At 67.2% G+C, this 110,712-nt stretch carries 111 protein-coding genes and 2 tRNA genes (1 of these 113 only partly in view); 59 read left to right on the top strand and 54 right to left on the bottom strand.

From position 1 onward, the window contains the following. Positions 1-31 carry the 5' portion of a DUF3429 domain-containing protein gene (locus tag VH88_RS03360; RefSeq protein ID WP_045809994.1) on the bottom strand. The gene continues 434 nt to the left of window position 1, outside the view, so only the first 31 of its 465 coding nucleotides appear in the window; the start codon lies at positions 29-31; the stop codon falls past the left edge of the window. A gap of 95 nt (positions 32-126) precedes the next feature. Here VH88_RS03360 and VH88_RS03355 point away from each other — a divergent pair, with 95 nt between their 5' ends. The 3 genes from VH88_RS03355 (at position 127) to VH88_RS03345 (ending at position 2,858) form a co-directional block, all read left to right on the top strand. Further along, a complete protein-coding gene (locus VH88_RS03355; RefSeq protein WP_045809993.1) occupies positions 127-483 on the top strand; it encodes a thiol-disulfide oxidoreductase DCC family protein in 357 nt (118 codons plus the stop codon). 12 nt (positions 484-495) lie between these two features. Continuing rightward, on the top strand, positions 496-2,034 hold the full coding sequence (locus VH88_RS03350) for a cryptochrome/photolyase family protein (RefSeq protein ID WP_045809992.1): 1,539 nt from the start codon (positions 496-498) through the stop codon (positions 2,032-2,034). 98 nt (positions 2,035-2,132) lie between these two features. After that, on the top strand, positions 2,133-2,858 hold the full coding sequence (locus VH88_RS03345; protein WP_045810042.1) for a M48 family metallopeptidase: 726 nt from the start codon (positions 2,133-2,135) through the stop codon (positions 2,856-2,858). On the opposite strand, the gene VH88_RS03340 is transcribed toward VH88_RS03345, so the two are convergent. The 6 genes from VH88_RS03340 to ccmA are packed head-to-tail and all read right to left on the bottom strand — an operon-like array spanning position 2,859 to position 6,052. Next, complete coding sequence (locus tag VH88_RS03340) at positions 2,859-3,137, bottom strand: hypothetical protein (protein WP_039243838.1); 279 nt, start codon at positions 3,135-3,137, stop codon at positions 2,859-2,861. It abuts the gene before it with no gap. A gap of 45 nt (positions 3,138-3,182) precedes the next feature. Then, positions 3,183-3,743 carry a DsbE family thiol:disulfide interchange protein gene (locus VH88_RS03335; RefSeq protein WP_045809991.1) on the bottom strand — a complete coding sequence of 187 codons (561 nt, stop codon included), beginning with the start codon at positions 3,741-3,743 and terminating at the stop codon, positions 3,183-3,185. Continuing rightward, entirely contained in the window at positions 3,740-3,958 is a 219-nt protein-coding gene (gene ccmD / locus VH88_RS03330) for a heme exporter protein CcmD (RefSeq protein WP_045809990.1), read from the bottom strand. The genes VH88_RS03335 and ccmD overlap by 4 nt, the downstream gene beginning before the upstream one ends. Positions 3,959-3,962: 4 nt before the next feature. Continuing rightward, positions 3,963-4,682: a heme ABC transporter permease gene (locus VH88_RS03325; RefSeq protein ID WP_045809989.1), complete on the bottom strand. Its 720-nt coding sequence runs from the start codon at positions 4,680-4,682 to the stop codon at positions 3,963-3,965. A 39-nt stretch (positions 4,683-4,721) separates the two neighbouring features. Beyond that, the gene (gene ccmB, locus VH88_RS03320; RefSeq protein WP_045809988.1) at positions 4,722-5,432 is read right to left on the bottom strand and encodes a heme exporter protein CcmB; all 711 of its coding nucleotides are present in this window, start codon (positions 5,430-5,432) and stop codon (positions 4,722-4,724) included. Continuing rightward, entirely contained in the window at positions 5,429-6,052 is a 624-nt protein-coding gene (ccmA, locus tag VH88_RS03315) for a heme ABC exporter ATP-binding protein CcmA (protein ID WP_045809987.1), read from the bottom strand. The genes ccmB and ccmA overlap by 4 nt, the downstream gene beginning before the upstream one ends. Positions 6,053-6,419: 367 nt before the next feature. On the opposite strand from ccmA, the gene acnA reads away from it, so the two are divergent. Then, complete coding sequence (gene acnA, locus VH88_RS03310; RefSeq protein WP_045809986.1) at positions 6,420-9,146, top strand: aconitate hydratase AcnA; 2,727 nt, start codon at positions 6,420-6,422, stop codon at positions 9,144-9,146. 77 nt (positions 9,147-9,223) lie between these two features. Here the strand turns inward: acnA and VH88_RS03305 are convergent, their stop codons facing one another. Both VH88_RS03305 and VH88_RS03300 read right to left on the bottom strand, forming a co-directional pair. Continuing rightward, on the bottom strand, positions 9,224-10,597 hold the full coding sequence (locus tag VH88_RS03305) for an NAD-dependent succinate-semialdehyde dehydrogenase (RefSeq protein WP_045809985.1): 1,374 nt from the start codon (positions 10,595-10,597) through the stop codon (positions 9,224-9,226). 93 nt (positions 10,598-10,690) lie between these two features. Continuing rightward, positions 10,691-11,590 (bottom strand): hydrogen peroxide-inducible genes activator, encoded by a 900-nt coding sequence (locus VH88_RS03300; RefSeq protein WP_039243847.1) that lies wholly within the window; start codon positions 11,588-11,590, stop codon positions 10,691-10,693. A 145-nt stretch (positions 11,591-11,735) separates the two neighbouring features. Here VH88_RS03300 and katG point away from each other — a divergent pair, with 145 nt between their 5' ends. Continuing rightward, positions 11,736-14,006, top strand: coding sequence for a catalase/peroxidase HPI (gene katG, locus VH88_RS03295; RefSeq protein WP_045809984.1), 2,271 nt, complete (start codon positions 11,736-11,738; stop codon positions 14,004-14,006). A gap of 69 nt (positions 14,007-14,075) precedes the next feature. Here the strand turns inward: katG and VH88_RS03290 are convergent, their stop codons facing one another. Both VH88_RS03290 and VH88_RS03285 read right to left on the bottom strand, forming a co-directional pair. Further along, positions 14,076-14,849, bottom strand: coding sequence for a glutaminyl-peptide cyclotransferase (locus tag VH88_RS03290; RefSeq protein WP_045809983.1), 774 nt, complete (start codon positions 14,847-14,849; stop codon positions 14,076-14,078). 5 nt (positions 14,850-14,854) lie between these two features. Further along, complete coding sequence (locus VH88_RS03285; protein WP_045809982.1) at positions 14,855-15,682, bottom strand: TerC family protein; 828 nt, start codon at positions 15,680-15,682, stop codon at positions 14,855-14,857. A gap of 346 nt (positions 15,683-16,028) precedes the next feature. Here VH88_RS03285 and VH88_RS03280 point away from each other — a divergent pair, with 346 nt between their 5' ends. The 7 genes from VH88_RS03280 (at position 16,029) to VH88_RS03250 (ending at position 23,038) form a co-directional block, all read left to right on the top strand. Further along, positions 16,029-16,583 carry a F0F1 ATP synthase subunit delta gene (locus VH88_RS03280; protein ID WP_045809981.1) on the top strand — a complete coding sequence of 185 codons (555 nt, stop codon included), beginning with the start codon at positions 16,029-16,031 and terminating at the stop codon, positions 16,581-16,583. A gap of 107 nt (positions 16,584-16,690) precedes the next feature. After that, positions 16,691-18,223 (top strand): F0F1 ATP synthase subunit alpha, encoded by a 1,533-nt coding sequence (gene atpA / locus VH88_RS03275; RefSeq protein ID WP_017506807.1) that lies wholly within the window; start codon positions 16,691-16,693, stop codon positions 18,221-18,223. A 32-nt stretch (positions 18,224-18,255) separates the two neighbouring features. Then, positions 18,256-19,134, top strand: a complete 879-nt coding sequence (locus tag VH88_RS03270; protein WP_045809980.1) for a F0F1 ATP synthase subunit gamma — start codon at positions 18,256-18,258, stop codon at positions 19,132-19,134. 37 nt (positions 19,135-19,171) lie between these two features. Then, positions 19,172-20,707 carry a F0F1 ATP synthase subunit beta gene (atpD, locus tag VH88_RS03265; protein ID WP_045809979.1) on the top strand — a complete coding sequence of 512 codons (1,536 nt, stop codon included), beginning with the start codon at positions 19,172-19,174 and terminating at the stop codon, positions 20,705-20,707. A 2-nt stretch (positions 20,708-20,709) separates the two neighbouring features. Beyond that, positions 20,710-20,979 (top strand): ATP synthase F1 subunit epsilon, encoded by a 270-nt coding sequence (locus VH88_RS03260; protein ID WP_039243854.1) that lies wholly within the window; start codon positions 20,710-20,712, stop codon positions 20,977-20,979. Between the two features lie 76 nt (positions 20,980-21,055). Further along, on the top strand, positions 21,056-21,859 hold the full coding sequence (locus VH88_RS03255) for a hypothetical protein (protein ID WP_156146734.1): 804 nt from the start codon (positions 21,056-21,058) through the stop codon (positions 21,857-21,859). 45 nt (positions 21,860-21,904) lie between these two features. Continuing rightward, positions 21,905-23,038: a serine hydrolase domain-containing protein gene (locus VH88_RS03250; protein WP_045809977.1), complete on the top strand. Its 1,134-nt coding sequence runs from the start codon at positions 21,905-21,907 to the stop codon at positions 23,036-23,038. Here VH88_RS03250 and VH88_RS03245 read toward each other — a convergent pair. The 3 genes from VH88_RS03245 to VH88_RS03235 all read right to left on the bottom strand — a co-directional run bounded on the left by VH88_RS03245 (position 23,023) and on the right by VH88_RS03235 (position 26,679). Continuing rightward, positions 23,023-24,444, bottom strand: coding sequence for an MFS transporter (locus VH88_RS03245; protein ID WP_045809976.1), 1,422 nt, complete (start codon positions 24,442-24,444; stop codon positions 23,023-23,025). The two genes, VH88_RS03250 and VH88_RS03245, sit on opposite strands and share 16 nt — an antisense overlap. A gap of 117 nt (positions 24,445-24,561) precedes the next feature. Beyond that, entirely contained in the window at positions 24,562-25,488 is a 927-nt protein-coding gene (gene rarD, locus VH88_RS03240; protein ID WP_045809975.1) for an EamA family transporter RarD, read from the bottom strand. Between the two features lie 144 nt (positions 25,489-25,632). Further along, entirely contained in the window at positions 25,633-26,679 is a 1,047-nt protein-coding gene (locus tag VH88_RS03235) for an aspartate-semialdehyde dehydrogenase (RefSeq protein WP_045809974.1), read from the bottom strand. A 142-nt stretch (positions 26,680-26,821) separates the two neighbouring features. On the opposite strand from VH88_RS03235, the gene zapE reads away from it, so the two are divergent. Both zapE and VH88_RS15340 read left to right on the top strand, forming a co-directional pair. Then, the gene (gene zapE, locus VH88_RS03230; protein WP_045809973.1) at positions 26,822-27,913 is read left to right on the top strand and encodes a cell division protein ZapE; all 1,092 of its coding nucleotides are present in this window, start codon (positions 26,822-26,824) and stop codon (positions 27,911-27,913) included. A 34-nt stretch (positions 27,914-27,947) separates the two neighbouring features. Then, positions 27,948-28,448: a YbjN domain-containing protein gene (locus VH88_RS15340; RefSeq protein ID WP_052689474.1), complete on the top strand. Its 501-nt coding sequence runs from the start codon at positions 27,948-27,950 to the stop codon at positions 28,446-28,448. 85 nt (positions 28,449-28,533) lie between these two features. Here the strand turns inward: VH88_RS15340 and mdh are convergent, their stop codons facing one another. Then, positions 28,534-29,496, bottom strand: coding sequence for a malate dehydrogenase (gene mdh, locus VH88_RS03220; RefSeq protein WP_045809972.1), 963 nt, complete (start codon positions 29,494-29,496; stop codon positions 28,534-28,536). Positions 29,497-29,634: 138 nt separating this feature from the next. Between mdh and VH88_RS03215 the strand changes: the two genes are divergently transcribed. Together VH88_RS03215 and VH88_RS03210 are read left to right on the top strand one after the other, a co-directional pair. Beyond that, positions 29,635-30,537, top strand: coding sequence for an SIMPL domain-containing protein (locus tag VH88_RS03215; RefSeq protein WP_045809971.1), 903 nt, complete (start codon positions 29,635-29,637; stop codon positions 30,535-30,537). Then, complete coding sequence (locus VH88_RS03210) at positions 30,534-30,935, top strand: HIT domain-containing protein (RefSeq protein WP_369796254.1); 402 nt, start codon at positions 30,534-30,536, stop codon at positions 30,933-30,935. Before VH88_RS03215 ends, VH88_RS03210 begins: the two co-directional genes overlap by 4 nt. On the opposite strand, the gene VH88_RS03205 is transcribed toward VH88_RS03210, so the two are convergent. Then, positions 30,932-31,768, bottom strand: coding sequence for an aldo/keto reductase (locus VH88_RS03205; protein WP_045809969.1), 837 nt, complete (start codon positions 31,766-31,768; stop codon positions 30,932-30,934). The genes VH88_RS03210 and VH88_RS03205 overlap by 4 nt on opposite strands. A gap of 47 nt (positions 31,769-31,815) precedes the next feature. Here VH88_RS03205 and VH88_RS03200 point away from each other — a divergent pair, with 47 nt between their 5' ends. Next, positions 31,816-32,787, top strand: coding sequence for an alpha/beta fold hydrolase (locus VH88_RS03200; protein WP_045809968.1), 972 nt, complete (start codon positions 31,816-31,818; stop codon positions 32,785-32,787). Here VH88_RS03200 and VH88_RS03195 read toward each other — a convergent pair. After that, on the bottom strand, positions 32,784-33,788 hold the full coding sequence (locus VH88_RS03195; protein ID WP_045809967.1) for an LLM class flavin-dependent oxidoreductase: 1,005 nt from the start codon (positions 33,786-33,788) through the stop codon (positions 32,784-32,786). The two genes, VH88_RS03200 and VH88_RS03195, sit on opposite strands and share 4 nt — an antisense overlap. A gap of 102 nt (positions 33,789-33,890) precedes the next feature. Here VH88_RS03195 and VH88_RS03190 point away from each other — a divergent pair, with 102 nt between their 5' ends. The 7 genes from VH88_RS03190 to recA all read left to right on the top strand — a co-directional run bounded on the left by VH88_RS03190 (position 33,891) and on the right by recA (position 41,358). After that, positions 33,891-34,154, top strand: coding sequence for a hypothetical protein (locus VH88_RS03190; RefSeq protein WP_045809966.1), 264 nt, complete (start codon positions 33,891-33,893; stop codon positions 34,152-34,154). A 77-nt stretch (positions 34,155-34,231) separates the two neighbouring features. Further along, positions 34,232-34,726, top strand: a complete 495-nt coding sequence (locus VH88_RS03185) for a hypothetical protein (protein WP_045810040.1) — start codon at positions 34,232-34,234, stop codon at positions 34,724-34,726. Then, on the top strand, positions 34,723-35,520 hold the full coding sequence (locus VH88_RS03180; RefSeq protein WP_045809965.1) for a PA-phosphatase: 798 nt from the start codon (positions 34,723-34,725) through the stop codon (positions 35,518-35,520). Before VH88_RS03185 ends, VH88_RS03180 begins: the two co-directional genes overlap by 4 nt. Then, positions 35,520-36,470: a right-handed parallel beta-helix repeat-containing protein gene (locus tag VH88_RS03175; RefSeq protein WP_045809964.1), complete on the top strand. Its 951-nt coding sequence runs from the start codon at positions 35,520-35,522 to the stop codon at positions 36,468-36,470. The genes VH88_RS03180 and VH88_RS03175 overlap by 1 nt, the downstream gene beginning before the upstream one ends. A gap of 65 nt (positions 36,471-36,535) precedes the next feature. Then, positions 36,536-38,386, top strand: coding sequence for a M20/M25/M40 family metallo-hydrolase (locus VH88_RS03170; protein ID WP_045809963.1), 1,851 nt, complete (start codon positions 36,536-36,538; stop codon positions 38,384-38,386). Positions 38,387-38,465: 79 nt separating this feature from the next. Further along, entirely contained in the window at positions 38,466-40,106 is a 1,641-nt protein-coding gene (locus tag VH88_RS15335) for an MHYT domain-containing protein (protein ID WP_052689473.1), read from the top strand. Between the two features lie 169 nt (positions 40,107-40,275). Then, positions 40,276-41,358: a recombinase RecA gene (gene recA, locus VH88_RS03160; RefSeq protein ID WP_045809962.1), complete on the top strand. Its 1,083-nt coding sequence runs from the start codon at positions 40,276-40,278 to the stop codon at positions 41,356-41,358. 400 nt (positions 41,359-41,758) lie between these two features. Here recA and VH88_RS03155 read toward each other — a convergent pair whose 3' ends face one another. The 4 genes from VH88_RS03155 to VH88_RS03140 form a co-directional block, all read right to left on the bottom strand. After that, a complete protein-coding gene (locus VH88_RS03155; RefSeq protein ID WP_045810038.1) occupies positions 41,759-43,963 on the bottom strand; it encodes a 3-hydroxyacyl-CoA dehydrogenase NAD-binding domain-containing protein in 2,205 nt (734 codons plus the stop codon). A gap of 17 nt (positions 43,964-43,980) precedes the next feature. Further along, positions 43,981-45,186, bottom strand: a complete 1,206-nt coding sequence (locus VH88_RS03150; protein WP_045809961.1) for an acetyl-CoA C-acetyltransferase — start codon at positions 45,184-45,186, stop codon at positions 43,981-43,983. Positions 45,187-45,390: 204 nt separating this feature from the next. After that, positions 45,391-45,612: a hypothetical protein gene (locus VH88_RS03145; RefSeq protein WP_045809960.1), complete on the bottom strand. Its 222-nt coding sequence runs from the start codon at positions 45,610-45,612 to the stop codon at positions 45,391-45,393. A gap of 58 nt (positions 45,613-45,670) precedes the next feature. Then, positions 45,671-46,906, bottom strand: coding sequence for a PQQ-dependent sugar dehydrogenase (locus tag VH88_RS03140; protein WP_045809959.1), 1,236 nt, complete (start codon positions 46,904-46,906; stop codon positions 45,671-45,673). A gap of 188 nt (positions 46,907-47,094) precedes the next feature. On the opposite strand from VH88_RS03140, the gene VH88_RS03135 reads away from it, so the two are divergent. Both VH88_RS03135 and VH88_RS03130 read left to right on the top strand, forming a co-directional pair. Beyond that, positions 47,095-47,171, top strand: a tRNA-Met gene (locus VH88_RS03135). Between the two features lie 291 nt (positions 47,172-47,462). Then, positions 47,463-48,275, top strand: coding sequence for a hypothetical protein (locus VH88_RS03130; protein ID WP_045809958.1), 813 nt, complete (start codon positions 47,463-47,465; stop codon positions 48,273-48,275). Positions 48,276-49,081: 806 nt separating this feature from the next. On the opposite strand, the gene VH88_RS15905 is transcribed toward VH88_RS03130, so the two are convergent. Together VH88_RS15905 and VH88_RS03125 are read right to left on the bottom strand one after the other, a co-directional pair. Next, positions 49,082-49,390: a hypothetical protein gene (locus VH88_RS15905; RefSeq protein ID WP_156146733.1), complete on the bottom strand. Its 309-nt coding sequence runs from the start codon at positions 49,388-49,390 to the stop codon at positions 49,082-49,084. A 77-nt stretch (positions 49,391-49,467) separates the two neighbouring features. Next, positions 49,468-49,935 carry a hypothetical protein gene (locus VH88_RS03125; RefSeq protein WP_045809957.1) on the bottom strand — a complete coding sequence of 156 codons (468 nt, stop codon included), beginning with the start codon at positions 49,933-49,935 and terminating at the stop codon, positions 49,468-49,470. Between the two features lie 134 nt (positions 49,936-50,069). Between VH88_RS03125 and VH88_RS03120 the strand changes: the two genes are divergently transcribed. Beyond that, entirely contained in the window at positions 50,070-50,381 is a 312-nt protein-coding gene (locus tag VH88_RS03120) for a hypothetical protein (protein ID WP_045809956.1), read from the top strand. Between the two features lie 6 nt (positions 50,382-50,387). Here the strand turns inward: VH88_RS03120 and VH88_RS03115 are convergent, their stop codons facing one another. Beyond that, a complete protein-coding gene (locus VH88_RS03115; RefSeq protein WP_045809955.1) occupies positions 50,388-51,053 on the bottom strand; it encodes a TlpA disulfide reductase family protein in 666 nt (221 codons plus the stop codon). Here VH88_RS03115 and argH point away from each other — a divergent pair. From argH to VH88_RS03090, 5 genes are all read left to right on the top strand, one after another. Next, positions 51,052-52,491, top strand: a complete 1,440-nt coding sequence (argH, locus tag VH88_RS03110; RefSeq protein WP_369796249.1) for an argininosuccinate lyase — start codon at positions 51,052-51,054, stop codon at positions 52,489-52,491. The genes VH88_RS03115 and argH overlap by 2 nt on opposite strands. Continuing rightward, positions 52,488-52,718: a hypothetical protein gene (locus VH88_RS03105; protein WP_045809953.1), complete on the top strand. Its 231-nt coding sequence runs from the start codon at positions 52,488-52,490 to the stop codon at positions 52,716-52,718. The genes argH and VH88_RS03105 overlap by 4 nt, the downstream gene beginning before the upstream one ends. 1 nt (position 52,719) lies before the next feature. Then, on the top strand, positions 52,720-53,994 hold the full coding sequence (lysA, locus tag VH88_RS03100; RefSeq protein WP_045809952.1) for a diaminopimelate decarboxylase: 1,275 nt from the start codon (positions 52,720-52,722) through the stop codon (positions 53,992-53,994). A gap of 76 nt (positions 53,995-54,070) precedes the next feature. Further along, a complete protein-coding gene (locus VH88_RS03095) occupies positions 54,071-54,700 on the top strand; it encodes a hypothetical protein (RefSeq protein ID WP_038293781.1) in 630 nt (209 codons plus the stop codon). A 78-nt stretch (positions 54,701-54,778) separates the two neighbouring features. After that, positions 54,779-55,768 carry a cation diffusion facilitator family transporter gene (locus VH88_RS03090; RefSeq protein ID WP_045809951.1) on the top strand — a complete coding sequence of 330 codons (990 nt, stop codon included), beginning with the start codon at positions 54,779-54,781 and terminating at the stop codon, positions 55,766-55,768. A gap of 4 nt (positions 55,769-55,772) precedes the next feature. Here VH88_RS03090 and VH88_RS03085 read toward each other — a convergent pair whose 3' ends face one another. Then, complete coding sequence (locus tag VH88_RS03085) at positions 55,773-56,630, bottom strand: glutamate racemase (protein WP_045809950.1); 858 nt, start codon at positions 56,628-56,630, stop codon at positions 55,773-55,775. Positions 56,631-56,759: 129 nt separating this feature from the next. On the opposite strand from VH88_RS03085, the gene VH88_RS03080 reads away from it, so the two are divergent. After that, positions 56,760-58,946: a M3 family metallopeptidase gene (locus tag VH88_RS03080; protein WP_045809949.1), complete on the top strand. Its 2,187-nt coding sequence runs from the start codon at positions 56,760-56,762 to the stop codon at positions 58,944-58,946. A gap of 138 nt (positions 58,947-59,084) precedes the next feature. After that, on the top strand, positions 59,085-60,050 hold the full coding sequence (locus tag VH88_RS03075; protein ID WP_045809948.1) for a magnesium and cobalt transport protein CorA: 966 nt from the start codon (positions 59,085-59,087) through the stop codon (positions 60,048-60,050). On the opposite strand, the gene ppc is transcribed toward VH88_RS03075, so the two are convergent. Continuing rightward, positions 60,051-62,750 (bottom strand): phosphoenolpyruvate carboxylase, encoded by a 2,700-nt coding sequence (ppc, locus tag VH88_RS03070; RefSeq protein ID WP_045809947.1) that lies wholly within the window; start codon positions 62,748-62,750, stop codon positions 60,051-60,053. 191 nt (positions 62,751-62,941) lie between these two features. On the opposite strand from ppc, the gene VH88_RS03065 reads away from it, so the two are divergent. Further along, entirely contained in the window at positions 62,942-64,132 is a 1,191-nt protein-coding gene (locus VH88_RS03065) for a divergent polysaccharide deacetylase family protein (RefSeq protein ID WP_045809946.1), read from the top strand. Continuing rightward, positions 64,132-64,608: an RNA pyrophosphohydrolase gene (locus VH88_RS03060; protein WP_045809945.1), complete on the top strand. Its 477-nt coding sequence runs from the start codon at positions 64,132-64,134 to the stop codon at positions 64,606-64,608. The genes VH88_RS03065 and VH88_RS03060 overlap by 1 nt, the downstream gene beginning before the upstream one ends. Before the next feature lie 49 nt (positions 64,609-64,657). Here the strand turns inward: VH88_RS03060 and VH88_RS03055 are convergent, their stop codons facing one another. Then, complete coding sequence (locus tag VH88_RS03055; protein ID WP_026108379.1) at positions 64,658-65,137, bottom strand: Hsp20 family protein; 480 nt, start codon at positions 65,135-65,137, stop codon at positions 64,658-64,660. A gap of 272 nt (positions 65,138-65,409) precedes the next feature. Here VH88_RS03055 and VH88_RS03050 point away from each other — a divergent pair, with 272 nt between their 5' ends. The 3 genes from VH88_RS03050 (at position 65,410) to VH88_RS03040 (ending at position 68,263) form a co-directional block, all read left to right on the top strand. Further along, complete coding sequence (locus tag VH88_RS03050) at positions 65,410-66,216, top strand: class I SAM-dependent methyltransferase (protein ID WP_045809944.1); 807 nt, start codon at positions 65,410-65,412, stop codon at positions 66,214-66,216. A gap of 95 nt (positions 66,217-66,311) precedes the next feature. Further along, positions 66,312-67,232, top strand: a complete 921-nt coding sequence (locus tag VH88_RS03045) for a class I SAM-dependent methyltransferase (RefSeq protein ID WP_045809943.1) — start codon at positions 66,312-66,314, stop codon at positions 67,230-67,232. Beyond that, positions 67,229-68,263: an alpha/beta fold hydrolase gene (locus VH88_RS03040; RefSeq protein ID WP_052689472.1), complete on the top strand. Its 1,035-nt coding sequence runs from the start codon at positions 67,229-67,231 to the stop codon at positions 68,261-68,263. The genes VH88_RS03045 and VH88_RS03040 overlap by 4 nt, the downstream gene beginning before the upstream one ends. A 4-nt stretch (positions 68,264-68,267) precedes the next feature. Here VH88_RS03040 and VH88_RS03035 read toward each other — a convergent pair whose 3' ends face one another. The 3 genes from VH88_RS03035 to VH88_RS03025 form a co-directional block, all read right to left on the bottom strand. Further along, the gene (locus VH88_RS03035; protein WP_045809942.1) at positions 68,268-68,837 is read right to left on the bottom strand and encodes a hypothetical protein; all 570 of its coding nucleotides are present in this window, start codon (positions 68,835-68,837) and stop codon (positions 68,268-68,270) included. A gap of 74 nt (positions 68,838-68,911) precedes the next feature. Beyond that, positions 68,912-69,697, bottom strand: coding sequence for a histidinol-phosphatase (gene hisN, locus VH88_RS03030; protein ID WP_045809941.1), 786 nt, complete (start codon positions 69,695-69,697; stop codon positions 68,912-68,914). Between the two features lie 53 nt (positions 69,698-69,750). Further along, on the bottom strand, positions 69,751-70,131 hold the full coding sequence (locus tag VH88_RS03025) for a helix-turn-helix domain-containing protein (RefSeq protein ID WP_045809940.1): 381 nt from the start codon (positions 70,129-70,131) through the stop codon (positions 69,751-69,753). A 188-nt stretch (positions 70,132-70,319) separates the two neighbouring features. Here VH88_RS03025 and VH88_RS03020 point away from each other — a divergent pair, with 188 nt between their 5' ends. After that, positions 70,320-70,574, top strand: a complete 255-nt coding sequence (locus VH88_RS03020) for a GlsB/YeaQ/YmgE family stress response membrane protein (protein WP_039243891.1) — start codon at positions 70,320-70,322, stop codon at positions 70,572-70,574. A 142-nt stretch (positions 70,575-70,716) separates the two neighbouring features. Here VH88_RS03020 and VH88_RS03015 read toward each other — a convergent pair whose 3' ends face one another. After that, entirely contained in the window at positions 70,717-71,208 is a 492-nt protein-coding gene (locus VH88_RS03015) for a hypothetical protein (RefSeq protein ID WP_045809939.1), read from the bottom strand. 152 nt (positions 71,209-71,360) lie between these two features. On the opposite strand from VH88_RS03015, the gene VH88_RS03010 reads away from it, so the two are divergent. Then, entirely contained in the window at positions 71,361-73,016 is a 1,656-nt protein-coding gene (locus tag VH88_RS03010) for a GNAT family N-acetyltransferase (protein WP_052689471.1), read from the top strand. On the opposite strand, the gene hemW is transcribed toward VH88_RS03010, so the two are convergent. Together hemW and rdgB are read right to left on the bottom strand one after the other, a co-directional pair. Next, positions 73,013-74,173, bottom strand: a complete 1,161-nt coding sequence (gene hemW, locus VH88_RS03005) for a radical SAM family heme chaperone HemW (RefSeq protein WP_045809938.1) — start codon at positions 74,171-74,173, stop codon at positions 73,013-73,015. The two genes, VH88_RS03010 and hemW, sit on opposite strands and share 4 nt — an antisense overlap. After that, positions 74,166-74,768, bottom strand: coding sequence for an RdgB/HAM1 family non-canonical purine NTP pyrophosphatase (gene rdgB / locus VH88_RS03000; RefSeq protein ID WP_045809937.1), 603 nt, complete (start codon positions 74,766-74,768; stop codon positions 74,166-74,168). The genes hemW and rdgB overlap by 8 nt, the downstream gene beginning before the upstream one ends. A 459-nt stretch (positions 74,769-75,227) precedes the next feature. Here rdgB and VH88_RS02995 point away from each other — a divergent pair, with 459 nt between their 5' ends. From VH88_RS02995 to VH88_RS02985, 3 genes are read left to right on the top strand one after another with little or no spacing between them, the layout of a single operon-like run. Next, on the top strand, positions 75,228-75,827 hold the full coding sequence (locus VH88_RS02995; protein ID WP_231576570.1) for a DUF2975 domain-containing protein: 600 nt from the start codon (positions 75,228-75,230) through the stop codon (positions 75,825-75,827). Between the two features lie 24 nt (positions 75,828-75,851). Then, positions 75,852-76,091: a helix-turn-helix transcriptional regulator gene (locus tag VH88_RS02990; protein ID WP_017504942.1), complete on the top strand. Its 240-nt coding sequence runs from the start codon at positions 75,852-75,854 to the stop codon at positions 76,089-76,091. Continuing rightward, on the top strand, positions 76,088-76,669 hold the full coding sequence (locus VH88_RS02985; protein WP_045809936.1) for a Smr/MutS family protein: 582 nt from the start codon (positions 76,088-76,090) through the stop codon (positions 76,667-76,669). The genes VH88_RS02990 and VH88_RS02985 overlap by 4 nt, the downstream gene beginning before the upstream one ends. Positions 76,670-76,735: 66 nt before the next feature. Here the strand turns inward: VH88_RS02985 and VH88_RS02980 are convergent, their stop codons facing one another. Continuing rightward, positions 76,736-77,377: a TetR/AcrR family transcriptional regulator gene (locus VH88_RS02980; protein WP_039243898.1), complete on the bottom strand. Its 642-nt coding sequence runs from the start codon at positions 77,375-77,377 to the stop codon at positions 76,736-76,738. Between the two features lie 190 nt (positions 77,378-77,567). Next, positions 77,568-79,403, bottom strand: coding sequence for a cation:proton antiporter (locus VH88_RS02975; protein WP_045809935.1), 1,836 nt, complete (start codon positions 79,401-79,403; stop codon positions 77,568-77,570). 156 nt (positions 79,404-79,559) lie between these two features. Between VH88_RS02975 and VH88_RS02970 the strand changes: the two genes are divergently transcribed. Next, the gene (locus VH88_RS02970; RefSeq protein WP_045809934.1) at positions 79,560-81,683 is read left to right on the top strand and encodes a M13 family metallopeptidase; all 2,124 of its coding nucleotides are present in this window, start codon (positions 79,560-79,562) and stop codon (positions 81,681-81,683) included. Positions 81,684-82,047: 364 nt separating this feature from the next. Here the strand turns inward: VH88_RS02970 and hisS are convergent, their stop codons facing one another. Further along, complete coding sequence (hisS, locus tag VH88_RS02965; RefSeq protein ID WP_045809933.1) at positions 82,048-83,538, bottom strand: histidine--tRNA ligase; 1,491 nt, start codon at positions 83,536-83,538, stop codon at positions 82,048-82,050. 152 nt (positions 83,539-83,690) lie between these two features. On the opposite strand from hisS, the gene VH88_RS02960 reads away from it, so the two are divergent. Together VH88_RS02960 and VH88_RS02955 are read left to right on the top strand one after the other, a co-directional pair. Further along, positions 83,691-83,897, top strand: coding sequence for a hypothetical protein (locus tag VH88_RS02960; RefSeq protein WP_045809932.1), 207 nt, complete (start codon positions 83,691-83,693; stop codon positions 83,895-83,897). Then, the gene (locus VH88_RS02955) at positions 83,897-84,478 is read left to right on the top strand and encodes a ClpP family protease (protein WP_045809931.1); all 582 of its coding nucleotides are present in this window, start codon (positions 83,897-83,899) and stop codon (positions 84,476-84,478) included. Before VH88_RS02960 ends, VH88_RS02955 begins: the two co-directional genes overlap by 1 nt. Before the next feature lie 13 nt (positions 84,479-84,491). On the opposite strand, the gene hslV is transcribed toward VH88_RS02955, so the two are convergent. Next, complete coding sequence (gene hslV, locus VH88_RS02950) at positions 84,492-85,052, bottom strand: ATP-dependent protease subunit HslV (RefSeq protein WP_017504950.1); 561 nt, start codon at positions 85,050-85,052, stop codon at positions 84,492-84,494. 68 nt (positions 85,053-85,120) lie between these two features. On the opposite strand from hslV, the gene VH88_RS02945 reads away from it, so the two are divergent. Next, complete coding sequence (locus VH88_RS02945; RefSeq protein WP_369796248.1) at positions 85,121-85,588, top strand: BLUF domain-containing protein; 468 nt, start codon at positions 85,121-85,123, stop codon at positions 85,586-85,588. 54 nt (positions 85,589-85,642) lie between these two features. Then, positions 85,643-86,380: a molybdopterin-synthase adenylyltransferase MoeB gene (locus VH88_RS02940; RefSeq protein ID WP_045809930.1), complete on the top strand. Its 738-nt coding sequence runs from the start codon at positions 85,643-85,645 to the stop codon at positions 86,378-86,380. A gap of 3 nt (positions 86,381-86,383) precedes the next feature. Here VH88_RS02940 and VH88_RS02935 read toward each other — a convergent pair whose 3' ends face one another. After that, on the bottom strand, positions 86,384-86,650 hold the full coding sequence (locus VH88_RS02935; protein WP_045809929.1) for a hypothetical protein: 267 nt from the start codon (positions 86,648-86,650) through the stop codon (positions 86,384-86,386). 119 nt (positions 86,651-86,769) lie between these two features. On the opposite strand from VH88_RS02935, the gene VH88_RS02930 reads away from it, so the two are divergent. Continuing rightward, entirely contained in the window at positions 86,770-87,978 is a 1,209-nt protein-coding gene (locus VH88_RS02930) for a DUF6880 family protein (RefSeq protein ID WP_045809928.1), read from the top strand. A gap of 12 nt (positions 87,979-87,990) precedes the next feature. On the opposite strand, the gene VH88_RS02925 is transcribed toward VH88_RS02930, so the two are convergent. Further along, positions 87,991-88,977 carry a D-glycerate dehydrogenase gene (locus VH88_RS02925; protein ID WP_026108384.1) on the bottom strand — a complete coding sequence of 329 codons (987 nt, stop codon included), beginning with the start codon at positions 88,975-88,977 and terminating at the stop codon, positions 87,991-87,993. Positions 88,978-89,044: 67 nt separating this feature from the next. Here VH88_RS02925 and VH88_RS02920 point away from each other — a divergent pair, with 67 nt between their 5' ends. The 4 genes from VH88_RS02920 to VH88_RS02905 all read left to right on the top strand — a co-directional run bounded on the left by VH88_RS02920 (position 89,045) and on the right by VH88_RS02905 (position 92,879). Next, positions 89,045-89,617: an SH3 domain-containing protein gene (locus tag VH88_RS02920; protein WP_231576569.1), complete on the top strand. Its 573-nt coding sequence runs from the start codon at positions 89,045-89,047 to the stop codon at positions 89,615-89,617. A 69-nt stretch (positions 89,618-89,686) separates the two neighbouring features. Next, the gene (fabA, locus tag VH88_RS02915; RefSeq protein WP_045809927.1) at positions 89,687-90,220 is read left to right on the top strand and encodes a 3-hydroxyacyl-[acyl-carrier-protein] dehydratase FabA; all 534 of its coding nucleotides are present in this window, start codon (positions 89,687-89,689) and stop codon (positions 90,218-90,220) included. A 66-nt stretch (positions 90,221-90,286) separates the two neighbouring features. Next, positions 90,287-91,504: a beta-ketoacyl-ACP synthase I gene (gene fabB, locus VH88_RS02910; RefSeq protein ID WP_017504958.1), complete on the top strand. Its 1,218-nt coding sequence runs from the start codon at positions 90,287-90,289 to the stop codon at positions 91,502-91,504. A 331-nt stretch (positions 91,505-91,835) separates the two neighbouring features. Continuing rightward, on the top strand, positions 91,836-92,879 hold the full coding sequence (locus tag VH88_RS02905) for an aspartate-semialdehyde dehydrogenase (RefSeq protein WP_045809926.1): 1,044 nt from the start codon (positions 91,836-91,838) through the stop codon (positions 92,877-92,879). Positions 92,880-92,897: 18 nt separating this feature from the next. Here VH88_RS02905 and truA read toward each other — a convergent pair whose 3' ends face one another. Beyond that, the gene (gene truA / locus VH88_RS02900; RefSeq protein ID WP_045809925.1) at positions 92,898-93,641 is read right to left on the bottom strand and encodes a tRNA pseudouridine(38-40) synthase TruA; all 744 of its coding nucleotides are present in this window, start codon (positions 93,639-93,641) and stop codon (positions 92,898-92,900) included. Between the two features lie 12 nt (positions 93,642-93,653). Here truA and VH88_RS16215 point away from each other — a divergent pair, with 12 nt between their 5' ends. Further along, complete coding sequence (locus tag VH88_RS16215; protein ID WP_045809924.1) at positions 93,654-93,896, top strand: hypothetical protein; 243 nt, start codon at positions 93,654-93,656, stop codon at positions 93,894-93,896. Here the strand turns inward: VH88_RS16215 and fmt are convergent. Genes fmt through VH88_RS02855 form a run of 8 tightly spaced genes read right to left on the bottom strand, consistent with a single transcriptional unit; the run spans position 93,888 to position 100,248 of the window. Further along, a complete protein-coding gene (gene fmt, locus VH88_RS02890) occupies positions 93,888-94,811 on the bottom strand; it encodes a methionyl-tRNA formyltransferase (RefSeq protein WP_045809923.1) in 924 nt (307 codons plus the stop codon). The genes VH88_RS16215 and fmt overlap by 9 nt on opposite strands. A gap of 27 nt (positions 94,812-94,838) precedes the next feature. Continuing rightward, positions 94,839-95,117: a hypothetical protein gene (locus VH88_RS02885; protein ID WP_017504962.1), complete on the bottom strand. Its 279-nt coding sequence runs from the start codon at positions 95,115-95,117 to the stop codon at positions 94,839-94,841. Continuing rightward, a complete protein-coding gene (def, locus tag VH88_RS02880; protein WP_039243916.1) occupies positions 95,117-95,692 on the bottom strand; it encodes a peptide deformylase in 576 nt (191 codons plus the stop codon). The genes VH88_RS02885 and def overlap by 1 nt, the downstream gene beginning before the upstream one ends. Positions 95,693-95,749: 57 nt before the next feature. After that, on the bottom strand, positions 95,750-96,151 hold the full coding sequence (locus VH88_RS02875; protein WP_039243917.1) for an acyl-CoA thioesterase: 402 nt from the start codon (positions 96,149-96,151) through the stop codon (positions 95,750-95,752). A gap of 33 nt (positions 96,152-96,184) precedes the next feature. Next, a complete protein-coding gene (locus tag VH88_RS02870; RefSeq protein WP_045809922.1) occupies positions 96,185-96,763 on the bottom strand; it encodes a hypothetical protein in 579 nt (192 codons plus the stop codon). A gap of 4 nt (positions 96,764-96,767) precedes the next feature. After that, a complete protein-coding gene (locus tag VH88_RS02865; protein WP_045809921.1) occupies positions 96,768-97,940 on the bottom strand; it encodes a polysaccharide biosynthesis/export family protein in 1,173 nt (390 codons plus the stop codon). Between the two features lie 30 nt (positions 97,941-97,970). Then, a complete protein-coding gene (locus VH88_RS02860; protein ID WP_045809920.1) occupies positions 97,971-99,254 on the bottom strand; it encodes a glycosyltransferase family 1 protein in 1,284 nt (427 codons plus the stop codon). Between the two features lies 1 nt (position 99,255). Beyond that, a complete protein-coding gene (locus tag VH88_RS02855) occupies positions 99,256-100,248 on the bottom strand; it encodes an SIS domain-containing protein (RefSeq protein WP_045809919.1) in 993 nt (330 codons plus the stop codon). Positions 100,249-100,416: 168 nt separating this feature from the next. On the opposite strand from VH88_RS02855, the gene otsB reads away from it, so the two are divergent. Genes otsB through VH88_RS02840 form a run of 3 tightly spaced genes read left to right on the top strand, consistent with a single transcriptional unit; the run spans position 100,417 to position 104,419 of the window. Continuing rightward, positions 100,417-101,175, top strand: coding sequence for a trehalose-phosphatase (gene otsB, locus VH88_RS02850; RefSeq protein WP_231576568.1), 759 nt, complete (start codon positions 100,417-100,419; stop codon positions 101,173-101,175). 4 nt (positions 101,176-101,179) lie between these two features. Continuing rightward, positions 101,180-102,964, top strand: a complete 1,785-nt coding sequence (locus VH88_RS02845; RefSeq protein WP_045809917.1) for a glycoside hydrolase family 15 protein — start codon at positions 101,180-101,182, stop codon at positions 102,962-102,964. A gap of 42 nt (positions 102,965-103,006) precedes the next feature. Then, positions 103,007-104,419, top strand: coding sequence for a trehalose-6-phosphate synthase (locus VH88_RS02840; protein WP_045809916.1), 1,413 nt, complete (start codon positions 103,007-103,009; stop codon positions 104,417-104,419). A 3-nt stretch (positions 104,420-104,422) separates the two neighbouring features. Here the strand turns inward: VH88_RS02840 and VH88_RS02835 are convergent, their stop codons facing one another. The 6 genes from VH88_RS02835 to VH88_RS02810 form a co-directional block, all read right to left on the bottom strand. Beyond that, a complete protein-coding gene (locus VH88_RS02835; RefSeq protein ID WP_045809915.1) occupies positions 104,423-105,397 on the bottom strand; it encodes an esterase-like activity of phytase family protein in 975 nt (324 codons plus the stop codon). Further along, positions 105,394-107,277: a cobaltochelatase subunit CobT gene (gene cobT, locus VH88_RS02830; protein WP_045809914.1), complete on the bottom strand. Its 1,884-nt coding sequence runs from the start codon at positions 107,275-107,277 to the stop codon at positions 105,394-105,396. The genes VH88_RS02835 and cobT overlap by 4 nt, the downstream gene beginning before the upstream one ends. Positions 107,278-107,318: 41 nt before the next feature. Then, positions 107,319-108,563 carry a DUF418 domain-containing protein gene (locus VH88_RS02825; RefSeq protein WP_052689468.1) on the bottom strand — a complete coding sequence of 415 codons (1,245 nt, stop codon included), beginning with the start codon at positions 108,561-108,563 and terminating at the stop codon, positions 107,319-107,321. A gap of 57 nt (positions 108,564-108,620) precedes the next feature. Beyond that, a complete protein-coding gene (locus VH88_RS02820; RefSeq protein WP_045809912.1) occupies positions 108,621-109,178 on the bottom strand; it encodes a hypothetical protein in 558 nt (185 codons plus the stop codon). After that, positions 109,175-110,056, bottom strand: coding sequence for a 3-hydroxybutyryl-CoA dehydrogenase (locus tag VH88_RS02815; RefSeq protein WP_045809911.1), 882 nt, complete (start codon positions 110,054-110,056; stop codon positions 109,175-109,177). Before VH88_RS02815 ends, VH88_RS02820 begins: the two co-directional genes overlap by 4 nt. Positions 110,057-110,160: 104 nt before the next feature. After that, the gene (locus tag VH88_RS02810; protein ID WP_017504977.1) at positions 110,161-110,466 is read right to left on the bottom strand and encodes a YggT family protein; all 306 of its coding nucleotides are present in this window, start codon (positions 110,464-110,466) and stop codon (positions 110,161-110,163) included. Between the two features lie 163 nt (positions 110,467-110,629). Here VH88_RS02810 and VH88_RS02805 point away from each other — a divergent pair. Beyond that, a tRNA-Ala gene (locus VH88_RS02805) sits at positions 110,630-110,705 on the top strand. Positions 110,706-110,712: the final 7 nt, after the last annotated feature.

Genomic DNA, 110,712 nt, shown 5'->3' with positions numbered 1-110,712 from the left:
AGCGATGTCGGCCGGTGGATTCAATCGTCATCGGACACCTGTCGAGGCGGGTTGCGATCCAGACTGTAGAGGACGCCCGTATAGGATGGCGAGCCCGTTCGCCGTCGCCGAGAGCCTTCGACCGTCATGACCCCCTTGCTCGTCTGGTACGATGGCGGTTGTCCCCTGTGCCGACGCGAGATCGCCCTGATGCGTCGGATGGATCGACGCGGCGCGATCCGCTTCGTTGATGTGTCGGATGGTCAGACGAGCTGCCCGCTGGATCGCGAGACGCTGCTGGCGCGATTCCACGCAACGGAGAACGGCAGGCTGCTGTCGGGCGCGGCGGCGTTCGCGGCGATGTGGCGGGCCATACCGCTGTTGCGCCCGATAGGCCTGGCCGCACGCATCCCCTGGGTCCTTGCGGCGTTGGAGAGGGCGTACCGGGTATTTCTGCGCCTGCGTCCTCGACTTCAGTCTCTCGCTCGCAAATGGGCCCGGTGATGGAAATAACGCATGTCCGTGCTTAGGCTGGTGCTGGGCGATCAACTGTCGGACGACCTGTCGGCGCTGAAGGATCTGAACCCGGACATCGACACGGTTCTGATGGCTGAGGTTCGCGACGAGGCGACCTATGTCCGGCATCACAAGCAGAAGCTGGCACTGGTCTTCGCCGCCATGCGCAATCACGCCGAGCGGCTGAAGGGGCGGGGCGTCAATGTGCGCTATGTGCGGATCGACGACGCGGACAACAGCGGGTCGATCACCGGCGAACTGGCCCGGGCGCTGGACGACGGCGCTTATGAAACGGTGGTGATGACCGAATGCGGCGAGTGGCGGTTGGCCGAGCATCTGGCCGCCTTTGCGGAAGGGGCGGGGCTGCCGGTCGAGATTCGCGAGGATCGCCGCTTCATCAGCAGCCACGACCGTTTTCGCCGCTGGGCCTCGGGCAAGTCGCAGCTGCGCATGGAGTTCTTCTATCGCGAGATGCGCCGCGCGACGGGCATCCTGATGGACGGCGATCAGCCGGAGGGTGGGCGCTGGAACTATGACGCCGAGAACCGCAAGAAGCTGGCCAAGGGCGTGACGCCGCCCAATCGCCTGCGCATCCGGCCCAACGCCGTGGCGCGCGAGGCGATGGCGGATGTCGAGCGACTGTTCGGCGACCATTTCGGATCGCTGGACGGATTCGGCTGGGCCACGACGGCGGAGGAGGCGGAGGCCTCGCTGAAGCACTTCCTGAAAGATGTCCTGCCCTCATTCGGGGACTGGCAGGACGCGATGGCGGAGGGTCAGCCGTGGATGTGGCACGGGCTGATCTCGACCTCGATCAACCTGGGCCTGCTGGACCCGCTGGACGTCTGCAAGCGCGCCGAGGCGGTCTATCGGGCGGGCAAAGCGCCGCTGAATGCGGTCGAAGGCTTCATCCGGCAAATCCTGGGATGGCGCGAGTTCGTGCGCGGCATCTACTGGCTGAAGGCGCCGGAGTATCGGGCGCGCAATTTCCTGGATGCGGACCGCAATCTGCCCTGGTTCTACTGGTCCGGCGAGACCGACATGGCCTGTGTCGCCGACGTGGTGAAGACCACGCGCGACAACGCCTACGCCCACCATATCCAGCGGCTGATGGTGACGGGCAATCTGGCCTTGCTGCTGGGCGTGCATCCCGATCAGGTCGATGACTGGTACATGTGCGTCTATGCCGACGCCTATGAATGGGTCGAGATGCCCAATACGCGCGGCATGGCCCTGTTCGCCGATGGGGGCATCGTGGGGTCCAAGCCCTATGCGGCCTCGGGGGCCTACATCGACCGGATGAGCGACTATTGCGGGGCGTGTCGCTATGACGTGAAGAGCAAGAGCGGCGATGCCGCCTGCCCGTTCAACCGGCTGTACTGGGGCTTTCTGGAGCGCAATCGCGGCCGGTTGCGGGTCAATGTGCGGCTGGCCATGCCTTACCGCACGCTGGAGAAGTTCGGAGAGGCCAAGCGCAAGGCCCTGGCGGCCGAGGCGGAGGCATGCCGGACCCTGTTGGGCGCGACGCCGATCGATTGACGGTGGAACCTCAAGCCCAGCGCGACCATTTGCCTTGCTGTTTCGTCCTGCTCGAAGAGGCCGCCCCCGTGATCCTGCCCCGCCGTTCCGCCCTTGTAATGGCCGCCGCCGTCGCGGCCTCGGCCCTGTCCGCCTGCGCCTATAACGAGGCCTTGGGTCGCAATCAGCTGCTGCTGGTGGACAACGCCGCCCTGTCGCAGCAATCGACCGCGGCCTGGCGCGAGGCCATCGCCAAGCCAGGGGTGATGACGACCGGCGCCCAGGTCGACCGGATCCGGCGCGTCGGCGACCGTCTGGTCCAAGCGGCGGGTCTGGGCAATCGGCCCTGGGACTATGCGGTGTTCACGGAGGCCAGCCCCAACGCCTTCGTTCTACCGTCCGGCCAGATCGGCGTGACGACCAGCCTGTTGGCCCTGGTCCAGAACGACGACCAGCTGGCCAGCGTGATCGGTCACGAAATCGGGCACGTCGTCGCCAACCATGCGGCCGAGCGCGCCTCGAACCAGACGGTGACCAGCGTCGGTCTGGCGGCCGTCGGGGGGGCTGCGGGTCGCTACGGGGATGCGGTCAATGCCTATGGCGGTCTGGCCGCCCAATACGGCCTGCTGCTGCCCTATTCGCGGCGCGACGAGCTGGAGGCCGACCGTCTGGGCGTGGACTATATGGCCGGAGCCGGGTTCAAGCCGTCGGAAGCGGTGGCGCTATGGCGACTGATGGCGGCGCAGCGTCAGACCCAGACGCCGCAGTTCGCCTCGACCCACCCGTCGGATGCGACCCGGATCGAGGCGTTGCAGCAATATATCGCCAGCCGCGGCTGGAACTGATCAGACCCGGATGTCGAGGTAGGAGCCGGGGCGCATGATCCGCGGCTCCTCGCGCTGGGCCGGGGCGGGGGGCGCTTCCACCGGTCGCGCCGGGTTGGCGGTGCGAATCGTGGACATGACGGCGGCGGCCGGGACCGGCGGCTTCGGCGCCGCAGTCTGATCCACCGCATTCTGATTCAGGGCGGCGCGGAAGAAGGCCGCCTGGGCGCTGCGGGCGCTCGGAAGATCAAGGCCCTGGGCGGGCGTGTTCAGCGGCAGGCCGGGACGAATCGCGCTCATGCCGACATGGTTAATGGAAACCCTCGAAAAAGGGTTAACGCGGCCTCACCGCTTGGTCGGCGCGGGACGCGGCGGGGCCTGCATGGAGGCGACCAGCCGGTCGATGTCGGCATCGTCCAAGAGGGGGCCGGACTGTTTGGCGGTGATGCGGCCCATGGCGTCGACGGCGAAGGTCTCGGGCACGCCGGAGATGCCGAGGTCGAGCCCCGCACGACCTTCGCGGTCCACCAGCACCATGGCATAGGGATCGCCCAGTTCGTCGAGGAAGGCGCGGGTGGCGACCGGCTCGTCCTTGTAGGCGATGCCGACCACGGCGACGCCGCGCGCCTTCAGCGCCAGCAGCTTGGGATGTTCGATCCGGCACGGCGCGCACCAGGAGGCGAACACATTGACCAGCATGGGCCGACCGACGCCGGCGGTCTTCAGGTCCAGATTGCCCGGGCCCGCTTGGTCGCCAGACAGCAGGGGCAGGACCGTCTCGGGGATCGTCTGGCCGACCAGGGCGTCGGGCTTGAACGCCGGGTCGCGCTTCAGCGACCAGCCGACGAACAGGGCCGCCAGCGCCGCGAGGACCGCCAGCGGGATCAGGGCCAGCCAGCGGTTCATTTTTGTTGTCCTACCGCGCTTCGCGCGACTTGAGGACGGGTTGAGTCTGCCGCTTCTGACGAGAGAGTTTGGTCTGCTTCCAGCCGGGCCAGTTCGCGCTTCCATTTGCGGGAGGCGACGACGGCGCGGACGGTCAGGACGACCAGCACCAGGGCGCTGACGCCCCAGGCGGGCCAGACGAAGGCGGTGTAAGGAGTCATGTCGAGGTCGAGCATGGCGTCAGGCCTCCTGAGCCAGACGGGCGCGCAGGGTCATGACGCGGCGGCGGCGGATCTCGGTGCGGATGGCGGTCAGCCACAGGGCAAGGAACAGAACGCCATAGGCCGCCAGCATGGTCAGGAAGGGCGGCAGATAGACGGGGTCCAGCCCCGACGATCCGGGGGTCAGGAAGCTGGCGGGCTGATGCAGGGTGTTCCACCAGTCGACCGAGAATTTCACGATCGGCAGATTGATCAGGCCGACCAGGCCCAGGACGGCGGCGGCGCGTCCGGCCTTCTGCTCATCGTCGATCGACGCTCTCAGCGCCATATAGCCGAGGTAGAAGAGAAACAGCACCAGCACGCTGGTCAGGCGCGCGTCCCACACCCACCAGGTCCCCCACATCGGCTGGCCCCATAGCGAGCCGGTGCACAGGGCCAGGGCCGTGAAGGCTGCGCCCGGCAGGGCGGCGGCGCGGGCGGCGGCGTCGGCCAGGGCGTGGCGGAAGACCAGCGCAAAGAAACTGGATACACCCAACGCCGCATAGGCGCCCAGGCCCAGGGTGGCGGCAGGCACATGGACGAACATGATCCGCACCGTGTCGCCCTGCTGATAATCGGCCGGAGCGGTGAAGCTGAGCCAGGCGCCGACGGCCAGCAGCACGGCGGCTAGCCCCCACAGAACGGGCGTCAACGGGCCGGTGAAGGCCATGAAGCGCTGCGGATTGGACAGGCCAAACATCGATTCAGCGCTTACGCAACGAATGGACCGCGGGCAAGCTCACCCTTGCGCGTTGCGAACGGCGGCGGCCCCGGCGAAGGGGGCGACGACGGCGGCGAACAGGACGTAGGCGCAGAGCAGGGCCAGCGCCGGGCCGATCGGCTGGCCCGATCCAGCGCGCTCCAGGGCGCCGGCGCCGAAGACGACCGGGGGAATGAAAAGCGGCAGGACGACGACGGCGATCAGCAGCCCGCCACGCTTGGCGCCCAGCGCGAGAGCGGCGCCCAGAGCGCCGGTGAAGGCGAAGCCCGCGCCGCCGATCAGGGCGGTCAGGGCGACCAGCGGCGTCAGCGAGGCGGGCAGGCCCAGCGCCAGGGCGGCGACGGGGGCGGTCAGGGCAAGCGGCAGACCGACGGCGATCCACTGGGCCAGGGCCTTGATCAGGACGACCTGCTCCAGCGCCAGATGACCGAGGGCCAGCAGATCCAGCGCCCCGTCCTCCATGTCGCGCTCGAACAGCCGCTCCAGCGACAGCAGGGACGCCAGGGCGAGCGCCAACCAGGCGACGCCGCCGGCGACTGGGCCGAGTGTGCGCGGATCGCCGCCGGCCGCCAGCGGCAGTATGGCGGTCAGACAGGCGAAGAAGCCGCAGGCCAGCAAGGGGCCGCCGCCCCCGCCCCAGGCCAGATCCAGTTCGCGCTCCAGCAGCACGCGCGTCGCGCCGCGCAGGCCGGGCGGACGGGGTTCCTGATCGACATCCCGGCGGCTCATTTCAGGCTCCCCAAGTCGAGAGAGCGGGTCGGCAGCGGCAGGGGGTCGTGGACGGCGGCGACGATCAGGCCGTCGGCGTCCAAATGCCGCTGCATCTGCTCGGCGAAGGCTTCGCGCCAACGCGTGTCCAGCGGCGCCATCGGTTCGTCCAGCAGCCACAGGGCGCGCGGCGATCCGACCAGCCGGCCCATGGCCAGGCGACGGCGCTGACCGGCGGACAAACGCCGGACCTCCAGGTCCAGCAGGGGCTTCAAGCCGAAGGCCTCGACGGCGTGGTCGACGCCGTACTGGGTGTGACCTAGCCAGTCGCACTGAAACCCCAGCTCCTCGCGCGCGGTTCGGCCGCCCTTCAGCCCGTCTAGATGACCGAGAAAATGGGTTTCGCGTCCACGCGCCTGGCGCTCGTCCAGCTTATTGCCGTCGCCGTCCTGGAAGGCGACCGTCCCGGCGTCGGGCCGCAACAGGCCCGCGATCGCGCGCAGCAGGCTGGTCTTGCCCGCCCCGTTTGCGCCCGTCAGGGCCAGCACCTCGCCGGCGCGCAAGGTCAGGTCGAGACCGTCGAACAATCGCCGCTCGCCGCGCGAGACGGTCAGGCCGGAGAGGGCGAGGGTGTGGATCATGACGGCATCTCCCTCCCCGCTCCGGGGAGGGTGGCCGAGCACAGCGAGGTCGGGTGGGGGCGGCGGCGTGATACATCGCTGATCGCTTTCGCCACGAGCCGTGCGCCCCTGCCGGGCCGCCCCCACCCGGTCGCTGCTCGACCACCCTCCCCGTTCCGGGGAGGGAGAGGCAGGGCGTGTTTTCTGCGAACCCTTCTCAATGTCCACGTCAGGGGTGTGGACACATGGACGGTGCGGCGTGGCGGGGCTATAGGCACGGTCGCCGCAGCAGGCTTTCGCCGCGCGCGCAGGGGCCCTGTGAGCCGCTGCGTCTGCCGCGCGAAGGCGCAACCGGATTGTCGGGCGGCGCTGACCAGAGGAACTCTCCATGCCGTCGATCGACAGCTTCAAAACCCGCCAGGACCTTTCCGTCGGGCGTAAGAAATACGCCTATTACAGCCTTCCCGCCGCCGAGGAAGCCGGTCTGACCGGGATTTCCCGCCTGCCGCGCTCGATGAAGGTGCTGCTGGAGAACCTGCTGCGCAACGAGGACGGCGTTTCCGTCACCGAAGACGACCTGAAGGCCGTCGCCGCCTGGGTCGAGAACAAGGGCTCGGTCGAGCACGAGATCGCCTTCCGTCCGGCCCGGGTGCTGATGCAGGACTTCACCGGCGTTCCCGCCGTGGTCGATCTGGCCGCCATGCGCGACGCCATGAGCGCCCTGGGCGCCGACGCCGCCAAGATCAACCCGCTGGTGCCGGTCGATCTGGTCATCGACCACTCGGTCATGGTCGACAACTTCGGCACGTCCAAAGCCTTCGGCCAGAACGTCGAGCGTGAATACGAGCGCAACATCGAACGCTACAACTTCCTGCGCTGGGGTTCGTCGGCCTTCAACAACTTCCGCGTCGTGCCGCCCGGCACGGGCATCTGCCATCAGGTGAACCTGGAGAACCTGGCCCAGACCGTCTGGACCCTGGACGAAGGCAAGAAGACCGTCGCCTATCCCGACACCGTCGTCGGCACCGACAGCCACACCACCATGATCAACGGCCTGGCCGTCCTGGGCTGGGGCGTCGGCGGCATCGAGGCCGAGGCCGCCATGCTGGGCCAGCCGATCCCGATGCTGATCCCCGAGGTCATCGGCTTCAAGCTGACGGGTTCGATGCCCGAAGGCACGACGGCGACCGACCTGGTGCTGACCGTCACCCAGATGCTGCGCAAGAAGGGCGTGGTCGGCAAGTTCGTCGAATTCTTCGGCGACGCCCTGCCGAACATGACCATCGAGGACCAGGCGACCATCGCCAACATGGCCCCGGAATACGGCGCGACCTGCGGCTTCTTCCCCGTCTCGGCCGCCACCATCGGCTATCTGACCGCCACGGGCCGCGACAAGGCGCGCGTCGCCCTGGTCGAAGCCTACGCCAAGGCGCAAGGCCTGTGGATCGACGAGAATTCGGAAGACCCGGTCTTCACCGACGTGCTGGAACTGGACATCTCGACCGTCGTGCCGTCGCTGGCGGGTCCGAAGCGTCCGCAGGACCGCGTCGAACTGACCACCGCCGCCCCGGCCTTTGAAACCGCCCTGACCGACGTCTTCGCGCGCCCGGCCGACGCCCCGCGCGCCGAGGTCGAGGGTGAGAAGTTCACCGTCGGCGACGGCGACGTGGTCATCGCGGCCATCACCTCCTGCACCAACACCTCCAACCCGTCGGTGCTGATCGCCGCCGGCCTGGTGGCGCGCAAGGCCAATGCGCTGGGTCTGAAGGCCAAGCCCTGGGTCAAGACCTCGCTGGCCCCCGGATCGCAGGTCGTGACCGACTATCTGACCGACGCCGGCCTGCAAAAGGACCTGGACGCCCTGGGCTTCAACCTGGTCGGCTATGGCTGCACCACCTGCATCGGCAACTCGGGTCCGCTGGATCCGGCCATCTCCAAGGCGATCAACGACAACGCCTTGGTCGCGACCTCGGTCCTGTCGGGCAACCGCAACTTCGAAGGTCGCGTGAACCCCGACGTCCAGGCCAACTATCTGGCCTCGCCGCCGCTGGTCGTGGCCTACGCCATCGCCGGCTCGATGCGGATCGACATCACCAAGGATCCGATCGGTCAGGACAAGAAGGGCAACGACGTCTTCCTGAAGGACGTCTGGCCGACCACGCAGGAAATCGCCGACATCCAGCGCAAGTCCGTCACCCCCGCCATGTTCGCCAAACGCTACAAGGACGTGTTCAAGGGCGACAAGCATTGGCAGGCCATCAAGGTCACGGGCGGCCAGACCTATGAGTGGGACGACAGCTCGACCTACGTCGCCAACCCGCCTTATTTCGACGGCCTGTCGATGGACCTGACCCCGGTTCAGGACGTGGTCGAGGCCCGCGTTCTGGCCATCTTCGGCGACTCGATCACCACCGACCACATCAGCCCGGCCGGTTCGATCAAGAAGACCTCGCCCGCCGGCGTCTATCTGACCAACCACGGCGTCGAGGCGGCCGAGTTCAACAGCTACGGCGCCCGTCGCGGCAACCACGAAGTCATGATGCGCGGCACCTTCGCCAACATCCGCATCAAGAACCGCATCACGCCCGAGATCGAAGGCGGCGTGACCAAGCACTTCCCGTCGGGCGACACCATGTCGATCTATGACGCGGCCATGCGGTATCAGTCGGAAGGCCGTCCGCTGGTCGTCTTCGCCGGCAAGGAATACGGCACCGGCTCGTCGCGCGACTGGGCGGCGAAGGGCACGCGTCTGCTGGGCGTGCGCGCCGTCATCGCCGAAAGCTTCGAGCGCATCCACCGTTCGAACCTGGTCGGGATGGGCGTCGTGCCGCTGCAGTTCAAGCAGGACGGCTGGCTGAAGCTGGGCCTGACGGGCGAAGAGATCGTCACGATCCGCGGCCTGTCGGACGCCAACATCGGCAAGCTGAAGCCGCGTCAGGACCTGTGGGTCGAGCTGTTCCGCCCGTCGGACGGGAAGATGGCCCGCTTCCCCGTGCGCTGCCGCATCGATAACCAGACCGAGCTGGACTATCTGCTGGCCGGCGGCGTCATGCCCTATGTGCTGCGCAACCTGGCGCGCGGCCCGGAAACCGAGGCGCCGATCGCCGCCGAATAGGTCGCGGTTGGCCCAGACAAGAAAGAGGGCCGGCGGAGCGATCCGCCGGCCCTTTTCCGTTTGCCGAAAGGCGGTGGTCAGTCGGCGCTGACGACCACCAGCTTGCGGTTCACGAACTCCTTGATGCCGACATCGCCCAGCTCGCGGCCGAAGCCCGAGCGTTTGACGCCGCCGAAGGGCAGTTCGGGCATGGAGGTCGTGGTGGTGTTGATGAAGACCATGCCGGTCTCGATGCGCGAGGCCAGTTTGCGGGCGCGGTCGGTGTCGCCCGAGAAGATCGAGCCGCCCAGGCCGAAGTGGGAATCGTTGGCCAGGGCCACGACCGCATCGTCGTCCTCGACCACGAAGACCTGGGCCACCGGGCCGAAGAACTCCTGGTAGAAGGCCGGGTTGTCGCGCGCGACGTCGGTCAGGACCGTCGGCTCGTAGAAGAAGCCGGTGCGGTCGGCGGGCTTGCCGCCGGTCACCGCCTTGGCGCCGTGCTGGATCGCCTCCTCCACCTGTTTGGTCAGGGTCTTCAGCGCATCCTCGGACGACAGCGGACCCAGGTCGGTGGCCTCGTCCAGCGGGTCGCCCATGACGGCGGTCTTCATGCCCTCGACGAAGCCGGTGATGAAGGCGTCGGAGACCGACTTCTGGACGATGAAGCGTTTGGAGCCGGTGCAGACCTGTCCGGCGTTAGAGAGGCGGCCTTCGACGCCCGCCGCGACCGCCTTTTCGATGTCGGCGTCGTCCAGCACCACGAAGACATCGCTGCCGCCCAGTTCCAGCGTGGACTTCTTCAGCATTTCCGAGGCGCGGGCCGAGACCTTGGCGCCGGCGCCCTCGGAACCCGTCAGGGCCACGCCCTGGATGCGGTCGTCGCCGATCAGTTCCGCGACCTTGTCCGAGGAAATGTAGAGGTTGGCGACAAAGCCTTCAGGGGCGCCGGCCTCGCGCACCAGTTCGGCGAACCGGGCGGCGCAGCGGGGCACGATGCCCGCGTGCTTGTAGAGCACGGGATTACCGACCGCGATGGCGGGGGCGACGACGCGGATCAGCTGGTAGATCGGGAAGTTCCACGGCTCGACCGCCAGCAGCACCCCGATCGGATGAAACTCGACCCAGGCCTCGCCCAGTTCGCTGTCGATCTTTTCGGGCTTGAGGAAATCGGCGGCCTTCTCGGCATAGTAGGCGGCGATGCCGGCGCACAGATCGATCTCGCCCTGCCCCTGAGCCAGGGGCTTGCCCATCTCCTCGGCCATTGTGCGGGCCAGGTCGTCGCGGTTTTCGGTCAGAAGGCCCGACAGGGATTTCAGCACGGCGAGGCGCGGCTGAATGTCGCCCTTGGACCAATCGGAGTGGAACAGGCTGTCAGCCTTGGCCAAGGCGGCCTCGACGGCGTCGTCGGTGTGTTCCGGATAGTCCTCGACCAGTTTTTCGGTGAAGGGATTGAGGGTGCGATAGGCCATGGGGCGTCCTGAAGCTTCGGTCGAACGCCCGGGGCGGCGCTGATCCGTTGTCAGGAATGCAAACGCCTGCTGGGCGGCGCGGTTCAGTCCAGTTCAATCCAGCTTCAGGGCCTCAGCCAGCAGCCGGGCCTCGGCGGCGCGGCTGGAGCCGGCGCGCCAGGCGACGACGATCTCGCGGTGGGGCGGGGCGCCGTCGGCCTGGTTCTCGAAGGCGCGAATGGCGACGGAGGGGGTGTCGGCCAGACCGGCCTGCACCGCCATCTTCGGCAGGAAGGAGACGCCGAGGCCCGAGCCGACCATCTGAACCAGGGTATGCAGGCTGGTGGCCGCAAAGACGTCGTCGCCGCGCGGGGCCTCGATGTCCAGCGCCGCCAGAGCGTGGTCGCGCAGGCAATGGCCGTCCTCCAGCAGGATCAGATCCTCGGCCCGCAGCGAGCCGGGACGGATGGGGCCGGGCGCGGCCAGGGCATGGTCGGCGGGGGCGGCGGCCATGATCTCGTCATCGCCGATGCGAGCGTGGGCGATGCCCGGCGCATCATAGGGCAGGGCGATGACGGCCGCGTCGATCTGACCCGCCTTCAGCGCCGCGATCAGCCGGGGCGTCAGATCCTCGCGGATAAACAGCTTCAGGCTGGGGTAGGCGGCCTTCACCGACGGTAGCTTGGCGGGCAGCAGGAAGGGGGCGACAGTGGGGATGACGCCCAGGCGAAATCGGCCGGACAGCAGGCGCCCGGCGTTCTTGGCCGCCTCGACCAGATCCTCGGTGCGGGCCAGGACGTCCTCGGCGCGGCGAACGGCCTCCGCTCCGACGGCGGTCATGATCACGGCGCCGCGCGCGCGTTCGACCACCGGCGCGCCCAGGATGCGCTCAAGCTCCTGCACCCCGGCGCTGAGGGCGGGCTGGCTGACGTGGGCGGCCTCGGCGGCGCGCGAGAAGCTGCCGTGTTCGGCCAGGAGCTTGAGATACTGGAGCTGACGCAGGGTGGGGAGCATGGGAGAGAAATAGGCCTGTCCTATGCTGACGCCAAGGATAATCGATTGGCTTTATCCGTTTGACCCGTGTCGTATGACCCCATCATCTACAGGGCGATGAAAAATCGCTCGCCGTCGTGCGCCAGAGCAGCAGGGAGAAAACACTATGACCGACGAAGCCAAATGCCCCTTTTCCGGCCGGACGCCCCGATCGGTCGCAGGCGGCGGCGTTCAGAACCGTGATTGGTGGGCCAACCAGCTGCGGGTCGATCTGCTGAACCAGCATTCGGCCAAGTCCGATCCGCTCGGCGAGTCGTTCGACTACCGCGAGGCCTTCTCCAAGCTGGACTATGAGGCGCTGAAGGCGGATCTGCGCGCGCTGATGACAGACTCCAAGGATTGGTGGCCGGCGGACTTCGGCCATTACGGCCCGCAGTTCATCCGCATGGCCTGGCACAGCGCCGGCACCTATCGCGTCGGCGACGGTCGGGGCGGCGGCGGGCGGGGCCAGCAGCGGTTCGCGCCGCTGAACTCCTGGCCCGACAACGTCAATATCGACAAGTCGCGCCGCCTGCTTTGGCCGATCAAGCAGAAATACGGCCAGGCCATCTCATGGGCCGACCTGATGATCCTGACCGGGAACGTCGCGCTGGAGACGATGGGTTTCCGCACCTTCGGCTTCTCCGGCGGCCGCGCCGACACTTGGGAGCCGGATCAGGACGTCTACTGGGGTCGCGAGACGACCTGGCTGGGCGGCGACGAACGCTATGCCCACGGCTCGGACGGGGTGGTGAAGCCGGGCGACGAGGCTGTGCTGGTTTCGGACGATGACGCCGACGGCGACGAGCATACGCGCGATCTGGAGAACCCGCTGGCGGCCGTGCAGATGGGCCTGATCTACGTCAACCCCGAGGGCCCGGACGGCAATCCCGATCCGATCGCGGCGGCGCGCGACATTCGCGACACCTTCGCCCGGATGGCGATGAACGACGAGGAGACGGTCGCCCTGATCGCGGGCGGCCACACCTTCGGCAAGACGCACGGCGCGGGCCCGGCCGACCACGTCGGCGCAGAGCCGGAAGGCGACGGCCTGGAGGCGCAGGGCTTGGGCTGGACCTCCAGCTTCGGCACGGGGCACGGCGCCGACGCCATCACCAGCGGCCTGGAAGTCACCTGGACCCAGACGCCGGCCCAGTGGAGCAACTTCTATTTCGAAAACCTGTTCGGCTTCGAATGGGAGCTGGAGAAGTCCCCGGCGGGCGCGCATCAGTGGGTGGCCAAGGATGCGGGTGAGATCATCCCCGACGCCCACGATCCGGCCAAGAAGAAGCGGCCGACGATGCTGACGACCGACCTGTCGATGCGGTTCGACCCGGAATATGAGAAGATCTCGCGCCGGTTCCTGAATGATCCGGAAGCGTTCGCCGACGCCTTTGCGCGGGCCTGGTTCAAGCTGACGCACCGCGATCTGGGGCCGCGTTCGCGCTACATCGGGCCGGAAGTCCCGAGCGAAGTTCTGTTGTGGCAGGATCCGGTGCCGGAGGTCGATCACCCGCTGATCGACGCGACGGACGCGGCGGCTCTGAAGGCCAAGGTGCTGGACTCGGGGCTGAGCACCGCCGAACTGGTCGGCACGGCCTGGGCCTCGGCCTCGACCTTCCGCGGCGGGGACAAGCGGGGCGGGGCCAACGGCGCCCGCATCCGTTTGGCGCCGCAGAAGGATTGGGCCGTCAATCAGCCCGAACAGCTGGACCGGGTGTTGAAGACGCTGGAGCGCATCCAGACCGAGTTTAATCAGGCGCAGACGGGCGGCAAGAAGGTCTCCCTGGCCGACCTGATCGTGCTGGCCGGCAATGCGGGCGTCGAGCAGGCGGCCAAGGCGGCGGGCCACGACGCCAGCGTGCCGTTCACGCCCGGCCGGACGGACGCCAGCCAGGCGGACACGGATGTCGAGTCCTTCGGCTATCTGGAACCGGTCGCCGACGGCTTCCGCAACTTCCAGAAGGCCCGCTATGCGGTGCCGGCCGAGTCGCTGCTGATCGATCAGGCGCAGCGGCTGACGCTGACGGCGCCGGAGATGACGGTGCTGATCGGCGGCCTGCGGGCGATCAACATCAATACGGGCGGCGCGACGCACGGCGTGCTGACCGAGCGGCCGGGCGCGCTGTCCAACGATGTCTTCGTCAATCTGCTGGACATGGACGTGAAGTGGGCGGCGACCTCGGACGCCAAGGACGTGTTCGAAGGCCGCGACCGCAAGACGGGCGAAGCCAAGTGGACCGGCACGCGCGTCGATCTGGTGTTCGGCTCCAACGCCGTGCTGCGCGCGCTGGCCGAGGTCTATGCCGGGGCCGACGCCGAAGGGAAGTTCGTCTCGGACTTCGTGGCGGCCTGGACCAAGGTGATGGAGCTGGACCGGTTCGACCTGCACGGCTGAGCAGCGGCAGAGGCGGAAAAGGAAGAGGGCCGGGCGCTGTCGCAGCGTCCGGCCTTTTCTTCGTTCGGATCAACGCAGCCTGATCTCGAACAGCTGCGGCCAGCGTTTGCCGGTGACGAACAGGCGTTTGCCCGCCGCGTCCCAGGCGATGCCGTTCAGGACGTCGTCGTTGGGGTCGAGGTTCGCGCCCTTGGGGACCACGGCGGTCAGATCGATGAAGGCCTTGACCACGCCGGTCTCGGGATCGATGCGCGCGATGCGGTTGTCCTGCCAGATATTGGCGAAGACCTCGCCGTCGATCCATTCCAGCTCGTTGAGCCGATCCAGCGGCCGGCCGTCGGCGGTGACGGAGACGCGGCCGGTCTCGGCCAGGGTTTCGGGGTCCAGAAAGCGCAGCTGATCGGTGCCGTCGCTCATGATCAGGCGGCGGCCGTCGGTGGTCAGGGCCCAGCCCTCGCCCGGATAGGAGAAGCCGCCCAAGGGCGAGAAGTCGTCGAGCTTCCAGATGAAGCCGATGTGGTTCCGCCAGGTCAGGCTGTAGAGTTTGCCGTTCAGCGTGGTCATGCCCTCGCCGAAATAGATGGTCGGCAGGTCGCGCTGACGCTCCACGCGTCCGGTCTCCAGATCGACCTTGCGGATGAAGGACGGATAAAGGCCCGTGCTCTCGTAAAGGCCGCCGTCGTGGAAGAAGAGGCCCTCGGTAAAGGCCCCTGTGTCGTGCGGATAGGCCCGCACGACCTCGTAGGACTGGACCGGGACTTCGGCCCTGACCGGCAGGGCGACGCCTGTCGTCAGCAGCAGGCCGGCGACGAAGCCGGCGAGCCGGGACGACAGGCGCATCATGAGGCTCAGCCCCGCTCTGCGGCGGCTTCGGCCTCTGCCTTTTGGGCGCGGGCCTCGGCGGCGTTCGCCTCGCTGCGGGCGAGTTCGGCCTTTTCCTTCTTGGATGCGGATTTGCGACCCAGCATGTTCAACGCCTCAACACCGGCCGAGAAGGCCATGGCCGCATAGATGTAGCCCTTGGGCACATGATAGCCGAAGCCGTCGGCGATCAACACCATGCCGATCATCAGCAGGAAGCCGAGCGCCAGCATGACGACGCTGGGGTTCTTGTTGATGAAGTTGGCCAAGGGGTCGGCGGCCAGCAGCATGACGGTCACGGCGACCAGAACGGCGACGACCATGATCGGCAGATGCTCGGTCATGCCGACGGCGGTCAGGATCGAGTCGATCGAGAAGACGATGTCCAACAGGATGATCTGGACGATGGCCGCGCCGGCGTTGGCGATGACCACGTCCTTTTTGTCCATGACATCGTGGCTAGGCGTGGGATCGACCGTGTGGTGGATCTCCTTGGTCGCCTTCCAGACCAGGAACAGACCACCCGCGATCAGGATCAGGTCCTTCCAGGAGAACTCATTGCCCATGACGGTGAAGACCGGCTGCACCAGGCCGACTAGCCAGGCGATGATCGACAGCAGGGCCAGACGCATGACCAGCGCCAGGCCGATACCGATGCGCCGCACCTTCTGGCGCTGATGCTCGGGCAGTTTGTTCGACAGGATCGAGATGAAGATCAGGTTGTCGATGCCGAGCACGACTTCCATCACGACGAGGGTCACCAATGCGGCCCAGGCGGCCGGATCGGAGAGCAGGGGGGTTATGCTGTCGAGCATCGGGGTTCCAGATGGTGGATAAAGCTTGAGCGGAAATCGCTAGGGCCGACGCGGGTTCCGATCAAGCGATGGGGGTGCGGCGTCATGGTCGCACCCCCCTTTGGCGCAGTCGCCCTTCCCACGCTGTGTGGAAGGAAACAGCGGCGCGCTCTCGCCCTGCGGCATCGGCGCGCCTTCACGCAATGTTGCGAGCGGCGAAACCCCGTGCTATCAGGCGCCCGGCTTGAAGGGGGCGTATTCACGGATACGGCCTCCGTCGTGCTTTCCGTAAGCATTTCAAGCTTTTGACCGTTGCGAGCCTCGCAGTCGGTTGCGACCCTGACACAACGACCTCGGACCCTAATCAGTGGCTGATGATTTCAGAACGACGGAAGTCGGCGATCGCTACGCACAGGCGCTGTTCGACCTGGCGCTGGAAACCGGCCGCCTGGACGCCGTCCGCGCCGACCTGAAGTCGCTGAAGGCGGCCTGGACCGAAAGCGCCGACCTGCGTCGCCTGGCCACATCGCCCGTCATCGCCGCGCCCGATCAGGCCAAGGGTCTGGTCGCCATCGCCGCCAAGGCCAAGTTCGAGCAGACCACGACCAACTTCCTGGGCCTGCTGGCGCAGAACGGCCGCGCCAAGGACCTGCCGGCCGTGATCGCCGGGTTCGAGGCCCGCTATGCCAAACACGCCGGCGTCGTCGCCGCCGAGGTCATCTCGGCCCAGCCGCTGGACGCCAAACAGGTCGCCGCCATCACCTCCGCCCTGTCCAAGAGCCTGGGCAAGGCGCCGGAACTGACCGCACGCGTCGATCCGTCGATCCTGGGCGGCCTGAAGGTCAAGGTGGGCTCGAAACTGTGCGACGCCTCGCTGAAGACCAAGCTCGACCAGATGAAGTTCGCCCTGAAACGAGCCTAGACGCGTTTCAGACACCAAAAATGTTGCGCGCCTAAACGCGCTCCCGCCACCCAGAATGCGCGCCTGAACGGCGCACCCGCAGAAGACTGAAGAACAGAGAGCCCGTCATGGACATCCGCGCCGCTGAAATCTCGGCCATCCTCAAGTCGCAGATCGCCAACTTCGGCGTCGAAGCCGATGTCTCCGACGTCGGCAGCGTGCTGTCGGTCGGCGACGGCATCGCCCGCATCCACGGTCTGGACAATGTCCAGGCCGGCGAAATGGTCGAGTTCACCAAGGCCGGCGTGAAGGGCATGGCCCTGAACCTGGAACGCGACAACGTCGGCGCCGTGATCTTCGGCGCCGACGCCGCCATCGCCGAGGGCGACGACGTACGCCGCCTGGGCGAGATCGTGGACGTGCCGGTCGGCCGTGGCCTGCTGGGCCGCGTCGTCAACCCGCTGGGCGAGCCGATCGACGGCAAGGGCCCAATCGAGTTCACCGAGCGCCGCCGCGTGGACGTCAAGGCGCCCGGCATCATCCCGCGCAAGTCGGTCCATGAGCCGATGCAGACCGGCCTGAAGGCCATCGACACCCTGATCCCCGTCGGCCGCGGCCAGCGCGAGCTGATCATCGGCGACCGTCAGGTCGGCAAGACCGCCGTCGCCATCGACACCATCCTGAACCAGAAGAGCGTCAACAAGACCGACGACGAGAGCGCCAAGCTCTACTGCATCTACGTCGCCATCGGCCAGAAGCGTTCGACGGTCGCCCAGATCGTGAAGACCCTCGAAGAGTCCGGCGCGCTGGAATACACGATCGTCGTGGCCTGCACCGCCTCGGAGCCCGCCCCGCTGCAGTTCCTGGCCCCGTTCGCCGGCACCGCCATGGGCGAGTTCTTCCGCGACAACGGCATGCACGCCCTGATCGTCTATGACGACCTGTCCAAGCAGGCCGTCGCCTATCGCCAGATGTCGCTGCTGCTGCGCCGTCCGCCCGGCCGTGAAGCCTATCCGGGCGACGTCTTCTACCTGCACAGCCGCCTGCTGGAGCGCTCGGCCAAGCTGAACGAGGATTACGGTTCGGGCTCGATGACCGCCCTGCCGATCATCGAAACCCAAGCCAACGACGTTTCGGCCTATATCCCGACCAACGTGATCTCGATCACCGACGGCCAGATCTTCCTGGAATCGGACCTGTTCTATCAGGGCATCCGTCCGGCCGTGAACGTCGGCATCTCGGTCTCGCGCGTCGGCTCCTCGGCCCAGACCAAGGCGATGAAGAAGGTCGCCGGTTCGATCAAGGGCGAGCTGGCCCAGTATCGCGAAATGGCCGCCTTCGCCAAGTTCGGCTCGGACCTGGACGCCTCGACCCAGAAGCTGCTGGCGCGCGGCGCCCGTCTGACGGAACTGCTGAAGCAGCCGCAGTATTCGCCGCTGGCGATGGAAGAGCAGGTCGTCTCGGTCTACGCCGGCACGCGCGGCTATATCGACGGTATCGCGGTCGGCGACGTCGGCCGTTTCGAGAAGGAGCTGCTGGCGCGCATCCATGCGAACCACGCGTCGCTGCTGGAAGGCATCCGCACCAAGAAGGACCTGACCTCGGACCTCGAAGCCGAGCTGAAGGACATCCTGGCCGCCTTCGTCAAGACCTTCGCCTGAGCCCCTCCGGACAGCTGAGAGAGTAGCGCCGGATGGCCAGCCTTAAGGAAATGCGCAATCGGATCGGAAGCGTGAAAGCCACGCAGAAGATCACGAAAGCCATGCAGATGGTCGCCGCGGCCAAGCTGAAGCGCGCCCAGGATCAGGCCGAGAGCGCCCGGCCCTATGCGCAGAAGATGGCCTCGGTCATCGCCAATCTGGCCGCCGGCGTCTCGGGCGCCGACGCGCCCAAGATGCTGTCGGGCACGGGCCAGGACCAGCGTCACCTGATCGTCGTGGCGACAGCGGACAAGGGTCTGGCGGGCGGTTTCTCGACCAACGTCATCCGCGCCGCGCGCGAGCGGATCAACAGCCTGATCAACGCCGGCAAGGATGTGAAGATCATCGCCGTCGGCAAGAAGTCGCGCGATCAGCTGGCGCGTCTGTACGGCGACAAGGTGGTTCACACTTTCGAACTGTCGGACCACAAGACGATCGGCCTGCCGTCGGCCCAGCCGGTCGCCGAAATGATCGCCACGGCGTTCGAAGAGGGGCAGGCCGATGTGGTCACCCTGTTCTACAGCCAGTTCAAGTCGGTGATCCAACAGGTCCCGACGGCCAAGCAGCTCATCCCGGCCGTGGTCGAGGGAGATGCGGCGCCGATCGACCTGAACGGCGCGGTCTATGAGTACGAGCCCTCGGAAGAGGAAATCCTGGAAACCCTGTTGCCGCGCGCGCTGACGACCCAGATCCTGGCCGCGCTGTACGAGAACCAGGCCGGCTTCTTCGGTTCGCAGATGGCGGCGATGGACAACGCGACGCGAAACGCGGGCGACCTCATCAACGCCCTGACGCTGCAGTACAACCGCAAGCGCCAAGCCCAGATCACCACCGAGCTGATCGAGATCATCGCCGGCGCCGAAGCCCTCTGATCCCGACCGAACAGACATTCCGATACGGACCCTGACCATGACCGACACCGTCGCCGCCAAGAAACCCGCAGCCCGCAAGCCCGCCGCCAAGAAGGCCGCTCCGGACGCCGCTCCCGTCAACGCCGCCGGCACCGGCAAGATCGCCCAGGTCATCGGCGCCGTCGTGGACGTCGAGTTCGACGGCCACCTGCCGGCGATCCTGAACGCCCTGCACACCCAGAACGTCGACCAGAAGACGGGCGAGCCCTTCACCCTGGTTCTGGAAGTCGCCCAGCACCTGGGTGAGAACATGGTCCGCGCCATCTCGATGGACACGACCGAAGGCCTGACGCGCGGCCAGCCCGTGACAGACACCGGCTCGTCGATCCAGGCGCCGGTCGGCCCGGGCACCCTGGGCCGCATCATGAACGTCGTCGGCCAGCCGATCGACGAAGCCGGCCCGATCGCCACCACCGAATACCGCCCGATCCACAAGGAAGCGCCCAGCTTCGAAGAGCAGTCGACCTCTTCTGAAATCCTGGTCACGGGCATCAAGGTCATCGACCTGATGTGCCCCTACACCAAGGGCGGCAAGATCGGCCTGTTCGGCGGCGCCGGCGTGGGCAAGACCGTGACCATGCAGGAGCTGATCAACAACATCGCCAAGGCGTACGGCGGTTATTCGGTTCTGGCCGGCGTGGGCGAGCGCACCCGCGAAGGCAACGACCTGTATCACGAGATGATCGAGTCCAACGTGAACGTGGACCCGTCCAAGAACGGCGGCTCGACCGAGGGCTCCAAGTGCGCCCTGGTCTACGGCCAGATGAACGAGCCCCCCGGCGCCCGCGCCCGCGTCGCCCTAACCGGCCTGTCGATCGCGGAATACTTCCGTGACGAAGAAGGCAAGGACGTGCTGCTGTTCGTCGACAACATCTTCCGCTTCACGCAAGCCGGTTCGGAAGTGTCGGCTCTGCTGGGCCGCATCCCCTCGGCCGTGGGCTATCAGCCGACGCTGGCCACCGAGATGGGCAACCTGCAAGAGCGCATCACCTCGACCAAGAAGGGTTCGATCACGTCGGTCCAGGCCATCTACGTGCCCGCCGACGACCTGACCGACCCGGCGCCCGCCGCCTCGTTCGCCCACTTGGACGCCACGACCGTTCTGTCGCGTGACATCGCCGCCCAGGCCATCTTCCCGGCCGTCGATCCGCTGGACTCGACCTCGCGGATCATGGACCCGCTGGTCATCGGCGACGAACACTACAACGTCGCCCGTTCGGTTCAGGAAGTGCTGCAGCAGTACAAGGGCCTGAAGGACATCATCGCCATCCTGGGCATGGACGAGCTGTCGGAAGAGGACAAGCTGGTCGTCTCGCGCGCCCGCAAGATCCAGCGCTTCCTGTCGCAGCCCTTCTTCGTGGCCGAACAGTTCACCAACTCGCCCGGCAAGTTCGTCGAGCTGGCCGACACGATCCGCTCGTTCAAGGGCATCGTCGCCGGTGAATACGACCACCTGCCGGAAGCCGCCTTCTACATGGTCGGCTCCATCGAAGAGGCCGTCGCCAAGGCCGAGAAGATGGCGTCGGAAGCCTGATCATGGCCGGCAAGCTGAACTTCTCCCTCGTCTCGCCGGAACGCGAGGTCTTCTCGGGCCTCGTGGACCAGGTCGATGCACCGGGCGTCGAGGGCGACTTCGGCGTTCTGCCGGATCATGCGCCCTTCATGACCGCCCTGCGCGAGGGTCTGGTGACCGTCTATAACAACGGCTCAAAGACCCAGTACGACGTCCACGGCGGCTTCGCCGACGTCAACGGCGAAGGTCTGACCATCCTGGCCGAACAGGCCACCGAGGTCGTCGCGGCCTGATCCTAATTATTTCAGTTGACGCAAACGACCCCGCCGTGATCGCGTCGGGGTCGTTTTCATTTCAGCATTGGCGATCATGAAGCGCGTCCTGACACTCATCGCCATTCCGGTGCTGCTCGGCGCCACGTCCGGCTGCGCGGCCCTGGACGAGCCGAATCTGGACGCCAATGGGTGCCGGCCGGCCATGGCGATCTATCAACCGCCGGTGCGTATGGGCGGCGCAGGCCAGGTGATCAATATTCCAGCGTCCTGTCCCTCCGACTCGATGTTGCAGGCACGGATCGCGCGGGCCGACGCCCAGATCGTCACGGGGCAGACGCCGGTCAGCGCGCCCGCTGCGGCCGCAGCCGCAGCCCGGCCCGCGCCGCCGCGTCCGGTCGAGCCTGTCGCCGCCATTCTGAACGGCGTCGACGCGTTCTGCGGCTGGTTCCTGGGCGATAAGCCCTATTCGCTGGAGGGCCTGCATCAGGCGGCCTTCGACGCCGGCTACGGTCGCGGAGCGCCTGTGCAGATGATCCCGCTGCCGGAAATGCGCGAAGCGCTGTCCTACAGCACGATGGGTTTCACCGCCGTCATCGCCAATCCGCCCAGCGACGGGCACGGCATGGCCGCCTTCGTGACTTTCCATGACCCGGCGTGTCAGGTGCTGGTTTATGGCTATGCCGAGGCGGCGCAAATCGCGCTGACGCGACTGGAGAACGAAGGGTGGCGCAAGGAGGGCGGGCCGATCTCCCTGCCGGAGATGACGGCGCAACGTTATCGCGGCCACGGCATGACCCTGACGGCGCACCGCCCAAGCGCGCCGACGGAGGGCGCACGGCTTGAGCTGATCCTGAACCTGACGCCCGGCGAAACCTCCACGCGGGGACTGCTGGATTAGGCGCGGTCGGCTGACAGATCGACGGCGGACGGCTAAGACCGGTCCATGACCGATCTCATCGACATCCACGGCGTCTGCGCACCCGGTTTTGAGGCCGTGCGCGAGACGTTCGCCGCCAACTTCGCCGACGCGCCCGAGGGGCTGAACGAGCAGGCGGCGCGGTTCAGCGTGCTGGTCGAGGGCGAAACGGTCGTCGATCTGTGGGCGGGCCATGCGGATACGGCCAGGACGACGCCGTTCACCGAAACGACCCTGACCTCGGTGTTTTCGACCGGCAAGGCGGTGATGGCCATCCTGATGGCGAGCGCGGTCGAGGCCGGGCAGATCGACTATGACCAGCCGGTCGCCTCGCTGTGGCCTGAGTTCGGCGCGGCGGGCAAGGCGGACGTCACCGTGGCCCAGCTGATGAGCCACCAATCGGGACTGCCGGGCTTCTCCGAGGCAGTCGATCCGACCATCTGGTTCGATGTGTCTGCGGTTCTGGCGCGTCTGGCGGCCCAGGCGCCGATGTGGGCGCCGGGTTCAGCCTCGGGCTATCACCCGATCACCGTCGGCTATCTGGCCAATGAGGTCTATCGCCGGGCGACCGGGAGGACGATGGGCCAGGCGCTGCGCCAGGACTTCGCGGGGCTGGACTTGTGGATCGGCCTGCCGGAAAGCGAGCATGGACGGGTGGCGCAGATGCGCAAGCCCACGGCGGCGCCCAGCCTGGGGAGCATCGATCCGATCAAACAGGCGGCCTTCCTGGATCGCGGCTCGGCGCCGGGCGGGCGCGGTTCGGCGGCTTGGCGCGAGATGGAGATCCCGTCGGCCAATCTGCACGGCACGGCTTTGGGCCTGGCGAAGATGCTGGGCGTGGTCGCCAATGGCGGCGCGCTGGACGGCCGGTCGGTGCTGTCGGCGGGAACGGTGGATCAGCTGACGCGCGAGCGCATCTATGGGCCGGACAAGGTGCTGCCCTATACGATCAGCTGGGCGGCGGGGCTGATGCGCAATGACGGGCTGAAGGTGTTCGGGCCGAACGAAGCCTTCGGCCATTATGGCTGGGGCGGGTCGATGGCCATGGCGGATCCGTCGCGGAAGCTGTCGGCGGCCTATGTGATGACGCGCCAGTCGCCGCACCTGATCGGCGACCCCCGACCCAAACGGTTGCTGGACGCGCTTTACGCCGCCTTCTGAACCGGGCCGGGCGCGGTCAGCAGGCCGATCAGGCCGGCCAAGCCCGCGCAGGCGGCGCATGTCAGGATCACGGCCCGGAACGCCGCATGGAAAGCGTCGCGGGCGACGGGCGTGATCTCGCCGCCCGACATGACCTGGGCCAGCTGGGCGCGCGCGTCAGGCAGGTTGGCGACCCCGGCGAAGACCGCCGACAGCACCAGGCCCAAAAGGGCGACGGCGAGAAGGCTGGCCACGCGCGCCACCGCATTGTTGACGCCCGAGGCCACGCCGGTGTGGCCCGCCTTGACCGCTCCCATGACCGTCGCCGTCAACGGCCCGACCGCCAGGGTCATGCCGATCGCCAGCACCGTCATGCCCGCCAGCGGTCCGTCGACATAGCCGGCGCCCGGCGCTGGCACGGCGAGGAGCGCCAGTCCGATCCCGGCCAGGGCTGGCCCGACGCTGAGCGACAGACGCGCGCCGAACCGATCGGCGACCCGTCCAGCGAGGCCGGAAAACAGGCCCATGACGGCGGCGAAGGGCAGCATGGCGGCGCCGGCCTCGGTCGCGCTCCAGCCGTGAACCCGGATCAGATCGAAGGGCAGGAAGAACATCGCCCCGCCCAGGGCGAAATAGAGCAGCAAGGTCAGCAGATTGATCCCGCTGAACACAGAGGACGAAAACAGGCCCAGCGGCATCATCGGGTGGCTCTGGCGCGCTTCGGCCCAGACGAAGGCGGCCAGCAGCGCGGCGCCCACGGCCAATCCTCCCAGGATCACGGGCGATGCGAACCCCAGATCGGGCGCGGCGGTCAGGGCCCAGGTCAGGGCGCCCAGGCCGGCGACGGCCAGAACCGCGCCCAGACCGTCCAGACCGCGCGCGTCGGGATCGCGGCTCTCGGGCGTCGCGGCCAGCGTCACCACGGCGGTCAGGATCGCCAGCGGGACATTGATCCAGAAGATGGCGCGCCAGTCGGCGGCGTCGGCCAGCCATCCCCCGATCAACGGCCCGACCATGCCGGTCAGGGCGCCGAACCCGGCCCAGGTTCCAAAGGCCTTGCCGCGCTCCTCGGGCGGGAATGTCGCGCCGATCACCGCCAGGGCGCCGGGCGTCAGCAGGGCCGCACCGATTCCCTGGATCGCCCGACCGGCGACCAGAGCCTGGACGGTGGGGGCCAGGGCGCAGCCGATGGAGGCCAGGGCGAAGATCGCGACCCCGATCAGAAAGACCCGCCGGCGGCCGAACCGATCGCCGGCCGCGCCGCCGATCAGAACCAGGGCGCCAAGCGTCAGCAGATAGGCGTTCGACACCCACTGCACCGCCGCCGTGCCGGCCGCCAGATCCCGCTGCACGGCGGGTAGGGCGACGCCCAGGGCCGAGCCGTCGATGAAGGTCAGGCTGGAGCCCAGCACCGTCGCGGCCAGCACCCAGCGTTTGCGCGCCGCCGAAAGCGGGTGGGCCGGTTCGGCGGCGGCATGGACCTGTCCGCCTTCGCAGGGGCCCGGTTGGCGGTCGTCATGGGCTCGCCTCCGTGTGGGCGAAGGCTACGCCGGTTCCGCCGTGGTCTTCAACGCCTCGCGTGCGGCGCGGCTGCGATTGAAGGCGGCCAGGGCGAAGACGCCGGCGCCGGCCCAGATGAAGACGAAGGAGACGATCCGCAGCAGGGTCAGCGGCTCGCCGGTCGCGACGCCGCAGGCGAACTGCAGCGTCGGGGCCAGGAACTGGATGAAGCCGACCGTGGACAGGGGCAGACGCCGCGCCGACCAGGCGAACAGCGCCAGCGGGATTACGGTCGCCGGGCCGTTCACCAGCGCCCAGATCAGACCGGACGGCGAGGCGAACCCGACCGCCTGACCGTGGGTGGTCAACCAGGCCAGGAAGACCGCACCGATGGGCAGCAGCACCAGACATTCCACGAAAAGACCGGTCTGGGCCGAGGCGGGCACGCGCTTACGGATCACCGCATAGGCGCAGAAGGTAACGGCCAGGGTCAGGCCGATGATCGGCACATGCCCGAGGGCGATCGTCTGGATCACGACCCCGATGGCGGCCAGACCGATGGCCAGCGCGCTCCAGCGGTCGATCTTCTCGCGGAACAGCACGGCGCCGGCCGCCATGTTCAGCAGGGGATTGATATAGTAGCCGAGGCTGGCCTCCAGCGTCGCATGATGGGTGGTGGCGAAGACATAGAGGCTCCAGTTCGTGCCGATCAGCAGCGCGGACAGGGCCAGCCAGGCCAGGGTGCGCGGCGTGGCCAGCACCTGTCGAGCCTCGCCCCATTGCCCGGCCAGCAGCAGGACCAGGCCCGCCACGAAGACTGACCAGACCGCCCGGTGCGCCAGGATTTCGGGCGCGCCGAAGCCGTGCGCGGCCATCGCCATGAAGAGCAGAGGCAGCAGCCCCCACAGGGTGTAGCAGGCGATGGCCGTGCCGACGGCGCGGGGGTCGTTGGGAGAGGGGGTGGCGCTCATGGCGCGTATTCCTTTCACCCCCTTGCCGTCATCCTCGGGATTGACCCGAGGATCGGGCGCGGCGGGCGTCTATGCGTCGCTCGTTCGCACCAGCGGCGGAACATCCGGTCCTCGGGGCAAGCCCGAGGATGACGAAAGTAAGGATCAGACCGTGATCGAACGATATCCCGACGACGACTTGATCACGCCCGTCTCGTCCAGAAGCTGGGCGATCTGGACCGCGTTCAGGGCGGCGCCCTTGCGCAGGTTGTCGGACACGACCCACAGGTTCAGGCCGTTCTCGACGGTCGGATCCTTGCGGATGCGGCTGACATAGACGGCGTGTTCGCTGGCGGCGTCGACCGGGGTGATATAGCCGTCGTGCTCCTGCTTATCGATGACCAGGACGCCCGGCGCCTCGCGCAGGATGGCGCGGGCCTCGTCGGGTTCGATGGGGCGGTCGAACTGGACGTTCACGGCCTCGGAGTGACCCACGAAGACCGGCACGCGCACGCAGGTGACGGTGACCTGGATGTCGGGGTCCAGCATCTTGTGCGTCTCGTCCGACATCTTCTTCTCCTCGTCGGTGGAGCCGTCCTCGAGGAAGGAACCGATGTAGGGGATGACGTTGAAGGCGATCTGTTTGGGGAACTTCTTGGGCGTGGCGTCGCCCAGGCCGTAGATGGCCTTGGTCTGGTTCCACAGCTCGTCCATGCCTTCCTTGCCGGTGCCGGACACCGACTGATAGGTCGAGACCACCACCCGCTTGATCTTGGCCGCGTCGTGCAGCGGCTTCAGCGCCGTCACCAGCTGAATGGTCGAGCAGTTGGGGTTGGCGATGATGTTCTTCTTGGTCGCGTCCTTGATGGCGTCCGGGTTCACCTCGGGCACGATCAGCGGCACGTCGGCGTCCTTGCGGAAGGCCGAGGAGTTGTCGATCACGATGGGACCGGCCTTGCCGATCTTCTCGGACCATTCCCTGGACACCGCGCCGCCGGCGGACATCAGGACGATGTCGACCTTGGAGAAGTCGAACTGCTCGATGTCCTGGCATTTGACGGTCTTGTCGCCGAAGGAGACCTCGACGCCCTTGGACTTGCGCGAGGCGATGGCGTGAATTTCATCGACGGGGAATTCCAGCTCCTCGAGGATGTTCAGCATTTCGCGGCCCACATTGCCCGTGGCCCCGACGATGGCGACGCGATAACCCATTTTTTCTCGTCCTTCGGACGCGCTACCGCTCGGCCCACGGGGCCTCGCTGCTTGAGCGCATTGTAGTGATGGCCCTGCAAATAGGCGTTCAGGGCTGCGAAGCAATCGCTTTTCACTGTGCCGGGCTTTAAGCAGTCCTCCTATGACCTCCCGTATCCGCAACGCCTACGACATCCGCGTGGAAGAGGGCGTGCTGACGCCCGATCCGGCGCAGGAGAGCGTGATCACGGCGCTGGAGCGGCTGGAGGTCGATCTGGCCAAACGCGGCCTGTTCGGCAAGGCGCCGGAGGTGCGGGGCGTCTATCTCTACGGCCCGCCCGGACGCGGCAAGTCGATGCTGATGGACCTGTTCTATTCGGCGACGCCCGAGCCGCGAAAGACGCGCGCCCACTTTCACGCCTTCATGGCCCGCATCCACGATCTGGTGAGACAGTGGCGCGAGGGGGATGCGAAGGCTCGCAAGGCCGTGTTCGGCACCCATAAGGGCGACGACCCCATCCCGCCGATCGCCAAGCTGATCGCGTCGGAAGCCCGGCTGCTGTGTTTCGACGAATTGCAGGTCACCGACATCGCCGACGCCATGATCCTGGGCCGGCTGTTCGAAGCCCTGGTCGAGGATCGGGTGGTGCTGGCCATCACCTCGAACCGCGCGCCGGAGGACCTCTACAAGAACGGCATCAATCGTCAGCTTTTCCTGCCCTTCATCGACATCATCCGTAAGCGCTGCGTGGTCGTGGAGACGGCCGGCGCGCGGGACTGGCGGCTGGACCGGATGACCTCGGCCCAGGTCTGGCACACGCCGGACGACCGCGCGGCGTTCGAGGCGTTATGGCGCGAGTTGAAGGGGGGCGAACCGGAGGAGCCGGCGCACCTGAGCGTACTGGGCCGCGATGTGGTGGTGGAGCGCACCGTGGGATCGATGGCGCGAGCGACGTTCGCGGAGTTGTGCGCCCGGCCGCTGGGGCCGCAGGACTATCTGGCCATCGCCCAGCGGTTCCATACCCTGTTCCTGGAGGACGTGCCGATCCTGAGTTCGGCCAACCACCACGAGGCGCGGCGTCTGGTGACCCTGGTGGACGCCCTCTATGAGGCCAAGACCAAGCTGATCGTGCTGGCGGCGGCCAAGCCGGAGGCCCTCTATACCGAAGGGGTGGGGGCCTTCGAGTTCGAGCGCACCGTGTCGCGCTTTAACGAAATGCAGAGCAAGGACTGGCTGGCGCACGTCCGCGACTGACGGCTAGGGTGGGGCTGACCCTCGGAGTGTTTCCATGCGCCGTCTCGCCCTCGCCGCCGCCCTGTCGTTGACCTTATCGCCGCTGACGGCGGGAGGAGCGTTCGCCCAGACGGCGCCGTCTGCCGCCAGTCGCGGGCTGACGCCGGCCGAGGTCGCGACGTGGATCACTGGGGTGGGCGGGCGGGTCGGTCCGGTGCAGACCGAGAACGGCCTGACCTTCTTCACCGTGACCAATGCGGGCCTGACCTGGGCGGTCTTTTTCTATGGATGCGAGGCGTCTGGCTGCGGCGAGGTCCAGTTCAGCGCCGTTGTGCCGGGCGCCGGCGCGACGCTGGACAAGGTCAACGCCTGGAACCGCGACAACCGCTATCTGAAGGCCTTCCACACCGCCGCCGAAACGCCGACGGCGACGGTGCAGTACGATGTCGTCGTGCTGTCGGGCGAAGGCGTGGCGCAACTGGCGGATCCGCTGACGGTCTGGCTGCAACTGCTGCCCAAGTTTGCGGCAGGCATGGGCTACGTCGCGACGCGATGAGCTCCCTCCCCCAACGGAAGAAGGGAAAAGAAAAAGGGCCTGCGGATCGCTCCGCAGGCCCTTCGTCATTCGATGGTCGCGCGGCCTACGCCAGCGAGGAATCGATGTCCTTGCAGGCTTGCAGCAGGCCCTGGACCGAGGCGACGGACTTTTCGAACATCGCCTTTTCTTCGTCGTTGGTCGTGAACTCGACGATCTTCTCGACGCCGCCGGCGCCGATCAGGGCGGGAACGCCGACGTAGAGGTCCGACAGGCCGTATTCGCCCGACAGCCAGACGGCGCAGGGCAGGACGCGCTTCTGGTCCAGCAGGTAGGACTTGGCCATGGCGATGGCGGATTCCGCCGGGGCGTAGAAGGCCGAGCCGGTCTTCAGCAGGGCCACGATCTCGCCGCCGCCCTTGCGGGTGCGCTCGACGATGGCGTCCAGCTCGTCCTGCGACAGGAAGCCGGCGGCGACGGCGTCCGGCAGGGGCAGGCCGCCGACGGTCGAGTGGCGCACCATCGGCACCATGTCGTCGCCGTGACCGCCCAGGGTCCAGGCGTGGATGTCCTGCACCGACACGCCGGTCTTTTCAGCCAGGAAGTAGGCGAAGCGGGCCGAGTCCAGCACGCCGGCCATGCCGACGACCTTCTCCTTGGGCAGGCCCGAGAACTTCTGCAGGGCCCAGACCATGGCGTCGAGCGGGTTGGTGATGCAGATGACGAAGGCGTTCGGGGCGTGGGCCTTGATGCCTTCGCCGACGGCCTTCATGACCTTCAGATTGATTCCGATCAGGTCGTCGCGGCTCATGCCCGGCTTGCGCGGCACGCCGGCGGTGACGATGCAGACGTCGGCGCCCGCGATGTCGGCATAGTCGTTGGCGCCCTTCAGGGCCACGTCCTGGCCGAAGACGGCCGAGGCCTCGGCGATGTCCAAGGCTTTGCCTTGGGGCGTGCCCTCGGCGATGTCGAACAGGATCACGTCGCCCAGGGCTTCGCGCGCGGCCACGTGGGCCAGGGTTCCGCCGATCATGCCGGCGCCGATAAGGGCGATCTTCGCGCGAGCCATGGAAGTCTCCGTTTATTGCGTGTGCGAAAGGGGATTAATCGTGCGGGCGGTCTAGACCCCTCGCGCGGCTGTCGCAAGAACCTCGCTTTACGGCCTTGGTCAGGCTTGCGAAGGTCCGGCGCAAACCGGAGGATTTCGATGCGCCGTTCATTCGCTTTCGCCCTGCTGCTGGCGTCGGTCGCCACGCCTGTGCTGGCTCAGACGCCGCCCGCGACGATCGGCGACCGCTATATCCCCGCACCCTGGTGGATGCGCGATCCGGTGATCGCGTCGCTCGGCCAAGTCCGGGTGGAAATTCCCGCCAACCGCGCCTTCGTCTCGGCCAGCTTCCAGTCGGTGGACCGCAGCGTCGCCGAGGCCTCGCGCGCCGCCGCCGATCAGGTGCGGGCGCTGAGCCAGGCCTTGTCGGCCTATGGCGCGGACAAGGTGCGGGTCGAGACCAGCGTGACCACCCGGCCGCTCTATGACCAGTACCGCGACGAAAACGGGGTCATGCGCGACAACATCCGCGCTGACCGCGTGGCTCGCTATCAGGCCGACGCCTCTGTCAATGTGACGGTGCGCGACGTGCGCCTGATCGAGCGGGTCTATGCGACCATCGTGGCCTCGCGTCCGACCGCGATCGGACAGGTGAACTTCAATCTGGAGCCGGACAACAGCTGGAAGGCCAATCTGCAGGCCGAGGCGATGAAGGATGCGCGCCGCCGGGCCGAGGCGGCGGCGACCAATGCGGGCGCGACCCTGGGCCGGGTCAAGATCATCGATCCGTCGGGGCGGGTCTGTCAGACGGACGTGCTGGCGGGGTGGCCTTCGTACGGCGCAGGCGGCGGGCACGAGACGACGGTGGACGACATCGTCGTGACGGGGTCGCGCATGGCCTATGCACCCCCGCCTCCGCCGCCACCACCGCCGCCGCCCCCGCCTCCAGCGCCCGGCGGCGGGGCGCCGAGCGAGGCTCAGATCGAGGCGGCGCGGCTGGCGCTGCAACCCCCGTTGCAGGTGATGACCGACAGCGCCTGCGTCATTTACGGACTGAACTGATGGGGTTTGAGGTCGCGCCCGCCTTCGAGGTGGGATCGGTCGCCGTCGCCGAATGGCCGCTGTGCCATGTGCGGCTTCAGGACGACGCCCGCTTTCCCTGGCTGATCTTGATTCCGCGCGTCGAGGGCGCGGTGGAGCTGGAGGACCTGAGCGTCGAACAGCGGGCCACATTGATGGAGGAGACGGTGCGGGCCGGGGCCCTGGTTCGTCGGCTGGGCGCGGTCGAAAAGCTGAACGTCGGCGCCATCGGCAATGTGACGGCGCAACTGCATGTCCATGTGGTCGGCCGCCGCCGCGACGACGGTCTTTGGCCCGATCCGGTCTGGGGTCGCGGGCCGGTTGTTCCGTATGCGGATGATGAGCGGGCGCGGCGGCTGGCGATCGCCGCCGGAAGCTAGATAATATCCAGCGGTACGGCGTGTTTTGGGGGCGGGAAGGCCGCATCCAGCCGTTCCAGATCCTCCAGATCGAACTGGATCTCCAGGGCGTCGGCGTTGGCCTCGACGTGTTCGACGGAACTGGCCTTGGGGATGGCGATGACGCCGTCGTGGCGCAGGACGGCGGCCAAGGCCACTTGGGCCGGGCTGGCGGAATGGCGATTGGCGATGTCGCGGATCAGGGGCTGTTCCAGCAGTTCGCCCCTTCCAAGCGGCGAATAGGCCATCATCGGCATGTCGCGCGCCTGCATCCAAGGGAAGAGGTCGAACTCCACCCCGCGTGAGCCGAGATTATAGAGCAACTGATTGGCGGCGCAGTCCTCGCCCCCCTCGATCTCGATCAACTGCTCCATAGCGCGCAGGTCCAGGTTCGACACGCCCCAGCGGGCGATCATCCCTTCGTCGACCAGATCGCGGAAGGCCTCGACGGTCTCTTCCAGCGGAACATGGCCTTCCCAGTGCAGCAGGTAGAGGTCCAGCCGCTCGACGCCGAGCCGTTCCAGCGACTTCTCGCAGGCCAGCATCATCTTCATCTCGGACGCGTTCTCGGGCCGGACCTTGGAGACCACGAAGACCTCATCGCGGCGTCCGGCGATGACCTCGCCCACCAGCCGCTCCGAGCGGCCGTCGCCGTATAGTTCGGCCGTGTCGATCAGGGTCATGCCCAGATCGATGCCGCGCGCCAGGGCCTGCTGCTCCTCATCGCGCCAGGCCGGGTCGTCGCCCAACTCCCAGGTGCCTTGGCCGAGGGCGGGAACGGTCGTACCGTCCGCAAAGGTGACGAGGCGGGTCATGTCCGTCCTGACGATAATGAGCGGCGAAGACGCCGTCGGAGGAAGCGATGCGAACCCGGCATATCAAGCCCGACGGTCTGGTCCAACAGGTTCTGGAGGCCGGGTTCGAGCATGATAACGCGCCTCTGGTCCTGCTGATCCACGGCTTTCCCGAACTGGGGATCAGCTGGCGCGCCCAGGTCCAGGCGATCGCGCAGGCGGGCTATCATGTCGTCGCCCCGGACATGCGGGGCTATGGCGGAACAGAGAAGCCGGAGGGAGTGGAGGCCTATTCCATCCTGCATCTGGTCGGTGACATGGTTGATCTGGTCCGCGCGCTGGGCAAGGCGTCCTGCATCGTCGTCGGGCATGACTGGGGCGCGCCGGTGGCCTGGCATTGCGCCCTGTTGCGGCCCGATCTGTTCACGGCGGTCGCGGGCCTGTCGGTGCCGTTCCAGCCGCGCCGACCCACGGGACCGCCCACCGCCGCCATGGCCGCCATCTCGAAACGGGCCGGTCTGGGCGACCTCTATATAAGCCGGTTCCAGGCGCCGGATGCGCACCGCGCGCTGGACGCCGATCCGGCGATGGCGTTGAGGAAACTGTTCTACGCCTACGACGGTGCGACTCCCGCCGATCGCAGATCGACCGGCTTCATGCCCGAAGGCGTGGCCCTGCTCGACACCATCGCCGACGATGCGACCCTGCCGCCGTGGATGAGCGAGGCGCATTTCGATGAATATGTGCAGGCCTTTTCGGACGGCGGGTTCGAAGGACCCCTGAACTGGTATCGGGCGATGGACCTGAACTGGTCGCTGACGGCCTTCGTGCAGGACAAGAAGATCACCCCGCCCGCCCTGTTCATCGTCGGCGAGGACGACCCGGTGCGCCACTACGCCGGCGGGCACGAGGCGGGCCTGAAGGACTGGGCGCCGAACCTGATCCGCTCGGTGGTCGTGTCGGGCGCGGGTCACTGGATCCAGCAGGAACGGGCGGACGAGATCAACCGCCTGCTGCTGGATTTCCTGAAGGGCCTCTAGGCCGCCTGCTTCGTGGTCATCTGATCCCGCGCCTCGGCGACGATCTCCAGGCTGCGGATGCGGGCGGTGTTGTCGAACATCATGCCGGTGACCATCAGTTCGTCCACGCCGGTCAGGGCGATGAAGTCGGTCAGTTGGCGCTTGACGGTTTCCGGGCCGCCGATGGCGGAATAGAGCAGCCGGCCCTTGGCGCCGGCGATCTGCTGCGGCGTCAGGATCGCGGTGATGTCATCGACGGGCGGCGGCAGCTTGCCCGGCTTGCCGGTCGAGAGGCGGGCGAAGCTCTGCTGCATCGACGTGGACAGACGCACGCCCTCGGCGTCCGTATCGGCGGCGAAGACGTTGATCGCGGCCATAGCGTGGGGCTTGGCCAGGCGGTCCGACGGGACGAACTCGCGACGGTACAGGGCCAGGGCCTCCAGCAGCAGTTCGGGAGCGAAATGGCTGGCGAAGGCGTAGGGCAGGCCGAGCTGGCCGGCGAGCTGGGCGCTGAACAGGCTGGAGCCCAGAAGCCAGATCGGCACGCGCAGGCCGGCGCCCGGGACGGCGCGGACGGGCTGGTGCTCAGACGCCGGCTCGAACCACTGGATTAGCTCGACCACATCGCGCGGGAACTGGTCTGCGCCTTCGAAATAGCGCCGCAGCGCACGGGCGGTGGCGCCGTCCGTGCCGGGCGCGCGGCCCAGGCCGAGATCGATGCGGCCCGGAAACAGGGTCTCAAGCGTGCCGAACTGTTCGGCGACGACCAGGGGCGCATGGTTGGGCAGCATGACGCCGCCGGAGCCGACGCGAATGCGCTCGGTCCCCGCCGCGACATGGCCGATGACGATGGCGGTGGCGGCGCTGGCGATGCCGGGCATATTGTGGTGTTCGGCCAGCCAGAACCGCTCATAGCCGAGCCGATCGGCGGCCTGGGCCAGGGCCAGGGTTTCATCCAGGCCGCGTCGGGCGTCGCCGCCTTCGACGATGGGAGAGAGGTCGAGAACTGAAAACGGGATCATGACGCCTAGATCGGGTCTGTCCCTCGGGGTTCAAGGGCGAGGGTCTGGAACCGCAACCGGATCAGACGATTTAGACTGATCTCGACAAGCGGAGACTGCGTCATGACCGACACCGATTCCCCGAAGCCCGAAGCGGATTGCGACGACGCGCGCGAGGCCGCCGACATGGGCGAAAAGCCGGACCTGGGTCACAAGGCGGATACGCTGATCGAGGCCCTGGACGGCAGCGATTCGGGATCGGACACGCGGGCAGGCTCGCTGCGCGGCGGATCGGCAAGCGGTTCGGACGACGACCCCGACTCCGCCGAGATCAACGACCGACTGGCGAAGGAAGGCTCGGCCGGTCGAGACGGCGCCGCCGGCTGAGTGGGCACCTTGTCGCCGCCGCAACCATGCGCCACGGTGGCGCTCTGACCTTCCATCGGTCCAAGGACGACCTTTCGATGACGCTTCGCTTGGCGGCCCCCGCCGTCGTGGTTCTGTTTTGCCTCGCAGGATGTGATCGCTCGGCCCAACCGGTCGAGGCCAAGGCTGCGCCTGAAGCGTCGGCGCCGACCGTCGCAGATGCGACGCCTCCCGCAGCCGAAGCTCCCGCCGTAGGAGGGGCTGCGCCCGCCGCCGCCGACGGGCCGCCGTCCTTCGCCGTCGTGTATCCCGGCGCACAGGTGGACGGACAGCCGCTGGCCGCCGGCGGCGAGGCCGGGCCGGGCGGCCTGGTCACCTTCACCACCACCGCTTCGCCGGACGATGTCGTCGCCTTCTATCGCGAGCGCGCCGAGAAGGCGGGCCTGCGGTCCGTCGCCGGAATGAACCAGGGCGACACGCGCGCCTATGGCGCGGCGGCGGACGCTGTGAACGGCGCCTCGCTACAGGTCGTCGCCACGCCGACCGAGACTGGCGTGACCTCGGTCCAGCTGGGCTGGAGCGCCGGTCAGTGAAGCGGGTCGCCGCCCTGGGCGCGGCGACGGCGATCCTGCTGGCCGGTGGGTGCGCAGGGGCGCCCAAGCCGGACGGCGCGATGCCGGCTGAAGGCTATTTGAGCGATGAAGTTGTCGTCCAATTAACGAACGCAGTCCCGCCGGCCCCGGCTCCGGGGTCCGTCGCGGATATTGCGGACAAGGCGGCCTCGGCGCGTCTTGTGGCTCTGGAAGACGGCGACCGTTGGCTGCTGGCGACCGCCCATGCCGAGTTGCGTCCGCCGCTGGCCTTGCAACATTTCGATTGCGCCTTGGGTGTTCGTCTGGGGTCGGCCGAGACGCCAGCGCTGGACCGCGTGATGGCGCGGATCTTCCACGATGCGAACAGTGCGGCCGAACGCGTCAAGGCGCGCCAGGCGCGGCTGCGGCCGGTCGGCGACGATCTCGGTCGTCGCGCCTGCCAGACCCTGACGCCGGCGGCGAGACGCAGCGCCTCCTATCCGTCCGGCAGCGCGGCGGTCGCGACGGCCTATGGCGAGGCCTTTGCGGCGCTGGAGCCGGACCGCGCGGAGGCCCTGCGCCGGATCGGGCACGAGATCGGGGTCAGCCGCCTGGTCTGCGCCATGCACTATCCAACCGATGTCGCGGTCGGCGAACAGATCGGGCGGGATGTTGCGGCCAGGGCCGTCGCCACCCCCGTCTTCGAAGCAGACATGGCGGCGGCGAGGGGCGAACTGGCGGCTGCGCGTCGCAGCGGCCTGACCAATCCCGGCTGCGCGGCCGAGCGCGCGGCCCTGGCGATCCCTCTGCCCTGATGACGGCGGCGCTGGCCCTGGCCTTGCTGACCTTTCAGGCGCCAGCCGCCAGACCGTGCACGCCGCAAGAGGTGGCGGCGCTGACGGCGCCGTCGACGCAGCCTTATCGCCTGACGTGCCAAGCCGACCTGCCGGGCGTCGATATCCGCCGCCGTGTGCTGATCGAAGGCGGGGAGAGTTCAGGCGCGTCGCTGGATTGCGGGGGCGGGACGATCCGCGCGCCGGGCCCGACGACGACCGCCGCCCCGACCCTCGCCGTCTGGTCCCGCCGCGAGGGCGATCGGTGGTCGCGGCCGGTCGATGTGACGATCCGAAACTGCACCGTCGTCGGCAATGTGCGGATCTGGGGCATGGGTGCGGGCGGATCGATGCGCGATCTGCTGGCCTCTTCACGCACCGCGGGGCACACGCTAGCGGCCCAGTCCGCCGCGCCGCTCCGCGTCACCCTGGACCGGGTTCGGTTCGAGGGCGTGGGGACCATTCCCCTGTATGTCGGACCCGGGGTCACGCGCACCACTGTGACGCGATCCCGCTTTACGGGGCGCTCGACCTCGACCGCCGTCTATCTGGACGCCGAGAGCGCAGGCGCGCTGATCCAGGATAATGATTTCGATATTCGCACCGGGCGCGAGCAGATCGCGGTGGACGGGTCGGGCGCCAACCGCATCGTCGGCAACCGGCTGGCGCTGCGCGGCAAGGGCGGGGTCTTTCTGTACCGCAACTGCGGCGAGGACGGCGTGATCCGCCACCAGACGCCGTCCTATAATCAGATTACGGACAATCTGTTCACCGGCGCGGGTTGGCTGAGGCCGCGCGCGGTGGTGATCGGGTCGCGTGAAGGCGGGCGACGCTACTGCGGCGACGACCGGGGCTGGCCGTTCGGCTCCAGCGCGGACGACGGCGACGGGGCCACGGGGAATCTGGCGGCGCGCAACGTCTTGCGACGCTGATCGAGGCCTTGCGCACACCGGCGGTTCGGGGATGATTGCGGGACAGAGCGATCGGGGGATTGGATATGCGTTGGGTGTTGTTTCTGGCGTCCCTTGCGGCGGCCCTGGGCTTGGCGGTGCTGACCGCGCAGACGCCCAAACCCCTGCCCGCCTCGGCGCCTGCGGTTCAGTTCTCGGCCGCGCGCGCCATGATGGACGTGAACCGGATCGCGAGATCGCCGCATCCGGTCGGCTCGGCCGAGCATCGGCAGGTTCAGGCCTATCTGGTCCAAAGGCTGACGGCGCTGGGGCTTCAGCCCAGCCTGCAGACCGGCGCCCTATCGCCCGCCGCCGTCGCGCGGCTCGAGCGGGAGGGTGGAAATGCGGGCGGCGTCCAAGCCGTCAATGTCATCGGCGTCCTGCCGGGACGGAATCCGGCCCTGCCTGCCGTGGCCCTTATGGCGCATTACGACACCTCGCCGACCTCGCCCGGCGCCGCCGACGACACGTCCGGCGTGGCCGCCATTCTGGAGGCCGTGCGCGCGATCAAGGCACGGGGCGGGGCCGAGCGGACGCTGGTCGTCCTGTTCACCGACGCCGAGGAGCTGAATCTGGACGGGGCGCGGGCCTTCTTCAGCGAACATCCGCTGCGTGACGACATCGGCGCGGTGATCAATCTGGAGGCGCGGGGCGGCGGCGGGCGCGCGATGATGTTCGAGACCGGACCCGGCAACGCCCAGACCATCGCCCGCTATGCCCAGGCGACGCAGCGGGCGACGGGCGGGCCGTCCAGCAACGCCCTGGCCATCTTCGTCTATCGGCTGATGCCTAACGGCACGGACTTCACCGTGGCGGCGGATCGCAAACTGGCGGGGATCAACCTGGCCTTCATCGGCCGCCCGGCACAGTACCATTCACCGTCCTCGACGCCGCAGGCGCTGGATCAGGGCAGCGTGCAGCATATCGGCTCCCAAGCGCTGGAAATGGCCGATGACCTGTTGCGGGCGCCGAACCTGCCGAAGGCGACGCAGAACGCCGTCTATGCCGACGTCTTCGGTCTGTTCGTCGTGCAGCATTCGCCGGCGATCGGCTGGCTGCTGCTGGCCGTGGCGGTTCTGGCGACGGCCTTCGCCGCCTGGGGCGCGCGCCGTGCGACGGGTTTGAGAGCCCTGTCGGTCTTACGCGGCGCGGCGGATGGCCTGTGGCTGTTGGCCAGTGCGGTGGTGGTGGGACAAGCGGTGCGCGTCCTGGCCGGGCCGATCGGCCGTCGCGTGGATTCGGCCGACCTCTATTACACCTTACTGCGTCGCCTGCCGGTTCTCGAAATCGCCGTGGCCCTGGCCATGCTGGCCCTGGTTATGATGCTGACCGCAGGGCGACGGTTGCTGGGTCGATGGGGCGCGGCCGGGGTTGTCCTGGCCGCTTTCGCGATTGCAGCGGCGCTTGGCGGTTTCAGCCTGCCGGTCCTGGGGGCGACGGTGATCGCTCTGGCGCTCAGCCTGACGCGGCCGAAACCGCAGGACGCAGACGCCGTCTGGGGCGGCTGGCTGGGGCTGATCGTCCTGGTCCTGATCCTGGGCGGCGGGGTGCAGGCGGCGGCGCCGGAAGCCGCCTTCCTGCTGCTGTGGCCCGGCCTGATCGCCGCCCTGGCCGCCGCGTCGACGGCGGTGATCGGCGCCCGCTTCGGCTCGTGGGCGTCCTTCGCGCCCGCCGTCGTCGCCACAGCCCTGGTCGGCGGGTGGTTGCTGGTTCAGGGGCACGGCGTCTTCCTGGGCGTCGGCATGGACATGCCTGGCGCTGTGGGGCCGATCGCCCTGATGATCGCGATGCTGGTCCGTCCGCTGGCGCCGCGATCGGGGCGGGCCTTGCCGATCTTCGCCGCCGCCAGCCTGGCGCTGGCTGTTGCAGTCGCCGTGGGGGCCAGGTTGGTCGCTTGATCCAGATGCGTTTCGCAGTCGTCCGAGCGATGAAACCGGGCTAAGCATACCGCTGCTGTTTCTCGGAGCTTCGGCGCGTTTGCACCATCTTCACGTCAATCCGTTCACCGTCCTGTCGCTGGCGATAGCGATCCTGGGCGCGTGGACGGCTCTGGATTTGTTCAACCGCACCCGCGATCAGATCGGCGCGACGCGGTTGCGTTGGCTGGGCGTCGCCGCCCTGGCCTTGGGCGTCAGCATCTGGTCGATGCATTTCATCGCCATGCTGGGGTTCGAAGTCGAAGGCCCGGTCTTCTATGATCCCGGCCTGACGCTGGTGTCGTTCCTGCTGGCGACGGCCGGCACGTCCTTGGCCTTCCTGACGGCGGGGACGGCGCAGGCCAGCCCCTTGCGACTGGCGCCGGCGGCCCTGCTGATGGGCGGGTCCATCGTCGCCATGCATTATGTCGGGATGGCGGCGATGCGGATGAACGCCGTCCTGAGCTATCAGCCCGTGCTGGTCGCCCTGTCGGTTCTGGTTGCGGTCGCCGCGGCCTATGCCGCCCTGATTGCGGCCCGCCAGGAGCGGAGCCTGGCCTGGCGCGCGGTCGCCGCCGTGATCCTGGGTCTGGCCATCGTCTCCATGCACCATGTCGGGATGGCGGCCCTGATCCTGACTCCGATCGCCGACGCAGGGCCGGTGGAGGGCGGAGCGTCGCCGGTCGTCCTGGCGGTCGCGGTGACGACCGGGGCGGTGACGTTGCTGTTTCTCGCGCTGGGCGCCTCGATCGTGGATCAGCGCGCCAATGTCCTGGCGGCCGTGGACGCAGGCGGCGTCGGCTTCTGGGAAGCGACCCTGCCGATGAAGACGACGATGATGTCAGGCCGCGCGCGCGAAATCCTGTCCATCGACGCGGACAGCCGTCTGGGAGCCACCGAGATCGGCGATCGTCTGTCGCCCGAGGATCTGCCGCTGCATCGTCAGGCGCTGAAGCGCGCCCTGGCGGGGGAGGGCGAATATGATCAGGAATGGCGTCTGCCGGCCTCGGGCCGCTGGATCCATCTGAGGGGGCGCCTGATCCGCAGTCGTTCGGGCCGGCCGATCAAGATGTCGGGCGTCATCACCGACATCACCGATCGCCGTGAGGCCTTCGCCGCCCTGGCCGACAGCGAACGCTTGCAGCGATTGCTGATCAACGAACTGAATCACCGGGTGAAGAACACCCTGGCCACGGTGCAGTCCATCGCCCACCAGACGGCGCGGCGCACGCCGGATGTCGCCACCTTCACCGCCCTGTTCGAGGCGCGGCTGGTGGCCCTGTCCAACACGCAGAACCTGCTGACGGCCGCGAACTGGGAGCGTGTCGATCTGCGCGCCATGCTGGCTCAGGAACTGGCGCCCTATGCCCAGGAACAGGTTCGCCTGACCGGTCCGGCCGTCGATCTGAACGCGCAGCAGACGTTGGGCATGGGGATGGTCTTTCACGAACTGGCGGTGAACGCCGCCAAATATGGCGCCCTGTCGAACGCCTCGGGCTGCGTGCGGGTCGACTGGTCCGTGGCGGACGGCCATCTGCTGCTGGATTGGGTCGAAAGCGGCGGGCCGGCGGTGTCGCCGCCTCAGCGCAAGGGCTTCGGTTCGGTGCTTATCGATTCGACCATCAACCGCTCGCTGCGCGGCTCGGCGGTCATGACGTACGACCCCGAAGGCGCCAGCTTCAGCCTGCGTCTTCCGCTCTAGCTTGCGTCAAAAACGGTCGTAGGTTTTGGCTGTTCTCGCTTTGATCAATGAGAACATCTTGTGAACCGGAACAAACCATGCACATAGTCGGCCTCACGAAACGGGGGCGGGTCCAGGCGGGTCTCTCCCAAGCTTAATGACAGGAATCATGGCAAGGGAGACGAAGGCAATGGCTTCACAGGCGGCACTCAAGTTGGTGGGCAAGGACGACGGCGACAAGCAACGCGCCCTGGAGGCGGCGATCGCGCAGATCGATCGCGCCTTCGGCAAGGGCTCGGTGATGAAGCTCGGCAAGGCCGGGCAGGTGAATGAGATCGAGAGCGTCTCGACCGGTTCGCTGGGCCTGGACATGGCCTTGGGCATCGGCGGCCTGCCGGTCGGGCGGGTGATCGAGGTCTTCGGCCCGGAATCCTCGGGCAAGACGACCCTGGCCCTGCACACCGTCGCCGAAGTGCAGAAGAAGGGCGGGGTCGCCGCTTTTGTCGACGCCGAACACGCGCTGGACCCGGTCTACGCCCAGAAGCTTGGCGTCAATCTGGATGATCTTCTGGTGTCGCAGCCGGACACCGGCGAGCAGGCGCTGGAGATCGTAGATACGCTGGTCCGGTCGGGCGCCGTAGATATTGTGGTCGTGGACTCCGTCGCGGCCCTGACGCCGCGCGCCGAGATCGAGGGCGAGATGGGCGACAGCCTGCCGGGGCTCCAGGCGCGCCTGATGAGCCAGGCGCTGCGCAAGCTGACGGCCTCCATCAGCAAGTCGAAGTGCATCGTCCTGTTCATCAACCAGATCCGTCACAAGATCGGCGTCATGTACGGCAGCCCCGAGACGACGACGGGCGGCAATGCGCTGAAGTTCTACGCCTCGGTGCGTCTGGACATCCGCCGCACCGGCGCGATCAAGAACCGTGACGAGGTGGTCGGCAACACCACACGGGTCAAGGTGGTCAAGAACAAGGTCGCCCCGCCGTTCCGCGAGGTCATCTTCGACATCATGTACGGCGAAGGCATCTCCAAACTGGGCGAAGTCATCGACCTGGGCGTCAAGGCCGGCATCATCGAGAAGTCGGGCAGCTGGTTCAGCTATGACTCGACCCGGATCGGTCAGGGCCGCGAGAATGTGCGCGAGTTCCTGAAACAGAACCCAGACATCGCCGCCTCAATCGAAAAGAACGTGCGCGCCTCGACTAACAAGATCGCCGACGAACTGCTGGGCACGCCCGAGCCGGACGAAGGCCAGGACCTGGAAGGCTGACGCCGGCCTCCGAGGTTGGGCGAACCCTAGCGGTTCGCCCGGCTGCGGCCCTGCCTTTTCACCGCTACTCCGCGCCCCTAGCGACCCGCCACCGACCCCGCGAAGGGCGGCGGAGCGACCCGCTCGACCTCGTGTCGGGCGGGTCTTTTTTAGGTCCTCGTCATTCCGGGCGGAGGGCCGGCTGGTCCGAAAACCCGGAACCCAGCGACGCTGAAGGCGAAATCTATCCGCCGCGCCGCGTCGAGCAGCGAGTCCGCGACAGGTTCGCGCTTTCGCGCGGCGCTGGGTTCCGGGTCCTCGCTACGCTTCGCCCGGAATGACGAAAGGGCAAAGGCGCGCCAAACGAAAACGGGCGACCCGAAGGCCGCCCGTTCCGTCTTCTGTGGATGTCCGCAACCGATCAGGCGGCGGCCTTCTCCGGGGCGAACTTGCCGTAGAAGGTCTCGTTCTTGGCGGCCATATCGCGCAGCAACTGCGGGACCTCGAAGCGGTCGCCGTAGGTCGCAGCCAGACGGTCCGCCGTCTCGACGAACTTGGCCAGGCCGATGCCGTCGATCATGCTGATCGGGCCGCCGGTCCACGGCGCGAAGCCCCAGCCAAGGATGGCGCCTAGATCGGCTTCACGCGGATCGTCGATGACGCCTTCTTCCCAGCAGCGCGCCACTTCGACGGCCTGACGATACAGCAGGCGCGTCTTCAGCTCGTCGATCTGGGCGAAGGCGGTGGGCTCTTCCGGCTGGTCGATGCCCTTGGTGGTGGGGGCCAGTTCGCCCAGACCCTTCCAGATCGTCTTGGGCTTCTGATCGTAGTCGTAGAAGCCCTTGCCGTTCTTGCGACCGAAGCGACCGCCCTCGACCATCTTGGCGACGATGTCGGCGCCTTCCGACGGCACATATTTGTCGCCCAGATCCAGCGCCGTCTGTTTGGCGATCTTGTAGGACAGGTCCAGGGCGACGTCGTCGTGCATCTCCAGCGGGCCGCGCGGCATGCCGGTCATGCGACCGACATTGTCGATCAGGGCGGGGCCATAGCCCTCTTCCAGCATCGCCATGCCCTCCATCAGGAAGGTGGAGAAGCAGCGCGAGGTGTAGAAGCCGCGGCTGTCGTTGACGACGATCGGCGTCTTCTTGATCTTCAGCACATAGTCCAGCGCCTTGGCGATGGCGGCCTGACCCGTCTTTTCGCCCAGGATGATCTCGACCAGCATCATCTTGTCGACGGGCGAGAAGAAGTGAATGCCGATGAAGTCCTCGGGCCGCACCGAGGCCTCGGCCAGACCGGTGATCGGCAGGGTCGAGGTGTTGGAGCCGAACACAGCGCCGTCAGCCAGTTGCGCCTCGGCGCGCTTGGTCACATCGGCCTTGATCTCCCGGTTCTCGAACACGGCCTCGACGACCAGGTCGGAACCCTTGATCAGATCGTAGTCCGTCGTCGCCGTGACCGAACCCAGCAGGGCGTCATACTTCTCCTGCGTCAGCTGACCGCGCGACAGCCGCTTCTTCAGCAGTTCCTCGACGTGGGCCTTGCCCTTGTCGGCGGCTTCCTGGGTCTGGTCGATCAGGATGGTTTCGATGCCGGCCAGCGCCTGCACATAGGCGATGCCCGCGCCCATCATGCCGGCGCCGATGACGGTGACCTTCTTCGGATCGGACTTCGGCACGCCGGCAGGGCGCACGGCCCCCTTGTCCAGTTCTTGTTTGGACAGGAACAGCGAGCGGATCATGGCCTGCGCCTGCGGCGTCATCAGGGTCTTGATGAAGTAGCGGGTCTCGATGCGCAGGGCCGCGTCCATCGGCACCTGAGCGCCTTCGTAAACGGCCTTCATCAGGTTCACCACGGCCGGATAGTTGCCGTAAGACTGCTTGCGCAACATGGCGTTGCCGACCATGAAGTTCTGGATGCCGGCCGGGTGATAGGGGCCGCCGCCGGGCAGTTTGAACGACTTCTCGTCCCAGGGCTGCACGGCCTTGCCCCCCGATTCAACTTTGGTCTTGATCCAGGCCTTGGCCGCTTCGACCGACTGGCCCTTTTCGACGACTTCATGAACGATGCCGGCGCCCTTGGCGTCGTTGGGGCGGAAGGACTTGCCCTCGCTCATCGCCATCATGGCGTTCTGGACGCCGACCAGGCGGGTCAGGCGCTGGGTGCCGCCGCCGCCGGGGAACAGGCCGACCTTGATCTCTGGCAGGCCCAGCTGGATCTTGTTGTCGTTCTCGACCACGCGGTAGTGGGCCGCCAGGGTGAACTCCAGCCCGCCGCCCAAGGCCAGGCCGTTGATCGCGGCCGCGATCGGCTTGCCGGACGTTTCCAGCGCACGGAAGGCGCCGTTCAGCTTCCAGCCGGCGTCGAACGCCTTTTGCAGGTCGCCGCCGCCCGACAGCACGCCGCCGGCCATGTCGCCCAGGTCCGCGCCGGCGCAGAAGCCCGAGGCTTTGCCCGAGGTGATGACGGCGCCCTTGATGGCGTCGTCGGTCTTGATGCGTTCGACCAGCTCGGGGATTTCCTTCATCACCGAGGACGTCAGGGTGTTCATCGAACGGCCCGGAACGTCAAAGGTGATCAGGGCGATATTGTCGGCGTCGACGTCGATCTTGAAGTTTTCCATATCCATTTGCTCCCGGATCAGACGCGTTCAATGACGGTGGCGGTGCCCATGCCGCCGCCGATGCACAGGGTGACCAGGGCGGTCGACTTGTTCGAGCGCTCCAGCTCGTCCAGCGCGATGCCGGTGATCATGGCGCCGGTGGCGCCCAGGGGGTGGCCCATCGAGATGCCGCCGCCGTTCACGTTCATCTTGGCGTGGTCGATGTTCAGGGCCTGCATATAGCGCAGGACGACGGCCGCGAAGGCCTCGTTCAGCTCCCACAGGTCGATGTCGTCGGGCGTCATGCCCAGCTTGCCCAGCAGTTTGCGGGTCACATACTCAGGGCCGGTCAGCATGATCGACGGCTCCGAACCGATGGAGGCGCCGCCCAGGATCTTGGCGCGCGGCTTCAGGCCCAAGGCCTGGCCCGCTTCCAGCGAACCGATCAGCACGCCGGCCGAACCATCGACGATGCCGGACGAGTTGCCCGGCGTGTGGACGTGGTTGACGCGTTCGACCTCGGGGTAGCGCTGGTTGATCACGCCGTCGAATGCCATTTCGCCCATCATGGCGAAGGAGGGGTTCAGGCCGCCGAGCGCCTGCATGTCCGTGTTCGGACGGATCGTCTCGTCATGATCCAGAATGGTCAGGCCCAGCTGGTCCTTGACGCCGATCACCGAGTTCTTGAACCGGCCCTCGGCCCAGGCCTTGGCGGCGCGCTTGTGGCTCTCGACCGAATAGGCGTCCACGTCGTCGCGGCTGAAACCGTATTTGGTGGCGATCATGTCCGCCGAGACGCCCTGCGGCACGAAATAGGTCGGGAAGGCCGAGGAGGGGTCGGTCGGCCAGGCGCCCATGTCCGAACCCATGGGCACGCGGCTCATGACCTCGACGCCGCCGCCGACGGCGAAGTCGGCCTCGCCGGACTTCACCTTGGCCGTCGCCATGTTCACGGCTTCCAGGCCCGAGGCGCAGAAGCGGTTGATTTGGACGCCCGCCGTATATTGCGACCAGCCGGCCGAGAGCACGGCGGTGCGCGCGATGTCGGCGCCCAGTTCGCCCACTGGCGTGACGCAGCCCAGGATGACGTCATCGACCTTAGAGGTGTCCAGGTCGTTGCGGTCGCGCAGGGCTTCCAGCACCTGGGTCGCCAGGCTGAGGCCGGTGATCTCGTGCAGCGAGCCGTCCTTCTTGCCCTTGCCGCGCGGCGTGCGGACGGCGTCGTAGATATAGGCGTCAGCCATGGAAGTGCGTCTCCATCTTTGGGCCCATCCTCAACGTGCGGCAGGTCGCGGCACGACGGGCAGGGCGGTTCCAAGCGTGGACGCCAAGAACCCTACGTTTACGTCAACGTCAAGTAATAAGCCGCGTGATCGCGGCCGCTTGAGGCGGATGCTTCGACGGACTGACGGTATGAGAGCGTGGGAACGCCGGCCGAGCGCCCGCGGTCAGCGCGGCGGAATACGCGTGGCTGTGCCGGTGATCTTGCAGGCGTACTCGGTCTGCGGACGCCCGGTCTGAACGCCCGTCGGCGTTAGAATGCCTTGGTCCCGCGTGCAGGCGGCCTCCAGAGCGTTCAGGTCCTGCTGATAGCTATTGGTCGCGCCCATCGTGCCGCAGCCCGAGAGCAGCGGCAGCACAACGGCAGCGGAAAGGATGAGGATACGCATGGTTCGGTGCTCCCTTTGGAGCGTCAACCGCTCCGCATAGCCCCCCGGCCCTCGAAGACTACTGCGTCGCCGACAGCCTGACCAGCTTGCCGTTCTGCTCGTCGGTGATGGCCCAGATCGACCCGTCGGCGCCGACCGCCACGTCGCGTATGCGTTCGCCCAAGTCCGTCAGCAGGCGCTCTTCGCCCACCACGCGGTCATTCTGGATCACCAGACGCGCAATATGTTTTTCCTTCAGGCCCGCGACCAGCAGGTTGCCGTCCCAGCCGGTGAACATGGCGCCTTGATAGAAGGTTGCGCCGCCGGGTGCGATCACCGGATCCCAGTAATAGACGGGCTGTTCGGTGCCATCCTTTTGCGTCGCGCCGCTGTTGATCTGACCGCCCGCATATTCGACGCCGTAGGCCGCATCCGGCCAGCCGTAGTTGGCGCCGGCCTTGTCCAGATTGACCTCGTCGCCGCCGCGCGTGCCATGTTCGATGGTCCAGATGGCGCCCGTTCCCGGCTGAACGGCAACGCCCTGGACGTTGCGGTGTCCCAGGCTCCAGATTTCCGGCAGGGCTCCGGCGCGGCCAACGAAGGGATTGTCCTGCGGGACTGTGCCGTCGGCGTTGATGCGGATGGTCTTGCCCATGTGGGAGCCCAGATCCTGCGCCTGGGGCCGCATCGGCTTGTCCGAGCGTTCGCCCAGTGTGATGAACAGCTTGCCATCCGGCGCGAAGGCCAGGGACGACCCGAAATGCTTGTCGCCGTCATAGACGGGCAGGGCGCGGAAGATTACCTTGACGTTCTCGACACGCGATCCGTCGTCCGACAGACGCCCGCGCGCGACCGAGGTGGCGTTGCCGCCCTCGCGGGGTTCGGCGTAGCTCCAATAGATCATGCGATCCTGCGCAAAGCTCGGTCCGACGACGACGTCCAGCACGCCGCCCTGACCGCGCGCATCGACGGCGGGCAGGCCCGTGACGGATTCGCCGACCTGGCCCTGGGCGGTGATGATGCGCAGACGGCCCGGCTTTTCAGTCACCAGCCAGCGGCCGTCCGGCAGGGCCGCCAGACCCCAGGGGTGGACAAGGCCCGAGGCGACCACCGTGTGGGTCATGGCCTGTTCGGTCTTGACCCCCGGCGCGCGGGTCTGGCCGGCGAAAGCCGGTTGCTGATCGGGATTGTTCGCCGGACGGGTTTCCAGCGGGGCCCCAGCCTGAGGCGCGGCGCCGGGGCTCTCGCTATTTGCGCCACAGGCGGCGGCGAGAACGAGCAGGGATGTCGAGGCGGCGGCGACGATCAGGCGCATGAAGGGCGAGCTCCGGCTGGGCTGTGGGCAGTCGTTACGAAACGGCGAGGCCAGCGTTACCGTTCCTGCAGCAAGGCGTCTTGCGCTCTATCGCCGCAGGTTCTGGTCCGAGACGACTTGAACCGCGCGCCCGACGGCGATATAGGCACGCCTCTTTCGCGCTGGCCACGGCCGCGCGCAGGGCCCGGGACTGGGTAGCTCAGATGGTTAGAGCGGTGGATTCATAACCCACAGGTCGGCGGTTCGATCCCGCCTCCAGTCACCATTTCCACTGCGTATGATCGACTTTTGTTGTCGGGTTTGATGGCCCGTCATGAGATCCGGAGCGTGCGAGGTCCCCTAGATCTACGTTCGCCGCGCCTTCACGTCTGAAGTCTGCTCCGGTCGGCGAAGGTTCCGATCGAGATCCACCTTGGCCTTCTGTCCAGTTTCCGCTCTGGGTCCGGAGCATCTTTGAGCGGCAGTCTGCGAAGGGCCGATTAGCATTTAACCGGGCGCCTGGCGGGTGTTTTCCTCTCGCGGAGGTGGTACGCCTTCGGCTTGAGGAGCTTCCTGGATGCGCAGCCTGTTGAAACATTTCGTATTTGCCGCAGCTGTCGTGCTGCTGGGAGGCCAGCCCGCAGTCGCGCGTGAGGATGCGCCGCCCACGTCTGTCGAAGATTGGTCGCTTGAGAAGGTTCAGGTCATCGGAGCGGCCCTTTATCGCCAGGATGCCGCTGCAGCTGTCGCTAGCGACGCACTCACCCAACATTTCCGCAACCGTCTTCCCACGGATCTGATCGGCTGGATCGTGGTCGATGAGGGGGACAACCAGCGAGTCCGCTTTTTGCGCCAGGAGAATGGCCAGCGGCGTGCCGCATGGGATGTGCTGGTCACCAGCGAAGGAGCAGGTCCGGTGGAAGCGGCTGTCGATCCTGTCCTGCCCGCTGATCAACTCGCACGGTTCGACGCGCGCATGACGGCTGCAAATCAGATCGGCGAGCTGCGTTGTGCTCAGCGTTATAATGCTGTCGTCCTCAAAGATCCGGACAGCGAAGATTGGCTGGTCTGGCTGCTTGCCTCCACCACGGATCCCAACAGCCTGATCCTCACCGGCCACTACCGTTTTCGCATCTCAGCGGACGGCCGTTCACTGCTGCGGCGCGACCAGCTATCCGCGACCTGTATCATTTCTGACCGACGTGAGGCCGCCCGCGACGGTCAGTTGAACGCGCTTGTCGTGAGCCACATCGTCTCCCCGTTGCCGGTGGAGACTCATGTCTTTGCATCGCTGTTGTATCGCCTGCCGATCTACGTGGTCACCGTGGGCAACGACACGATCTGGGCCGTCGAAGGGGCGAACATCCGGCGCTCCCATGTGCAGAACTAACAGTTGGAACGGCGACGCAGTTCGGTGTGGTCGGAAGGCCTGCAAGCCCTAAGAACCAGGGTCCAAGTCCGTCAGCGATCGACACCGCTGAACTCCGCTTTGGATCGGATTTGTTCAGGACGGTGTGGATGTCGGCGACCTCCCGCGAAGCCAATCAGGGCGTTTAAACGACGGCAGAGCTTGAAAGATTTATAGGGTTGGAGGACTTGGTGCAGGTTGGATGGTCAGTTCGACCGTGTCCCCGCCTATGCCAGGCAATCGAACTGTCGCGCGTCCCCCCTCGTTGAAGGTGAGCATCGGTCGAGCAACGACGATCCATTGCTCAGCTTCGGGACGAGCAATCGTAGTTTCCAACGTCAGTCGCTGGCCTGCACCTTCTGTCAGACGTGTGTCGATACGATAACGTCCATCGACCTGCGTATAGGCGGCTGAGCCAGGAGACATGGTCAGAGACGGAGCATCGACGACTTGGCCTGCCTGCGACAAGGCGACGACCACGACGTATTTTGGCGCCTCTGAGTTTTGCGCAAATGCGGGTGCGGACAGCACAGTTGTCCCGATAACCAGGAATGCTACAGACCGCATCTCCAATGTCCTCTGAAAACCAGTGAGTGGTTCCGCTCTGATTCAGATTTAGAGCAAGGCTCGCTGGCTATTTCGGGCCGGCACTGGATGATCGTTCTAACAAAGCCAGTTGCGCGCTGCTGAGCGCTTATCCGGTGCGGAGTTCTGGTCGAGTCACCCCGCGACCGGCAACGCTTGGCTCTTGCGTCGCTGTCAGCAGCCAAGGTGTAAAGACTGACAGCTCAAAGCGGTCCGGGCGGAATGCCAACGATCGAGCGGTCGTACTGAACCGCATCGCGGCTCTGGATTTCACGAAGTTCCTTACGCTTGGCTTCGACCAGAGCGGCATATTGCTGAGGCGTGTAGCAGATGGTCTGCTCAAGCCGGCGTCCGGTGAGAGCTCGCCGTTCGCAGACACGCCGAGGCCGTTCCTGCGCTGTGGTCTGAGCGACAGGTCCAGTCTGAGGCGTTGCGACCTCGCCAGCCGGCGACGTCTGACCAGAAGCCTGAGCGGCGAGAGTAGCGGCGAAGATCAGAGAAACTGGGAACACGGCTGTCTCCTTTTCGGACCAGACAAGCTCCCACGTCTATCCTTCTCTGGCAATCCAAGAGTTTGTCGCGGAAAGACTCAAGGTTGAGGTGAGGTCGGTGCGATCACCACGTCGCCGCTCGAGGCCGGCCGAACCACCGTCTGGCGTTCGATCACCACCGGCTCGGCGGCTCGGGCCTGTGCTACGCGCGCTTGTTGGATCGCCCTGTCTGCTTCCGCCCGGGCCGCCATGGCCTGAGCCTGGGCAAGCGCGATACTGTCGCGAGCCTCGGCCTCGCTGTTTCTCACGAGGGCGCTTTGCGCGGTGGCTTGGGCGTCGGCGGCTGCGGCTTCGGCCTGGGCCAGGCGAAGCTCCGCTGACGGATCACGATCGGAGGGCCTGGTGAACAACCATAGTGCGACGCCGATTACGATCGCGCCCAGCAGAGCGGCCAACCACCAGCCTGTGGTGCTTTCGCGCTCGACAATGATTGTTTCCTCTACACGCGGGAGCGTGCTGGCGATCGGAATGATCACATTCGGGTCATCTCTGCGAAACTCGTCCATTGCCGTCTCCTCCTCCACTTTCGGAGCCAAACCCCGTGTCGGGTTCTATGGTTCCGCTTGCTCTGGCCTGACTGCAACCTGCGCCGTTGTGTTGCGTTTCCGGTCGAGCTTTCAACCTTGACCGGAGTTTCGTCGTGACGATCCGAACCAAAGCCCTGATGGCGGCCGTCGCCGCAATGACGCTGGGTGCTGCCGCCTGCACCCAGGCCGAGCAGGAAAAGACCGAGGCGCATGCCGAGGCTGCGGCCGACAAGACGGCCGAAGTGGCGTCTCAGGCCGGCGAAGTGATCGAGGGCGGCGCGATGAAGGCGGCCCAGGCGGTCGAGAGCGGCGCCGGCAAGGTCGCCGACAAGCTGGAAAACGAACAGGCGGAAGCGGCGGCCGAGGGCAAGCCCGGCGCGATCAATCCCGCGACCGATCAGCGCGTGCCGGCCAATAACAACTAAGGTCAATCAGGCGGGAGGCGGCGCGCCGCCTTCCGCCAGGATCGCATCGATCAGGGCGCGGGCTTCCGGGCTTGACCAGTCCGCCTCGCCTCTCATGACGGCGCGAATGCGGCCCTGACGATCCAGGACTATGGTCTGCGGCATGGCGCCCTTGCCGGGAAACTCGAACGGCAGCTGGAATTTGGCGTCGCTGTAGAAGGGCAGAGGCGCGTGGTCGGCCAAGAAACGCTTCGCTTCGGCTGCGGCGTCGGGCGTAGCGTCGACGTTGATCGGCAGGACAACCAGATCCTCCTTCGTCTCATAAGCCTTCGCCAGCGCCTGGAGCGTGGGCATCTCCGCCTTGCAGGGCGCGCACCACATCGCCCAGAGATTGACGACCACGACCTTGCCCTGGAAGGCCGAGAAGCGGACGGCCGTGCCGGTGCGGTCGCGGAAGGCGTATTCGGGCGCTGACTTGGCCTCGGCCGGGGTCGACAGGGCGGCCAGGGATCCGACCGCGAAGCGCGCCAGGTCGCTTTTTGGCGCCGCAGCGGCGGTTGTCGTCTGTTCGACTTGCGCCTTCTGACGATGATTGGCGTATAGCGACATCGCCATGCCGCCGGCGCCGGCGATGGTGCTGACGACGACGACCGCGCCGACGACCGCCCAGATCGCCTTTCTTGAGCCGCTCATGACCGAAACACCTTCTTCCGACGCCAATCCATCCGGCGGTTCGACTGCGCCGGTAAAGCCCGCGGGTCAAGACATGTGGGGCGGACGCTTTTCGTCGCGCCCCGCCGAGATCATGCAGGCGATCAACGTCTCCATCGGCGTGGACCAGCGCCTGTGGCGTCAGGATCTGGCCGGATCGCGGGCCCACTGCCGCATGCTGGCCAAGCAGGGCATCATCGCGCAGGCCGATGCGGACGCGATCCTGGGCGGGCTGGACGTCATCCAGTCCGAGATCGAGGCGGGCACCTTCCCCTTCCGCGATCAGTTCGAGGACATCCACATGAATGTGGAGGCGCGCCTCAATGAACTGATCGGCGAGCCGTCCGGCCGGCTGCACACGGCGCGCAGCCGCAACGATCAGGTTGCGGTCGATTTCCGCCTGTGGGTCCGCGACGCCTGCGATCGCTCGGTCGCGCAGTTGAAGGCTCTGCAGGCCGCGCTTCTGACGCGCGCCGAACAGCATGCCGGCGACCTGATGCCCGGCTTCACCCATTTGCAGACCGCCCAGCCCGTGACCCTGGGTCACCATCTGATGGCCTATGTGGAGATGTTTGGCCGCGATGCCGGGCGTTTCGCCGACGCCCGCGCCCGGATGAATGAAAGCCCGCTGGGGGCGGCGGCCCTGGCCGGATCGCCCTTCCCAATCGATCGTCAGGCGACGGCGGCGGATCTGGGTTTCGACCGGCCGATGGCGAACTCGCTGGACGCCGTGTCGGACCGCGACTTCGCGCTGGAAAGCCTGGCGGCCGCCTCGATCACCGCGGGGCATCTGTCGCGCTTGGCCGAGGAGATCGTGGTCTGGATGACGCCGATGTTCGGTTTCGCCAGCCTGCCCGACGACCTGACCACCGGCTCGTCGATCATGCCGCAGAAGCGCAACCCCGACGCCGCCGAACTGGTGCGGGCCAAGACCGGGCGGATCATGGGGTCGCTGGTCGCCTTGTCCACGGTGATGAAGGGCCTGCCGCTGGCCTATTCCAAGGATATGCAGGAGGACAAGCCGCCGGTTTTCGAGGCGTTCGACGCCCTGGACTTGGCCCTGGTCGCCATGACGGCCATGGTTGCAGCCCTGCAACCGAATACCGAGCGGATGGCGCAGGCGGCGGGCGCGGGCTTTTCGACCGCGACGGACCTGGCCGACTGGCTGGTGCGTGAACTGAACCTGCCGTTCCGAAAGGCGCACCACGTGACCGGCGCGGCGGTCAAGCGAGCCGAGGAGTTGGGCGTGGATCTGTCGCAACTGCCGCTGGAAGAAATGCAGAAACTGGAGCCGGGGATCACCGAAGCGGTTTACAAGGTGCTGACCGCCGAGGCTTCGTGCCAAAGTCGCCAAAGCTATGGCGGAACCGCGCCGGAACAGGTCCGTGCGCGCATCGCCGACTGGAGAGACCGCCTGTGAAGAAGACACTCATCCTCGCGGGCGCGCTCGCCCTTCTGACTTCCGCCTGCGGCCGGATGGCCGATCTGGAATCGCCGGTGCGCGAGACCGAGCGTGCGCCGCGCAGCAGCCGTGCGCCGGGCCTGCCCGAGCCGGCGACCATGAACCGTCCGTCCAGCAGCGTGCCGATCGACGGCGGCCCGTCCAACCCGATCGGCGCCGGCGCCGCCCAGAACGACCCGCGGTAAGTTGCACCATTTCGACCTGAAGGACGGCGCCCTCCATGCCGAGGGCGTGCCGCTGGAGCTGATCGCGGACGAGGTCGGCACGCCGGCCTATGTCTATTCCACCGCGACGCTGAAGCGGCATTACGGCCTGCTGCGCGCCGCCGCCGATGCGCATCGGGACGCTCTGGGCGAGGCCCTGATCGCTTTTGCGGTCAAGGCCAACTCCAACCTTTCGGTGTTGGCGACCCTGGCGAAACTGGGGTCCGGCGCGGACACCGTCTCCGAGGGCGAAATCCGCCGGGCTCTTGCGGCCGGCGTGCCGTCCGACCGGATCATCTTCTCCGGCGTCGGCAAGACCGATGTGGAAATGGCCTTCGCCATCAGCGTCGGCGTGCGTCAGATCAACGTCGAATCCGGCGCCGAGCTGGATCGGCTGATCACCGTCGCGGCCATGATGGACGCGTCGCCCGCCATCGCCGTTCGGGTCAATCCGAACGTGGGCGCGGGCGGCCACGCCAAGATCACCACGGGCGGCAAGGGCGACAAGTTCGGCGTGCCGGTCGAGGAGGCGATGAAGCTCTATGCCCGCGCCTCGGCCTCGCCCCATGTCACGCCGGTGGGGCTGGCCTGCCATATCGGCAGCCAGATCACCGACCTTGAGCCGCTGAAGGCCGCCTTCGAGGTCTTGGCGGACATGACGCGCAAACTGCGGGCGCAGGGTCACGCCGTGACCCGGCTGGATCTGGGCGGCGGGCTGGGCGTGCCCTACTCCGGTGGGACCGAGCCGCCGTCGCCGGCCGAATATGTCGCCATGGCCGCGCAGATTCTGAATGGCCTGGACGTCGAGGCGGCGTTCGAGCCGGGCCGGCTGCTGGCCGCCAACGCCGGGGTTTTGCTCAGCCAGGTGATCCAGATCAACGCACGCTCGGACGGACGGCGCTTTCTGGTGCTGGACGCGGCGATGAACGATCTGATGCGGCCCGCCCTGTACGACGCCTTCCACGATATCCAGCCGGTCAATCCGCGCGGGGGCGCGGCGATGGCCTACGACGTGGTCGGCCCGGTGTGCGAGACGGGCGACACCTTCGCGCGGGACCGCGCGCTGCCGCCGCTGGAGGCCGAGGATCTGATCGTCTTCACCGGCGCAGGAGCCTATGGCGCGGTGATGTCGAGCGAATACAACAGCCGGCCCCTGATCCCCGAGGTACTGGTGGATGGCGATCAGTGGGCCGTGATCCGGCCACGCCCGACCTATGAAGAGATGTTGGATCGCGAGCCGTTCGCCGATTGGCTTTGATCGCCGATTCTTCTCGACTGTTATAAAGTAACAAGCTATAGGGCCGATCATGTCTCCCGGTCCCGAACAGTCCGTCATGCTTTCCCTTCTGGGCGGCGGCTTCGTTGCGGCCTTTCTGCATGCGGCCCTGCCGACCCACTGGCTGCCGTTCACCCTGGTTGGGCGGGCGCAAGGCTGGCGACCGTCGCGGATCCTGATGGCGGTGACGGCCGCGGGCCTGGCCCATATCGCCACGACGGCGGTGGTCGGCGGTCTGATCGTGGCGGCGGGTCTGGCGCTGGATCAGTGGATCGAGGGCGTGCTGCCTCACTTGGCGGCGGTGCTGCTGTTCCTGTTCGGCGCCTTCTATCTGGCCCGCGCGACCCTGAAGCGCCCGGCCATGGCCGGGGGGCCTGCGGTCGAGACGCCCGAGCCGGCCGTGTCCGATAAGGCCGCCTTCCTCGGTCTGGTCGCCATGATGGCGGTCTCTCCAGGTGAAGTGCTGCTGCCCATCTATCTGTCGTCGGCCTCGGCGGGCCTTGGCGCCCTGGCGCTGCTGACGGTGGTGTTCGCGGCGGGGACCATCGCCGGCATGGCGGTCTTCACGGCTCTGGCCAGCGCCGGCGCCTCGATCCTGCGGCTGGAGCGATGGGCGCGATACGAGGGCGCGGTGCTGGGCGTGGCCCTGATCGCGCTCGGCCTCGTCGTCGCCATGCATCAACACTGACGCGATATTACATGATAACATTCAATGCGTTATCATGTATCGGCTTGGCTGTTTCGCCAGAGGGCGTATAGGCGACCCATGAACGCCGCGCACGACCACAGCCCCAGCCGCCGCCATGACCACGATCATGCGGATCACGGCCATGGGCATTCCCACAGCCACCACGGACACAATCACGGCCACGGCGCCCATAACCACGGCCCGGTGAACACCGGCGACTGGCGCTACGCCGTCGGCCTGGTGGTCAATCTGGCCTTCGTCGCGTGCGAGTTCGGCGCGGGGCTGATCGCGGACTCGACCGCCCTGCTGGCCGACGCCGGGCATAATCTGTCGGACGTGCTGGGTCTGGCCATGGCGGGCGGCGCGGCCTGGCTGGCGCGACGCGGCGCACACGGGGCGGCGGGCGGTCGGCGGACCTATGGGTTCGGCAAGGCGACGGTGCTGGCGGCGCTTGCCAATGCGCTGCTGCTGATCTTCGCCTGTGGGGCCATCGCTTTCGAGGCCGTGCGGCGGTTCAACGAACCGGCGCCCGTCGGCTCGGGCGTCATCATGGCGGTCGCGGGCATCGGCTTCGTCATCAACCTGGGCACCGCGCTGCTGTTCATGAGGTCGCAGCACGATCTGAACGCGCGCGGCGCCTATCTGCACATGATGGCCGACGCGGGCGTGTCGCTGGGCGTGGTTCTGGCGGGCGGGCTGATCATGATGACAGGCTGGTCGGTGGTCGATCCGCTGGTCAGCCTGGTGATCGTGGTCGTGATCCTGTGGTCGACCTGGGGCTTGCTGAAGGACTCGGTCAATCTGGCCATGGACGGCGCCCCGACGGGCGTGGACGTGCCGGCTCTGGAACAGGCGCTGGTCGGCCTGCCGGGCGTGCGAGCCGTGCATGATCTGCACGTCTGGGGACTGTCGACGACCGAGACGGCCCTGACCGCCCACCTTGTCCACGACCGCGTCGACACGGCGGCCCTGATCTGCGAGGCCCAGGCCGTGGCGAAGCGCTACGCCATCGGCCATACGACCTTGCAGTTGGAGACCGAGCCGCTGCCCGATTGTCCGGGCTGCTGAGCCCTCAGGCCTGTTCGAACGTCACCGGCGCGCCCCAAAACTGAGACACCAGTTCCGACTGAGGCCCGGCCTGGCCGGTGGTCAGGAAGTCGCGACGCCCGCTGTCGCCCAGATCGTATTCGGGGTGCGCCTTGAAATAGCGCTCCAGCGCATCCGCCACCGCCGTCGGCTGTTCGATCAGAACGGTGCCGGCCGGCAGGGCCTGGGCGAACAGTTCGGCGACAATCTCATAGTGGGTGCAGCCCAGGATGGCCTTGTCCGGGTGGCGGCCGATGCGGCGACGCAGGGCGTCGACGTGGTCGTCGATCACCACCTTCAGCTCCTCCGGCGGCGCGCCCAGTTCGATCAGGCCCGCCAGGCCGGGGCAGGGCTCGGAGAAGACGGCGATGTCCTCGCGCCGCTTGTCGATCTCGATTTCATAGACGCGGCTGATGGCGGTGGCGGCGGTGCAGAAGACGCCGGTGATGTCGATGGAGGCGACCTTTTCGCCTTCCTGCGGGCGCTCGGCCTCGAAGCTCCAAGGCTTGCCGGTCGCCGCCTCGATGGTCGGGACGATGATGCCCAGGATGTTGACCGGGCGGCCCAGACGCTCGCGCAGACCCGGCAGCCAGGTCTGTTGTAGGCGGCGAAGCGCAATGGCGCTGGCGGTGTTGCAGGCCAGGACGACGACGGAGGCGCCGGCGTCGAACAGCCTTTCGCAACCGGTTTTCGTCAGTTCGACGATGTCTTCGCCGCCGCGCCCGCCATAGGGGGCGTGGGCCTGATCGGCCAGATAGACGAAGTCCCGCTGGGGAAAGCGTCGGGTCAGTTCGCGGTGGACGGTCAGGCCGCCCACGCCGGAGTCGAAAACGCCAATAGCCATGGCCCGGCTTTAGAACAGTGCGACGACGTATCCAACCGGATTAGCGCCAAGTTTATCCCCGCGTCAGGTGACGGGGGCGATCCGTGCGCCTAAGTGTATCGCAACCATGATCTTGTTTCGGAGCATTCCATGCATAGACGCCAGCTTCTCATCGCGGGCGGCAGCCTGATGGCCCTATCGGCCTGCGCTTCCACGGGCGCGACCTCGAGCGGGTCCGCTGCGGCGCCGTCCGCCGCCAGCGTCGCGGAGGAAGCGCGCATCGCCCGCGCCGTCCTGCCCCGCCAGACGCCGCGCGCCGAGCTGCTGCAGGCCTGGACCGGGAAGTATGACGGCGTTCCGCCCTTCGACAAGGTAACGCCCGCCAAGCTGCGCGAAGCCATGCTGGAAGGCATCGAACTGCAACGCGCCGACATCGCCGCCATCGCCAACAACCCCGAGGCCCCGACGTTCGCCAACACCATGGCGGCGCTGGAACTGGCCGGCGAGCCACTGGACCGGGCGTCCAATGTCTATGGCGTGATGACCTCCAACATCGGCGGCGAAGCCTATGACGCGGTCGACACCGAGCTGTCGCCGCTGCTGTCCGCGGCTTCCGACGAGATCACCTTCAACGAGAAGCTGTTCCAGCGGGTCAAGGCCGTCGCCGACACCGCGGACGCGGCGGGCCTCAGCGCCCAGCAGAAGCGTCTGGCCGAGCGTCGCCGCGACGCCTTCATCCGTTCGGGCGCCAATCTGGACGCGGCCGGCAAGGCCGAACTGGGCCGGATCAACACCGCCCTGTCCAACGCCTTCACCCGCTTCGGCCAGAAGGTCGTCGCCGATGAGAATTCCTGGACGCTGATCCCCAACGAGGCCGGCGTGCGGGGCCTGCCGGACTCCAACAAGGCGGCCGCCGCCAGCGCGGCGCGCAGCCGCAATCTGCAGGGCTGGGCGATCCTGAACACGCGATCGGCGGTCGATCCCTTCCTGACCTTCGCCGACGACCGGGCCTTGCGCGAGCAGGTCTGGAAGAAGTTCGTCAATCGCGGCGACAACGGCGACGCCAACGACACCAACTCGACCATCGCCGAGATCGTGAAGCTGCGCGACCAACGCGCCAAGCTGCTGGGCTATCGCAACCACGCCGAACTGCGCATGCAGGACACGATGGCCAAGACCCCGGCCAATGCCCAGGCCCTGATGGACCGCGTCTGGGCGCCGGCCAAGGCCCGCGTCGCCGAGGAAGTCGCCGACATGAAGGCGATCGCCGGCTTCGACATCGAGCCTTGGGACTACCTCTACTTCGCCGAGAAGGTGCGGAAGGCCAAGTACGACCTGGATCAGAACCAGTTGAAGCCCTACTTCGAGCTGAACGCGGTCCGCGCCGGCTCCTTCGCCATGGCCGAGCGCCTGTACGGCTTCCAGTTCAAGAAGCTGCCCAAGGGTTCGGTGCCGACCTTCGAGCCGGACGTCGAGGCCTATGAGGTCTATGACAAGAGCCGCGACGGCCGCCTGATCGGTCTCTACTACACCGACGACTACGCCCGTCCGGGCAAGCGTTCGGGTGCCTGGATGACCACCTATCGGTCCTTCTCGCAGCTGGACGGCTCGAAGGTCATCCTGGCGTCGAACAACAACAACTTCACCAAGCCGGAGCCGGGCGAGCCCGTGCTGATCTCGCTGGACGACGCCGAGACCCTGTTCCACGAGTTCGGCCACGCCCTGCACTATCTGTCGTCGGTGGTGACCTATCCGTCGTACGGCAATACGCCGCGCGACTTCGTGGAATATCCGTCGCAGGTGCACGAGCACTGGGTGCTGAGCCGCCCGATCCTGGACGGCTATCTGAAGCACTATCAGACGGGCGCGGCCATGCCGGCCGAACTGGTCAACAAGATCGAGGCCGCCGCCACCTTCAACCAGGGCTATGCGACGGTCAGCTATCTGTCTTCGGCCATCGTCGACATGGACCTGCACACCCAGGCCGTGCCCCCGACCGACATCGACGCGTTCGAAAAGGCCAGCCTGGCGCGGATCGGCATGCCCAAGGAGATCGTGATGCGGCACCGCCTGCCGCAGTTCAATCACCTGTTCACGTCGGACGCCTATTCGGCGGGCTACTACAGCTATCTGTGGTCCGAGACGATGGACGCCGACACCTGGGCCTATTTCGAAGAGTCGGGCGACGTGTTCAATCCGGACATCGCCGGCCGCTTCAAGTCGATCATGCTGGCGCCCGGCAACACCACGGACCGCGCCGAAGCCTATCGCGCCTTCCGCGGTCGCGACCCGGACGTGGCGGCCCTGCTGAAGGTCCGGGGCTTCCCGGTTTCCTGATCGAGGGCGGTACCGCGCTTCGCGCTGCTTGAGCGCGTTCGTGAACCTGACGGCCGGCGGAGCGATCCGCCGGCCGTTTCGTTTGGCTGAAACCTGGCCTAGAGCAGGTCGAGACCCGCACAGATCCCGGAACCCCGCATGACCGTCGTCGCCTCCTACGTCTATCGCGACGGTCAGCGCGTGCGAGAGGCGCCGCTGACGCCAGAGGGGCTGGCGCTGGAGCCGGGCGAGTTCGTCTGGATCGGCCTTTACGATCCGACGGACGCAGAGATCGAGATTCTGGTCGATCGGTTCAAACTGCATCCGCTGGCGGTCGAGGACGCTCTGGCGGCGCACCAGATGCCCAAGGTCGAGGTCTATGGCCGCGAACTGTTCGTCGTGGCGCGCACGGCTCTGAAGATCGACGATCGTATCGCCTATGGCGAAACGCACGTCTTCGTCGGCGACGACCATGTGGTCAGCATCCGCCACGGCTCGGCCCGCGCGCACAATCTGCTTCGAGCGCAGTTGGAAGCGTCGCCCCTGCAACTGAAGAAGGGGCCGGACTTTGTCCTGCACGGCATTCTGGATTTCATCGTCGACGCCTATGCCCCCATCGTCGACGATGTCGAGGACAGCGTTCTGGAGATGGAGCAGCGGACGCTGGACGCCTTCCTGTCACGCCTGGAAATCCGCCGGCTCTTCACACTGCGCCGCGAGCTGCTGAAGTTCCGGCGCATCCTGGGGCCGATGGAAGAGGTGCTGGGACGGCTTCAGTCTCTGGACCTGCCCTGTATCGACCCGGACGTGCGGCCCTATTTCCGCGACGTGGGCGACCACGTGCGGCGGGTGAACAGTCGGTTGGGGGGATTGAACGACATCCTGTCGTCGGTCTTCGAAGTCGCCAACCTGCTGGAGCAGCAGCGTCAGGGCCTGATCACCCGCAAACTCGCAGCCTGGGCCGCCATCCTGGCCGTGCCGACCGCCATCGCCGGCATCTACGGCATGAATTTCGAACACATGCCCGAGCTGCGCTGGGAATACGGATACTATGCGGTCCTGGGCGTAATCGCGGCCATTTGCGCGGCGCTGTATGTGACGTTCAAACGGACAAAGTGGCTGTAGTCACCCGCTGTTTCGCAATCCCGCCGCCACGCCGTTGATGGCCAGAAGGATGCCCTCGCGAACGCGGGGGTCGTCGTCGCCGGCGCGGCGGCGGCGGATCAATTCGATCTGGACGTGGTTCAGCGGCTCGACATAGGGCATGCGCAGCCGGATCAGCCGGTCCAGTTCGGGCTGGCCGCCCAGCAGGGCGTCATGGCAGGTGATGGCCAGGATGGCGTCATGGGTGCGCTGCCACTCCTCGCGGATTTCGCCATAGATGCGCGAGGCCAGAGAGGCGTCGGGGACCAGGGTGGCGTAGCGGCGGGCGATGGTCATGTCGGACTTGGCCATGACCATCTCCATGTTCTGGACCAGCGTCTTGAAGAAGGGCCAGGCCTCGGCCATCGCCTTCAGCTCGCCGATGTCCTTGCCCTGCACGGCCGAGCCGAAGCCGAACCAGCCGGGCAGCATGACCCGGCTTTGTGACCAGCTGAACACCCACGGAATGGCGCGCAGATCCTCGATCCGCGTCGAGGCGGTGCGCGACGACGGGCGCGAGCCGATCTTCAGATCGGCGATCTCGGCGATGGGGGTGGCGGCGCGGTAGTAGTCGACGAAGCCGTCGGTCTCATAGACCAGCTTGCGATAGGCGGCCATCGAACGCGCCGACAGGTCCGACAGGGTCGCGCCGTGTTCGGCGGTGAAGGCGTGGTCCGTCCCCTTGCCCAGCGAGGCCAGCATGGCGCCGCAGGTCAGGGCGTCCAGATTGCGAAGCGCGATCTCCGGTTCGCCGTATTTGTTGGCGATGACCTCGCCCTGTTCGGTGGTGCGGATGCGGCCCTGGACCGTGCCTTCCGGCTGGGCCAGGACGCCGGCGAAGGACGAACCGCCGCCGCGCCCGACCGTGCCGCCGCGCCCGTGGAATAGTTGCAGCTTCAGCCCGTGCTTCTGCGTGACCTCGACCAGGGCGCGCGAGGCCTCGTGCAGCTCCCAGCCGGAGGTCAGATAGGAGCCGTCCTTGTTCGAGTCCGAATAGCCGATCATCACCTCCTGCACCCCGCGCGCCTTGGCGACGGCGAGGGCCGACGGCTCCTGCAGCAGCCGCTCCAGTGTGGGGCGGGCGGCGCGAAGGTCTTCGATGGTCTCGAACAGGGGCGCGGCCTGGATGGGACAGGCGGCGGGGTCTTCGGGTCGGTAGAGACCGACCTCCTTGAGCAGCAGATAGACTTCCAGCAGGTCGGACGCCGCGTCCGTCTTGGACACGATATGGGTGCGAATGGCCTGGGGGCCGAAGGCGGCGAGGGCGGTCGCGGCCGCCTGAAGGATGGCGCGCTCCTTCAGCGTTTCCGGCTCATAGTCGGCATAGGGGCTGAACAGCAGGCGCGACGAGGCCAGTTCGGCGGCCAGCACCTTGAGGCGGCTTTCTTCGTCCAGCGCCAGATAGTCGGACTGAACGCCGCCGACCTTCAGCAGGTCGGCGACGACGCGCTCATGGACGTCGGCGTTTTGGCGCATGTCCAGGGTCGCCATGTGGAAGCCGAACACCTCGACCGCCGTGATCAGGTCGCTGAGCCGGTCGTCGGCGAAGACGCCGCCGTGGTGCGACACCAGGCTGTCGTGAAGCGTCTTCAGATCAGACTCGAAGGCGTCAGGCCCGGGATAGGGTTCGGCCTGGACCGCGGGGCGACGCGGCGGCGGGGCGTCGCCCAGCTTCTCGTGCGTGGCGGCCAGGCGGGCATAGATACCGGTCAGGGCGCGGCGATAGGGCTCGTCCGCGCGGTGGGGCGAGGGGTCATGGGCGGCGTCGGCCAGGGCCTGAAGCGCGGGCGACACCTGGGCCAGTTCGGCCGCGAGGCTGAGTTCGGCGCCGAGGGCGTGCACCTCCTCCAGATAGAAGCTCAGCACGGCCCGCGCCTGGGTGCGGAAGGCGGCGGCCATCACCGTGGCGTCCACGTTCGGATTGCCGTCGCGGTCGCCGCCGACCCAGGTGCCGACGCGCATGAAGGGCTTCAGCTCGGGCGCCTCCAGCAACCGCCGCCAAGCCGACAACTGCTTGGGCGCGACGTGCAGGAAGATGCGGTCCAGGAAGGAGACCACGGTGTCGATCTCGTCCTGCACCACCAGGCCCTGGGTACGGACCAGACGCGTGGCCCACAGGATGACGATCTGGCGGCGCAGCGGTTCGGCGATGGCGTCCAGAGTGCAGGCGTCGCCGGCCTTGTCGCAGGCGTCCAACAGGTCGGTGATGGCGGCGATACGGTCGATGACGCTCTTGCGCCGGACCTCCGACGGGTGGGCGGTGAGGACGGGCGAGATCAGCGACTGATCCAGCAGGGCGCGCACGGCCTCGCGATCCACGCCCTGGTCGGCCAGACGCTTCAGCGCGCCTTCCGGCGTGTCGGGCCGGGCGCCGGCCACGGCCTGGCTCTGGGCGCGACGACGGGTCGAGCGGTCCTCGGCGATATTGGCCAGCAGCGAGAACAAGGCGAAGCCGTGCGCCAGACCGGCCGCCTGATCCACCGACATCGCGGTCAGCAGCTTCTCAAGACGCTTGGCGGGGTGCGAGGCCGGGTCGCGGTGATAGGCGATCGAGGCCTGTCGCACCGCCTCGACATGGTCGAACAGGGCCTGACCGCCCTCGTCGCGGATGATGTCGCCCAGAATGCCGCCCAGCAGTCGAACTTCGTCACGCAGGGCGTCGTCGGCGGCGGGGCTCATCATCTGAAATATCCTGGGTCGGCGTGGGGAGGTCGGCATCTGGAAGGGCGAAGTCGCCCGCGTCAACGCACGATCCGTGACAGTCGCCACCAGAAATCACCGCGTCGATCATGGTGAACCGCCCGTTAGGGTTTCTTAACCGACGGCGCGCGATGATGCGGGCGTAGGATTCCAGATCGGTTCCACTCTTGCCCATGTTCGCCAAACGCCAATCCGCACTCGCCGCCACCGCCGGGACCGCCCCGCGCGCCAAGGACGGCCCGAGCCTGAAACCTGTCGTCGACGCCTTGAAGAAGCCGCCGGTCGCGGCGGGTCTGGCGGGCTTGCTGCTGCTCAGCGCCAGCGCCCTGTTCCTGACGGTGCTGGGCGATCCCAAGGCGGGAACGCCCTCGGCCCATGTCGCGCTGGAACGTGACGCGCCCGCACCGCAAGCGCCGGCCCCGACGGGTTTCGAAGCCTTCTCCATGGGCGCGATGGGGCTGTATCAGAATCTGGCGGGCGGCGCCGATCCGGCCGCGGGCGGCGACGCCGTCATCACCCTGCCGGACGGCGGCAGCGTCTCGGGTCAGGGCGCGCCCATCACGGCGCCCGTCCACGCCGCCTCGCCCCTGGCCAAGGCCCCCATCGCCGGCCTGTGGCAGCCCGGATCGAACGGTCCCCTGCCGATGATCGCGCCCGACGGCCGCGTGCCGGCCCAGGCCTATGCCCGACCGTTCCGACCGAACGGCAAGCCGCGCGTGTCGTTGATCGTCGGCGGGCTGGGCCTGAACGCCGTGACCACCCGCGCGGCGATCGAACGCCTGCCGCCGGAGGTCACGCTCAGCTTCGTGCCTTATGCCGACAATCTGCAGGGCTGGATCGACCAGGCGCGCGCGCAGGGTCATGAGGTCATGCTGGAAATGCCGATGGAGCCGACCGGCTATCCCGACAACGACCCCGGACCCTATACGCTGCTTGCCGACGGCGGCGCCGACGACGTGACCGCCAAGATGGACTGGCTGCTGAGCCGCGCCACGGGCTATTTCGGCGTGACCAACTATCTGGGCGACCGGTTCGCCGGGTCGGACACCGGTATGAACGCCTTCCTGAGCGTCCTGCGCCAGCGCGGCGTCGCCTTCCTGGACGACGGCTCGTTCCAACGTCGGCCGGGCGCCTGGGCGCGGGCCAGCGCGGACCGCGTCATCGACCGGACCCAGTCGCCCGCCGCCATCGTCGCCGCCCTGAACGGTCTGGAAGCCCAGGCCAAGCTGCGCGGCTCGGCCCTGGGGGCCGGCTTCAGCTATCCGGTGACGGTCGAGGCCGCCGCCCGCTGGACCGCCGGTCTGGAACAGCGCGGCCTGCAACTGGCGCCGGCCTCGTCCATGTCGATGCGGCCGGGGCGCTAGTGTCCGATCTCGACGCCTATCGGCCCAATGTCGGGGTCGTGCTGTTCAACCGCGACGGCCTGGTCTGGTACGGCCAGCGGCACGCTACGTCCGGTCCGCATAACTGGCAGTTTCCGCAAGGCGGCGTCGATGCGGGCGAGGATCTGGAAGCCGCCGCCCGCCGCGAACTGCATGAGGAGACCGGCGTCACCTCGATCGAACTGCTGGCGCGGACGGACGACTGGATCCTGTACGACTTCCCGCCCGAAGCCATGAACAACGCCAAGGCCTGGCGCGGTTTCAAGGGGCAGAAGCAGCAGTGGTTCGCCTTCCGCTTCACCGGCGACGAAGCCGAGATCGATCTGGCGGCCGACGACGAGGTCGAGTTCGACGCCTGGCGCTGGGGGCCGCTGTCGGACGCCTGCGACCTGATCGTGCCGTTCAAACGCCCGGCCTATGAACAGGTCGTCGCCGCGTTCTCGCACCTGGCGGCATAGAAAAAGGGCGGCGCGAACGCCGCCCTTTCATAGTTCGCCTTGAAACGGCTTAGGCCGCTTCGGCCTTCTTCTCGGCCTGGCCTTCGATCAGCGGCTGGCCGGCGCCGATTTCGATACGGCGGGGCTTCAGCGCCTCGGGCAGCTCGCGCTTCAGCGAGATCGAGAGCAGACCGTTGACCAGATTGGCGTCATTGACGACGACATAGTCGGCCAGCTGGAAGCGGCGCTCGAAATCGCGCTCGGCCAGACCGCGATGCAGGTAGGTCTTCTGCGTCGCCGTATCGTCGTTTGCGGTCTTGCGGCCGGTCACGGTGAGCAGGTTTTCCTTCACCTCGATATTCAGCTCGTCGGGGCTGAAGCCGGCGACGGCGATCTCGATGCGATAGGCGTTCTCGCCCGTGGTCTCGATGTTGTAGGGGGGATAACCCGTGTCCTGGCTGGTCGCGCGCGAGGCGTTTTCCAGCAGATTGGCCAGACGGTCGAAGCCGACGGCCGAGCGGTACAGCGGGGTGAAATCATAAGTACGCATCAGCATCCTCCTGAGGATCAGCAAGGTTGAGCCGCCCGGCGTTTTGGCCCGGACGGTGGGAGATCAGATCGACGACCCGAAACCGGCGCCGTCAGTCTGGAGAACCCGAAATCGGCGTCCTCGAAAGCCAAGATGGGAACCGGCGAAACGGCGTCAAGGGCGCCGCCTGCACGATTTTGCTTGCGTCAAATCCGCCTGTGTCTCGCGAAGTTCATTTGCGCGGGCGGTCCGCCTGCCTATGGAGAACGACCTGAACCTGGAGCCCCTCGATCATGCGCCTCGCCGTCTACGGCCTCGCCGCCGTCCTGCTGTCCGCCGCCCCCGCCTTGGCCCAACAGTCGCCCCAGACCCAGGGCGCGTGGACGCCGCCGCGTTCGGCCCTGTCCAGCGCCATGCCGACCTTCTCCGACGACACGGCGTTGCAGACCGCCATCGCCGCCGAGACCCGGCCCGCCGCCGACCGGGCGCGCGACGTCTATCGTCATCCGTATGAATCCCTGACCTTCTGGGGGCTGACGCCGGGGATGACGGTGGTGGAGATCGAGCCGGGCGGCGCCAGCTGGTGGCGGCACATTCTGGAGCCCTATGCGGCGGCGACCGGCGGGCGTTATGTGCCGGTCAATCGCCCGCTGGAAGGCATGGGCGTGGCGGACGGGACCGCCGACTTCATCCTGGTGGCCCGCGCCTTCCACAACTGGTCGCGCGACGGCCGGACCCAGCCGTATCTGCAGGCCTTCTTCAAGGCCTTGAAGCCCGGCGGCGTGCTGGCCGTCGAACAGCACCGCAGCGCGGAGGGTCTGAATGTCGCTGACGTCGCCTCCACCGGCTATGTGCCCGAAAGCTATGTGATCCATGAGGCGCGCAACGCCGGCTTCGTGCTGGAGGCGCGCAGCGAGCTGAACGCCAATCCCAAGGACGACCACGATCATCCGTTCGGGGTCTGGACGCTGCCGCCGATCCGCCAGTCGGCTGCGCGCAACGATCCGTCCGGCCGCACCCTGACGCCCGAGGAACGCGCCGCCTTCGACGCCATCGGCGAGAGCGACCGGATGACCCTGCGTTTCCGCAAGCCCGAATAGGCTGTCTTGCGTTTTGACCGGCCCTGCGAACCCGATTAAGCCCAAGACGTCAGGGTGCGTCGGACGCGGGTCCCGGCGTCCTGCGGAGGTTTTGAATGGCTGATCGTCTGGCGAGCGCGAGCGGATTGTCGCGTCGGTTTCTGCTGAGCGGCGCTGCGGCGCTGGGGCTGATCGGCGTGGCGGCTTGCGGGCGCAAGGACGAGGCCGCAAAGGCGCCGGCCGCGCCACCCGCACCCGCGGGGCCGCCGGAAGGCTCGCTGGAATGGGCGGTCGAGGGATCCTGGCGCTCGGCCCAGGACAAGGCGCGCGACGCCTTCCGCCATCCGATGGAGACGCTGCGGTTCTTCGGACTTCAACCCAAGATGACGGTGGTGGAGTTCTGGCCCGGCAGCGGCTGGTACACCGAAATCCTGGCCCCCTATCTGGCCAAGGGGGCGGGCACCTATGTCGCCGCCCTGTTCCCCGAGGGACCGACCGCCGATCCGGCGCAGGCCGTGCTGAACACCGCCTTCCGCACGCGATTCTCCAGCGACAAGAAACTTTATGGCGAGCCGCAGTTTTCGGTCTTTGGCGCGGGATCCGGTCCGGTGATCGCGGCGGGTACGGCCGAGATGTGCCTGTTCATGCGAACCCTGCATGGCTGGATGGCGGCAGGCATTGCGGAAAAGGCCTTCGCCGACGCCTTCGCCGCCCTTCGCCCGGGCGGCATCCTGGGCGTCGAGCAACATCGACTGTCCCCAGCGGAGGATCAGGATCCGGTTGCGGCCAACGGCTATGTGCAGGAAGCCTTCGTACGCCAGTTGGCGGCCGAGGCGGGCTTCGTCTTCGTCGAGGCGTCCGAGATCAACGCCAATCCGGAAGACACCAAGGACCACCCGTTCGGCGTCGACACCCTGGCGCCCACGCGCCTGACGGCGCCGCGCGGCGAACCGGCGGACCCCGCCTTCGACCGCTCTAAATATGACGCGATCGGCGAGAGCGATCGCATGACCTTGAAGTTCAGGAAGCCCGAGTGAACCGCGCCCAAGCCTTCGCCGCCAACGCCCCGCTGATGGGGGTGCCCGGCGCCTATCCGCCGCCCAGCGGAAAGGGCGACTGGTTTCGCGGCGCGGGCGGAATGCGGCTGCGCGCCGGTCTGTGGAAGCCGTCTCACCTCGCAGCGGACAAGGTGCGCGGCACCGTGGTGCTAAGCCCCGGCCGAACCGAGCCGATCGAAAAATACTATGAGGTGATCGGCAACTTCCTGGCGCGCGGCTGGTGCGTGCTGACCCACGACTGGCGCGGCCAGGGGCTGTCGGCGCGGCTCTTGCCGGATCGGCTGAAGGGGCACGCCCGTGCGGTCGAGGAGTTTCTGGACGACTACAATCGCCTGCTGAACGCCTACGAGGACCAGTGCCCCAAGCCCTGGATCATGGTCGGCCATTCGATGGGCGCTTGCCTGAACCTGCTGTCGCTGGAAAGCGGCGAGGACCGGTTCGCCGGCGCGGTCCTGTCCAGCCCCATGCTGCGCATCAAGACCGGCAAACGGTCGATGTGGTCGGTCAAGCTGGTGGTGCGCTGGAACATCCGCCATGGCCAGGCGGGTGATTATATCCTGGGCGACCCCGACGATCCGTTCGACCATAATTTCGCCGAAGACGCCCTGACCTCGGACGAGACCCGCTATGAGATGTGGCGACAGCAGCTCTATGCATGCCCGCACCTGGCGATCGGCGGTCCCACCTATGGTTGGCTGGCCTTTGCGCTGGACGCCGGCGAGCGCGCGCTGAAGCCCAAGGCCCTGAAGGCGGTCAAGGCGTCGGTCGTGATCGTCCAGACCGGCGCCGACGACGTGGTGTGGAAACAGACCAACCAATGGGCCGCCAAACGCATCCCGCGCGGCCGCTACGTCGAGGTCGCCGGCGCCAAGCATGAGGTCATCATGGAGGCCGATGACCTGCGCGCCGTCTTCCTGAACGAATTCGACGCCATGGCCGATATGGTTGCGCCTGCGGCGGACGCGGTCACCGATCCGTCGGCGAGGACGGCGGACGTGACGGCGGGCTGATCGTTCAGGCGGCGGTTTCGGCGCGCCAGCGTCGGTCGATCGTCTGGGTGACGCCGCAGAGCTGCAGGAAGGCGACGGCGACGCCGGGGCCGGTCTCGGCCTTGATCAGCAGGGGCAAAACGATCCACTCGCGCGGGAAGCGCATGACCATCACGTCGTCGCTGGCGCGCAGATGCGGGCAGTATTTCATCGAGCGGTCGACGCAGCGGCGGTGCAGAGGCGCGATCGAGCCGGCGTCGATCATGACCCGGTCGTCGGCGATGTCGGCGCGAACCTGACCGCCGCGCGCCCTGAGCTGTCCGGCGCATCGTCGCGCGGCGATCTGGGTCCAGCGATCGCCGTCCTCAGTCGGCTCGCCGCACATCGGGCACAGCATGCGCGCGACCGTGAGGCGCTGTCGGACCAGATGGTTCTTTGAATATTGCGGCTTGCCAGCGCCGGGCGCGCTGGCCTGCATCAAGGCGAGACGGCCGCCGACGGTTCGGCACGGCGCGGCGCCCGTGATCTCTTCGCCGCTCCAACTCGTGACCCAGGGCACGTCGACGCCGACAACCAATTTGGACAGCCCAGCCATCGAATCCGTCCCCTCAACCGTCCGCACCCTGACGCCGTCTCGCGACCTGCGTCAATATGCGCCAGGTGAGAGCGTCAGGCGGCCGCGCGTTTCAGCGTCACCAGGGCCTGGTCGATCAGGCGCGCGTCGCCGACGGCGAGGATCTGGCCCTTGTCGTCCGGCGCTGCGCCGCGCCAGTTCACGACCTTGCCGCCCGCCGCCTCGATGACGGGCACGAGGGCGGACCAGTCCCAGGGCTTCAGGCTGGTCTCGGCGACCAGATCCATCTTGCCTGCCGCCACCATGGCGTAGGCGTAGGCGTCGCAGCCCAGGCGCGCCAAGCGGGCGGTCGCACGGACCTGGGTCCAGGCGCCCAGTTCGGCCCCGTTGAAGATGTCGGGGTCCGTGGTTGAGATGACGGCGTCGGTCAGCTTTTCGCAGGATCGCACGGCCAGCGGCGTCTCGACATCGCCGCGCAACAGGCGCGCGCCGGACGGGCCGCCAATGAAGATTTCATCCAGATAAGGCTGGGCGATGACGCCGACGTTGGGCTTTCCGTTGGTGCGCAGGGCGATCAGCGTGGTCCACAGCGGCAGGCCCGAAATGAAGGCGCGCGTGCCGTCGATGGGGTCCAGCACCCAGACGTGCTCGGCGTCCGGACGATCCTCGCCATACTCTTCGCCGATGACGCCGTGGTCGGGATAGCGGGCGGCGATCAGGCGGCGGATGGCGGCCTCGGCCTGTTTGTCGGCCTCTGTGACGGGATCGAAGCCGGCCGCGCCGCCCTTGTCGTCATGCCCGATGTCCGAGCGGAAGAAGGGCAGGGTCACGCGCGCAGCTTCGCGCGCCAGTTCGATGGCGAAGGCTTCGTATTCGGTCATGGGGATCCCTTACCGCGCTTTCGCCGGTATGGGCGCCCCTTGAGACGAGCCGATCAGGCGGCGGCCGCGTCACCCGCGTGCAGGGACTTGGCCAGATCCAGCAAACGCCGGCGGGGCCGTTCGTCCAGCAGATAATAGGCCTGGATCAGATCCAGCGTTTCCTTGCGCGAAAAGACTTCGCCGCCCTTGGGCGGCGGGGCGTCGGCCTCCATCGCCTCGGCCAGACCATCGTAGAAATAGGCGACGGGCGTCTCCAGCGCCTCGGCCAACTGCCACAGGCGCGCGGCGGAGATGCGGTTGGCGCCGCATTCATACTTCTGGATCTGCTGAAAGCGGATGCCGACCTGAACGGCCAACTGCTGCTGGGTCAGGCCCAGCAGGCGGCGACGGCGGCGCAGGCGGCGGCCCAGATGAAGGTCGATGTCGTCGGCCATGACGGTGATCCTCGTCTCAACGTCTGTCCCAATGCGGGACGACACACGTCGATCACGGCAATCGCCGTGCCGGATCGCGTCTCGGGCGAATTCGGCCTTATTGCGGCGAGGTGGGAACGAGGACGCAACCGTATGGCCCGAGCCGCATTTACTGCAACAGCTTGGCTTTTAAAGGAAGGAACCACAGCATGGGTCTCGGAATCATTGGTTGGCTCGTCATCGGCATCGTCGCCGGCTGGCTGGCTGAAAAGGTCATGGGTCGTAATCACGGTCTGCTGACGAACCTGATCGTCGGCGTCATCGGCGCTCTGCTCGGCGGCTTTATTTCGAACAACGTCTTCGGCACGCCGGTTGGCGGCTTCAACTTCGTCACCTTGATCGTGGCGTTCTTGGGCGCTTGCCTGCTGCTGTTCCTTCTGGGACTGGTCAAGCGTCGCGCTTGATCCGACAGTCGGTCGATAAGGAAAAGGGCGGCTCTCACGAGCCGCCCTTTTTGCTGCGCCAGTGTCGCCGCAGATTGCGGACAGACGAAAGGGCGGCCGGGAAACCCGGCCGCCCTTGGTCATTCAGCCTTGGAGGACTGTCTTATTGCGGCTCGGTCGGAGCCGGCGTGGCGCTGTCCGGAGCCGGGGTCGCCGGTTCAGTGGTCGCCGGATCGGTCGGCTCAGCCGCAGGTTCCAACGTCGGTGCAGGCGCGGCGGCCGGATCAGCGGCGGGGGCCGCCGCAGCGCCGGCGATCGGAGAAGCGGCGTCGAACTCGGCCTTGGTGTAGGCCACCACGACGCCGGCGCCTTCCTGACGGATGCCGCTCAGCGGCACGGCGCGAAGTTGGCCGTCGGCGCCGCGAACGGTGAGCTCCTGCTTGCCCTCGGCATTGGTCTGAACGCCTTCAAGCTTGCCCAGCTCGCCGTCAGGACCGGAAACGCTCGATCCGGGGTTCAGCGACAGCGATTGCTGCGAGGACGCAGCGGCGGCAGGCGCGGCGGCGGGAGCGGGCGTGGCTTCTTGCGCCAGAGCCGGCGCGGCGGTCATGAAGGCGGCTGCAGCGCCAGCCAGAAGAACGGTCTTGATAGTCATGGGTCATCCCAGTTACGCGGACCCGACGCCCGCACCCCTATATACTCCCTCTGTTACGGATTGTTTCGTGTGCCCCGAAATGACCTTGGCAGCGCCCCGGTTGGACGATTCTTGGTCTATGTTCGGGCGATCCGCGATTCGAGAGGCCACGCTTGTCCAGCCGCCCCCGGCACACATCCGGTCTGATCCGCCGACTGGCGGGTCTGGCCTTCGAGCTGACGCCCCAGATCTTTGCGGTGCTGGCCTTCGGCGCAGGCGCGCTGATGCTGGCCTCTGCGGTCACGCCCGAGTTCGACAGCCGGTTGCGCCAGCTGACGGGCGTCGTGTCTCCCATCCTGATCGACCTGTCGCACTTTGTCGGCAGCATCGCCGGTTTTCTTCTTCTGCTCTTGTCGGCGGGTCTGTGGCGGCGTCGACGCGGCGCCTATTGGGCCGCCCTGCTGGTCCTGGCGGCCGGGGCGGTGTTTTCGGTGCTGAAGGGTCTGGACTGGCAGCAGGCGACGGATTTGCTGGTCGTCGCCGCCCTGCTGGCGCCGTGCCGCACGGCCTTCAACCGGCGCTCGCGGCTCAGCGAGCCGCTGCGGCCCAGCTGGCTGTTGCTGCTGACGGCGGTGGTGGCGGCCATGCTGTGGCTGGGCTTCTTCGCCTATCGCGACGTGGCCTATAATGACGAGCTTTGGTGGCGCTTCCTCAGCGATCGCCAGGCGTCCGGCTTCCTGCGGGCCGGGCTGGTTCTGGCCATCCTGACGCTGGTCGTGGCCGGCCGCTCGCTGCTGAGCTCGCCGGGCGCCCACAGTCACGGACCGGCCAGCAAGGCCGACATCGATCGCGCGCTCCAGGCGCTGCAGACGGCCGATACGGCCACGCCCGAGGCGTGGCTGGCCATGCTGGGCGACAAGGCGCTGATGTTCAGCCCGTCGGGTTCCAGCTTCCTGGCCTATCGCGTGCGGGGACGGCGCTGGATCGCCATGGGCGAACCGGCCGGGCTCAAGAGCGAACGGCTGGAGTTGCTGTGGTCCTTTGCCGAGATGGCCGACAGCTACGGTGGGGCGGCGGTCTTCTATTCTGTCAGCGAAGAGGTGCTGGGCGATCTGGCGACCATGGGACTGGCGGTGCGCAAGGTCGGCGAGACGGCCGTGATCGACGCCCACCGCTTCTCCATCGAGGGCAAGGGCAAGCAGAACCTTCGCACGGCCATCAATCGCGCCGAGCGTGAAGGCTCTTCGTTTGAGGTTCTTCCGCCCGGTTCGGCCGCAGAGATCGCGCACGAGCTGCACGAGATTTCGGACGCCTGGCTGGCTATGCACGAGGGCTCGGAGAAATCCTTCTCCTTGGGGCGCTTCGACGTCGACTATCTGGATCTGACGCCGCTGGCCGTGGTCAAGGAGGGCGGTCGCATCGTCGCCTTCGCCAATCTGCTGACCTCGCCGGACGAGGCGGCGGTCGACCTGATGCGCCATCGGCCGGACGCGCCGCATGGGGTGATGGACTATCTGTTCATTCGCTGCGCACAGTGGGCCAAGGCGGAAGGCTTGGCCAGCTTCGACCTGGGCATGGCGCCGCTTGCCGGGCTGGAGGATCGTCGCATCGCGCCGGTCTTCGCCCGCGTCGGCGCCCTGGTGTTCGAAGAGGGCGGGGCGCTCTACGGCTTCCAGGGTCTGCGCAGCTACAAGGCCAAGTTCGGCCCGGACTGGCGTTCGCGTTTCATCGCCGCGCCGGTTTCGACGCCCCTGCCGCTGGCCCTGCTGGATGTCGCTTTGCTGACCAGCGGCGGCTGGTTGGGGATGCTAGGGCTGAAGAAGGCCTAGGTCAGCAGCGCCTTCAGCACGCCGTCCAGCACCGGACGGCCGCGCTCGGTGGCGATCAGTCGCTCGGCGTTTAGCATCAGGAATCCGTCGGCGATCAGGTCCGCGACCGGCGCGCCTTCAGGCGACAGGCCGAGCGCCGACAGCAGGGCGACAGGCGCGCCTTCGGTGGTGCGCAAGGCCAGCAGCAGCCGTTCCTCGGCGGCGTCGGCCGCAGTCTGGGCGTCGCGCTCGGACCAGGGCGTGCGGTCCGAGACGCCCGCCACATAGTCGGCGATGCGGCGGTGGGCGACGGTCGCGGTCCTGACGCCGTCCAGCGTCAGCCGGCCATGAGCGCCGGGGCCAAGGCCCAGATAGTCGCCGCCGCGCCAGACATGCAGATTGTGCGCCGACCGGGCGGCGAGACCGCGCGCGTGGTTGGACACCTCATAGGCGTCGAAGCCGGCGGCCGAGAGGACGTCCTGGGTGGTTTCGTAGAGGGAGGCGGCCCGGTCCTCGTCCGGCGGGGTCAGGGTTCCGCGCACGAAGGCCCGACCAAAGGCGGTCGTCGGCTCTATGGTCAGCTGATAGGGCGAGACGTGTTCGAACCCGAGCGCCAGCGCGGCCGTCAGCTCGGCGGCCCAATCTTCAGGCGTCTGGTCCGGGCGGGCGTAGATCAGGTCGATGGACAGTCGGTCGAAGGCGCGTCGGGCCAGATCGACCGCGCGCAGGGCCTCGGCCGCCGAATGGTCGCGACCCAGAAAACGCAAGGCTGCGTCGTCCAGCGCCTGAACCCCCATCGACAGGCGGTTGATGCCGGCGTCGGCCAGGGCGGCGAACCGGCCGGCCTCGGCGTCCGTGGGATTGGCTTCCAGCGTGATCTCGATGTCGCCGGCGGGCGGAAACAGGTCGCGGGCCGCCGCCACGATGCGCGCGACGGCGTCGGGCGCCATCAGCGACGGCGTGCCGCCTCCGAAGAAGATCGAGGCCAGCCGTCGCGGGCCTGTCAAATCCCTTTGGTCGCGCAGATCGGCCAGGATCGCCTCGACCAGCCCGGCCTGTTCCTCGGTGCGCCCGCGATCGCGCACGACGTTGAAGTCGCAGTAGGGGCAGATGCGTGCGCAATAGGGCCAGTGGACGTAGAGGCCGACGTCCGATCCCGGATCAAGCGGATCAGTCAATCAGGGCGGCTCTCAGCTTGGCGAAGGCGACGGTGCGATGGCTGATGGCGTCCTTGGCCGCCGGCTCCATCTCGCCGAAAGTCTGGTCGCCGCCAGTCGGAATGAAGAGCGGGTCGTAACCAAACCCCCGATCGCCGCGTGGGGGGAAGGTCAGCCGGCCGTGAACCTCGCCCTGCACCACCACGCAAGGGCCGTCCGGCCACGCGACCGCCAGGGCCGAGGTGAACCAGGCGGTGCGGTCCGTCGCGCCGATCTCTTCCAGCCGCTCCTCGACCTTCTTCATGGCGACGGCGAAATCCTTGCCCGGCCCGGCCCAGCGCGCGGAGAAGATGCCCGGCGCGCCATCCAGCGCCGCGACCGACAGGCCGGAATCGTCGGCCAGCGAAACCTCTCCCGACAGTTCGGCCGCGTGGCGCGCCTTCAGCATGGCGTTGCCGGTGAATGTGCTCTCCGTTTCGTCGGGTTCGGGCAGGTTCAGCTGGCCGGCGGTGACGAGTTGGTAATTTCCGCCCAGCAGCGCCGAGATTTCGGGAACCTTGCCGGCGTTATGCGTCGCCACGACGATCCGCATCCCTTTGATAAGCTTGAGATTCATCGTCGATCACGCTCCTGAAACAGTCTATTGCCAAAGTTTAATATCGTTAAACGATATGTAACGTGCCTTTTTCGCCCGCACAGCCTATCTATTGATCGTCAGGAACGAGGTCGCAGCGTTCAGGACTTCCGGAAAACCGGGAACGATCATGCGGCTAACAAATCCAAACGGCGATAATCGCCCAAACAAGAAAGACGGAGAACCACAATGCATACGATGAACACCTCGATGTGGCTCGACAAGGTCGGCGCTGCTTTTGTCAGCACCGTTCTGATCGCCGCCCTGCCCACCGCCCTGGTCGTCACTCTGTTCCAAGCCCTTTGATCCCTCTCTTTTCGATCACTGGAGCTTTGACGACCTGCATGAAGACCGCGATGTATAGAGCCGCGCGCGGGTTCGCCGGACCCCGCGTGGCCATCGCCCCGCCTTCCCCGGCTTGAGATCAAAAAGACCATGCGCATGCCCCTGCCGCCAAATCCGCTGAAGCGAGGCGAGGCAAGCGTTTCGAACTGGCTGGGCGCGCCGATCAAGGCGCTCGGCCCGGGTTCGGTGTCCAGCGTGCTGAAGGTGGTGCTGGATGTGGCCTACATCCTTCTCTGGTTGATCACCGGCGTGCTGCTGCTGCTGGTCATCGCCGCGATCTTCATTCCCCTGGACAATGTGAACATCACCGTCAGCGGGGATTCCGGCGGCAAGCAACTGCCGCTGACGCGCACCCTGCTGCTGTTCGGCCTGGGCGCCGCGACCGCCTACTTCGGCGGTTTCATGCTGATCCTGCGCAGCCTGCGCCGCATCATCCGCACCCTGACCATGGGCGACCCGTTCCAGCCCGATAATGTGCGCCGTCTGCGCCAGATCGGCCTGACCCTGGCGGTCGTGACCGGCGGCGTCTGGGTGGCCCAGGGCTTCGTCGCCAAGCGCCTGGCGCCCGGCGTCATGGATCCGCAGGGCTTCGGCGAACTGCTGACCCCCATCTTTTCCGTGCTCATCGTCTTCGTGCTGGCGGAGGTGTTCCGCGAGGGCGCGCGCCTGCGTCGCGAATCCGAACTGACGATCTGAGCCGTTTCGAAGTAGGATTTGCGCATGGCCATCCGCGTCCAGCTCGACCGCGTCCTCGTGGAACGCCGTATGTCGTTGACCGAACTCGCCGACCGGGTCGGGGTGACGGTGGCGAACCTGTCGATCCTGAAGACCGGCAAGGCGCGCGCGGTGCGGTTCTCGACCCTGGACGCCCTGTGCCGCGAGCTAGACTGCCAGCCCGGTGACTTGCTGGCGCATGAGCCTGGCCCCGGCGACACCATCGAGGACGACGGCGAGGCATGAAGCGAAAGGGGCCGAGCCGTGACGAGAACGGACTGACGCCCGAAGACCGTCGCATCTGGACCCGCGTGGCCGGATCGGTCGTGACGCCGAGGACGCGCAAGGCCGCCCGCGTCACGCCCGGCGCCGAAACGCCGCCCGAGATCGTGGTGACGCCGATCGAGCGCCCGCGCCCCTTGGTCAAGGTGTCCCCCAAACGCACCACTGTCGCGCCGCCTGCGGAAAAGCGACCTTCGCCGAACAAGCCCAGGCCCGCGCCCGAGGATCTGGAGCCGCGCCGCAAGCAGCGGCTGTCGCGCGAACGCGATCCCATCGAGGCGCGCATCGACCTGCATGGCTTCGGCCGGTTCGAGGCCGAGGATCAGCTTCGAGGCTTCCTGACATCCTCCCAGGCGCGCGGCATGCGGGCGGTGCTGGTCATCACCGGCCAGGGCCGGATGGGCGGCGGGGTGATCCGTTCGGCCTTTGCGGAATGGATGCATTCGCCCGTACTGCGCGGCGTGGTGTCGGGCTTCACCATCGCCCACCAGAAGCACGGCGGAAACGGCGCCTTCTACGTCACCCTGAAACGCCGGACCTGACGCTCATGAAAAAGGCCGGGCCCGCGCTGGCGGACCCGGCCTTTCGAAAAGCGGCTTTGCTCTGGCCTATTTGGCGGCGATGGCGCCGGCCAGGATCACGTCGATCTGCTTGCCCATATGGTCCGACAGGGCCTGCGCGTCCCATTCGTCATAGGCGGCGCGGCGGTAGTTCGACAGATAGGCGTCCCAGATCAGCTCGACCAGCAGGCGGCTGTCGGCGTCTTTGGACAGTTCGCCCTTGGCCACCGCATCCTGAAGGATGTTGCTGATGGCGAGCAGCAGGTTTTTGGTCGCGGCGCGCGCGCGCATTTCGGCGGCCAGGGGCTGGAACCACGAGCGGGCCACGATCGCCTGGAACAGGGGCAGTTGGTCTAGCGACGAGTGGTAGCCGGCGCTCAGCGCGCTGACGAGACGCTGGCGGACGGGCTCGCCTTCGGGAGCCGCGGCCTCGACCACCTCGGCCAGGCGCGTCATGTCCTCGGTCAGGACGGCTTCGAACAGTTCGGCCTTGTCCTGGAAGTTGGCGAACACGGCGCCGGTGGACATGCCCGCGCCCTTGGCGATGTCGCGGATCGTGGCGGGCTCATAGCCGCGCTCGGCGAAGAGCGAGCGGGCGGCGTCCAGAACCTTTTGTCGCGTGCGGATCTTGGCGGCCTGGCGGCGGTTCAAGCGGGGCTCGACAGCGAGGGAGGCGACGGTATCTGTCATATAATCAGGCTTTTACTCTACTTTCGGCCTCTGGTCGGGGCGGGCCCGGCAGCGACCTCGAATGAATGTCTGAGCCCTTGGATCGAACCGAAAGGGCGCTTCTGCTCCGCAGATGCAGTCATGGAGAGGCGCGCTTGCATCACGGAACCATGACGAAAATGGGTCCGGCGACCGTCTGTAAGGGGCTTCCTTACTCCGGCGCGGGGTCGACCCGCGCCGGGCGTAGCGTGCGGCGCAGTGCGCGGCTGGGGCGATTGCGACGCTCGATCGGGATGGCCGACTGGAAGGCCTTGCGGAACTGGTCGCGACGTTCGTGGACCGAGGCGAGCACTAGGCCCATGGGCACGCCCAGATCGACCAGGGTGTTTTCGGCAAGCTGCAGACTGGCCTCGGTCGTCTCCGGCACGGCGTCGGTGACGCCCAGTCCATACAGCCGAATGGCGTGCTGATCGTCGCGAGCGCGCGCGATCAGGATCAGGTCGTCGCGCATCGACCGCGCCGTGGTGACCACCTCGTCCACTTTCGTCGGCGCGTCCATGGTGACGATCAGGGCGCGGGTGGACTGGACGCCGCAGTGCTGGAGCATCTCGCGCCGCCCCGCATCGCCATAGAAGACATCGAATCCGTCACGTCGACCCGCAGCGACGGCGCCCGCATCGGTGTCCAGGGCGATGAAGGGCTGATCGTGCGCCTTCAGCATTTCCCCGATCAACCGGCCGACGCGCCCGAAGCCGACGATGATGACCGCGCCGCCGGCCGTCTCCAGCTTTGGAAGCTCGACGGGATGGCCTGCCGCTGCCGACTTGCGCGCCAGCTTCTGACCCAGCAGGGCGAGCAGGGGGATCGAAAAGATGCTGACGGTCGCCGACAGGGCCACGGTGTTGGTCAGCTGCGGCGGCGCGAGGCCTTCGACCAGGCCGGTGGCGAAGACCACGAAAGCGAACTCGCCCGCCGGCGCCAGAACGAGCGCCGTCTCCAGCGCCGGGCGGGCGCCCAGGCCCCAGAAACGGGCGAGGCTGAAGATCACGCCGGTCTTCACGACCGTCAGAGCCAGGGCCAGGCCGAAGACGCCGACCGGATCGGCGGCGATGGCGTCCAGGTCCAGACCCAGGCCGACGCCGACGAAGAAGACGCCCAGCAGAAGCCCCTTGAACGGTTCGATGGAAACCTCGACCTCGCGCCGGAACTCGGTCTCGGCCAGCAGCACGCCGGCGACAAGCGCGCCGATACTCATCGACAGGCCGCTGGCCTGGGCGGCGAGACCGGCCCCGACCACCACCAGCAGGGAGGCGGCGACGAACAGTTCGCCGCCCTGGTCGGCCTTGCGCGCCTTCGCCACCGACCGGAACATCGGCCGCAGAACCACGCGCCCCAGCAGCACCATCAGACCCAGACCGATGGCGGCCGGAACCAGGGTGAACAGGGCGCGCCCCAGAACGGCGGGATCCAGCGCGCCGCCCTGCTGGGCCAGCGCCGCCAGGACGGTGACGGTGATCAGGATCGGCGCGACCGACAGATCCTGGGCCAGCAGGATGGCGAAGGTGGAACGGCCGACCGTTCCCTTCAGCCGCCCGCGCTCGGCCAGCACGGGCATTACCACGGCCGTCGAGGACAGGGCGAGGCCCATGCCCAGCACCACGGCGCTGGCCAGGGTCTGGCCCATCAGCATGAAGCCGCCCGCGAGCACGGCGGTGCAGACGACGACCTGCATCAGTCCCAGGCCGAACACGAGCCGACGCATGGCGCGCAGCCGCTCCCATGACAGCTCCAGACCGATCATGAACAACAGGAAGGCGACGCCCAGTTCCGACAGCTGCGCCAGCTGGCCCGGATCGCCGATGGTCAGCCACGACAGCCAGGGCAGGCTTTGCGCAAATCGCCCCAGGCCGTCCGGCCCCAGCAAAACGCCCGCAGCGAGGAAGCCCAGAACGGGGCTGACCTTCAGTCGGTTGACCAGGGGCACGATGACGCCGGCGGCCGCCAGGAAGACCACCAGATCCTTATAGTCGCCGCCCTGACCGTGCATCCGCCCTCCTCGTGTCGGCGTATCTGACCTCGATACCCGCGCCGTGGCGAGAGGTCGCATCGGAATCATGAACTTTTTTTAAGGCGACACCCCCCCTCGCCGGACTAGGGTCTGCGCCGAACCATCCAGATGCCGGGTGGGAACAGGGACATAGTGATGAAACGTCTGCTAATCGGGGCCGCCGTCGGCGCCCTTCTTCTGCCCGCCAGCTCGGTCCTGGCTCAGGATATCGGTCACGACCACGCCTGCATCGACGACGCCTGCACCCTCGTTTCGCTGTTCTCGGGCGAAGAGACGGCGGCCGGCTGGCAGGGCACAGAGGCCCCCCGCTACGGAACCTGGGGCTTCGACCTGGCCGGCCGCGACACCTCGGTGAAGCCGGGCGACGACTTTTTCCGGTACGCCAACGGCAAGGCGCTGGAAAAGCTGGTCATCCCGTCGGACCGCACCAGCTACGGCTCGTTCGCCCTGCTGCGCGAACTGTCGGACAACCGCATGAAGGAACTGGTGCTGGGCCTGGCCAACCGCACCGACCTGACGCCCGGATCGGACGAGGCCAAGGTCGCCGACGCCTATCGCTCCTACATCGACGAGGCGCGCATCGAGCAGTTGGACGCCCAGCCGCTGCAACCCTATCTGGCCGCGATCCGCGCCGCCGACAGCCATGACAAGATGGCCGTCTATATGGGCCAGACGGCCGGCCGCTTCGGCTCGTCCTTCTTCGGCACCGGCATCACGATCGATTCCAAGCAACCGACCCGCTACGTCGTCTCGACGGGCCAGTCGGGCATCGGCCTGCCGAACCGCGACTATTATCTGGACGCCCGTTTCGCCGACAAGAAAGAGAAGTATCAGGCCTACGTCGGCCGGATGCTGGAGATGATCGGCTGGACCAACCCGACCGAGACCGCCGCCCAGATCGTCGCGCTGGAAACCAAGATCGCCGAGGCCCACTGGACCCCGGTCGAGAACCGCAACCGCGACCGGACCTATAACGAGTTCACCATCGCCAAACTGGCCGAGGACGCGCCGGGCTTCGCCTGGCAGGCCTACTACGATGCGGCCAAGCTGGGCGACGTGCCGCGCCTGATCGTGCGTCAGGATACGGCCATGCCCAAGATCGCGGCCATCTACGCCGAGACGCCGGTCGAACTGCTGCAGGCCTGGCAGGCCTTCCACACCGCCGACGACATGGCGCCGCTGATGTCCAAACGCTTCGCCGACGCCCAATGGGAGTTCCGTTCGCGCGATCTGTCGGGTCAGCCTGAGCAGCGCACCCGCGAAAAGCGCGCCATCTCCTTCGCTGAAGGATCGCTGGGCGAGGCCACGGGCCGTCTCTACGTCGCCCAGTACTTCCCGGCCGAATCCAAGGCCAAGATGGAAGAGCTGGTCGCCAATCTGCGCACCGCCCTGTCGCACCGGATCGACAACCTGACCTGGATGGGGACCGAGACCAAGGCGGCGGCGCAGGAGAAGCTGCGCAAGTTCACCGTCAAGATCGGCTATCCCGACAAGTGGCGCGACTACTCCGGTCTCGACATCCGCGCGAACGACTTGGTCGGCAACGCCGAGCGCCGCGGCCTGTTCGAGTGGAACTATGATCTGGCCCGTCTGAACGAGCCGGTCGACAAGTCGGAGTGGGGCATGACCCCGCAGACCGTCAACGCCTACTACAACTCGGCCAACAACGAGATCGTCTTCCCGGCCGCGATCCTGCAGCCGCCCTTCTTCGATCCGAATGGCGATGCGGCGGTCAACTATGGCGGCATCGGCGGCGTGATCGGTCACGAGATCGGCCACGGCTTCGACGACCAGGGCTCCAAGTCGGACGGCGACGGCGTGCTGCGCAACTGGTGGACGCCGGAAGACAAGGCCAACTTCGAGGCCCTGACCGCGCGTCTGGGCGCGCAATATGCGACCTACGAGCCGATCGCCGGCTATCACATCAACCCTGGCCTGACGATGGGCGAGAACATCGGTGACGCGTCTGGCGTGGCCGTCGGTCTCGAGGCCTATCACCTGTCGCTCAACGGTCAGCCGGCGCCCGTGATCGACGGCACGACCGGCGACCAGCGCTTCTTCTATGGCTGGGCCCAGGTCTGGCAGTCGAAGTACCGCGACGAGGCGCTGAAGCAGCAGGTCGCCACCGACCCGCACTCGGCCGCCCAGTTCCGCGTCATCGGCCCGCTGCGCAACGTCGATGCCTGGTACGACGCCTTCGACGTTCAGCCGGGCACGAAATACTATCTGACGCCCGAGGAACGCGTCCGCCTCTGGTAGGGCGACGCTTGTTCGAGAATGGAAAGGCCGGGGTTCGCCCCGGCCTTTTTCATACCGAGACCGGGCTGCTCGATTTCGACGCCGTATCGAGAATTTGTCGAGCTTTCATAGGCGTTTGTCTGGGCGCCAGACGCGAAAAAGCCCGCTGCGGGGGATACATCGCAGCGGGCTTTCGCGCTCTTTAAAGAGCGGACGTTTCCTCCCCGAAACGCCTTCGAGTGCTGCGCGCTTGAGCAACGCTTGCCCTCGAGTGAGGTCATTTGACGCAAGGGCCGGTCGGTCGTCAACGGCCGCTTTGGCAAGAGTCGAACTTTCTTCGACTTATCACTGATAACTCATTTCAGGGGCGGGTTATTATCGAAGCTTATTCGATAATGGACTTGATGGCGGCGACCAGGCTGTCGCGGGGGACTTTCATCTGGCCGGGGCGTTCGGCCTTCCAGGCGTCGTTGTCCGTGATGCCGGCGGCGGCGGCGCGGCCGGCGTCCAGATCCTTGATCGTGACCTCGCCGGCGGCGATCTCATCGCCGCCCAGGATGACGACGGCCGGGGTGCCGCGCCGGTCTGCGTATTTCATCTGCGCCTTCATGCCGGCGCGACCCAGATAGAGCTCGGCGGCGATCCCGGCGGCGCGCAGTTCGGCGACGGCGGTCAGATAATGGTCCATGTCGTCCTCGGAGAAGACGATGACGACCACGGGCCCGCGCACGGCGTCCTCGGCGCCGCGTCCCGCCGCGCGCAAGGCCGAGGCCAGACGCGAGACGCCGAAGGAGAAGCCGGTCGCCGGCGTGCTCTGGCCGGTGAAGCGGGCGACCAGATCGTCATAGCGGCCGCCGCCGCCGATCGAGCCGAAGCGGACCGGGCGGCCCTTTTCGTCAACCGTGTCGAGCAGCAGCTCGGCTTCGAACACGGCGCCGGTGTAATATTCCAGGCCGCGCACGATGGTCGGATCGAATTTCACGGCGTCCTGACCGACCGACATGGCCGCCAGCGCGCGGTCGATGGCGGCCAGCTCGTTCAGCGCCGCCTCGCCCGCCGCGCCGAGGTCGCCGGAGCGCGCGACGGCGTCCAGGGTCTGCGCCCGCGTCAGGCCAGGCGTGTTCGCGGAGGCCAGGAAGGCCTCGATGGCGGCCGTGACCTTGGCGGGCAGCTGGGCCCCCTTGGTGTAGTCGCCCGAGTCGTCCAGACGTCCTTCGCCCAGCAGTTGGACCACGCCCTCCCAGCCCAGGCGATCGAACTTGTCGATGGCGCGAAGCGCCGTCAGCCGCTGACCGGCCTCGGTCACGCCGCCGGCGTCGAACAGGCCGTCGAACAGCTTGCGGTTCGAAACACGGATCTGGGCCTGGCCAGCGTCCAGACCGGCGGCGCGCAGGCCTTCGCAACCCATGGCGATGATCTCGGCGTCGGCCTCGGGCCGGTCGGAGCCGACGGTGTCGGCGTCGCATTGCCAGAACTCGCGGAAGCGACCGGGACCGGGCTTTTCATTGCGCCAGACGGGACCGTAGGCATAGCGCCGAAAAGGCTTGGGTAGGGTCTCCCAAGTCTGGGCGGCGAACCGGGCCAGGGGCGCGGTGTGGTCGTAGCGCAGGGCCATCCACTCGCCCGGCTCGTCCGACCCGGCGTCGTCCTGAAGCGCGAAGACGCCCTCGTTCGGGCGGTCGGCGTCGGGCAGGAACTTGCCCAGCGCATCGGCATATTCGAAGGCTGGCGTCTCCAGCGGCTCGAAGCCCCAGCGCTCGTAAACCTCGGACACCCTGGCGACGATACGCCGTTCGGCGGTCAGGTCACGGCCGCGCTTGTCGGCGAAGCCGCGCGGGTTGCGGGCGAGGGGGCGGGGAGGCGCGGCGTCGGTCATGGCGCGCGCTTAAGCCAAGGGGCCTTTGATCGCAAATTGTCCCATCGCTTCGGCGCCGGCGTTGTGTCCTCCTGCCTCGCACAATGATTTGTTCCTAAAGGCGAAATCTCGGCTTCGAAGGAACCGCCCGGACAATGTTTCGTTAGTGGCGCATGACGCCCCACGCCCTTCTCGTTCCGCGCACCTGCAACACCTCCGATCGCCGCACGATCCGGTGGTGGGAGTGCGAGCTGATCGACGATGCGGGATCGCGGCGCATGCAGAACCAGGCCTTTTTCTCGATCGGTGAAGCCCGATCCTGGGCGTCGGCCCAGGGCTATCCCGTCAGCGACGACGCCGCCGCTGCGGCCGAGCTTTGATGTCAGAGATGGCGCCGAGCGGCATTCTGACCGCAGAAGCTTTTGATACCCCGCGCATCCTGCTCGCCGGTGCGGTCGATTACGCCATGTACGACCGCTTCCGCCAGCAGATGGCGGAGGCGCCCGACACCGGGCTGACGGTGATCGAACTCTCGACTTTGGGCGGTGATCCCGAGGTGGCGCGCATGATGGGCGAAGACGTGCGCTTTCAAAGCGACATCAATCCGTCCCGCCGGCTGGTCTTTCTGGGCAAGGCGGCGATCTATTCCGCCGGCGCCACCTTCATGAGCTTCTTTGCGGTGAAGAACCGCTATCTGACGCGGGGCGCGCGAGTGATGATCCATGAGCGCAAGATGGACAAGCAACTGCACGTCACGGGGCCGCTGACGACCTGCATCGCCTCGGTTCGCGCCATGCTGAACGAGCTGGAACACTCCATCGCCATCCAGAACGAGGGTTTCGAGAATCTGGTGCGCGGATCGTCGGTCACGATGGAGGAGGTGCTGAAACGCGCCCCCGCCAACTGGTACATCGAGGCCCAGGAGGCCAAGGCGCTGGGCCTGATCGCCGAGGTGATCTGACCCAACCGCCGGATCAGGCCTGGAGCGTTTCCACGGTCAGATTGCCGTTGGTGTAGACGCAGATTTCGGCGGCGATCTTCATGGCCTTGCGCGCGACCTGTTCGGCGTCCAGATCGGTTTCCTCGATCAGGGCGCGGGCGGCTGACAGGGCGTAGTTGCCGCCCGAACCCACGGCGGCGACGCCATACTCCGGCTCCAGCACATCGCCGACGCCCGTCACGGTAAAGATGGACGACTTGTCCGCTACCAGCAGCATCGCTTCCAGCCGGCGCAGATAGCGGTCGGTGCGCCAGTCCTTAGCCAGGTCGACGCAGGCGCGCGCCAGTTGATCCGGATACTGCTCCAGCTTCGCCTCCAGCCGCTCGATCAGGGTGAAGGCGTCGGCCGTGGCGCCGGCGAAGCCGGCTAGCACCTTGCCGCCCGCCAGGGTGCGCACCTTGCGGGCGGCGCCCTTGACGATGGTCGGGCCCATCGAAACCTGGCCGTCGCCGGCGATCACGGTGCGTCCGTTCTTGCGCACCGCCAGAATGGTGGTGCCGTGCCAGTCGGGGAAGTTGGATGCGGTCTGGGTCATGACGATCAGATGGCGCGGCCCGGCGCCGGCATCAAGTCTGTCGCGCCTTGGTGTAACGCTGTCTTATTTTGACCCCAATATTGGCTAGAAGGCGCAATCCGCTTTCGCGGTTCTTTGAAATCGAGGGACAGGTTTTGCTTTATCGCGTCGTTTTCGTGAGTGAAATGATCGGTGGCGCCAACCACACGACCCAATCGCTTGCCGAAATCCTCGGCGCGTCGGAGCGAAACAACCGCCGCGACGAGATCGGCAGCGCCATGCTGTTCCACGAAGGCGAAGCGGCCCAGGTCATCGAAGGCGCCCGTGCGGACGTGGACCGGTTGCTGTCGCGCCTCTGGAACGACCCGCGTCATCGCAACATCCGCGTCCTGGACGATCGGCCCGTCATGCAGCGGCGGATGCGCGAACCCGCACGGCTTTGCGCCCTTAGCGACCGGCAGGCCGCCGAGATTCTGCGCGGACGGCGCCTGAGCGATCTGTCCAGCGCGGGTCTGGAAAAGCTGCTGTCGTGCGAACACGTGCGGCTGGCCGCCTGAGACGACAGGCGGCAGGCCCCTCGCGCCCGAACCCCTGCGGCGCTAGATAGGGCGGTGATCTTTTCTGAAGACGAAGTCGAACGCTATGCGCGCCATCTGGTCCTGTCCGAAGTGGGCGGGCCGGGGCAGCAGGCGCTGAAGCGCGCGCGGGTGCTGATCGTCGGCGCGGGCGGCGTGGGGTCGCCGGCGGCGCTCTATCTGGCGGCGGCGGGCGTCGGGACGCTGGGCCTGATCGACGACGATGTGGTCGGCCTGTCCAACCTGCAACGGCAAATCGCCTTTTCGACGGCGCAGGTCGGCCGGTCGAAGGTCGAGGCGGCGGCGGAACGGCTGGTCGGCCTCAATCCGCATGTCGCGGTCGAAACCTTTGCTGAGCGGATCAGCGCCGAAAATGCGGCGGCTCGGATCGCAGCCTTCGACATCGTTCTGGATGGGACCGACGATTTCCAGACACGGCTTTGGGTCAATGCGGCCTGCGTGGCGGCGGGCAAGCCGCTGGTGTCGGGCGCGCTCGGCCGCTGGAACGGGCAGATCGGGGTGTTTGCGGGCCAGCTCTGCTATCAATGCCTGGTGCCCGAGGTTCCGCCGGATGCCGAAACCTGTGCGCGCGTCGGCGTCGTCGGCGCCCTGACCGGCGTAATCGGATCGATGGCGGCGCTGGAGGTCATCAAGCTGATCACCGGCGCGGGCGAGGCGCTGACCGGACGACTGATGCTCTATGATGGTCTGGCGGGCACGGCGCGGACCGTGCGGGTCGCCGCCGATCCGGAATGCCCGGTCTGCGGCGGCTGACGCTCAGGCGGCCGTCGCGAAACGGATGTCGGCCAAATCCAGGTCAGCCAAATCCAGGCCGTGTAGGGGCGGAGCGAAGCCCAGCGCCGGGTTGCTGAGCACCGTCACCAGACGCTCGCCGCAATAGAGATACAGGGTTTCGAACCCGACCCAGTTGCGGGCGATCCCCTCCAGCGCCTGATTGGCCGCCGTGTCGTTCGCCGCGTCGAGGACGCAGATGTCCCGCACCGGAACGCCGGGCAGGTTGACGATGCAGTAGTAGGAGTCCAACGCACACTTCCTCGATCAGGACGCCGGAAACGAAGCGCGTTTACGACGGTTCCTCCCCTGCCAGCGGTTTTCGACAGCCGTATGTGTTCGGTCCGACAGACTTGTGAAAGGGAGGCCCGATGGCCCGACGTCCCGCCTCGCCCAAACGCCTGAATGCCGCAAATCTCAGCGGCTTGGGGGCTGAGCGTCTGGGCGAACTGCTGATGCAGGCGGCGGATGCGGATGCGATCCTGAAGCGGCGGCTCAGGCTGGTGATGGCGGCCGAGGCCGGGCCGGACCTGCTGGCCCTGGAGATCGACAAGCGATTGACGACCATCGCCGCCAGCCGCGCGCGTGTGTCATGGCGAAAGCGGCCGGACCTGCTGCGCGATCTGGACATCCTGCGGGCTGCGATCGTCGAGGATCTGGGCGAGGCCGCGCCGGCGATCGGGTTGGAGCGATTGATCGGCTGGTTCGACCTGTTTCGCGGCCTGGCGTCTAGGGTCAAGGATCAGAAGGGCGAACTGGCCGACGCGTTCGAAACGGCGGCCCAGGATTTGTGGCGGATCGCTGAAGACGCGGTTCGGACGGATGAAAACACGTTGGATTTGCTGGCGGAGGCGGTGGCGCGGCAACCGCTCGAATACGCTCGGTGGATCGGCGCGGGCGGCGATGATTTGACGGCGGACCTGGCCAAGCGGCTGCTGGATCGTCTCGATACCGCATCCAGCGCGCGCGGCATGCGGACGGTCGTGCGGCGGCTGGCGGATCGGGCGGGCGATCTGGACCTGTGGCTGTCGATGACGACGCCGGAGGAACGAGGCTCGCCGGATTTCGCGGCGGTGATGGCCAAGCGACTGCTGGTGGCTGATCGCATTCCGGAAGCGCGGCAGGCGCTGGAGGCGGCGCTGAAACCGTCGGCAGGCAACCGGCGCTGGACCTTCGGGCGATCGCCGCAGGCCGGACCGCCGGCCCTGACGCCGGCGTGGGAGGCGACCTCGATCGACCTTTTGGAAGCCGAGGGGCGCAAGGACGAGGCGCAGGACCTGCGCTGGGCGATGTTCGAGCGCGACCTGTCCGCGCCGGTGCTGCGGGCCTATCTGGCGCGTCTGCCGGACTTCGACGATGTGGAGGCGCTGGATCGCGCCTTGGCTCACGCCGCGACCTATGCCGCCGTCGACACGGCGCTGGGGTTTCTGATGGACTGGCCCGCACACCGCGAGGCCGCAGCCCTGGTCGAGCGCCGCATACGCGAGGTGCGCGCGCCGCTGCCGCTCAAGGCCGACTGGGCGGCGCGGCTGGCGCAAAAATATCCCGATGCGGCCGAGCGGCTGCTGGCTGCGCCCTAAAGCATCGCCGGCCTAGAGCATCGCCGGTATGACGCGATCCGGCGGGCGGTGGCCGTTCTGGTAGGTCATGACGTTGGCGATGACGCGGTCGCCCATGTCCTGGCGCGCTTCCAGGGTTGCGGACCCCAGGTGGGGCAGAAGGACGACATTGGACTGGCCCAACAGGCCATGATGGATCGCGGGCTCGTTCTCGAACACGTCAAGGCCGACGCCGGACAGGGCGCGCATGGCCACGGCCTGGGCCAAGGCGGCTTCGTCGATCAGTTCTCCGCGCGCGGTGTTGATCAGGATGGCGTGGGGCTGAAGCCGGGCCAGCCGCTCGGCCGACAGCAGATGGTGGGTGTCCTTCGTCGCCGGACAGTTCAGCGAGACGATGTCCATTCGGGCCAGCATCTGGTCCAGGTCGTCCCAGTAGGTCGCGCCCAGCTCTTCCTCGATCAGGGCCGGGACGGGCTTGCGATTGTGATAGTGGACCTGAAGCCCGAAGGCCTTGGCGCGCCGGGCCAGGGCCTGGCCGATCCGGCCCATGCCGACGATGCCCAGCCGCTTGCCCCACAGTTTGCGCCCGCACATCCAGGTCGGGGTCCAGCCCTCGAACCGGCCTTCGGCCACCACCTGGGCGCCTTCGACGATGCGGCGGCTGACGGCCAGGATCAGGCTCATGGCCAGGTCGGCGGTGTCCTCGGTCAGGACGCCGGGCGTGTTGGTCACGATGATGCCGCGCGCCACGGCCGCGTCGACGTCGATATGATCCACCCCGGCGCCGAAGTTGGCGATCATCTTCAACTGCTCGCCCGCGCCATTGATCAGGTCGGCGTCGATGACGTCGGTGATGGTGGGCACCAGAACCTCGGCGCGCTGGACGGCGGCCTGCAATGCGGCGCGGTCCATCGGCTGATCCTTCAGGTTCAGCTCGGCGTCGAACAGCTCGCGCATCCGCGTTTCGACCGCGTCGGGCAGGCGTCTGGTTAATACGACCTTAAGCTTGCGGGGGGACATTCTCGGCCTTGGTTAGCGGGCGGCGATTCAGACGGATCAAAGCCCGCGCGACGGGTCGTTCCAATCAGTGTCTAGCAAAGCCGCCGCCATCTTCCAAAGCCTGCGACGCCGCATCGCCATCGTGGGAGCCGTTCTCGGCCTCGGCGTGATGGCCAGCGCCGGCGCGACCATGCCCGACGGCCGCCCGACGCCCACCGGGCTTGAGGTGCCGCGCTGGATTTCGCTGAAGTCCTCGCACGTCCGCGCGCGCCAGGGGCCGGGCCTGGATTATCCGATCCTGTGGGAATACCGGGCCGCCGGCCTGCCGGTTCAGGTGATCGCCGAGACGACGGAATGGCGCAAGATCTGCGATCCCGGCGGGGCAGTGGCCTGGATCCACCGCACGGTGTCGTCGGGCCGGCGCTATGTCTTCAACACGACCGCCGAGGAAGTGCCGATCCGATCGGGCCGATCCGAGACCGCGTCGGTGCGCGCGCGCCTGTCGCCGCGCGCCCTGGTGATGCTGGACGAATGCGAAGAGGGCTGGTGCAAGGTCCGGGCGCGACGGCTGGAGGGTTTCGTGGCTCAGCGGGCCGTGTTCGGCACCCAGGAGCGGGCGCTGTGCAACGCCAATCGCCCCGCGGGCACGGGTCGCAACTGACCGCACGCTGTTGAGCGAAGCAGCGCGGTCGTGTAACCCGCGCGCAACGTCTCAAGAAACGGAAGCGCCTTGACCCAGTCCCAATATCCTTCGTCCTTCGATCATGAGGCCCTGCTGGCCTCGGGCCGCGGCGAGCTGTTCGGTCCCGGCAACGCCCAGCTGCCCGCCCCGCCGATGCTGATGTTCGACCGCATCACCACGATCAATGCGGACGGCGGAGAGCACGGCAAGGGCTATGTCGAGGCCGAACTCGACATCCATCCCGACCTCTGGTTCTTCCAGTGCCACTTTATCGGCGACCCCGTCATGCCGGGCTGCCTGGGCCTGGACGCCATGTGGCAGCTGGTCGGCTTCTATCTGGGCTGGATCGGCGGCCCCGGCCGCGGCCGCGCCCTGGGCGTCGGCGAGGTCAAGTTCACCGGCCAGGTCACTCCGGACATCAAGAAGGTGGTCTATAAGATCAACCTGAAACGCGTCATCAACCGCAAGCTGGTCATGGGCATCGCCGACGGCGTTCTGGAGGCCGACGGCCAGATTATCTACACCTGCAACGACATGCGGGTCGGCCTGTTCGGCGCCAAGGATGAGGCGGCGGGCGGTTAACGCCCCTATATAACCGCGAACAAGGCGGACGGTCCTCGGACCAGGAAGCATCAAGAAGGAAACACCATGCGTCGTGTCGTCGTCACCGGCCTGGGCATCGTCTCTTCCATCGGCCATGGCGCCGAGGAGGTGACCCAGTCCCTGCGCGAAGCCCGTTCGGGCGTCGTTCATGCCCCCGACCACGCCAAATACGGCTTCCGCAGCCAGGTCTGGGCGCCGCCCAAGATCGGTCCGTGGGAAGAGCTGGTCGACCGTCGCGCCGCGCGTTTCCTGGCCAACGGCACCGCCTGGGGCCACATCGCCTTCGAAGAGGCGCTGAAGTCGTCGGGCATGACGGCGGACGAGATCAAGGATGACCGGATCGGCCTGATCGTCGGCGAGGGCGGCCCCTCGACCCAGGTGATCCTGCAGGCGGCCGCGACCACGGTCGAGAAGGGCGCGCCCAAGCGCATCGGCCCGTTCGCCGTGCCTAAGGCGATGGCGTCGGGCCCGTCGGCTGTGCTGTCGACCTGGTTCCAGATGCGGGGCATCAACTATTCGATCAGCTCGGCCTGCGCGACCAGCGCCCACTGCATCGGCGCCGGGGTCGAACAAATCCAGTGGGGCAAGCAGGACGTGGTCTTCGCCGGCGGCTGCGAGGACATCGACTGGTCCATGTCCAACATGTTCGACGCCATGGGCGCCATGTCGTCGGACTTCAACGACAATCCGTCTGTGGCCTCCAGAGCCTATGACGCGAACCGCGACGGCTTCGTCATCGCCGGCGGCGCCGGCATCGTGGTGCTGGAAGAGTATGAGCGGGCCAAGGCGCGCGGCGCGACCATCTACGCCGAAGTCACCGGCTATGGCGCCAACGCCGACGGTTACGACATGGTCGCCCCCTCGGGCGAGGGCGCCCAGCGCTGCATGAAGATTGCGCTGGAACAGGCCGGCAATCCCAAGATCGACTATCTGAACCCGCACGGCACCTCGACGCCCGTGGGCGACGCCAAGGAGATGGAGGCCGTGCGCGCCGTCTTCGGCGACCAGATGCCGATGATCTCTTCAACCAAGTCGCTGACGGGCCACAGCCTCGGCGCGGCGGGCGCGCAGGAGGCCATCTACTGCCTGCTGATGATGCAGAACGGCTTTGCGGCCGAAAGCGCCCATATCGAAAATCTCGATCCGGCGTTCGAAGGCATGCCGATCCTGCGCCAGCGCCACGACGGCGAACTGACCCACGTCATGTCCAACAGCTTCGGCTTCGGCGGCACCAACGGCACGCTGATCCTGTCGAAGGTCTGAAACTTTAACCCATCATATTCGGGTCAAGCCCAAAGATGATGGGTGGGAGGGCCTAGGGTAGCGGCTTTATTGCGTGTGCAGGGCCGTTCTCCTCCTCTTTGCGTGAATTCTTTCGTCACTGCCCGTTTACACGACCGTTTCTCACCCTTAGAGAACGCCGCCGTGACCAAGCGCCCGATTAAAGCGATGACCTCGAAAACCACCGGCTTCGGCGGGGCGGTTTCGGGTGCGCGCACGGTCTAGCGACAATCCCGATCCCAAGCCCCGCCGATGCGCGGGGCGGTCGATCCGGCTGAACCCCGCGCCTCCACCCTTCCCAGGAGACGCCTGAATGTCCTTTTCCCCGTCCAACCCGCCCCACGTGGGTATCGTCGGCGCCACCGGCCTGGTCGGCGAGATGATGCGGGGCCTGTTGGCCGAGCGGAACTTCCCGCTGGCTTCGCTGCGCCTGTTCGCCTCGGCCCGGTCGGCGGGCAAGACCATCCGCTTCGGCCAGACCGACATCGTGGTCGAGGATGCGGCGACGGCGGACTACGCCGGTCTGGACATCGTCTTCTTCTCGGCGGGCGGCGAGACGTCCAGGGCCCTGGCGCCTAAGGTGGCGGCGGCCGGGGCGGTGGTGATCGACAACTCCTCGGCTTGGCGTTCTGACCCGCAGGTGCCGCTGGTCGTCGCCGAGGTGAACCCCCACGCCCTGGCTGACCTGCCCAAGGGGATCATCGCCAACCCCAACTGCACCACCATGGCCGCCATGCCGGTGCTGAAGCCCCTGCACGACGCGGCTGGGATGAAGCGTCTGACGGTCTCCACCTATCAGGCCGTCTCAGGCGGCGGGATCGAGGGCATCCGCGTGCTGGAGGAGCAGTCGCGCGCGACCGTGGGGCAGGGCGCGGCCCTGGCCCGCGACGGCGGGGCCGTGGACTTCGGCGCGCCCGAGAAGTGGGTCGTGCCGATTGCCGCTAATGTGGTGGCCCTGAACTATACGCTCGGCGAGGACGGCTATACCGACGAGGAGCTGAAGCTGCGCGACGAGAGCCGCAAGATCCTCGAAATCCCCGGCCTGCCCGTCTCGGGCACCTGCGTGCGGGTGCCGGTCTTCACCGGCCATTCTCTGTCGATCAATGTCGAGTTCGAGCGCCCGCTGTCGGCGGCTCACGCGCTGGACCTCTTGGGCCAGGCGCCCGGCGTGGTGGTGACGGCTGTGCCGAATCCGCTGGAAGCGTCGGGTCAGGACCCGGTCTTCGTCGGGCGCGTGCGCCCCGATCCGACCGTCGAGCATGGCCTGGCCCTAGTCGTCTCGAACGACAATCTGAGGAAGGGCGCGGCCCTGAACGCGGTCCAGATCGCCGAGGTGCTGGTTCAGCGGCGCGGCTGATCGGCTCGCAGGCGGGGTTCAGTCGTAGCGCACGCCGGTGAGATAGAGCCCTGCCGAGGGGGCGACGGGGCCGCACCGCGCGCGGTCCTTCGCCTCCAGCGCGGCCTTGACGTCGTGGGCGCTCCAGCGACCCAGCCCCACCTCGACCAGGGTGCCGGCCATGGACCGGACCTGGCGGTGCAGGAAGCTGCGCGCCTGGAAGACCAGATGCACCTCCTCGCCGAACCGGGACACGCGCGCCACGTCCAGCGATTTGACCGGCGATTTGGACTGGCAGCCGACGTCGCGGAAGGTGGTGAAGTCGTGGTGGCCGACCAGGACTTGCGCCGCATGGTGCATGGCCTCGGCGTCCAAGGTCTTCTTGACGTGCCAGACGCGGTCGCGCTCCAGGACGGGCTGGGGGCGGCGGTTCAGGATGCGGTACAGATAGCCCCGGCCAGTCGCCGAGAACCGGGCGTGCCAGTCGGGGTCGGGCGCATATTCAGCCGCCAGGACGCAGACGTCCTGACGCACCAGATGCGCGTTCATGGCGTTCAGCACCGTATCGACGGGCCAGTTCCGCTCCAGATCCGCGTGAATGACCTGGGCCGTCGCATGGACCCCGGTGTCGGTGCGGCCGGCGGCGGCGATGCGAATCCGCTCCCCGGAAAAGGCGTGGATCGCCGCCTCCAGCGCGCCCTGCACTGTCGGCTGGCCGTCCTGGGCTTGGAAGCCGTTGTAGGCCGTGCCGTCGTATTCGATAGTAAGTTTATACCTAGGCACTCAGGACTCCACATGGCCGTAATCGACCAGTTTCAACCGCTAGATCGAGAGCGGGAGCTTAAGCTGCACCCAACTCACGTTGTGGGCCACTATGGCGTGTTCAGGCGCGACGGGCGCTCCTTCTTGCAGATCGATACACTTGGATCAGCAGATAGAGCGAAACCGAACAGCCAGAGCCAGACTTTCCAACTGACTTCAGAAAGCGCAAAGGCGCTTTGGGAAATCCTGGGCCGCGAGTTCAACCTCTCAGCCTAGGCTGGTCTCGACCGGCAAGGGGAAGCCGCGCAGCATCTCCTCGGCCGATTGCGCCGACTTGCCCTCGCGCTGAACGCGGATCAGACGCACCGCGCCGTCGCCGCAGGCCACCGTCAGGGCGTCGTCCAGCACGGTTCCGGGCGCGCCCGATGCGTCCGCCAGACCCGACAGCAGCGCCTTGATCCGCACGGGGCCAGCCTCTGACGGGGCCTCGAACCAGGCGCCCGGGAAGGGCGACAGGCCGCGGATGTGGGCGTCCACCTCGGCGGCGGGGCGGGTCCAGTCGATTCGAGCCTCGGCCGGGGTGATCTTCTTGGCGTAGGTCGGCTCTCCGACCTGTTCCGAGGGGGTGACGCCGCCCCGGTCGATGGCGGCCAGCGCGCGGGGCCACAGGCCCGCGCCGACATGGGCCATCCGTTCGGACAGGCTGGCGGCCGTGTCGTCGGGCAGAATGTCCATCCGTTCGCTGAGCAGGATGGGGCCTTCGTCCAGACCCAGACTCATCTGCATGATCTGGACGCCGGTCTGTTTGTCGCCAGCCATGATGGCGCGCTGGATCGGGGCGGCTCCGCGCCAGCGCGGCAGCAGGGAGCCATGCAGGTTCAGACAGCCCAGGCGTGGCGCCTCCAGCACCTCGGTCTTCAGGATCTGGCCATAGGCGACGACGCAGGCCGCATCGAGATCCAGGCTTCTGAAGGTGTCGATCGCCTCGGCGTCCTTCAGGCTTTCTGGCGTGAAGACGGGCAGGCCCATGGTCTCGGCGAAGGCGTGGACGGGCGACGGCGTCAGCTTCTGGCCCCGGCCCTTGGGGCGTGGCGGCTGCGAATAGACAGCGACGATCTCGTGACCCGAGGCGATCAGCTCGGCCAGGGACGGCACGGCGAAGTCGGGAGTTCCCATGAAGGCAAGGCGCATGGGCACGCCTTTAGAACTTTAGGCGGCTTACTGCCAGCGGGTGAAGACGCCGCCGCCCTCGTCCCACTCGCCGCCCGCGTCCAGGGCGTCGTCGAAATCGAGCAGGCGATCCAGCAGCAGGCCGGCCACGACGCCCAGCAAGGCCACGCCGGCCAGGGTGGCGACGCCGGCGACGCCGACCTTCTGGCTGCGCGTCAGGCGACGACGGCCCGAGGCGTCGATGATCAGCGAGCGGCCGCGCGGGATGGACGGGGCGATCCGGCGCGCAGCGCGTTCGATACGTTCGGGGCGGACGATCTTGGTCATCAGGCGGCGATCCTGTCGCGAGCGGCCTTCTTGACCTTGGTCACGGCGCGGTCTCGCTTGAGACGCGACAGATGGTCGATGAAGAGCACGCCGTTAAGGTGGTCCATCTCGTGCTGGATGCAGACGGCGTAGAGGCCCTCGGCCTCTTCCTCCACCGACTGACCGTCACGGTTCAGATAGCGAATGCGGACGCGGGCCGGGCGTTCCACCTTGTCGAAATACTCGGGGATCGACAGGCAGCCTTCCTCGTAGGTGTAGAGCTCGTCCGAGGTCCACAGGATCTCCGGGTTGGCGAAGAAACGCGGATTCTTGCGCGCCTCGGCGTTCTCGGCCGCCTCTTCCTCGGTCTCGCAGACCACGCCGTCCTTGTCGCCCAGGTCCATGACGATCACGCGGTCCAGGGCGCCGATCTGAACGGCGGCCAGGCCAATGCCCGGCGCGTCGTACATCGTCTCCAGCATGTCATCCATCAGGGCGCGGACGGCGTCGTCCACGGCCGCGACGGGCTTGGATACCTGCTTGAGGATCGCCAGGTCGGCGGCGTTGTCGATGGTGAGGATGCGTCGAATGGCCATGGCCGGGACGTAGGCCCGCCCCGGCGCAAGGTCAAGATTTGCGCCGCTCGCCGCGCTCTACGCCTTGCCGGGCAGAGGGCGGGGTTTGCGGTTTTCGTCGATGGCGACATAGGTGAAGACGCCCTGGGTCACGCGCACCGAAGCGGCCTGGGGCTGGCCCCGCGCCCGCTTCCACGCCTCGACCTGGACGCGGATGGAGGTGCGGCCCGAACCGATGACGTGGGCGTAAATGCTGACCTCGTCGCCGACCGAGACCGGCTGGTGAAAGACCATGCCGTCCAGCGCCACGGTGGCGCAGCGACCGCAGGCCAGTTCGAACGCCGGAGTCGCGCCCGCAAGGTCCATCTGCGCCAGCAGCCAGCCGCCGAAGATGTCGCCCTCGGGATTGGTGTCGGCGGGCATGGCGATGATGCGACCGACGGGCTGATCTTCGGGCGGATATTCGGGGGCGTCGGACATGGAAGGAGCCTGCAGTTCGGGGAGGCGGGCTCTCTAGCGCGGCCTTGACGGCTTGTCGCCCTTGAGCGCCTTGGGACGCGCGGGCTCCGGCACGGACAGGGTCAGGCGGGAGGTGCGAAACGCCTGTGCATCGCGCAAGGCGCGCCAGGCGGCGCCCAGTTCCATGGCGGTCAGGAGATGATCCTGGGTCAACACGCCGCGCCGAGACGCCCGCAAGATTGCGACATCGGCCATGAGACGCGCTGCGGCCTGAACATCTTCACGGCCCGACCGCGCGCCCAAATCCTCCAGCCGGGCGAAGCGCCAGCCCTGTTCGGACGGATAGCGCAGGGCCAGGGCGAAGCGTTCGGGCGGCTCGATCTGGCGGGCGATAAAGATCCAGTCCGCCGTGTCGGGATCGCGACGATAGTGGCCCGGCTGGGTGGGCAGCCCAGCCTGGGCGTAGATCTCCAGCGCCCCGGCTTCGATTTCAGCCAAGGCCAGGCTCAAGGCGTCGGATTGCTCCTGCGCCAGATCGGTCGGTCGCTCGAACGGGTCGATCGTGTCCTCGGCGAGTGCAGCCGGTGACTTGTGCGAAAACAGTCCCGAAAGCAGCGCCCGCCGTCTGGCCATGACGTTAGTCGTTGTTGAGCGTGCTGGTCACCGACACGTCATAGACGACGCGGGTCAGGCTCTGAACGACCTCGAAGAACTTGCGCATCTCCGCGGCGCCGGCCAAGGGCACATAGATCACGTCCTCGGGCATGACTTCCATGTTGGTGGCGGCGAAAACGTTGGCGGCGTCGCTGAAGTCCAGTTCGTAGACGACTGGCACGCCGCGCGGGGTGGCCGGCTGGTTGATGCCCAGCGCCTGGGCCACCTCGGGACGTTCGAAGCGGAAGATCAGAACGCGACGCGCATTGGCGGTATTGGTGTTCAGGCCGCCGACCTTGGACAGGGCGCCGGTCAGGGTCACGGGACCGGCCGGCATATCGACCTGGGCCACGGCGTTCAGGCCGCCGAAGGTCGAGAAGCGGCGGGGCTTGTACTGGACATTGACCACGTCGCCGCGCTGCAGACGCACGTTCTCGCCGAACTCGGTCGTCACGGCCGACAGCGGCGCGGTGTAGGTGCGGCCCTCGCGCTGGATCGAGATGGTCAGGTCGTCGGTGGTGCGGGCTGAGCCGCCGGCCGCAGCGATCACGTCCAGGATGCGGTCGCTGTTGACGCCCAGTGGCGCACGACCCGGCTGGCGCACGTCGCCCAACACATTGACCGTGTTGGAGGCATTGCCGGCGATGGACACCAGCACCTGCGGATTGGCGACCTTGCCGACCAGGGCGCGCCGGATCGCCGCCGCCGCCTGAGTGGAGGTCAGGCCCTGAACCCGAACCTGCCCGCCGAACGGAATGGTCACTGAGCCTGACCGATCGACCGTCGCACCCGGCAGCGCCTGATTGCCGCCGGACATGGTGGCGGCGTTACGGCCCGACGCGGAGCCGGCACCCAGGGTTCCACCGAATAGCGAACCAGACGGATCGAAGATCGAGATCGCCAAGGTGTCGCCCTCGCCGATCACGTCTGCGGGCTGATCGCTCGATCCTGCCGCGAGGCTGCCGAAGAACTGCGGCGGGATCTGCTTCATACGTTCGGTGGCTTCGAACGTCAGCGGCACCAGCGCGTAGCTGCCCAGCGCCGAGGCGGTGGTGGCCCCGGCGTTGACCGAAGCGCCCGAGGGCCCGTCTCTAGGTAGGGTGGAGCAGCCGCCGAGAATGGCGACAATAGCAAGCGGCAGGATGGTGCGCGTCATGAAGCTGGAAAGCCCTCGTTCGCGGATTGATTACAAGCCTTTGGGCGCGCTCGCCAGTGGCGAAACGGTTTGAAGCCCGATGGCGTCAGCGATGCTGCGGAAATGCTCGGTCCAGGACGGCGCCCTGTAGGAGGGCGAGGGTATCGGCGCCGCCTTGGTCGCGCGCTCGATGGCGGCCAGCCAACCTAGGCCGTCAAGCGGATCGATCAGTTCGGCGTTCGGCGTCAACTCGCGGTGGGGCGGAATGTCGGAGGCGATTAGCGACAGACCCATGGCGCAGGCCTCTACGGCGGGAAGGTCGAAGCCTTCGACGGATGAGGGGGCGAGTATGGCGCGGGCCCCGCGCATCAGCCTGGCCAAGACAGCATCGGACAGATTCGCCGCCTGGTGAACGACCCCTTGCAGATTGGGCGAGCGCTGCAGATGATCCAGCACCGCCTCGTTCTCCCAGCCGTAGCGACCAACCAGCACCAGGGACGGCGTCTGATCGCCCATCCGTTCTTCGAGGCGCCGCCAGAGAGTCAAAAGCAAGGCCAAATTCTTGCGCGCCTCGATCGTGCCGACGTGTACGAAATAGGGACGCGGCGCCTCAATCGCGTCGCCGGCGACGAAGGCCGGCTCCAGCCCCAGGTGGGCGACGTGGACCGGCGGCAGCGGCAGGCCCTCGCGCTCGGCGAAGGCGCGAAGTTCGTCGCCCGTGTAGGCGGAGTTGACGATGATCCTGCTTGCCAGACGCAGGGTGTTTGAGACCCGCGCATGATGTTTGTCGCCGTCGCCGGGCCGGCAGAATTCAGGGTGAGTGACCGGGATCAGATCGTGCAGCAGCACGACGCGTTCGATCCCCGCAGCCTTCAGATCTTCGAGCGCGGTCGGCTCGTGCAGGGTGGTGTGGCCGACGGTCAGATACAGGTCGGCCTGCGGCAGCGGGGCGACGTGGCGCGAACGGAAGAACTGTTTGAACACCCGCGTCTTGTCGGCGGGCTTCTCCTTCTCGGGCGCGGGCGCTGGGCACAGCACCGAGGCTGCCGGCCGTCGCTCTGAAGTCAGGGCGGCGAGCAGCCGCTGTTCGTGCGCCAGATCGGCCGCCGTGCTGGCGGCGCCGTTCCATTTGGCGCGCAGGTCGGCCACGAACCGCCGGAACCAGCCGATCTCGACCGCGACCAACCGGTTCTTGCGGCCACGCACCGGGATGGTCGTGACATCGGGCGAGGCGAGCAGCCATTCGGCATAGGCCAGACACACCCGGTCCACGCCCGTCGGCGCCGACCGTTCGGCCCGGCTCATCAGCCGGCTGGCGTCGTAGAGAATGCGCATCCTAGGCGACGTAGCCGGCCTGCATCAGTTCCGCGATATGGACGATGGCCGTGGGCTTGCCGTCCTCGACCACGAACAGATTGGCGATCTTGTTGGCGGTCAACAGATCGACGACGTCGCTCATCCGCGCATCCGGATCCACGGTGATGGGATTGGCGCTCATGATATCGGCCGCCGTCAGATGGGTGGTGTCGCGCTGGAAGGCCCGGCGCAGGTCGCCGTCGGTGACGATGCCAGCCAGCGCGCCATCGGCGTCCAGCACGGCCACCGCACCTTTGCGACCTTCGGTGATCGCCGAGACCACATCGCCGAAGCTGGCGTTCAACGGCACGCTGGCCGGTACGGCGGCATTGTCGCCCATCCATTCGCGCACGCTTTGCAGACTCATGCCCAGGGCGCCGCCGGGGTGGTGCAGGCCGAAGTCCATGGCCGTGAACTCGCGGCGATCCATCAGCACCATGGCCAAGGCATCGCCCAGAGCGAGGGTCATCAGGGTCGAGGTGGTAGGCGCCAAGCCGTTGGGGCAGGCCTCCGCGACCTTGGGCATGGTCAGACAGACCGCTGCGTTGCGGCCCAGAAAGCTGGCCGGCCGCTGGGTGATGGCGATCACGGGAATGCCGTTGCGCTGGCAATAGATCAGCGGATCGCGCAGCTCGCGGCTCTCGCCCGAGTTGGAGATGGCCAGCACCGTCACGTCGGGGCGCAGCATCCCCAGATCGCCGTGGCTCATCTCGGCCGGGTGGACGAAGAAGGCGTTGGTGCCGGTGGAGGCCAGGGTGGCGGCGATCTTGCCGCCGATATGGCCCGACTTGCCCATGCCGGTGACGACGACATAGCCCGGCCGGCTCATGATGACATCGACTGCGCGCGCCAGCGAAACGTCGATCGAGCGTTCCAGCGCCTCCAGCGCCTCGATGTTCAGGCGCACGACCTCACGGGCGCGGTCGGTCATCACGGCGATGTCGTCGGGGGTCGAGTGAGCGATCTCGGTCATTGTTTCCTGGCCCGCAGCCGGGCTCTCCTTCTTTGACGAGCGCGATCCGCCATAAGTGCGTTTCGCGCGCCGCCTCCCTTTCAGACGACTTTGTCGGTTTCTGGTCAACCTTTGCCGCTCTGGCGCGTTACGCCGACCGGGGAACTAAAACAAAGAGTTTGATCGTCAATGCCGTCTCATGCCGGAGCCGCCACGCTATTGCTCCCGACGCCGCCCGTCGTCGCCGACGGGATCGCCCTGTTTCTGGACATGGACGGCGTGCTGGCGCCGATGGCCCCGACGCCCGACGCCGTCGTGCCGACCGCGCGTCGTACGGCGGCGCTGAAGGCGGTCGAGGCGCGACTTGCAGGCCGCGTCGCCATCGTCAGCGGACGCACCCTCGCCGAGATCGACCGCATTTCCGATCATGCCCTTGTCTCGGGCTCGGGCGTGCATGGCCTGGAGCGGCGTCTGAAGGACGGCTCCATCGAGCGCAAGACCCCCGACGCTGGCGTCGCCCAGGCGCTGGACGCGTTCGAGGAGTTCGCCGCCGATCGCCCCGGCGTGATCGTCGAGGACAAGGGCGTCTCCGTCGGTCTGCATTATCGTCAGGCGCCGGATGAAGCCGGCGCCGCCAAGGGGCTGGCGGCCGAGCTTCAGGCAGAGACGGGACTGACGCTCCAACCCGGTCATATGGTGCTGGAGCTGAAGACGCCCGGCGCCGACAAGGGCACGGCCGTCACAGCCTTTATGCAGGAGGCGCCGTTCAAAGGCGCCGTCCCGGTCATGCTGGGCGACGATTTGACCGACGAATACGGGTTCGAGGCTGCGGCGGCGCTGGGCGGATACGGCGTGCTGGTCGGCCCCGAGCGCGAGACGGCGGCGCGTTACCGGCTGGACGATGTGGATGCCGTGCTCACCTGGCTTGAAGCCGTAGCGAAGTCCTGAATCGATGAAGCCCAATCTTGACCTGTTCCCCATCGGCAACTGCGGCGTCAGCGCCCTGATCGACCGTCAGGGGCGTTTCGTCTGGGCATGCGCGCCGCGCGTGGACGGCGACCCGGTCTTTTCCGCACTGATGGATGGCATGGAGCCCGAGCACGGCTTCTGGGCCATCGAGATGGAGGACGTGAAGTCGATCGATCAGGCTTATGTCCGCAATACGCCGGTTCTACGCACAGTGATGACGGCCGAGGACGGATCGTCGGCCGAGATCATCGATTTCGCCCCGCGTCACCCGAAACATTCGCGCACCTATCGGCCGCTGGCCTTCGCCCGCATCGTGCGGCCGCTGTCGGGCACGCCGCGCATCCGTGTGCGGTTGCGGCCCTCGACGGACTGGGGCGCGCGCCGGGCGCCGCACACCTCCGGATCCAACCACATCCGCTATATGTGCGCCGACGTCACCTTCCGATTGACGACCGATTGTCCCGTGTCGCATGTGCTGGAAGAGCGCGTGTTCCGGCTGGAGCGGTCGCACGCCTTCTTCCTGGGCCCGGATGAGGGCTACGATCAGGATGTCGGCCACGGCGTTCAGGGCGCGCTGGATCGCACGGTTGCCTATTGGCAAGACTGGGTGCGCAAACTCTATCTGCCGCTCGACTATCAGGAAGCTGTGATCCGCGCGGCGATCACGCTGAAGCTGTGCGCCTATGAAGAGACCGGCGCCATCGTCGCCGCCATGACGACCTCGGTGCCCGAGTTCAAGGAGAGCGGGCGCAACTGGGACTATCGCTACTGCTGGATCCGCGACGCCTATTACACGGTGCGGGCGTTAAACCGGCTGGGCGCGGTCGACATCCTGGAGAACTATCTCGTTTATCTGAGGAACCTGGTCGACGATTCCGCGGGCGGCCACGTCCAGCCGGTTTACGGCGTGGGTCTGGAGCCCGGGATCGGCGAGAGCATCATCGACAGCGTCGAGGGCTATCGCGGCATGAAGCCGGTGCGGATCGGCAATCAGGCGCACGAACATCTGCAACACGACGTCTACGGACAGATCGTGCTGCCGCTTGTCCAGGCCTTCTACGACGCACGGCTGCTGCGTCCGGGTACGCTGGAGGATTTCCACGCGCTGGAAGCCATCGGCGAGCGCGCCTTCGCCATGCACGATCAGACCGATGCGGGCCTTTGGGAGTTCCGCACCATTGCGCGGGTCCACACCTATTCGTCCGTCATGTGCTGGGCCGCCTGCGATCGTCTGGCCAAGGCGGCCGACCATCTGAACCTGCCGGATCGGGCCGCCTTCTGGCGTGAGCGGGCGCAAATCATCCGTCAGCGGATCGAGGCGGAGGCCTATCTGCCCGATGAGGGCCGGTTCGCCGCCAGCTTCGGCGGGCGCGAGCTGGACGCCTCCTTGCTGCAGATGACCGACCTGGGCTTCCTCGACGCCCACGATCCGCGTCAGGTCGCCACCTTCGACGCCATCGAGCGCGACCTGAAGAAGGGCAGCCACCTGTTCCGCTATGTGGAGCCGGACGACTTCGGCGAGCCGGAGACCGCCTTCAACTTCTGCACCTTCTGGTTCATCGAAGCCCTGCACCAGAACGGCCGCATCGAGGAAGCCCGCACCATCTTCCAGGAGATGCTGAGCCGGCGGACGGCTGCAGGGTTGTTGAGCGAGGATATCTCGATCGACGATGGCGAACTGTGGGGCAACTATCCGCAGACCTATTCCCTGGTCGGCATCATCAATTGCGCCGTGCTGCTGAGCCGTTCTTGGACCGATGTGCGTTAATGTCTGGACCCCGGGGCTGGGGTCGCCGAGTGAAGTGAAGTCATGAGCCGCCTGATCGTTGTTTCGAACCGGGTTTCGGCCTCGACCGACCCCGCCGCAGGGTCCGCCGGCGGCCTGGCCATGGCCCTGTCCGCCGCCCTCAGAAAATACGACGGCCTGTGGTTCGGTTGGTCGGGCGAGCGGGTGGATCACTACAGCGGCGAGGTGAAGATTGAGGACCGTGCCGGCGTCACCGTAGGGCTCGTCGATCTGGAGGGGCAGGATGTCGATGAATACTACAACGGCTACGCCAACAAGACGCTGTGGCCGTTGTTCCACCACCGCATCGACCTGGCCCAGTACGAACGGTCCTACGGCGAGGGCTATGAGCGGGTGAACCGACGTTTCGCCGAGGCCCTGGCGCCGCTGATCCAGCCGGACGACATGATCTGGATCCACGACTATCACATGATCCCGATGGCGCGGGATCTGCGCCGCCTGGGCATTCGCAACCGGATCGGCTTCTTCCTGCACACGCCCTGGCCGGCGCGGCAGTTGCTGGTGACCCTGCCGCACCACCGGCGGCTGGTGGAGTCGATGTTCGACTTCGACCTGATCGGTTTCCATACGCAGGAATGGAGCGATCTGTTCACCGACTATGTGGTGTCAGAGGCTCAGGGCGAATTGGACGGGACCGGCGGGCTGGAGTGTTTCGGGCGCAAGGTCCAGACCGGCGTCTTCCCCATCGGTATCGACGTGGATGGTTTCCTGGCGGCGCGGAACTCGCAGCTTGGCGCGCGGACCTATGACCGGATGGCGGCGTCGTCGGCCTTCCGGTCGATGATCGTGGGCGTGGACCGGCTGGACTATTCAAAGGGGCTGGAAGAGCGGCTGCTGGGCTACGAACAATTCCTGCACGACAACGCCTCGATGCGGGGCGAGGTCTTCCTGTTGCAAGTCACGCCCATCTCGCGCGACGACGTCGACAGCTATCAGGACATTCGTTCGCGGCTGGACGCCCTGGCCGGACGGATCAACGGCGCCTTCGCCGACATGGATTGGCAGCCGATCCGTTATCTGAACCGCACCTATCGCCGGGATCAGCTGGCGGGCATCTACCGTGCGGCGCGGGTCGGTCTGGTGACGCCGCTGCGCGACGGCATGAACCTGGTGGCCAAGGAATATGTCTGCGCCCAGAACCCGGACGATCCCGGCGTGCTGATCCTGTCGCGCTTCGCCGGCGCGGCCGAACAGATGGGCGAGGCGCTGCTGGTCAATCCCTACAGTCGCGAGGAGCTGTCGGACGCCATCCAGAAGGCGCTGACCATGCCGCTGGCCGAGCGGATCCGGAAATGGGAAGCCCTGATGGATGTGGTTCGCGCCACCGATGTCGGCATCTGGCGCGATGATTTCGTGCGCGCCCTGCAAGCCGATGAATCGACTTCGCAACCGACGCAGTGGGCCGGCGCGGCCTGACGCCTAGCGCAGGTCGAAGGCCAGCATCAGGGTGCGCTGGGCCGGATTGAAGTTGTCGTCGGACAGGATGTAGAGGCGGGTCCTGCTGTTGCGCGTCTCTGCGGCGATCCCTTCGAAGTTGTCGGTGGTGCCCGGCAGTTTCAGCTCGATCAACACCGGCCCCAGCGTTCCGTCGGGGGCCATGCGGCGAACGCGCGCGCGCATGTCGATGGGCGCCCGGTACAGGCGCTGGACCACCAACCATCCGGGGCCGGACGGGTCGCGATCCAGGCCGGTGATGCGGTATTCGCTGTCGGGGATGGGGGTTGCAGGCGGCGCGCTGACGACCGTGCAGCTCGCTGTCGCGCAATCCCAGACGCCGCCGGCCTCGCCAGAGACGCGCCAGCCGCCGGGGGCAGCGGCCAGACCCTCCATCCCGTCGTTCTCGGTGAAGGCGAAGTCGGGCGACAGCACCGGCGACGGCTGGGTCTTCAGCGCCGACAACGGGCCGTAGTTCCAGATGCGGTGACGCCGCTCGAAACTGACCAGCAGATCGCCGGAGGGGATGATGGCCAGGCCCTCGGCGTCGCCGTCCGACTTGTCGGAAATCGCAGCGCCATCCTGAAGCGTCAGCCGACGCGAGCGGAAATGATCCAGGCCGATCAGCCGCCCCCGGACGTCCAGGCGAATGTCGCCGCGCACCAGATCACCGGTGTCCGATACCGTGACGAAACCGCCGTCGCCGGTCAGCTTCAGGTCCGACAGGCTGTGCAGCGGCGAGGTCGGCGCGGCGCTGACCTGCAGGCCGCCGGCGAACGTCACGCCGTCAGCCAACTGCGTGCCGCCGGGCAGGCCCAGGCTGACGCTTCGCAGTTCCGCGACCCGGGGCGTCCAGCCGTCCGACGACAACGGATAGGGACGCGGCGCGCCCAGCGAGGCGGCGCAGGCCGACAGCGACAGGGCGATCCAGACACTGGCCAGCCGGCCGAAACGACTCATGCCGCCAGCTTTCGCTTGGCGCGACGGGTGGGACCGGCCGCACCCTCGTTCTCGAACAGTTCGGCCAGCTTCTCGGTCATGGCCCCCGCCAGCTGTTCCACATCCACGATCGTCAAGGCCCTGCGATACCAGCGGGTCACGTCATGGCCGATGCCGATGGCCAGCAGTTCGACCGGCGAGCGATCCTCGATCTCGGCGATCACCTGGCGCAGATGCTTGTCCAGATAAAGCGCCGCATTCGCCGACTGGGTCGAGTCGTCGACCGGCGAACCGTCGGAAATGACCATCAAGATGCGGCGCTGTTCGGTGCGGGCCAGCAGACGACCGTGGGCCCATTGCAGGGCCTCGCCGTCGATATTCTCCTTCAGCAGACCTTCGCGCATCATCAGGCCCAGGTTCTTCTTGGCCCGGCGCCAGGGCGCATCGGCGGCCTTGTAGATGATGTGGCGCAGGTCGTTGAGGCGGCCGGGATTTTGCGGCTTGCCAGCGGTGATCCAGGCCTCGCGGCTTTGTCCGCCCTTCCAGGCGCGGGTGGTGAAGCCCAGGATCTCGACCTTGACGCCGCAGCGTTCCAGCGTCCGCGCCAGGATGTCGGCGCAGACCGCCGCCACCATGATCGGCCGCCCGCGCATCGAGCCGGAGTTGTCCAGCAGCAGGGTCACGACCGTGTCGCGGAACGGGCTCTCGCTCTCGGCCTTGAACGACAGGGGGGCGGTCGGGTCGGTGACGATCCGGGTCAGGCGCGCCGTGTCCAGCATCCCCTCTTCCAGATCAAAGACCCAGGAGCGGTTCTGCTGCGCCAGCAGCCGGCGTTGCAGCTTGTTGGCCAGGCGCGAAACGACGCTGGACAGAATGGCCAGCTGGCCGTCCAGCAGGGCGCGCAGCCGGTCCAGCTCGACCGGGTCGCACAGGTCGGCGGCGTCCACCACCTCGTCGAAGGCGGTGGTGAAGACGCGGTAGAAATCGACCGCGCGGCCGTCGTCGGCCGTCTGCTGACGGTTCGGCTGCTGGCCTTCCTGAAGTTCCGGGCCGTCGTCGGCGCCTTCGCCGTCGGGATCGGCGGGCGCGCCCTCGGGGCGGCTTTCACGCTCTTGCTCGGAAGACTGATCGTCGGCGTCGCCCTCCATCGACTGAGAGCCTTCGCCGCCGTCCTGCTCTTCCTCCTCGTCCTGATCGTCGTCGGCCGCGGGGTCCTGAGGATGCGGTTCCTCGTCGCCGGGATCTTCGGACGTGTCCTCGCCGCGCCCGTCGCCGGGGTCGAGGTCCAGCGCGCGCAGCACCTCGCGCATCTTCAGCGCGAAGCCCTCCTGATCGCCCGCCGTGCCGGCCAGGGCGTCCAGCTTGGCCCCAGCCTTGGCCTCGATGTTGGCGCGCACCAGATCCAGCATGGCCCGGGCGCCGTCGGGGGCGGGGCGCCCCGTCAGCCGTTCGCGCACCAGAAGCGCCACGGCTTCGGACACCGGCACGCGCTCGGCCTCGCTGATGCGCAGGGCGCCGGTCTTTTCCAGCCGCGTGATCAGGGCGGCGCCCAGATTGTCGCGCACCCCGGCCAGATGTTCCGAACCAAAGGCCTCGACGCGCGCCTGTTCGACCGCATCGAACACCTCGGCCGCCTTGACGTCCGCCGGCCGCATCCGGCTGTTCACCGCCGCATCGTGATTGGCCAGACGCAGCGCCAGCCGGTCGGCCTGGCCGCGCAAGGACGCGCTCTCGGGCCCTGACGGATCGCGGGGCGGATGGGGCAGGGTCAGGACGCCGTTCGACAGCTTGGGCCCGTCCGACCCGAACACCACCTCCAGCTCGGGCTGTTCGGCGAGCGCCCGCGCGGCATGACCCAGCGCGCGCTTGAAGGTTTCGGCGGGAGTATCCGGGGCGGCCATGGCCCTCAGTTAATCGCTTCGCGCCTGCGATAAAAGCGCCGTCAGCCGCCTTTTGAAATCGGCACCCGCCGGCCATAGGTCAGACAGCGCCAAACCCACTCCAGCGGCCCCATGCTGAACCGCGACAACCACAGTGGCGACCAGATCAGTTGCAGCGCCCAGACCGCCAAGACCAGGCCCCACATCTGCACATAGTCGGCGCGTCCGAACAGGCGCGGTCCCCAGGGCATGTAGAAGATGGAGGTCATGATCAGGGTCTGGGTCAGATAGTTGGTGAAGGCCATCTGACCTACCGGCCGCAGCGCCGCCGTGATCCAGGCCGCCCCTCGCGTCGTCGCCAGCACGATCAGGCTGACATAGGCCAGGGTGACGAAGATGGGGAAGGAGGCGATGACCTCCGCAAGGCCGCGCGTCGGGTGGGTTCCGGCCGGGGCCATGGCTTCACGCCATTCCAGCACGCCCAGCAGGGCCAGTACGGCTCCGCCGACGCCGATCAAGGCGACATAGACCCCGTTGGGCGCCCGGCCGCTGAACACGCCGGCCTTGAACAGGCCCAGACCCAGCATCATCAGGGCTACGGTCGAGAAGACGAACATCGTCAGGCTGGCGCCCTGCAGCAGCAGCCAGTTCTGAATGTTCTGGCCCATCGCCCCGGTCCAGCCGCTGCGATAGGCGGCGATCGACTCCGTCACCATGGCGGCGGTGTAATGCGGCCCGCCCTGGTTCATCGCCTCGGTGATCGCCGGCGGCCCGGCGACCATCAGCCAGGTCGCGCCCGCCTGCATTGCGCCCAGCAACAGGGTCACCGCCAGGCCGATCCCGATCAACGTCCCCGCCCGCATCGACCGCAACAGCATCACGAACAAGCCCGACCAGGCGTAGAGCAGCAGCACGTCGCCATACCAGAAGGCCAGGCCGTGGATCAGGGCGATGACCGCCAGCCAGAACAGGCGGCGCCGCAGCAGTTTGCCACGCGCCGCATCGCCCCGCTCGCCCCCAACCAGATAGATCGAGGCCCCGAACAGCATCGAAAACAGGGTGATGAACTTCTGGTGGAAGAAGACGTCCATCGTCCAGCGCGCTACGGCGTTGGCGCCGGTGACCGGAAACGGGCTCAGGCTGGCGTCCTGATAAACCATGACCGGCAGGCCGAACGAGACGACATTGACGGCCAGGATGCCCAGCACCGCCAGCCCCCGCATGACGTCCAGGCTGGCGATGCGCGAGGTCGCCGCGACGGGCGACAGGATTTCCGCCGCATCCTTGTCCGTGTCGTCCATGGTCATTCTCGGATCCCCCAATCCTCGAACTCAGGCGTCAGGCGCGAATGCCAACCCTGCTTCTCAGCCTTTGGGCATCAGGCCCAGTCTGTCTTTGACCGCCGGCCGCGCCTCGAAGGCGATGAAGGCGGCGCATAACCCGGCCCACAGGGCGTAGCTGACGCCCACGATTATGGCGATGGGCAGGCCGCCGACGCCGAAGATCAGCAGGGTGGTCTCGGTCGCACCGAGAGCCTGAATCACATCGCCGGCCTCGAACCAGCCCATAACGCTCATGCCCAGGGCGACGACGATCTGGACCAGGGCCGCCGCCAGGCCGCCGTACATCATGAAGCGCCAGACGACGCCCAGCCGCGTGCCGGGCCGGCCGTCACGCTTGCGCTCGTTCAGCACGCGATACAGCGCCAGCGGCACGGTGATCAGGCCGATCAGCATCACCATCAGCCGCCAGTCCATGTCGCGACCCGGCAGATAGGCGTGCGGCCGCCAGAAGGGCAGGGTCAGCCACAGAGGCGGCCAGGCCGCGCCGGCCAGGCAGGCCAGAATCCGAGGCGTCCGCCCAGGCCGCGCGGCGATGGTCGCCTGACCGGGCAGGTCGGAATAGCTCTCGAACCGGTTCATCGCGTCGGCGCCGGCGCAGCGCCGGAATAGTCATAGAAGCCGCGTCCGCTCTTCCTGCCCAGCCAGCCGGCCTCGACATATTTCACCAGCAGCGGACAGGGGCGGTATTTGCTGTCGGCCAGGCCGTCATACAGCACGTTCATGATGGCCAGGACGACGTCCAGACCCATGAAGTCCGCCAGTTCCAGCGGGCCCATCGGATGATTGGCGCCCAGGCGCAGCGCCTTGTCGATCGAGGCGACGTTGCCGACGCCTTCGTACAGAGCGAAGATGGCCTCGTTCATCATCGGCACCAGGATGCGGTTGACGATGAAGGCGGGAAAATCCTCGGCGTCCGTGGTCGTCTTTCCCAGGCTCTCGGCGAAGGCGACGGCGGCGGAATGGGTCTCGGCCGAGGTGGCGATGCCGCGAATGATCTCCACCAGCTTCATCACCGGCGCCGGCTTCATGAAGTGCAGGCCGACGAACCGGTCCGGCCGGTCCGTCGAGGACGCCAGGCGGGTGATCGAGATTGACGAGGTGTTGGACGCCAACAGGGTCTGCGGCCCCAGGTGCGGCACCACCTCGGCATAGATGGCCTTCTTGACGGCCTCGTCTTCCAGCGCCGCCTCGATGACCAGATCGGCGCCGGCGACGGCCTCGGCCATTCCGTCGCTGGTCGTGATGCGGGTCAGGGCCGCGTCGGCGGCGGCCTGATCGACCAGGCCGCGTCCGACATGACGCGCCAGGCTGGCCGCGATCTCGCCCTGCGCCATCGGCAACCGGTCGGCGACGACGTCATAAAGGCGAACCGAATAGCCCCCGAGCGCGACCGCCTGCGCGATGCCTGCGCCCATCTGTCCGGCGCCCAGAATGGCGACTGTGGTGATCGTGGTCATGAACCGTGGTCGAAAGTGGTCGGGCGGGCACCTTTAGAAAGGAAGGCGCGCGGCGCAAGAGCGGATCAACCCTCTCGCATCAGATTTCCGCCCGGCGTGTCGCCTCAGCCGAGCAACTGGATCAGGGCCGGCGCCGCCGTGCGGTTGAACAGCACGCTGATGAACTGCAACAGCAGGATCACCACGATGGGCGAGATGTCGATGCCGCCCAAGTTCGGAATGATGCGGCGAAACGGCTCCAGCAGCGGCGCCGTGACCCGGTCCAGAAAGGTCCCCACCGAATAGACGAAGCGGTTGCGATAGTTGACGACATCGAACGCCACCAACCAGCTCAGAATGGCCTGGGCGATGATGAACCAGATCATCAGACTGATGATGGTGTTGATCAACCAGACGAGCGCATAGCCCATGAACGGTAACTCCTGCTTGGATCGGCGCTTCTAGCCTGTTCGCCCCTGCTCCGACAACGGCCGTATCCGACCTGCGCGCTTTGCGCGCACAAGCCCGTTGACACCACGCCCGCCCGCCTTCTATGTCCGCCACGCCTGTGAAACCCGATCCCACGCTGGAAACGGGGCCGTAGCTCAGTTGGTAGAGCGCGTCGTTCGCAATGACGAGGTCAGGGGTTCGACTCCCCTCGGCTCCACCAATCCCTG

Source organism: Brevundimonas sp. KM4, from assembly GCF_000964075.1.
Classification (GTDB): domain Bacteria; phylum Pseudomonadota; class Alphaproteobacteria; order Caulobacterales; family Caulobacteraceae; genus Brevundimonas; species Brevundimonas huaxiensis.
This window is presented reverse-complemented; position numbering and strand designations above follow the sequence as displayed.

Coding starts and splice junctions, on each gene's coding strand:
- hslV (WP_017504950.1), bottom strand. CDS start 85,052: ATGACCCAGACCGCATCCAACTTCCCCGACTGGCACGGCACCACCATT.
- VH88_RS03190 (WP_045809966.1), top strand. CDS start 33,891: ATGACCGACACCGATTCCCCGAAGCCCGAAGCGGATTGCGACGACGCG.
- VH88_RS03285 (WP_045809982.1), bottom strand. CDS start 15,682: ATGCTCGACAGCATAACCCCCCTGCTCTCCGATCCGGCCGCCTGGGCC.
- VH88_RS03325 (WP_045809989.1), bottom strand. CDS start 4,682: ATGTTTGGCCTGTCCAATCCGCAGCGCTTCATGGCCTTCACCGGCCCG.
- ccmB (WP_045809988.1), bottom strand. CDS start 5,432: ATGAGCCGCCGGGATGTCGATCAGGAACCCCGTCCGCCCGGCCTGCGC.
- VH88_RS03035 (WP_045809942.1), bottom strand. CDS start 68,837: ATGGCTGGGCTGTCCAAATTGGTTGTCGGCGTCGACGTGCCCTGGGTC.
- VH88_RS03170 (WP_045809963.1), top strand. CDS start 36,536: ATGCGTTGGGTGTTGTTTCTGGCGTCCCTTGCGGCGGCCCTGGGCTTG.
- katG (WP_045809984.1), top strand. CDS start 11,736: ATGACCGACGAAGCCAAATGCCCCTTTTCCGGCCGGACGCCCCGATCG.
- VH88_RS02815 (WP_045809911.1), bottom strand. CDS start 110,056: ATGACCACGATCACCACAGTCGCCATTCTGGGCGCCGGACAGATGGGC.
- VH88_RS02865 (WP_045809921.1), bottom strand. CDS start 97,940: ATGACGCGCACCATCCTGCCGCTTGCTATTGTCGCCATTCTCGGCGGC.
- VH88_RS03065 (WP_045809946.1), top strand. CDS start 62,942: ATGTTCGCCAAACGCCAATCCGCACTCGCCGCCACCGCCGGGACCGCC.
- VH88_RS03095 (WP_038293781.1), top strand. CDS start 54,071: ATGCTTTCCCTTCTGGGCGGCGGCTTCGTTGCGGCCTTTCTGCATGCG.
- mdh (WP_045809972.1), bottom strand. CDS start 29,496: ATGGCTCGCGCGAAGATCGCCCTTATCGGCGCCGGCATGATCGGCGGA.
- VH88_RS03080 (WP_045809949.1), top strand. CDS start 56,760: ATGCATAGACGCCAGCTTCTCATCGCGGGCGGCAGCCTGATGGCCCTA.
- VH88_RS02835 (WP_045809915.1), bottom strand. CDS start 105,397: ATGAGTCGTTTCGGCCGGCTGGCCAGTGTCTGGATCGCCCTGTCGCTG.
- VH88_RS03015 (WP_045809939.1), bottom strand. CDS start 71,208: ATGACTATCAAGACCGTTCTTCTGGCTGGCGCTGCAGCCGCCTTCATG.
- VH88_RS03335 (WP_045809991.1), bottom strand. CDS start 3,743: ATGAACCGCTGGCTGGCCCTGATCCCGCTGGCGGTCCTCGCGGCGCTG.
- VH88_RS03290 (WP_045809983.1), bottom strand. CDS start 14,849: ATGATGCGCCTGTCGTCCCGGCTCGCCGGCTTCGTCGCCGGCCTGCTG.
- VH88_RS15340 (WP_052689474.1), top strand. CDS start 27,948: ATGCGCCGTCTCGCCCTCGCCGCCGCCCTGTCGTTGACCTTATCGCCG.
- argH (WP_369796249.1), top strand. CDS start 51,052: ATGACCGAAACACCTTCTTCCGACGCCAATCCATCCGGCGGTTCGACT.
- VH88_RS03175 (WP_045809964.1), top strand. CDS start 35,520: ATGACGGCGGCGCTGGCCCTGGCCTTGCTGACCTTTCAGGCGCCAGCC.
- VH88_RS02980 (WP_039243898.1), bottom strand. CDS start 77,377: ATGACAGATACCGTCGCCTCCCTCGCTGTCGAGCCCCGCTTGAACCGC.
- VH88_RS02820 (WP_045809912.1), bottom strand. CDS start 109,178: ATGAACCGGTTCGAGAGCTATTCCGACCTGCCCGGTCAGGCGACCATC.
- VH88_RS03300 (WP_039243847.1), bottom strand. CDS start 11,590: ATGCTCCCCACCCTGCGTCAGCTCCAGTATCTCAAGCTCCTGGCCGAA.
- recA (WP_045809962.1), top strand. CDS start 40,276: ATGGCTTCACAGGCGGCACTCAAGTTGGTGGGCAAGGACGACGGCGAC.
- VH88_RS02955 (WP_045809931.1), top strand. CDS start 83,897: ATGTCAGAGATGGCGCCGAGCGGCATTCTGACCGCAGAAGCTTTTGAT.
- VH88_RS03185 (WP_045810040.1), top strand. CDS start 34,232: ATGACGCTTCGCTTGGCGGCCCCCGCCGTCGTGGTTCTGTTTTGCCTC.
- VH88_RS03350 (WP_045809992.1), top strand. CDS start 496: ATGTCCGTGCTTAGGCTGGTGCTGGGCGATCAACTGTCGGACGACCTG.
- ccmD (WP_045809990.1), bottom strand. CDS start 3,958: ATGCTCGACCTCGACATGACTCCTTACACCGCCTTCGTCTGGCCCGCC.
- zapE (WP_045809973.1), top strand. CDS start 26,822: ATGACCTCCCGTATCCGCAACGCCTACGACATCCGCGTGGAAGAGGGC.
- rarD (WP_045809975.1), bottom strand. CDS start 25,488: ATGAGCGCCACCCCCTCTCCCAACGACCCCCGCGCCGTCGGCACGGCC.
- VH88_RS03250 (WP_045809977.1), top strand. CDS start 21,905: ATGACCGATCTCATCGACATCCACGGCGTCTGCGCACCCGGTTTTGAG.
- VH88_RS03025 (WP_045809940.1), bottom strand. CDS start 70,131: ATGGCCGACGACATCGACCTTCATCTGGGCCGCCGCCTGCGCCGCCGT.
- VH88_RS03130 (WP_045809958.1), top strand. CDS start 47,463: ATGCGCAGCCTGTTGAAACATTTCGTATTTGCCGCAGCTGTCGTGCTG.
- VH88_RS02905 (WP_045809926.1), top strand. CDS start 91,836: ATGTCCTTTTCCCCGTCCAACCCGCCCCACGTGGGTATCGTCGGCGCC.
- VH88_RS02845 (WP_045809917.1), top strand. CDS start 101,180: ATGAAGCCCAATCTTGACCTGTTCCCCATCGGCAACTGCGGCGTCAGC.
- VH88_RS02985 (WP_045809936.1), top strand. CDS start 76,088: ATGAAGCGAAAGGGGCCGAGCCGTGACGAGAACGGACTGACGCCCGAA.
- atpA (WP_017506807.1), top strand. CDS start 16,691: ATGGACATCCGCGCCGCTGAAATCTCGGCCATCCTCAAGTCGCAGATC.
- VH88_RS03205 (WP_045809969.1), bottom strand. CDS start 31,768: ATGACCCGCCTCGTCACCTTTGCGGACGGTACGACCGTTCCCGCCCTC.
- VH88_RS02995 (WP_231576570.1), top strand. CDS start 75,228: ATGCCCCTGCCGCCAAATCCGCTGAAGCGAGGCGAGGCAAGCGTTTCG.
- VH88_RS02970 (WP_045809934.1), top strand. CDS start 79,560: ATGAAACGTCTGCTAATCGGGGCCGCCGTCGGCGCCCTTCTTCTGCCC.
- ppc (WP_045809947.1), bottom strand. CDS start 62,750: ATGATGAGCCCCGCCGCCGACGACGCCCTGCGTGACGAAGTTCGACTG.
- VH88_RS03345 (WP_045810042.1), top strand. CDS start 2,133: ATGGCCGCCGCCGTCGCGGCCTCGGCCCTGTCCGCCTGCGCCTATAAC.
- fmt (WP_045809923.1), bottom strand. CDS start 94,811: ATGCGCCTTGCCTTCATGGGAACTCCCGACTTCGCCGTGCCGTCCCTG.
- VH88_RS03090 (WP_045809951.1), top strand. CDS start 54,779: ATGAACGCCGCGCACGACCACAGCCCCAGCCGCCGCCATGACCACGAT.
- cobT (WP_045809914.1), bottom strand. CDS start 107,277: ATGGCCGCCCCGGATACTCCCGCCGAAACCTTCAAGCGCGCGCTGGGT.
- ccmA (WP_045809987.1), bottom strand. CDS start 6,052: ATGATCCACACCCTCGCCCTCTCCGGCCTGACCGTCTCGCGCGGCGAG.
- VH88_RS03085 (WP_045809950.1), bottom strand. CDS start 56,630: ATGGCTATTGGCGTTTTCGACTCCGGCGTGGGCGGCCTGACCGTCCAC.
- VH88_RS02855 (WP_045809919.1), bottom strand. CDS start 100,248: ATGACCGAGATCGCTCACTCGACCCCCGACGACATCGCCGTGATGACC.
- VH88_RS16215 (WP_045809924.1), top strand. CDS start 93,654: ATGGCCGTAATCGACCAGTTTCAACCGCTAGATCGAGAGCGGGAGCTT.
- VH88_RS03200 (WP_045809968.1), top strand. CDS start 31,816: ATGCGAACCCGGCATATCAAGCCCGACGGTCTGGTCCAACAGGTTCTG.
- VH88_RS03055 (WP_026108379.1), bottom strand. CDS start 65,137: ATGCGTACTTATGATTTCACCCCGCTGTACCGCTCGGCCGTCGGCTTC.
- VH88_RS03355 (WP_045809993.1), top strand. CDS start 127: ATGACCCCCTTGCTCGTCTGGTACGATGGCGGTTGTCCCCTGTGCCGA.
- VH88_RS02930 (WP_045809928.1), top strand. CDS start 86,770: ATGGCCCGACGTCCCGCCTCGCCCAAACGCCTGAATGCCGCAAATCTC.
- VH88_RS03155 (WP_045810038.1), bottom strand. CDS start 43,963: ATGGAAAACTTCAAGATCGACGTCGACGCCGACAATATCGCCCTGATC.
- VH88_RS03260 (WP_039243854.1), top strand. CDS start 20,710: ATGGCCGGCAAGCTGAACTTCTCCCTCGTCTCGCCGGAACGCGAGGTC.
- VH88_RS02840 (WP_045809916.1), top strand. CDS start 103,007: ATGAGCCGCCTGATCGTTGTTTCGAACCGGGTTTCGGCCTCGACCGAC.
- VH88_RS02875 (WP_039243917.1), bottom strand. CDS start 96,151: ATGTCCGACGCCCCCGAATATCCGCCCGAAGATCAGCCCGTCGGTCGC.
- VH88_RS03125 (WP_045809957.1), bottom strand. CDS start 49,935: ATGGACGAGTTTCGCAGAGATGACCCGAATGTGATCATTCCGATCGCC.
- VH88_RS03195 (WP_045809967.1), bottom strand. CDS start 33,788: ATGATCCCGTTTTCAGTTCTCGACCTCTCTCCCATCGTCGAAGGCGGC.
- def (WP_039243916.1), bottom strand. CDS start 95,692: ATGGCCATTCGACGCATCCTCACCATCGACAACGCCGCCGACCTGGCG.
- VH88_RS03255 (WP_156146734.1), top strand. CDS start 21,056: ATGAAGCGCGTCCTGACACTCATCGCCATTCCGGTGCTGCTCGGCGCC.
- VH88_RS02870 (WP_045809922.1), bottom strand. CDS start 96,763: ATGGCCAGACGGCGGGCGCTGCTTTCGGGACTGTTTTCGCACAAGTCA.
- VH88_RS02925 (WP_026108384.1), bottom strand. CDS start 88,977: ATGTCCCCCCGCAAGCTTAAGGTCGTATTAACCAGACGCCTGCCCGAC.
- VH88_RS03305 (WP_045809985.1), bottom strand. CDS start 10,597: ATGGCCTATCGCACCCTCAATCCCTTCACCGAAAAACTGGTCGAGGAC.
- VH88_RS02860 (WP_045809920.1), bottom strand. CDS start 99,254: ATGCGCATTCTCTACGACGCCAGCCGGCTGATGAGCCGGGCCGAACGG.
- VH88_RS03235 (WP_045809974.1), bottom strand. CDS start 26,679: ATGGGTTATCGCGTCGCCATCGTCGGGGCCACGGGCAATGTGGGCCGC.
- otsB (WP_231576568.1), top strand. CDS start 100,417: ATGCCGTCTCATGCCGGAGCCGCCACGCTATTGCTCCCGACGCCGCCC.
- VH88_RS03020 (WP_039243891.1), top strand. CDS start 70,320: ATGGGTCTCGGAATCATTGGTTGGCTCGTCATCGGCATCGTCGCCGGC.
- VH88_RS03140 (WP_045809959.1), bottom strand. CDS start 46,906: ATGCGCCTGATCGTCGCCGCCGCCTCGACATCCCTGCTCGTTCTCGCC.
- VH88_RS03340 (WP_039243838.1), bottom strand. CDS start 3,137: ATGAGCGCGATTCGTCCCGGCCTGCCGCTGAACACGCCCGCCCAGGGC.
- hisS (WP_045809933.1), bottom strand. CDS start 83,538: ATGACCGACGCCGCGCCTCCCCGCCCCCTCGCCCGCAACCCGCGCGGC.
- VH88_RS02960 (WP_045809932.1), top strand. CDS start 83,691: ATGACGCCCCACGCCCTTCTCGTTCCGCGCACCTGCAACACCTCCGAT.
- VH88_RS03150 (WP_045809961.1), bottom strand. CDS start 45,186: ATGGCTGACGCCTATATCTACGACGCCGTCCGCACGCCGCGCGGCAAG.
- VH88_RS03215 (WP_045809971.1), top strand. CDS start 29,635: ATGCGCCGTTCATTCGCTTTCGCCCTGCTGCTGGCGTCGGTCGCCACG.
- VH88_RS02885 (WP_017504962.1), bottom strand. CDS start 95,117: ATGACCAAGATCGTCCGCCCCGAACGTATCGAACGCGCTGCGCGCCGG.
- VH88_RS03075 (WP_045809948.1), top strand. CDS start 59,085: ATGACCGTCGTCGCCTCCTACGTCTATCGCGACGGTCAGCGCGTGCGA.
- VH88_RS03270 (WP_045809980.1), top strand. CDS start 18,256: ATGGCCAGCCTTAAGGAAATGCGCAATCGGATCGGAAGCGTGAAAGCC.
- fabB (WP_017504958.1), top strand. CDS start 90,287: ATGCGTCGTGTCGTCGTCACCGGCCTGGGCATCGTCTCTTCCATCGGC.
- VH88_RS02975 (WP_045809935.1), bottom strand. CDS start 79,403: ATGCACGGTCAGGGCGGCGACTATAAGGATCTGGTGGTCTTCCTGGCG.
- VH88_RS02810 (WP_017504977.1), bottom strand. CDS start 110,466: ATGGGCTATGCGCTCGTCTGGTTGATCAACACCATCATCAGTCTGATG.
- VH88_RS03145 (WP_045809960.1), bottom strand. CDS start 45,612: ATGCGTATCCTCATCCTTTCCGCTGCCGTTGTGCTGCCGCTGCTCTCG.
- acnA (WP_045809986.1), top strand. CDS start 6,420: ATGCCGTCGATCGACAGCTTCAAAACCCGCCAGGACCTTTCCGTCGGG.
- VH88_RS03115 (WP_045809955.1), bottom strand. CDS start 51,053: ATGAGCGGCTCAAGAAAGGCGATCTGGGCGGTCGTCGGCGCGGTCGTC.
- VH88_RS02825 (WP_052689468.1), bottom strand. CDS start 108,563: ATGACCATGGACGACACGGACAAGGATGCGGCGGAAATCCTGTCGCCC.
- VH88_RS02990 (WP_017504942.1), top strand. CDS start 75,852: ATGGCCATCCGCGTCCAGCTCGACCGCGTCCTCGTGGAACGCCGTATG.
- VH88_RS03050 (WP_045809944.1), top strand. CDS start 65,410: ATGCGCCTCGCCGTCTACGGCCTCGCCGCCGTCCTGCTGTCCGCCGCC.
- rdgB (WP_045809937.1), bottom strand. CDS start 74,768: ATGAATCTCAAGCTTATCAAAGGGATGCGGATCGTCGTGGCGACGCAT.
- VH88_RS03045 (WP_045809943.1), top strand. CDS start 66,312: ATGGCTGATCGTCTGGCGAGCGCGAGCGGATTGTCGCGTCGGTTTCTG.
- hisN (WP_045809941.1), bottom strand. CDS start 69,697: ATGACCGAATACGAAGCCTTCGCCATCGAACTGGCGCGCGAAGCTGCG.
- atpD (WP_045809979.1), top strand. CDS start 19,172: ATGACCGACACCGTCGCCGCCAAGAAACCCGCAGCCCGCAAGCCCGCC.